Source organism: Candidatus Paceibacterota bacterium (assembly GCA_035530615.1).
Classification (GTDB): Bacteria; Actinomycetota; Actinomycetes; order Nanopelagicales; family Nanopelagicaceae; genus QYPT01.
Genome location: DATKUL010000002.1, coordinates 461,372 through 576,714, shown reverse-complemented (window position 1 = coordinate 576,714; position 115,343 = coordinate 461,372). Strand labels below are relative to the sequence as shown.

The 115,343-nt window shown below is 50.0% G+C and carries 105 protein-coding genes, 3 tRNA genes, 3 rRNA genes, 1 pseudogene and 1 riboswitch (1 of these 113 cut by a window edge); of the genes and pseudogenes, 63 read left to right on the top strand and 49 right to left on the bottom strand.

What is annotated here, in order from left to right:
* Positions 1-461 precede the first annotated feature (461 nt).
* The 4 genes from VMW30_05865 to VMW30_05850 all read left to right on the top strand — a co-directional run bounded on the left by VMW30_05865 (position 462) and on the right by VMW30_05850 (position 6,702).
* Positions 462-1,976: ribosomal RNA gene (locus VMW30_05865) — 16S ribosomal RNA — on the top strand.
* A gap of 316 nt (positions 1,977-2,292) precedes the next feature.
* A 23S ribosomal RNA gene (locus tag VMW30_05860) occupies positions 2,293-5,387 on the top strand.
* A gap of 73 nt (positions 5,388-5,460) precedes the next feature.
* Positions 5,461-5,577 (top strand): 5S ribosomal RNA (gene rrf, locus VMW30_05855).
* Together the 16S, 23S and 5S rRNA genes form the textbook arrangement of a ribosomal RNA operon.
* A 96-nt stretch (positions 5,578-5,673) precedes the next feature.
* Positions 5,674-6,702, top strand: a complete 1,029-nt coding sequence (locus VMW30_05850) for a hypothetical protein (GenBank protein ID HUW87881.1) — start codon at positions 5,674-5,676, stop codon at positions 6,700-6,702.
* Between the two features lie 734 nt (positions 6,703-7,436).
* Here the strand turns inward: VMW30_05850 and VMW30_05845 are convergent.
* Together VMW30_05845 and VMW30_05840 are read right to left on the bottom strand one after the other, a co-directional pair.
* A complete protein-coding gene (locus tag VMW30_05845) occupies positions 7,437-9,449 on the bottom strand; it encodes a hypothetical protein (protein HUW87880.1) in 2,013 nt (670 codons plus the stop codon).
* Positions 9,450-10,138: 689 nt separating this feature from the next.
* On the bottom strand, positions 10,139-10,741 hold the full coding sequence (locus VMW30_05840; GenBank protein ID HUW87879.1) for a hypothetical protein: 603 nt from the start codon (positions 10,739-10,741) through the stop codon (positions 10,139-10,141).
* 703 nt (positions 10,742-11,444) lie between these two features.
* On the opposite strand from VMW30_05840, the gene VMW30_05835 reads away from it, so the two are divergent.
* The 3 genes from VMW30_05835 to VMW30_05825 all read left to right on the top strand — a co-directional run bounded on the left by VMW30_05835 (position 11,445) and on the right by VMW30_05825 (position 14,652).
* Complete coding sequence (locus VMW30_05835) at positions 11,445-12,719, top strand: hypothetical protein (GenBank protein HUW87878.1); 1,275 nt, start codon at positions 11,445-11,447, stop codon at positions 12,717-12,719.
* 92 nt (positions 12,720-12,811) lie between these two features.
* Positions 12,812-13,558: a hypothetical protein gene (locus VMW30_05830; protein HUW87877.1), complete on the top strand. Its 747-nt coding sequence runs from the start codon at positions 12,812-12,814 to the stop codon at positions 13,556-13,558.
* A gap of 320 nt (positions 13,559-13,878) precedes the next feature.
* Positions 13,879-14,652 carry a DUF5677 domain-containing protein gene (locus VMW30_05825; GenBank protein HUW87876.1) on the top strand — a complete coding sequence of 258 codons (774 nt, stop codon included), beginning with the start codon at positions 13,879-13,881 and terminating at the stop codon, positions 14,650-14,652.
* Positions 14,653-14,685: 33 nt separating this feature from the next.
* Here the strand turns inward: VMW30_05825 and VMW30_05820 are convergent, their stop codons facing one another.
* The 4 genes from VMW30_05820 to VMW30_05805 form a co-directional block, all read right to left on the bottom strand.
* A complete protein-coding gene (locus tag VMW30_05820; GenBank protein ID HUW87875.1) occupies positions 14,686-14,835 on the bottom strand; it encodes a hypothetical protein in 150 nt (49 codons plus the stop codon).
* Between the two features lie 33 nt (positions 14,836-14,868).
* Positions 14,869-16,263 carry a HEPN domain-containing protein gene (locus VMW30_05815; protein HUW87874.1) on the bottom strand — a complete coding sequence of 465 codons (1,395 nt, stop codon included), beginning with the start codon at positions 16,261-16,263 and terminating at the stop codon, positions 14,869-14,871.
* 211 nt (positions 16,264-16,474) lie between these two features.
* Positions 16,475-17,038, bottom strand: a complete 564-nt coding sequence (locus VMW30_05810; protein HUW87873.1) for a hypothetical protein — start codon at positions 17,036-17,038, stop codon at positions 16,475-16,477.
* Positions 17,004-18,263, bottom strand: coding sequence for an SEC-C metal-binding domain-containing protein (locus tag VMW30_05805; protein ID HUW87872.1), 1,260 nt, complete (start codon positions 18,261-18,263; stop codon positions 17,004-17,006). Before VMW30_05805 ends, VMW30_05810 begins: the two co-directional genes overlap by 35 nt.
* Before the next feature lie 614 nt (positions 18,264-18,877).
* Between VMW30_05805 and VMW30_05800 the strand changes: the two genes are divergently transcribed.
* The 15 genes and pseudogenes from VMW30_05800 (at position 18,878) to VMW30_05730 (ending at position 38,739) form a co-directional block, all read left to right on the top strand.
* Entirely contained in the window at positions 18,878-19,831 is a 954-nt protein-coding gene (locus VMW30_05800; protein ID HUW87871.1) for a hypothetical protein, read from the top strand.
* A gap of 114 nt (positions 19,832-19,945) precedes the next feature.
* Positions 19,946-20,782 (top strand): hypothetical protein, encoded by an 837-nt coding sequence (locus VMW30_05795; GenBank protein HUW87870.1) that lies wholly within the window; start codon positions 19,946-19,948, stop codon positions 20,780-20,782.
* A 423-nt stretch (positions 20,783-21,205) separates the two neighbouring features.
* Positions 21,206-24,763, top strand: a complete 3,558-nt coding sequence (locus tag VMW30_05790) for a helicase-related protein (GenBank protein ID HUW87869.1) — start codon at positions 21,206-21,208, stop codon at positions 24,761-24,763.
* A 77-nt stretch (positions 24,764-24,840) separates the two neighbouring features.
* The gene (locus VMW30_05785; GenBank protein HUW87868.1) at positions 24,841-27,525 is read left to right on the top strand and encodes a DUF1156 domain-containing protein; all 2,685 of its coding nucleotides are present in this window, start codon (positions 24,841-24,843) and stop codon (positions 27,523-27,525) included.
* On the top strand, positions 27,525-30,854 hold the full coding sequence (locus VMW30_05780; protein HUW87867.1) for a Swt1 family HEPN domain-containing protein: 3,330 nt from the start codon (positions 27,525-27,527) through the stop codon (positions 30,852-30,854). Before VMW30_05785 ends, VMW30_05780 begins: the two co-directional genes overlap by 1 nt.
* Before the next feature lie 9 nt (positions 30,855-30,863).
* Positions 30,864-31,106, top strand: a complete 243-nt coding sequence (locus tag VMW30_05775) for a hypothetical protein (GenBank protein HUW87866.1) — start codon at positions 30,864-30,866, stop codon at positions 31,104-31,106.
* A gap of 421 nt (positions 31,107-31,527) precedes the next feature.
* Positions 31,528-31,638 (top strand): annotated as a pseudogene (locus tag VMW30_05770) (Replicase polyprotein 1ab).
* 252 nt (positions 31,639-31,890) lie between these two features.
* Positions 31,891-32,853, top strand: a complete 963-nt coding sequence (locus VMW30_05765; protein ID HUW87865.1) for an ABC-three component system protein — start codon at positions 31,891-31,893, stop codon at positions 32,851-32,853.
* 3 nt (positions 32,854-32,856) lie between these two features.
* Positions 32,857-33,084 (top strand): ABC-three component system middle component 6, encoded by a 228-nt coding sequence (locus tag VMW30_05760; GenBank protein HUW87864.1) that lies wholly within the window; start codon positions 32,857-32,859, stop codon positions 33,082-33,084.
* Positions 33,085-33,220: 136 nt separating this feature from the next.
* Positions 33,221-34,795 carry a DUF2326 domain-containing protein gene (locus tag VMW30_05755; GenBank protein HUW87863.1) on the top strand — a complete coding sequence of 525 codons (1,575 nt, stop codon included), beginning with the start codon at positions 33,221-33,223 and terminating at the stop codon, positions 34,793-34,795.
* A 163-nt stretch (positions 34,796-34,958) separates the two neighbouring features.
* The gene (locus VMW30_05750) at positions 34,959-36,029 is read left to right on the top strand and encodes an endonuclease NucS domain-containing protein (GenBank protein HUW87862.1); all 1,071 of its coding nucleotides are present in this window, start codon (positions 34,959-34,961) and stop codon (positions 36,027-36,029) included.
* Between the two features lie 304 nt (positions 36,030-36,333).
* The gene (locus tag VMW30_05745; GenBank protein HUW87861.1) at positions 36,334-36,471 is read left to right on the top strand and encodes a YgjP-like metallopeptidase domain-containing protein; all 138 of its coding nucleotides are present in this window, start codon (positions 36,334-36,336) and stop codon (positions 36,469-36,471) included.
* 100 nt (positions 36,472-36,571) lie between these two features.
* The gene (locus tag VMW30_05740) at positions 36,572-37,084 is read left to right on the top strand and encodes a hypothetical protein (protein HUW87860.1); all 513 of its coding nucleotides are present in this window, start codon (positions 36,572-36,574) and stop codon (positions 37,082-37,084) included.
* Positions 37,081-38,433, top strand: a complete 1,353-nt coding sequence (locus VMW30_05735; GenBank protein ID HUW87859.1) for a nucleotidyltransferase — start codon at positions 37,081-37,083, stop codon at positions 38,431-38,433. Before VMW30_05740 ends, VMW30_05735 begins: the two co-directional genes overlap by 4 nt.
* A 57-nt stretch (positions 38,434-38,490) precedes the next feature.
* Positions 38,491-38,739 carry a hypothetical protein gene (locus VMW30_05730; protein HUW87858.1) on the top strand — a complete coding sequence of 83 codons (249 nt, stop codon included), beginning with the start codon at positions 38,491-38,493 and terminating at the stop codon, positions 38,737-38,739.
* A gap of 122 nt (positions 38,740-38,861) precedes the next feature.
* Here VMW30_05730 and VMW30_05725 read toward each other — a convergent pair whose 3' ends face one another.
* Positions 38,862-39,359 (bottom strand): helix-turn-helix transcriptional regulator, encoded by a 498-nt coding sequence (locus VMW30_05725; GenBank protein HUW87857.1) that lies wholly within the window; start codon positions 39,357-39,359, stop codon positions 38,862-38,864.
* Between the two features lie 766 nt (positions 39,360-40,125).
* A complete protein-coding gene (locus VMW30_05720; GenBank protein ID HUW87856.1) occupies positions 40,126-40,308 on the bottom strand; it encodes a hypothetical protein in 183 nt (60 codons plus the stop codon).
* Between the two features lie 150 nt (positions 40,309-40,458).
* On the opposite strand from VMW30_05720, the gene VMW30_05715 reads away from it, so the two are divergent.
* Both VMW30_05715 and VMW30_05710 read left to right on the top strand, forming a co-directional pair.
* Positions 40,459-42,102 carry an NERD domain-containing protein/DEAD/DEAH box helicase gene (locus VMW30_05715; GenBank protein HUW87855.1) on the top strand — a complete coding sequence of 548 codons (1,644 nt, stop codon included), beginning with the start codon at positions 40,459-40,461 and terminating at the stop codon, positions 42,100-42,102.
* Positions 42,103-42,519: 417 nt separating this feature from the next.
* Positions 42,520-42,592 (top strand) — tRNA-Val (locus VMW30_05710).
* A 525-nt stretch (positions 42,593-43,117) separates the two neighbouring features.
* Here the strand turns inward: VMW30_05710 and VMW30_05705 are convergent.
* Positions 43,118-43,336, bottom strand: a complete 219-nt coding sequence (locus tag VMW30_05705) for a hypothetical protein (GenBank protein HUW87854.1) — start codon at positions 43,334-43,336, stop codon at positions 43,118-43,120.
* Positions 43,333-43,569 (bottom strand): hypothetical protein, encoded by a 237-nt coding sequence (locus tag VMW30_05700; protein HUW87853.1) that lies wholly within the window; start codon positions 43,567-43,569, stop codon positions 43,333-43,335. The genes VMW30_05705 and VMW30_05700 overlap by 4 nt, the downstream gene beginning before the upstream one ends.
* A 144-nt stretch (positions 43,570-43,713) precedes the next feature.
* On the opposite strand from VMW30_05700, the gene VMW30_05695 reads away from it, so the two are divergent.
* From VMW30_05695 to VMW30_05680, 4 genes are all read left to right on the top strand, one after another.
* The gene (locus VMW30_05695; GenBank protein HUW87852.1) at positions 43,714-46,227 is read left to right on the top strand and encodes an FAD-dependent oxidoreductase; all 2,514 of its coding nucleotides are present in this window, start codon (positions 43,714-43,716) and stop codon (positions 46,225-46,227) included.
* A gap of 92 nt (positions 46,228-46,319) precedes the next feature.
* The gene (gene mutM, locus VMW30_05690; GenBank protein ID HUW87851.1) at positions 46,320-47,159 is read left to right on the top strand and encodes a bifunctional DNA-formamidopyrimidine glycosylase/DNA-(apurinic or apyrimidinic site) lyase; all 840 of its coding nucleotides are present in this window, start codon (positions 46,320-46,322) and stop codon (positions 47,157-47,159) included.
* A gap of 110 nt (positions 47,160-47,269) precedes the next feature.
* On the top strand, positions 47,270-47,560 hold the full coding sequence (locus VMW30_05685; GenBank protein HUW87850.1) for a nucleotidyltransferase domain-containing protein: 291 nt from the start codon (positions 47,270-47,272) through the stop codon (positions 47,558-47,560).
* Positions 47,557-47,877, top strand: coding sequence for a HepT-like ribonuclease domain-containing protein (locus VMW30_05680; GenBank protein ID HUW87849.1), 321 nt, complete (start codon positions 47,557-47,559; stop codon positions 47,875-47,877). The genes VMW30_05685 and VMW30_05680 overlap by 4 nt, the downstream gene beginning before the upstream one ends.
* Before the next feature lie 640 nt (positions 47,878-48,517).
* Here VMW30_05680 and VMW30_05675 read toward each other — a convergent pair.
* Positions 48,518-49,537, bottom strand: coding sequence for a hypothetical protein (locus VMW30_05675; protein ID HUW87848.1), 1,020 nt, complete (start codon positions 49,535-49,537; stop codon positions 48,518-48,520).
* A gap of 326 nt (positions 49,538-49,863) precedes the next feature.
* Here VMW30_05675 and VMW30_05670 point away from each other — a divergent pair, with 326 nt between their 5' ends.
* From VMW30_05670 to VMW30_05630, 9 genes are all read left to right on the top strand, one after another.
* The gene (locus VMW30_05670; protein HUW87847.1) at positions 49,864-50,196 is read left to right on the top strand and encodes a single-stranded DNA-binding protein; all 333 of its coding nucleotides are present in this window, start codon (positions 49,864-49,866) and stop codon (positions 50,194-50,196) included.
* Between the two features lie 31 nt (positions 50,197-50,227).
* Entirely contained in the window at positions 50,228-50,590 is a 363-nt protein-coding gene (locus VMW30_05665) for a hypothetical protein (GenBank protein HUW87846.1), read from the top strand.
* Entirely contained in the window at positions 50,587-50,739 is a 153-nt protein-coding gene (locus VMW30_05660) for a hypothetical protein (protein HUW87845.1), read from the top strand. The genes VMW30_05665 and VMW30_05660 overlap by 4 nt, the downstream gene beginning before the upstream one ends.
* An 8-nt stretch (positions 50,740-50,747) precedes the next feature.
* Positions 50,748-51,536 (top strand): TlyA family RNA methyltransferase, encoded by a 789-nt coding sequence (locus VMW30_05655; protein ID HUW87844.1) that lies wholly within the window; start codon positions 50,748-50,750, stop codon positions 51,534-51,536.
* Complete coding sequence (locus tag VMW30_05650) at positions 51,533-52,393, top strand: NAD kinase (GenBank protein HUW87843.1); 861 nt, start codon at positions 51,533-51,535, stop codon at positions 52,391-52,393. Before VMW30_05655 ends, VMW30_05650 begins: the two co-directional genes overlap by 4 nt.
* Positions 52,386-54,107, top strand: a complete 1,722-nt coding sequence (gene recN, locus VMW30_05645) for a DNA repair protein RecN (GenBank protein ID HUW87842.1) — start codon at positions 52,386-52,388, stop codon at positions 54,105-54,107. Before VMW30_05650 ends, recN begins: the two co-directional genes overlap by 8 nt.
* Positions 54,108-54,166: 59 nt before the next feature.
* Entirely contained in the window at positions 54,167-55,816 is a 1,650-nt protein-coding gene (locus VMW30_05640) for a CTP synthase (protein ID HUW87841.1), read from the top strand.
* 65 nt (positions 55,817-55,881) lie between these two features.
* Positions 55,882-56,985 (top strand): alanine dehydrogenase, encoded by a 1,104-nt coding sequence (gene ald / locus VMW30_05635; GenBank protein ID HUW87840.1) that lies wholly within the window; start codon positions 55,882-55,884, stop codon positions 56,983-56,985.
* 18 nt (positions 56,986-57,003) lie between these two features.
* Positions 57,004-57,921 (top strand): site-specific tyrosine recombinase XerD, encoded by a 918-nt coding sequence (locus tag VMW30_05630; protein ID HUW87839.1) that lies wholly within the window; start codon positions 57,004-57,006, stop codon positions 57,919-57,921.
* 2 nt (positions 57,922-57,923) lie between these two features.
* On the opposite strand, the gene VMW30_05625 is transcribed toward VMW30_05630, so the two are convergent.
* The gene (locus VMW30_05625; protein ID HUW87838.1) at positions 57,924-58,346 is read right to left on the bottom strand and encodes a hypothetical protein; all 423 of its coding nucleotides are present in this window, start codon (positions 58,344-58,346) and stop codon (positions 57,924-57,926) included.
* A complete protein-coding gene (locus tag VMW30_05620; GenBank protein ID HUW87837.1) occupies positions 58,343-59,227 on the bottom strand; it encodes an AAA family ATPase in 885 nt (294 codons plus the stop codon). The genes VMW30_05625 and VMW30_05620 overlap by 4 nt, the downstream gene beginning before the upstream one ends.
* A 99-nt stretch (positions 59,228-59,326) precedes the next feature.
* On the opposite strand from VMW30_05620, the gene VMW30_05615 reads away from it, so the two are divergent.
* The 16 genes from VMW30_05615 to VMW30_05540 all read left to right on the top strand — a co-directional run bounded on the left by VMW30_05615 (position 59,327) and on the right by VMW30_05540 (position 72,852).
* Positions 59,327-60,190, top strand: coding sequence for a segregation/condensation protein A (locus tag VMW30_05615; protein ID HUW87836.1), 864 nt, complete (start codon positions 59,327-59,329; stop codon positions 60,188-60,190).
* Positions 60,183-60,734: an SMC-Scp complex subunit ScpB gene (scpB, locus tag VMW30_05610; GenBank protein HUW87835.1), complete on the top strand. Its 552-nt coding sequence runs from the start codon at positions 60,183-60,185 to the stop codon at positions 60,732-60,734. Before VMW30_05615 ends, scpB begins: the two co-directional genes overlap by 8 nt.
* A gap of 88 nt (positions 60,735-60,822) precedes the next feature.
* Positions 60,823-61,536, top strand: a complete 714-nt coding sequence (locus VMW30_05605; GenBank protein ID HUW87834.1) for a pseudouridine synthase — start codon at positions 60,823-60,825, stop codon at positions 61,534-61,536.
* Positions 61,537-61,820: 284 nt separating this feature from the next.
* On the top strand, positions 61,821-62,183 hold the full coding sequence (gene aroH, locus VMW30_05600; protein HUW87833.1) for a chorismate mutase: 363 nt from the start codon (positions 61,821-61,823) through the stop codon (positions 62,181-62,183).
* Positions 62,180-63,256: a prephenate dehydrogenase gene (locus VMW30_05595; protein HUW87832.1), complete on the top strand. Its 1,077-nt coding sequence runs from the start codon at positions 62,180-62,182 to the stop codon at positions 63,254-63,256. The genes aroH and VMW30_05595 overlap by 4 nt, the downstream gene beginning before the upstream one ends.
* Positions 63,257-63,285: 29 nt before the next feature.
* Complete coding sequence (gene der, locus VMW30_05590) at positions 63,286-65,256, top strand: ribosome biogenesis GTPase Der (GenBank protein HUW87831.1); 1,971 nt, start codon at positions 63,286-63,288, stop codon at positions 65,254-65,256.
* A 24-nt stretch (positions 65,257-65,280) separates the two neighbouring features.
* A tRNA-Pro gene (locus VMW30_05585) sits at positions 65,281-65,354 on the top strand.
* 1 nt (position 65,355) lies between these two features.
* Entirely contained in the window at positions 65,356-65,913 is a 558-nt protein-coding gene (locus VMW30_05580; GenBank protein HUW87830.1) for a CDP-alcohol phosphatidyltransferase family protein, read from the top strand.
* Positions 65,914-65,949: 36 nt separating this feature from the next.
* Positions 65,950-66,330, top strand: coding sequence for a glycine cleavage system protein GcvH (gene gcvH / locus VMW30_05575; protein ID HUW87829.1), 381 nt, complete (start codon positions 65,950-65,952; stop codon positions 66,328-66,330).
* A gap of 67 nt (positions 66,331-66,397) precedes the next feature.
* The gene (locus VMW30_05570; GenBank protein HUW87828.1) at positions 66,398-66,841 is read left to right on the top strand and encodes an FHA domain-containing protein; all 444 of its coding nucleotides are present in this window, start codon (positions 66,398-66,400) and stop codon (positions 66,839-66,841) included.
* Positions 66,838-67,551: a MerR family transcriptional regulator gene (locus VMW30_05565; GenBank protein ID HUW87827.1), complete on the top strand. Its 714-nt coding sequence runs from the start codon at positions 66,838-66,840 to the stop codon at positions 67,549-67,551. Before VMW30_05570 ends, VMW30_05565 begins: the two co-directional genes overlap by 4 nt.
* A gap of 4 nt (positions 67,552-67,555) precedes the next feature.
* Positions 67,556-68,044, top strand: coding sequence for a bifunctional nuclease family protein (locus tag VMW30_05560; GenBank protein ID HUW87826.1), 489 nt, complete (start codon positions 67,556-67,558; stop codon positions 68,042-68,044).
* A 3-nt stretch (positions 68,045-68,047) separates the two neighbouring features.
* Positions 68,048-68,440, top strand: a complete 393-nt coding sequence (locus VMW30_05555) for a hypothetical protein (GenBank protein HUW87825.1) — start codon at positions 68,048-68,050, stop codon at positions 68,438-68,440.
* 128 nt (positions 68,441-68,568) lie between these two features.
* Entirely contained in the window at positions 68,569-69,057 is a 489-nt protein-coding gene (locus VMW30_05550) for a MerR family transcriptional regulator (protein ID HUW87824.1), read from the top strand.
* 80 nt (positions 69,058-69,137) lie between these two features.
* Positions 69,138-72,002, top strand: coding sequence for an aminomethyl-transferring glycine dehydrogenase (gene gcvP / locus VMW30_05545; GenBank protein HUW87823.1), 2,865 nt, complete (start codon positions 69,138-69,140; stop codon positions 72,000-72,002).
* A gap of 10 nt (positions 72,003-72,012) precedes the next feature.
* Positions 72,013-72,852 (top strand): NAD(P)-dependent oxidoreductase, encoded by an 840-nt coding sequence (locus VMW30_05540; GenBank protein HUW87822.1) that lies wholly within the window; start codon positions 72,013-72,015, stop codon positions 72,850-72,852.
* Positions 72,853-72,891: 39 nt separating this feature from the next.
* Here the strand turns inward: VMW30_05540 and VMW30_05535 are convergent, their stop codons facing one another.
* From VMW30_05535 to VMW30_05490, 10 genes are all read right to left on the bottom strand, one after another.
* Entirely contained in the window at positions 72,892-73,626 is a 735-nt protein-coding gene (locus VMW30_05535; GenBank protein ID HUW87821.1) for a polyprenol monophosphomannose synthase, read from the bottom strand.
* The gene (lnt, locus tag VMW30_05530; GenBank protein HUW87820.1) at positions 73,623-75,053 is read right to left on the bottom strand and encodes an apolipoprotein N-acyltransferase; all 1,431 of its coding nucleotides are present in this window, start codon (positions 75,051-75,053) and stop codon (positions 73,623-73,625) included. Before lnt ends, VMW30_05535 begins: the two co-directional genes overlap by 4 nt.
* Entirely contained in the window at positions 75,047-75,952 is a 906-nt protein-coding gene (locus tag VMW30_05525) for a 5'-3' exonuclease (protein ID HUW87819.1), read from the bottom strand. The genes lnt and VMW30_05525 overlap by 7 nt, the downstream gene beginning before the upstream one ends.
* Positions 75,949-78,339, bottom strand: a complete 2,391-nt coding sequence (locus VMW30_05520; GenBank protein ID HUW87818.1) for a DEAD/DEAH box helicase — start codon at positions 78,337-78,339, stop codon at positions 75,949-75,951. Before VMW30_05520 ends, VMW30_05525 begins: the two co-directional genes overlap by 4 nt.
* Positions 78,336-79,205, bottom strand: a complete 870-nt coding sequence (locus tag VMW30_05515; protein HUW87817.1) for a YegS/Rv2252/BmrU family lipid kinase — start codon at positions 79,203-79,205, stop codon at positions 78,336-78,338. The genes VMW30_05520 and VMW30_05515 overlap by 4 nt, the downstream gene beginning before the upstream one ends.
* On the bottom strand, positions 79,205-79,990 hold the full coding sequence (tatC, locus tag VMW30_05510) for a twin-arginine translocase subunit TatC (protein ID HUW87816.1): 786 nt from the start codon (positions 79,988-79,990) through the stop codon (positions 79,205-79,207). Before tatC ends, VMW30_05515 begins: the two co-directional genes overlap by 1 nt.
* A gap of 2 nt (positions 79,991-79,992) precedes the next feature.
* Positions 79,993-80,178: a Sec-independent protein translocase subunit TatA gene (tatA, locus tag VMW30_05505; protein ID HUW87815.1), complete on the bottom strand. Its 186-nt coding sequence runs from the start codon at positions 80,176-80,178 to the stop codon at positions 79,993-79,995.
* Between the two features lie 71 nt (positions 80,179-80,249).
* The gene (locus VMW30_05500) at positions 80,250-81,218 is read right to left on the bottom strand and encodes a WYL domain-containing protein (GenBank protein ID HUW87814.1); all 969 of its coding nucleotides are present in this window, start codon (positions 81,216-81,218) and stop codon (positions 80,250-80,252) included.
* Positions 81,211-82,161: a WYL domain-containing protein gene (locus tag VMW30_05495; protein HUW87813.1), complete on the bottom strand. Its 951-nt coding sequence runs from the start codon at positions 82,159-82,161 to the stop codon at positions 81,211-81,213. The genes VMW30_05500 and VMW30_05495 overlap by 8 nt, the downstream gene beginning before the upstream one ends.
* Complete coding sequence (locus VMW30_05490; GenBank protein HUW87812.1) at positions 82,142-82,996, bottom strand: tRNA (adenine-N1)-methyltransferase; 855 nt, start codon at positions 82,994-82,996, stop codon at positions 82,142-82,144. Before VMW30_05490 ends, VMW30_05495 begins: the two co-directional genes overlap by 20 nt.
* Before the next feature lie 51 nt (positions 82,997-83,047).
* Here VMW30_05490 and VMW30_05485 point away from each other — a divergent pair, with 51 nt between their 5' ends.
* Complete coding sequence (locus VMW30_05485; GenBank protein ID HUW87811.1) at positions 83,048-83,818, top strand: PD-(D/E)XK nuclease family protein; 771 nt, start codon at positions 83,048-83,050, stop codon at positions 83,816-83,818.
* Here the strand turns inward: VMW30_05485 and VMW30_05480 are convergent.
* Complete coding sequence (locus VMW30_05480; GenBank protein ID HUW87810.1) at positions 83,793-84,476, bottom strand: HAD family phosphatase; 684 nt, start codon at positions 84,474-84,476, stop codon at positions 83,793-83,795. The genes VMW30_05485 and VMW30_05480 overlap by 26 nt on opposite strands.
* Before the next feature lie 33 nt (positions 84,477-84,509).
* Positions 84,510-88,001, bottom strand: coding sequence for a methionine synthase (gene metH / locus VMW30_05475; GenBank protein HUW87809.1), 3,492 nt, complete (start codon positions 87,999-88,001; stop codon positions 84,510-84,512).
* A 28-nt stretch (positions 88,002-88,029) separates the two neighbouring features.
* Between metH and VMW30_05470 the strand changes: the two genes are divergently transcribed.
* Positions 88,030-88,872, top strand: a complete 843-nt coding sequence (locus tag VMW30_05470; protein ID HUW87808.1) for a PAC2 family protein — start codon at positions 88,030-88,032, stop codon at positions 88,870-88,872.
* On the opposite strand, the gene mshC is transcribed toward VMW30_05470, so the two are convergent.
* From mshC to VMW30_05450, 4 genes are read right to left on the bottom strand one after another with little or no spacing between them, the layout of a single operon-like run.
* Positions 88,873-90,114, bottom strand: a complete 1,242-nt coding sequence (gene mshC, locus VMW30_05465) for a cysteine--1-D-myo-inosityl 2-amino-2-deoxy-alpha-D-glucopyranoside ligase (GenBank protein ID HUW87807.1) — start codon at positions 90,112-90,114, stop codon at positions 88,873-88,875. It lies immediately after the preceding gene.
* A 19-nt stretch (positions 90,115-90,133) separates the two neighbouring features.
* The gene (locus VMW30_05460) at positions 90,134-90,862 is read right to left on the bottom strand and encodes an SCO1664 family protein (GenBank protein HUW87806.1); all 729 of its coding nucleotides are present in this window, start codon (positions 90,860-90,862) and stop codon (positions 90,134-90,136) included.
* Positions 90,846-91,394, bottom strand: coding sequence for a DUF3090 family protein (locus tag VMW30_05455; GenBank protein HUW87805.1), 549 nt, complete (start codon positions 91,392-91,394; stop codon positions 90,846-90,848). The genes VMW30_05460 and VMW30_05455 overlap by 17 nt, the downstream gene beginning before the upstream one ends.
* Positions 91,395-92,099, bottom strand: a complete 705-nt coding sequence (locus tag VMW30_05450; protein ID HUW87804.1) for an MSMEG_4193 family putative phosphomutase — start codon at positions 92,097-92,099, stop codon at positions 91,395-91,397.
* Positions 92,100-92,181: 82 nt separating this feature from the next.
* Here VMW30_05450 and VMW30_05445 point away from each other — a divergent pair, with 82 nt between their 5' ends.
* The gene (locus VMW30_05445) at positions 92,182-93,129 is read left to right on the top strand and encodes an aldo/keto reductase (GenBank protein ID HUW87803.1); all 948 of its coding nucleotides are present in this window, start codon (positions 92,182-92,184) and stop codon (positions 93,127-93,129) included.
* Here VMW30_05445 and VMW30_05440 read toward each other — a convergent pair.
* Positions 93,126-94,463: a M20/M25/M40 family metallo-hydrolase gene (locus VMW30_05440; GenBank protein HUW87802.1), complete on the bottom strand. Its 1,338-nt coding sequence runs from the start codon at positions 94,461-94,463 to the stop codon at positions 93,126-93,128. The two genes, VMW30_05445 and VMW30_05440, sit on opposite strands and share 4 nt — an antisense overlap.
* 72 nt (positions 94,464-94,535) lie before the next feature.
* Here VMW30_05440 and VMW30_05435 point away from each other — a divergent pair.
* A tRNA-Leu gene (locus tag VMW30_05435) sits at positions 94,536-94,619 on the top strand.
* A gap of 69 nt (positions 94,620-94,688) precedes the next feature.
* Here the strand turns inward: VMW30_05435 and VMW30_05430 are convergent.
* From VMW30_05430 to VMW30_05410, 5 genes are all read right to left on the bottom strand, one after another.
* Positions 94,689-95,810 carry a WG repeat-containing protein gene (locus tag VMW30_05430; GenBank protein ID HUW87801.1) on the bottom strand — a complete coding sequence of 374 codons (1,122 nt, stop codon included), beginning with the start codon at positions 95,808-95,810 and terminating at the stop codon, positions 94,689-94,691.
* A gap of 298 nt (positions 95,811-96,108) precedes the next feature.
* Positions 96,109-96,456 carry a molybdopterin cofactor-binding domain-containing protein gene (locus VMW30_05425; GenBank protein HUW87800.1) on the bottom strand — a complete coding sequence of 116 codons (348 nt, stop codon included), beginning with the start codon at positions 96,454-96,456 and terminating at the stop codon, positions 96,109-96,111.
* Positions 96,457-97,536: a molybdopterin cofactor-binding domain-containing protein gene (locus tag VMW30_05420; protein ID HUW87799.1), complete on the bottom strand. Its 1,080-nt coding sequence runs from the start codon at positions 97,534-97,536 to the stop codon at positions 96,457-96,459.
* Positions 97,537-97,538: 2 nt separating this feature from the next.
* Positions 97,539-97,925 (bottom strand): 2Fe-2S iron-sulfur cluster-binding protein, encoded by a 387-nt coding sequence (locus VMW30_05415; protein ID HUW87798.1) that lies wholly within the window; start codon positions 97,923-97,925, stop codon positions 97,539-97,541.
* Between the two features lie 100 nt (positions 97,926-98,025).
* Positions 98,026-98,853: a hypothetical protein gene (locus VMW30_05410; protein ID HUW87797.1), complete on the bottom strand. Its 828-nt coding sequence runs from the start codon at positions 98,851-98,853 to the stop codon at positions 98,026-98,028.
* Between the two features lie 167 nt (positions 98,854-99,020).
* On the opposite strand from VMW30_05410, the gene VMW30_05405 reads away from it, so the two are divergent.
* From VMW30_05405 to VMW30_05395, 3 genes are read left to right on the top strand one after another with little or no spacing between them, the layout of a single operon-like run.
* Positions 99,021-99,554 carry an adenine phosphoribosyltransferase gene (locus VMW30_05405; GenBank protein HUW87796.1) on the top strand — a complete coding sequence of 178 codons (534 nt, stop codon included), beginning with the start codon at positions 99,021-99,023 and terminating at the stop codon, positions 99,552-99,554.
* A 42-nt stretch (positions 99,555-99,596) separates the two neighbouring features.
* A complete protein-coding gene (locus VMW30_05400; protein ID HUW87795.1) occupies positions 99,597-100,241 on the top strand; it encodes a thymidine kinase in 645 nt (214 codons plus the stop codon).
* Between the two features lie 30 nt (positions 100,242-100,271).
* Positions 100,272-101,312, top strand: coding sequence for an NAD(P)-dependent alcohol dehydrogenase (locus VMW30_05395; protein ID HUW87794.1), 1,041 nt, complete (start codon positions 100,272-100,274; stop codon positions 101,310-101,312).
* Between the two features lie 24 nt (positions 101,313-101,336).
* Here the strand turns inward: VMW30_05395 and VMW30_05390 are convergent, their stop codons facing one another.
* The gene (locus tag VMW30_05390) at positions 101,337-102,074 is read right to left on the bottom strand and encodes a DUF554 family protein (protein HUW87793.1); all 738 of its coding nucleotides are present in this window, start codon (positions 102,072-102,074) and stop codon (positions 101,337-101,339) included.
* A gap of 82 nt (positions 102,075-102,156) precedes the next feature.
* Here VMW30_05390 and VMW30_05385 point away from each other — a divergent pair, with 82 nt between their 5' ends.
* On the top strand, positions 102,157-102,867 hold the full coding sequence (locus VMW30_05385) for a hypothetical protein (protein ID HUW87792.1): 711 nt from the start codon (positions 102,157-102,159) through the stop codon (positions 102,865-102,867).
* Positions 102,868-102,962: 95 nt separating this feature from the next.
* Positions 102,963-104,396: an NCS2 family permease gene (locus VMW30_05380; GenBank protein ID HUW87791.1), complete on the top strand. Its 1,434-nt coding sequence runs from the start codon at positions 102,963-102,965 to the stop codon at positions 104,394-104,396.
* Positions 104,397-104,409: 13 nt separating this feature from the next.
* On the opposite strand, the gene VMW30_05375 is transcribed toward VMW30_05380, so the two are convergent.
* Together VMW30_05375 and VMW30_05370 are read right to left on the bottom strand one after the other, a co-directional pair.
* Positions 104,410-105,048, bottom strand: a complete 639-nt coding sequence (locus VMW30_05375; protein HUW87790.1) for a uracil-DNA glycosylase — start codon at positions 105,046-105,048, stop codon at positions 104,410-104,412.
* A 17-nt stretch (positions 105,049-105,065) separates the two neighbouring features.
* Positions 105,066-105,854: an ABC transporter ATP-binding protein gene (locus VMW30_05370; protein ID HUW87789.1), complete on the bottom strand. Its 789-nt coding sequence runs from the start codon at positions 105,852-105,854 to the stop codon at positions 105,066-105,068.
* A gap of 74 nt (positions 105,855-105,928) precedes the next feature.
* Here VMW30_05370 and serB point away from each other — a divergent pair, with 74 nt between their 5' ends.
* Positions 105,929-107,134, top strand: coding sequence for a phosphoserine phosphatase SerB (gene serB, locus VMW30_05365; GenBank protein HUW87788.1), 1,206 nt, complete (start codon positions 105,929-105,931; stop codon positions 107,132-107,134).
* Here the strand turns inward: serB and hisG are convergent.
* The 11 genes from hisG to VMW30_05310 all read right to left on the bottom strand — a co-directional run.
* Positions 107,116-107,961, bottom strand: a complete 846-nt coding sequence (hisG, locus tag VMW30_05360) for an ATP phosphoribosyltransferase (protein HUW87787.1) — start codon at positions 107,959-107,961, stop codon at positions 107,116-107,118. The two genes, serB and hisG, sit on opposite strands and share 19 nt — an antisense overlap.
* 8 nt (positions 107,962-107,969) lie before the next feature.
* On the bottom strand, positions 107,970-108,233 hold the full coding sequence (locus VMW30_05355; GenBank protein HUW87786.1) for a phosphoribosyl-ATP diphosphatase: 264 nt from the start codon (positions 108,231-108,233) through the stop codon (positions 107,970-107,972).
* A gap of 9 nt (positions 108,234-108,242) precedes the next feature.
* Positions 108,243-108,719, bottom strand: a complete 477-nt coding sequence (gene ribH / locus VMW30_05350; GenBank protein ID HUW87785.1) for a 6,7-dimethyl-8-ribityllumazine synthase — start codon at positions 108,717-108,719, stop codon at positions 108,243-108,245.
* Complete coding sequence (gene ribA, locus VMW30_05345; GenBank protein HUW87784.1) at positions 108,716-109,951, bottom strand: GTP cyclohydrolase II; 1,236 nt, start codon at positions 109,949-109,951, stop codon at positions 108,716-108,718. Before ribA ends, ribH begins: the two co-directional genes overlap by 4 nt.
* Positions 109,948-110,550: a riboflavin synthase gene (locus tag VMW30_05340; GenBank protein HUW87783.1), complete on the bottom strand. Its 603-nt coding sequence runs from the start codon at positions 110,548-110,550 to the stop codon at positions 109,948-109,950. Before VMW30_05340 ends, ribA begins: the two co-directional genes overlap by 4 nt.
* Positions 110,550-111,569 (bottom strand): bifunctional diaminohydroxyphosphoribosylaminopyrimidine deaminase/5-amino-6-(5-phosphoribosylamino)uracil reductase RibD, encoded by a 1,020-nt coding sequence (ribD, locus tag VMW30_05335; GenBank protein HUW87782.1) that lies wholly within the window; start codon positions 111,567-111,569, stop codon positions 110,550-110,552. Before ribD ends, VMW30_05340 begins: the two co-directional genes overlap by 1 nt.
* A 63-nt stretch (positions 111,570-111,632) precedes the next feature.
* A riboswitch (FMN riboswitch) is annotated at positions 111,633-111,761 on the bottom strand.
* Positions 111,762-111,765: 4 nt separating this feature from the next.
* The gene (rpe, locus tag VMW30_05330) at positions 111,766-112,431 is read right to left on the bottom strand and encodes a ribulose-phosphate 3-epimerase (protein HUW87781.1); all 666 of its coding nucleotides are present in this window, start codon (positions 112,429-112,431) and stop codon (positions 111,766-111,768) included.
* 54 nt (positions 112,432-112,485) lie between these two features.
* The gene (locus VMW30_05325; GenBank protein HUW87780.1) at positions 112,486-113,868 is read right to left on the bottom strand and encodes a transcription antitermination factor NusB; all 1,383 of its coding nucleotides are present in this window, start codon (positions 113,866-113,868) and stop codon (positions 112,486-112,488) included.
* Entirely contained in the window at positions 113,831-114,745 is a 915-nt protein-coding gene (fmt, locus tag VMW30_05320) for a methionyl-tRNA formyltransferase (protein ID HUW87779.1), read from the bottom strand. The genes VMW30_05325 and fmt overlap by 38 nt, the downstream gene beginning before the upstream one ends.
* Positions 114,745-115,305: a peptide deformylase gene (def, locus tag VMW30_05315; protein ID HUW87778.1), complete on the bottom strand. Its 561-nt coding sequence runs from the start codon at positions 115,303-115,305 to the stop codon at positions 114,745-114,747. Before def ends, fmt begins: the two co-directional genes overlap by 1 nt.
* A 9-nt stretch (positions 115,306-115,314) precedes the next feature.
* Positions 115,315-115,343 carry the final stretch of a hypothetical protein gene (locus VMW30_05310; GenBank protein ID HUW87777.1) on the bottom strand. 1,900 nt of this gene lie beyond the right edge of the window, so the window shows 29 of its 1,929 coding nt (coding positions 1,901-1,929); the start codon falls outside the window, past its right edge — the gene reads right to left on this strand; the stop codon is at positions 115,315-115,317.

Sequence of the window (115,343 nt, the reverse complement as noted above, 5' to 3'; positions counted from 1 at the left end):
GGGAGCCCACTCTCGGTTCGATCTCGATTTGACCCTAGGCGGGACGCCACATATAGTTACGCTCCTTGCAGTGCACCGGACGATTTAAGGCCGGACAGCAAGAACTTCCTTCAAATTCGAAGTTAGTGGTTTGCGTGCGGTTTGACTGCACAAGCGCCGCTGGACTAGATTTGTGGGTCTGCCCTGAAAATGAAGAGAGATCTTCGGAAGCAGTGCGCATCCGTACCTTGAGAACTCAACAGCGTGCCATAAGTCAATGCCAATGTGGCTCCTCTTGCCATGTCTGAAAACTTTCGGGTTTTGAGCGTGACGGAGTGAGACCACGAAGTAATACCTCAATGAGGTATGGCACTAGCTTTCCAGCTTTGCTGGAGAGCAAAAAGCTATACCCGTTGATTTCCTTTGGTAAAGACAAAAAAATAACGTCAGTTATTAATAGTCTGTACGCCAGATAAAAACTTTCTATGGAGAGTTTGATCCTGGCTCAGGACGAACGCTGGCGGCGTGCTTAACACATGCAAGTCGAGCGATGAGATCCCTTCGGGGATGGATTAGCGGCGAACGGGTGAGGAACACGTGAGGAATCTACCTTCTACTCTGGGATAACTCCGGGAAACCGGGGCTAATACCGGATATGAAACTTGGTGGCATCACCGAGTTTGGAAAGTTTTTCGGTAGAAGATGACCTCGCGGCCTATCAGCTTGTTGGTGAGGTAATGGCTCACCAAGGCGACGACGGGTAGCCGGCCTGAGAGGGCGACCGGCCACACTGGGACTGAGACACGGCCCAGACTCCTACGGGAGGCAGCAGTGGGGAATATTGGGCAATGGAGGAAACTCTGACCCAGCGACGCCGCGTGCGGGATGAAGGCCTTCGGGTTGTAAACCGCTTTCAGCAGGGAAGAAGCGAAAGTGACGGTACCTGCAGAAGAAGCACCGGCTAACTATGTGCCAGCAGCCGCGGTAATACATAGGGTGCAAGCGTTGTCCGGAATTATTGGGCGTAAAGAGCTCGTAGGTGGTTCGTAACGTCGGGTGTGAAAATCTGGGGCTCAACCCCAGACCTGCATTCGATACGGGCGAACTAGAGTGTGGTAGGGGAGACTGGAATTCCTGGTGTAGCGGTGGAATGCGCAGATATCAGGAGGAACACCAATGGCGAAGGCAGGTCTCTGGGCCATTACTGACACTGAGGAGCGAAAGCGTGGGGAGCGAACAGGATTAGATACCCTGGTAGTCCACGCCGTAAACGGTGGGCACTAGTTGTGGGAACCTTCCACGGTTTCTGCGACGCAGCTAACGCATTAAGTGCCCCGCCTGGGGAGTACGATCGCAAGATTAAAACTCAAAGGAATTGACGGGGCCCCGCACAAGCAGCGGAGCATGCGGCTTAATTCGACGCAACGCGAAGAACCTTACCAAGGCTTGACATATACCGGAATATGGCAGAAATGTCATAGCTGTAAAAGGTCGGTATACAGGTGGTGCATGGTTGTCGTCAGCTCGTGTCGTGAGATGTTGGGTTAAGTCCCGCAACGAGCGCAACCCTCGTTCTGTGTTGCCAGCATTTAGTTGGGGACTCACAGGAGACTGCCGGGGTCAACTCGGAGGAAGGTGGGGATGACGTCAAATCATCATGCCCCTTATGTCTTGGGCTGCACGCATGCTACAATGGCCGGTACAAAGGGCTGCGATACCGCAAGGTGGAGCGAATCCCAAAAAGCCGGTCTCAGTTCGGATTGGGGTCTGCAACTCGACCCCATGAAGTCGGAGTTGCTAGTAATCGCAGATCAGCAACGCTGCGGTGAATACGTTCCCGGGGCTTGTACACACCGCCCGTCACGTCACGAAAGTCGGTAACACCCGAAGTCAGTGGCCCAACCGCAAGGAGGGAGCTGCCGAAGGTGGGATCGGTGATTGGGACGAAGTCGTAACAAGGTAGCCGTACCGGAAGGTGCGGCTGGATCACCTCCTTTCTAAGGAGTTCCTTAGATGTAAGCGCCTTTCGAGGTTGCTTACGTGGAGCATTGACTTAGGTTTATTGAATTTTAGAATCCCTAGTACAACCGAAAACCTGCAGCGCTTGCGCCGTAGGTTATTAAGAGTGGAACCGGCTCTTCTCTATGAAAACTAACTAGGCACGTTGTTGGGTCCTGAGGGGACGGCTAGCGCCGCACCTTCTGGACTTAGTAAGCAGGTCAAACCAGATCCTTTTTAAGGGTAAAGGTGGCCAAGGCATACTGAGTACCGCCCGTAGCTTGAGAACTACACAGTGGACGCGAGCATCTTTGTGGTCAAATTATTAAGTGCACATGGCGGATGCCTTGGCACCAGAAGCCGATGAAGGACGTAGGAGGCTGCGATAAGCCTCGGGGAGCTGTCAACCGAGCTGTGATCCGAGGATTTCCGAATGGGGAAACCCAGCCAGAGTAATGTCTGGTTATTCCCGCCTGAACACATAGGGCGGGTAAAGGGAACGTGGGGAAGTGAAACATCTCAGTACCCACAGGAGGAGAAAACAACCGTGATTCCGTTAGTAGTGGCGAGCGAAAGCGGAAGAGGCTAAACCAATACTGTGTCAAGCCGGCAGGCGTTGCAGTATCGGGGTCGTGGGACCAGTTGGAATGGACTGCCGTTCGTTCAATGAGTCAAAAATTAATTGCGTAGATGAAGGACGTGGGAAAGTCCGGCATAGAGGGTGAGACCCCCGTAATCGAAACGCAGCTAACTCATTACTGGTATCCCAAGTAATACCGAACTCGAGGAATTCGGTATGAATCTGGCGGGACCACCCGCTAAGCCTAAATACTCTCTGGTGACCGATAGCGGACTAGTACCGTGAGGGAAAGGTGAAAAGAACCCCGAAAGGGGAGTGAAATAGATTCTGAAACCGTGTGCATACAAGCCGTAGGAGCGACGTAAGTTGTGACTGCGTGCCTTTTGAAGAATGAGTCTACGAGTTAGTGTTATGTGGCAAGGTTAACCCGTCGAGGGGAAGCCGTAGCGAAAGCGAGTCTGAATAGGGCGAATGAGTCGCATGATCTAGACCCGAAGCGAGGTGATCTACGCATGGCCAGGTTGAAGCGCGGGTAAGACCGCGTGGAGGACCGAACCCACTAATGTTGAAAAATTAGGGGATGAGCTGTGTGTAGGGGTGAAAGACCAATCAAACTTCGTGATAGCTGGTTCTCCCCGAAATGCATTTAGGTGCAGCGTTGCGTGTTTCTTGCCGGAGGTAGAGCTACTGGATGGTCGAGGGGGCCTACAAGCTTACCAACATCAGCCAAACTCCGAATGCCGGTAAGTGAGAGCGCAGCAGTGAGACGGCGGGGGATAAGCTTCGTCGTCGAGAGGGAAACAACCCAGAATAGCAACTAAGGTCCCAAAGCGCGTGCTAAGTGGAAAAGGATGTGAAGTCGCATAGACAACCAGGAGGTTGGCTTAGAAGCAGCCACCCTTAAAAGAGTGCGTAATAGCTCACTGGTCAAGTGATTTCGCGCCGACAATGTAACGGGGCTCAAGCACGCCACCGACGTTCTATCATTCACACACTATCCCGGCCGTAAGGTCCAGGAGTGTGGATGGGTAGGGGAGCGTCGTGTGACTGGTGAAGCGGCGGAGGAATCCAGCCGTGGAAGTCACACGAGTGAGAATGTAGACATGAGTAGCGAGAGTTGGGTGAGAAACCCAACCGCCGAAAGACCAAGGGTTCCTGGGCCAGGCTAATCCGCCCAGGGTAAGTCGGGACCTAAGGCGAGGCCGTCAGGCGTAGTCGATGGACAACCGGTTGATATTCCGGTACCCGCTTTAAATCGCCCATAACGAATCCACTAAAGCTTTTGCGCCTGAAGTGAGCTCGGCTTTTGTCGAGTGAATGGAGCGCGCGGAGTGGTGTGGTAGTAGTTAAGCAATGGTGTGACACAGGAAGGCAGTCCAACCCGGGCGATGGTTGTCCCGGGGTAAGGTCGTAGGGAGAGACGTAGGCAAATCCGCGTCTCACATATCCTGAGAGCTGATGCCGAGCCGTATGGCGAAGTGGATGATCCTATGCTGTCGAGAAAAGCATCTAGCGAGATTTATAGCGGCCCGTACCCGAAACCGACACAGGTGGTCAGGTAGAGAATACTAAGGAGATCGAGATAATCGTGGTTAAGGAACTCGGCAAAATGCCCCCGTAACTTCGGGAGAAGGGGGGCCCTTTGACGTGTAGGAATTTACTTCCGAAGCGTTAGAAGGCCGCAGAGACCAGGCTCAAGCGACTGTTTACCAAAAACACAGGTCCGTGCGAAGTTGCAAAACGATGTATACGGACTGACGCCTGCCCGGTGCTGGAAGGTTAAGGGGACTGGTTAGCCGCAAGGCGAAGCTGAGAACTTAAGCCCCAGTAAACGGCGGTGGTAACTATAACCATCCTAAGGTAGCGAAATTCCTTGTCGGGTAAGTTCCGACCTGCACGAATGGCGTAACGACTTGAGCGCTGTCTCATCCGTGAACTCGGCGAAATTGCATTACGAGTAAAGATGCTCGTTACGCGCAGAAAGACGGAAAGACCCCGGGACCTTTACTATATCTTGATATTGGTGTTCGGAACGGTTTGTGTAGCATAGGTGGGAGACTGTGAAGCGGGCACGCCAGTGTTTGTGGAGTCAACGTTGAAATACCACTCTGATCGTTTTGAACTTCTAACCTCGGTCCGTAATCCGGATCAGGGACAGTGTCTGGTGGGTAGTTTGACTGGGGCGGTCGCCTCCTAAAAAGTAACGGAGGCGCTCAAAGGTTCCCTCAGCCTGGTTGGTAATCAGGTGTCGAGTGTAAGTGCACAAGGGAGCTTAACTGTGAGACAGACATGTCGAGCAGGTGCGAAAGCAGGAACTAGTGATCCGGCGGTGGCTTGTGGAAGCGCCGTCGCTCAACGGATAAAAGGTACCCCGGGGATAACAGGCTGATCTTGCCCAAGAGTCCATATCGACGGCAAGGTTTGGCACCTCGATGTCGGCTCGTCTCATCCTGGGGCTGGAGTAGGTCCCAAGGGTTGGGCTGTTCGCCCATTAAAGAGGCACGCGAGCTGGGTTCAGAACGTCGTGAGACAGTTCGGTCCCTATCTTCTGTGCGCGCAGGAAACTTGAGAAGGGCTGTCCCTAGTACGAGAGGACCGGGACGGACGAACCTCTGGTGTGTCGGTTGTTATGCCAATAGCACCGCCGATTAGCTACGTTCGGAAGGGATAACCGCTGAAAGCATCTAAGCGGGAAGCTCGCTTCAAGATTAGGTTTCCCACCGGTTTACCGGGTAAGGCCCCCAGCTAGACGACTGGGTTGATAGGCGGGAAGTGGAAGAGTCGCAAGACTTGGAGCTGACCCGTACTAATAGGCCGAGGATTTAACTACAAAGCTGCTACGCGTCCACTGTGTGGTTCTCGAGATACGGTCGAGAACCAAATGATTGATATCTCAATAGAGTTTCGGCGACCATAGCGTGAGGGAAACACCCGGCTCCATTCCGAACCCGGAAGTTAAGCCTCACAGCGTCGATGGTACTGCACGGGTGACCTTGTGGGAGAGTAGAACGTTGCCGAACATCCTTTAAGAGAAGGGGCACTTTTAACTAAGTGCCCCTTCTCTATTTTCTATCTATAGTTGAAATTAGGATCTTCACTCGGAATGGAGCAAGGACATGGATTCACGACGCCCGCCATGTAAGGGTTCACGTCCTTCATCTGGCCGTCCTTCATCTGGCCGTCCGTCATCACGTTCAACATCGGGTACTTCTTCAAGTGGAAGGCCATCATCCGGCCGTCCTTCAAGCAGTAGACCGTCTTCCAGCAGCACTACATCGCGTCCACAAAGTAGTTCATCAGATCGTCCACGTTCGGACCGACCAACTTCAGATCGTCCACGTTCGGATAGCCCAAGAGGTGGAAGACCGGATCGCGCCGGTGCAAGACGTCCAGGTATTTCCAAGACTGCCGGAGACCGAAACAGTCGTGCCGTCTCCCCGCGAACTCCGATGGGGCGTTCCAGTGACCCGACGCGTTTTCGTCCACGAATTGTTGAACCTCTTATTCCCGATGAAGTTACGGGCGAAGAGTTAGAGAAGTCTGCACGGGCAGAATTGCTTTCCCTTTCTGCGGATAATGCAAAAGTCGTTGCACGGCATTTAGTTTGTGTCGGAATATTTATTGATTCAGATCCAGAGCGCGCTTACCTGCATGGAATGGCTGCTGCACATCATGCAGGTCGTCTTGCAGTTGCTCGTGAGTCAGCAGGATACGCCGCCTATCGTGCGGGCAAATATGAAATAGCCCTTCGTGAACTAAGAGCGGCTCATAGGATTTCCGGAGATGTTTCCACGTGGCCCGTGATGGCTGATTGCGAGAGAGGGTTAGGTCGCCCGCAGAAGGCGCTCGACATGGCTGGCTCTCCTGAAGTAACTAAACTGGAGAAGGCAGAAGAGATTGAGATGCGAATTGTCGCCTCCGGGGCCCGACGCGATATGGGTCAGTTGGATGCTGCCGTCATCACTTTAACTTGCAAAGAGTTGAAAACTGAAGGTGCTGAATGGTCAGTCCGATTGCGTTATGCATATGCAGATGCGCTTGATGCCGCTGGACGAAAGTCTGAGGCTAAGGAATGGTTTGGAAAGTGTGCGCAGTTGGATCGTGATGGCTCGACAGATGCGTTGGAGCGTTCACAAACCTCGTAACGCTATTCTCTTCTTCCCCGACATTGATCGACCGTAGTGAAAATGAACTACCCACTAACTTCGATATCAATAGAGATTCGGCGTTCCAAGTTTTTGAACAAATGTAGGCCAGTCCCGGATTGAAACGCCTGCCAGATGACTAAGAGTCACCTGGCAGGGACGCACATATTCAGTTTTTCTAATATAACGAAATATTTGAGCGGGTCAAAGGGCTGTAAGACTCTTCAAAATATCCTAGGTTGCTCACCTGTTTACCACACGTTAAAACGTTAAGTCAGACTTTGAAGTCACTAATAAATCTTCTTCGGGAGGTAAAAGGAGTGTAGATATCAGGATTTGGGAGTCCCCAGAATTCATTGCTGAGCATGCGTTGCTCCAAGTTTTGTCCGTTCTAAAGGAGGGCAGGATCCGGCTTATAGGGCGGCTTTTCTCTCATTTCGGGGTGCGGAGGTAAAAACTCCGCACGCTTTCCCGATTTATGTGCAACAAATTCTGACAGCACTTATCGCAAATAAAGGATTTTTCACGGGCAAGAAAGTCGGGCAGTCGGGCAAGAAAGTCGGGCAAGGGTACGTAGGTTTAGTGGCAATCTAAATAGTCTGTGGCGCTCGGAATCTACGGCATGGCCTTTAATGCCAAAGCCTCGGGCGTAGGGAAGAGTGGGAACGGATGTGCCGCCGCCTGTCGCCTAAGAACATGCGCTCGTAAATTGGAATATTTCCCACCTTTTTGCTCTAGTTACAACTGACTTTGTTAGCAAGTGCAACTGAATTTACCGCAGAGGAAATTTTTTGCTTGATATTTGGAGGATAGACAATCCACATGTTGTTACATACAAGCGCATTTCTGTTACCCATTTGCTGCATGACCTGTAGAGAACGGGGATCATCCCCTTGCAGACCACCTGCGCTTGGATAAATCATGATAAAGAGGTTTGAAGCATCGGTAGTAAAATACCCTTCTGCGAGATGGACGCCGTTCCACCAAAGAGGTATCGCAACGCCATATTCAAATTTAACCCCAAGAGACAACTCAAGAGCGGAAATTGTGTTGGCTACGGTAAAGAGCCCAGTTTTTGCTTTTGGTTGCGCATCCGCCCAACTAAAGATTTTACTGGTTCCGGAAAATCCCTTCAGTGATGCTCTAACCTGGAGGGCACGTCCATTCCCTTTGAGAGTAACTTTCTTACTCTGACCAAGATTAAGTTGCACCTGTTGGTCCAATTTCCACGAACCCGTTTCTCCAGGTCTCCTTTGTATTAAGACAGTTATCTTCTGGGACGAATGAACCTGGGATTTTGGAGAAACTGTACATACGAAGGTGCTTGTTATGTAAGTCGGGCAACTAAGCGTCACACTTACATCGCCATTAGATAAGGGCATGATAAACGATGGATTCTTCCAAGATGCCCCTGAATCACTGGGACTGACGCGAACATTAAGAGATTGAATTTTCGTGCTGACGGCTACTGAAAAACTGTAATTTCCATTGGGAACGACACTTACAGAAATTAGCGTTTTCCGTATTCCAGAACTATTGGACACCACTTGAAGCGGAATTGTCGCTGGCATATCAAAGCCTGTCTTCGGGACAACACTGGGCTTCGCGATACACTTTGCCATTCCACTGGACTGCTGACAACTAATGCTCCAAACCACTCCAACAGTCTCTAACAAAGAATAAGCGTGAGATGGAGCAGTTGTCGTAACGTCTACATTTTGGCCCACAATTCTAGCTGAGAAAGTTATCGGCTTTGTCCCCGGACCGATGGCGACTTGTGTATCAGCGCCAATAAGACCATCGACAGTTCCAGATTTGGTGATTGCACCATCCACAGATTCACTCCATGTCATTTTAACATTTTGACCTTGCTGAACCTTCGTTCCAGTAGGGTCCATGCTGTCTGGGGAAAGGTGACAAAAAGTTTCTTTTTCTTTGTATACATCTTCACATGACGCAGAAACCGTTTGTGTAGGTGGCGGAAAATCAATAGTAACTGGGACAGTCTTGTAAAAATTGAGACATTCCATTATCCAAGTGCTACAACTCCACAGATGCAACTTTAATGCAAAGCCTTGGTTCAAGTAATCGAGATATTTGACTTGAAATTTCACCGTCTGTCCATCATTAGCGTAACCCCCATCTTTTAATGGTTCGCCTTTCCAATTGACGGGGGTAACGTCTGTCACTCCAGAACCGATGAAGCCGATAGTTGTTTGCAAGTCTTTGCCCACACTGGGATTTAGAATCGTGGATTTAGCCCCTGAAATTGAATCAAGCCAGTAATGAGGAGGTATATTGCTCCCCACATGAATGTTGCCACTCACATCGTAAGTGTGTGAACCAATGGCTGCTTGGATATGTATCGCATAATCACCTGACAGCGTTGGCGGAATGAAAGTGATGGTCGCGCTTCGCCCAAGAGAAGTGATTTGGAAGTAACCATCCGTGTACGTGCTTTCGCCACTGCTCGAGAACGAAGTCGCCCAACCATTGACTGTCTCCATAGTCGCGGATGCAGACCATGTGATGACATCGTTGGAGCCAAGGGTGACGGAACTCGGCAATGAAACCGAAATATCTATTCTGTCACTTGTTGCAGGCACGGAAAGCGGGAAGGGGGTTTGAATTTGAAGAATGCCATTGACCCCAAGGCTTCCCGCAGCTGAAGCCAATGTAGTGGGTATGCTCAGAAGGAGAGTTAACAAGACCGTGACGAGTTTCCGATAGCTCATGATGGTAATCATGCGACTCATTTGATGGAATAGCAATCATTGGAAGGTTAAGAACCCTTATTTCGGCCAAAACTCGCGCAAACATAATGGATGCACGAAGCCGCCGTTGCTAGTAGTACGTACCACCCGGTGTCCGTTGCTCTCGACGTCGCGGCATTCACCGACCATTACTCAAACTAACTTATGAAATGAGTGAGTTAATGGCTCGAAAAGTGGTTACACCTAGCAACTGAAACAAGGCTTTGTTCTTTCATGCGAAAGAACCAAAGCAAGGGAAGTTCCAAAGATAGGAGCTTTACCTAGTTCCTTGTAGGAGGCTCACCCCATTCTGATTTGCACCAATCCAAGGTGCCGGGCCCCCATGTGATCATTCTCGGATCCACTCCAAAATCCCGTGCCATGTCGTCAGCGTGATCCCACGATTTAAGTTCCTTAACACTGTCATTCAACGCGGTTGGTCCACTTACCATAGCCAACGGTCTTAAGCGCCCTTGAAGGTCCTGCATGCTTATTCCCATTTCATTCATATTAGGAACTTAGAATTTAGGAGCCGATTCGTCAATAGACCATTGAAGCGCTTAGGAGCTTCTAACGGCTTGCAGAACAGCCGAGCGCTCACACCCACCTATAGATCACGGCGTGGAAAGGATTACACCAACGATTGGTGGGGTTCCCGAGTTATGTTGCTATTTCAAGTAAAGTCAGTGCTGAGACAACCGTGTGCCGAGCCACGTTAACGCTGCACCTAGCGCGGTAAAGAAAATGCCTAAAATAATGCGATCTTTGTTGCGTCGAAAAAAACCAATTCTGATCTCGCGATTAAATAGGTTGGCAGAAGATTTACGACTCAATCTATCCACTCCGATAGTTGACCCGGCAAAACCGACCGCGATAAATGCAAGCATGCCTGGAGTCACGAATGCATTATCGACGTTACCTAGAATGAGTATTCCATTGATAATGACTCCAAGCAGGAGTATGACCGCCCAACCCCTGGTTGAACCAAAGAACCTCGCAAAAGGCGCCGCCTTGCATTCCTTCAGAATTGAATCTATTTTGTCAACGGCACCGCGGACACGTAGATCATTGATGTCCCCCGCGTACAACTTGGACAACGATCCCCGCTCTATTGAAATGGACAATGTAGGCTCGACACACGTAATACTCAATTTCCGAGGTGACATTTCTTGGGGGTCGGCGTCTTTTAACTCTTGGAGCGTTTTGGCCGTCCACGTTTCAGTTTCCACAAGAATCTCAGAATCACTACTTTTTAGTTGCTGCATCACTTGCTCGATCAGAATCAATTCCTTCAGAAAGATGCGTACAAGGGGATAAGATCTGAACTCAGTTACACTCTTTCGCGTCACCATAAACCGAGATTCTAACGGCCAAGGGGTGTTCAAGTTCGGATCCTCATTGATTTATTGAAAATTTCTGATAATTCGCCATTCCGGCTAAGAGGACATTAACGACTTGTAGGACAGACGGTTGCCCATACCTCCTTTAGGGAGGTCTTTCTTAAGGGTTGCATTAACGATTGGTGGGGTTGCTGGATCTTGTGCGCCCGAAGGGATTCGAACCCCGAATCTTCTGATCCGTAGAAAGTGCTTCACGCACACATTTACGCTGAAACACTATCGCTTGTGCTCATTTCGTCAAGTTTCGAGTTATGCAGAGCTTCGTCTAATTTCGTCCAAATTCTTATAGCAATCGGAATGGAAACGGACAAATATTCCAGGGTTGCTAATTTACGGGGCGAGTTGCCGTACAACTTAACTAATACTGTTTCCTAGCCATCCCTGGATGGAGTCCTAGTTTTCTTTACCCCCTGAATATGACCTGGTAGGGAAGATGTAGTCTCAACTCGCCACTGTTCCTGCGTCTTATACGTATCGTCGGCATGCGTTTGACCTCAGGCTCTTGAATCGCAGGACTCAATATGAACATCGTGTTTACGCAAATTTATCCATTATAGAAAAGACGCGGGAAAAGGGCTACTTTGTGGATATGAAGCGGATTCTACTCAGCCTTGTAAGTGTCGCAGGAATAATTATTCTATCAGTGTCGCCGGCGAATTCGGCAGTCAAGTCAGGCGCAGTTTGCAAAAAACTTGGTCAAACATCAATTGTTTCCGGAAAGAAATACACCTGCATTAAGTCAGGTATTACGTCGATTTGGAATAAGGGGGTGGCAGTAAAACCTGCCTCCAAAATAACCCCGGTCCCTACGCCAACGCAAACAACTGCACCAAAAATAGTAAATGAGTTAGCTGGAATGGCTTGGGTTAAAAAGCGGAACGGGGTAATGAATCTTAGTTTGGTAATGCAAAGTTTGAAATCCGATTATGCCTTCATAGTCGACGGATTGGACTATCAAACGGCTTATCCTGGCAATTTTCAACCCTTGGATATTTGGCAAGATAAAATTATTTCCTGCATTTCCTCCTGCAATAATTCCTTCTTTGTCAGTGGGCTAAAAGACAAAAATATATCAAGTGTCTCATTAGACAAAATAAAGCATCCGGATATTTTCTCGTACTCTTGGTTTACGGGCGCGAACTTTGGGAGAGATCCAAAATATGTTTATGCGCTGACCAAGTTTCAACCGATTGATGGTGTGAGATCAGTTGTCTACCGAGTCGACACCTCCTCAGGAGAGTTGACTCCTATTTTTTCTACATATTGTTACTCGTCTACCGATAGGAGTTGTGCTTATGGGTATTCCATTTCAGGGCTGAGGGCGGACCATCACTCTAATAAACTGTATCTGAGTTTAGAGCTCCTGTGGGAGGGTGCGACTGCACAGACCACAACACCACGCTCTTTCATTTTGTCTCTCAATCAAGATGCCCCAACTATAACAATTAAGAAAGCTTTGGATATGAAGACGAGATCAAGTTCAATGTTTGATTATGCAGAGAACTCGGGAATTAATTGGCTATTCAGTGAGCCCGATGGAATGAAATCTTTGAGTCAGATGCAGACTTCATCAGATGGAAATACTCTTTATTTTGTCAAATCAAAAGGGGAAGTACAGCTTGCGCTGAACGAACTCTGCAAGATTAACTTGGTTAATACATTAATTAGATGTGTGAATATCGCGCCGTTTAAGTACGTTTCTGAATTAACCTCCTTGGGAAATGACTCGGTAATGTTTTCCACCTTAAATTTTAATACTGATGAATTTGGTGCGGAGATTTATAGTTTCGAGAAGGACGCGGATGTCCCAGTTACGAATTTTACGAAAGATATATGGCTAGAGAATTTTGCAGTTTTGGGTTGATTCCGTCGAAAATGGAATTCGAACCGTCAAGTTTGGAGTGCGAAGGGTGACATGCATCGCCTTTTCAACCAAAAGTGAATAACTAGTCGACCATGAAAACCGAATCTGAGAGATGGTTTGCAGGCTCTCTTTCCTCTCACGGCTATACCTACGAATTCGAACCAGATCTTGGGGGAGTAAAGAGGCCAGACTTCGCCATCTTTAGAGACGCGATTCGAGCTATATGCGAAGTAAAGGAATTCGAAGCACAAGGAATCGAAGCTTTGATGATGGCTAACCCAGGAACTCTGATTACCCGTTCCGTTGGAGAGCTAGTCGCTCCCGTTCGGAATCAAATATCTGCCGCGGCTAAGCAACTCAAACCGTTTAGAGATCCCAGTACCCCACTTATTGTCGTGCTTGCGAATCCGCTAAATGCTGGCGTAAATCTAGGGGATACATTCGTCATCTCTGCTATGTACGGCGATATTTCCACACTATTCACTCCTGGGCCAGGCACGGGATTCTCAGCTCAGAACCAGGTGGGTCGGAATGGGAAACTAACTACTGATCACCAATATGTCAGCGCTGTTGTGGTTGTTACTAAACATGAAAAGAATCGAGAATACCTTGATGGCTTTATCAAAGAACTTTTTTCGAAGGAACAGGTTGATATAGAAATGGTGAAGGAATTGGTTGAGGCAGAGGAGGGAAAACTTGGTATTGAAGAAATTTCCTACCGTTGCGCAGTTTTTGAAACCGTGAGTTCGGAATGCGCGCCTCTCCCTGAAACATTTTTTGATGGGCCTCATGACGTCCGATGGCAATATTTTGAAGGGAAGATAACTCGGGTTAAGTGAGGCATTCGGGTCATAATCTCTGCAAGTCGTTCAAGAAAGGGAAACAGTTGCTCTTAAGGGCGCACTGAAGATGGTCCCTTATCGTTGCCCATGAGAACACGGCAACTTTATTCAGCTCAAAGCGATATCAAACGGCGTTAAAGGAAAGAAAGCGATCAGAAGGATTGAGAAATCCGATTTGAGAAGTTGTTAGGCGTAAATCGAGGCGTTCGGATGGGATGAAAGAGGCACGGGGAGTCTTGATCGAACCCTTGAGCCTTAGATTCTCGACCTTTCTACCTCGGAGCCTTCGTGTCAGCGCAATGCTCTAACTTGAAGGTATGAATGAAGCAAGTTTGGATAGCCATCAAATTCCAAGTCTCGAAAAATCCCTTGGGGGCATGAGAGAACTCATGGATATTTGGCAAAATGGGGATGATCTAATTCAGGTACCGGAGGTCGACGAAAGTTTCGACACGGGCCTGTGCGTTCGAACAATAGCGGAACACGCAATTTCGCTCACGGAATCAGTGATTTTGCTGGCAGAGCATGGAATGTACCTTCAATCCATCCCTCTCATCCGATTGACACTTGAGTGCGGAATCACGGCGGCGTGGGTGTCTGTTACACCTAATGCAGTAAAAGCAATGAATTATGGGTATGCCGTGCAAGAGCAGAAACTCTTGAGGCACATGCTAGACATAAATGTCCCCGTGTCTGAGGAAAGGCGCGCTCAAGTGAATGCAGCAGTTGAAAAACTCGCTGAATTTGATGCTCCAGCTTCGCACTCTCATCTAGAACGCTCTAAGAGATTTGCCGGGGGAGAATCACTCTATCTGCCGTACCGCAAGTTATCCAAGGTTTCTCATGCAGGACAGAGCATTTTGCACCAATACTTGCACGTGAAGCATGAGTTTGCAGATCCTGAAAAAGGATACGCAATTGAATTGTCGCCACGATACGAATGGGTTGAACAAGCATTCGGTAGTCAGGTCGTGTCCTTAATCCTTACGCTGACGGCTTGGGATCAGATGACGACTGATAGGCCCTGGAGTTCGCGAATCCAAAACCTTGCCGATCGTTTTCATGTCATTCGAACAATTAGAGGAATATGAACAACTGCGGAGTGCGCCCGAAGGGACTTGGCCTCAAGCGGTCATTGCATCAATGAAAAGTGAGACTGCTAGCAGAGAAATCGGCTCGGGAATGAGCGTATTTGTCGAAATTGGAATCTCGCTCAATACCGACGCAGGGGAATAGATGACAGTCCAATTATCAAAGAGTCGGCTAGTTTTCACAGTAAATGAGTAGTGTCTAAGTCAATCATTCCTTTAGGGCCAAGTCTTTTGAATCTTCGAATCAATTAACCTTCCGAATCTGGATCTTTGAAGATTTCTTTGGATTTCGGCTTTACTTAATGACAGCTTAGCCATTACCTCACATATAAATATCGCGGTCAAGAACTGTTCAGCCCAGTACAAGTCCTCACCTTCAAAAACCTTGCGCTTAATAGAATGATGGGTAAATCTATTCCTTGTCGCTAGGCAAAGCACTACAAAATCCTTTTTCGCCGTCAAGAAAGTCCGTATATCTATTTCGGTGTTATTAATGAGCACAACCAATCTTTCTCGCAAAGAAGGTCCATTAAACTGATTTAGTTTATCTTCGATCAATTTAAGTTCATGAGGGGGTAAGACAGTTTTCATGGATCTTAGAATTCGCCGAATTACGGAATAATCAGAAGATTTCATGCCCTTATTATGATTCGTATGCCAGCTCTCCAAGCTACGAATTATGCGTAGAAACATCTCTTCGGCGTACATACCCTCATTGAATAGAGTTGCAAAGTAGTCCATGAAAGCGTATTTCGAGCCCGAATATAGTGAAAACCAATCATTGATGAAATTCTCGAATCTAGTCTCAACTTCACTCAATTGAATCATATGCTCATGCGGTGATAGTGGGACATTGCGCTGATTGGATGGACGGCTGCGCATCTCAAACACTTCAATAGGGGTGATCGCATTCAACTCATGGTCTTCAAATGTAACCGTGAGACGAGATACGCTGTCAGGGCTACCCATACAAAACGTAATCAAATAAATCAGTGGAGTTATTAGTTCGTCATGAATCCAGTAGAGACTTTCGTTTACTTGGGTGACTCTCATTAGGGGCGTGACATCTGCCGAAACTTCCAATAACCCAACGTTGTACGACCTTCTCCACTGAAAAGTCAGATTTCGTCCATTGACCAAGTTCGCGGCTAAGCTGGAGGGCGTTTCGATTGAGGTTCGAAGTTTTGTTCGCGTTCTCGAAGTAATCAGTGGTCTGGGTCGATACACCCATCCTTGAAAAAGTTGGGTTTCGATTTCACAACTGCTAAAGACAGTCAGGGATGCGTTCGGTAGGTGCGCGCCACGAAATATCGTCGTACACATCCAAGTTTCTTCACTTGATGGACTGGGGAATACTTCGAGCTCCTGAGTTCTAAACCCATGATCAAGCGTATAAAGTTTGCCCTTTATCTCGCCAAAAATTATTGAATCGAATTCCGTCCCAGCGATTGGCTCCAAGCTTCCTAAAATTTCAAGAACTCCACCCGCAGTAGGCGTGTAAGTCAAAATGCCGGTCACCGTCTTGCCCGGGGATGTTGGGAGCCACCACTTTCCTTGTCCCCCGATCTCATTTGGCGTGATTTTCGAAGCTTTAAGGTTTACGTTGGACATGAATACATCATGGCAGGGCAGCCAGAGTAATCAAATCGTTTCAAGCATTTTCCTTCATAACCCGAGATGCATTGAACCTTACTCATGTAGCTCGGACTGTGCACTTCAGGCAATCTTTTGCACTCCTGGTCCAATTCAGACCTAAGGAGCATTCGCCGGATGAAGGCCGATTTGCCTAACAGTGGCCCTTGGCGTTGACTCATTGAAAGCTCTATGGCTCACAGCGCCGATGGAGCAATTGCCCCATCGGCAGACACACCGCGAGGCGGGCCTTCCAATTCGGTTTCTTGCGTTCATTCGAGTACGGCAACATTGTAAATACTCTATCGGCTGCGGCATAGAAACTGAGTACGTAGATGAAGGGCAACAGGGCGAGTGGCAACCAAATCGACATCGCAAGCGTCATCCCTGTCGTTTTAAGATCCATGTCTTGCCAATGCGCGGCGAGGTTGACTGTAGTGAACATCAACAAGCTCAATCCGATGACGACCAGAACACCATCCATGAACCGCCCGACGACAAGCGACTTGCCACCTTGATGCTTGGCCACGAGCGACATCAGGGCAACCAATGTGCCAACTATCTGAACCACAAGTTCGCCCACTACATTTAGTGAGGCAAGGTTGATGTAAAACGCGATGATTGCTGATGTGCCACATCGAGCCGAAACAAGGACTGCGCCTCTTCTAGGAAGGAGCTTGTTCCGCTTAGGTTTCGCTGAGCAGACCCTGGTCGATAGGTTAAGCCCTATCGCAGTACTTGAACTTGAGTCCACTTCCGCACGGACATCTCGCATTGCGTTCAGCTTTGATGAGGTTCACCTCGCGAGTTTTCAGGTTGAACATTCCATGGTGATGTCTAATTGACCGCATCAGTTCTGCAGGAGCGTCGCGAGGAGGTTCCATATAGATGTACCGATAGTCGATATAGCCATCTCCCACTATGTGGCCGACGGCAAGAAGAGATGTGATAGCGACTCCTTGCATAGAAATTTCCTTAGCTCGAACACATGCGATAGAGGCAAGCTTGGCATCGAAGTGTTCAATATCTACGAACGAATTAGCCGGTGAACAACCGAAGATAAACAGACGCTCACTGTTGAACATCAATGCGCCGGAAGCCCACACTCCGTCAACTATTTCGGAACGCTTTTTTAGAATCCACCGACCAGCTTCAGCTTGCATGCTAGGGGGTACGCCATCGAGAAATTCCAGAATCCGCCGCGCATCCCCAATCGGTACGTGAGGTAGCTCCTCTGGGTTTTCTGGCCAGATCCTTTCAAGGAGTTCTCGATAGAGCTGTGCTCCAGTCGGGTCGTTCAGAGAATCCGCAGTCAGCCAGGGACGACTCGATTTCCCGCCTGTGGAGGAGAAAACTGCGTCTGCTTGGACCATTTGACGAAATCGCTCGTCTTCATGGCCTAGTGGCGGGCAGACTCTTGGACCGGCTTCGAGAGAGCGCTCTACGTAGATCAATAGTCCCGTTACTGATCGGATGGCACGATTCAGCATTAACCAATCGTCAGGCGTAATCCAAAACGCATCGGTTCTCGTGGGTTGAGTTCCGTCCACATTTGGATGATCCACCACGATGATGGTTGGCCAGCCTGAGACATCCATGTCCAACGAAAGGGCAGCCTCTCCCCGAACCTTTAGAGCCCAGTTTTCTGTGCGAACAGGGTACGCAGTGAGTATCTCTCCGGACTTTTGCTTTTCGCCAATCTGTCGTCGAGTTCCTTGTCCCTGTCGGTACGCTCGTTCGCCGTGCTTAGCCAACCATGCCTCGCCAGTTTCGGAGCGTGAATTTGGTTCACGGGTCTTTACCTGAATGATTGCCCCGCGTCCATTAGAGATAAGCAGGGCGTCGCCGACCTCTCGACTGCCGCCAGCCCCCTTGGAAAGTATTGGAACGGTGTAGACGAAGTCGGCAACGCCCAGACGAGCCGCAATTTTGCGCACTTCGTCTTCCATGGCATCTCCATAGCTCATCTCATCAGTCATTGAATCAGAGTCTCCTAATTGGAACAGTTATGCGACGATAAATGTGTTTGAGGTATTGAGTTACACATGGATCGATGCTAACTAAAGGGTGTGACCATGAGAAGGGTCTTTGGTTACGGCCCTTCGAGAAGAGCCGATTTGTACCAGCCCTCGCCGACGACCACCAGGTGATCGACCATGACGAGCCCGTGGTGTCAGCATGCTCCAGCGATTGAATGGAAGGAGCTTTGCCGGCTTATAGGGCGACTCTTCTGTTTTACAACTCTCTGGTGCGCTCTTGCACGCCTATTCCAGTAAGTTTCTTTGCTTGAGAAGTGTGCAAGACCTAATGCAAAATTACGATTTTATATGGGCAAATTTTGGGCAAGATGGGCAAAATCGTGGACAGGCTTGTCGTGCGCTAATGGGATGAAATTGGGCGCCGGGAGTCCACGAAGAAGTTCACCAGATCCCCTAGGTTGATAGATTTTTCGAAATTCCTGCCATTGGTGATCGTTTCTCAAATCCGGATCGAAACGATCCATTGTCGAGATTCTTTCCGTTACTTCGATTTAATCTGACAAAACGCCGTTCGCATGATGACTCCTTCGAGTCCCCGTGCCAGGCTTGGCAACGTGTTTCCTGCCATCGCGATAAAGGTCCTGATCGCGTCTCCGTCAGACGTCGAGAGGGAGTGCGAAGCAATTGAAGCCACAATTCATCGTTGGAACTCTCTTCATGCGGAACGGCAAGGAATAGTCTTACTTCCAATCCGGTGGACGACTCACTCTCGCCCAGAGATGGGTGCGCCCCCTCAAACAATTCTCAACTCTCAAATTGTTGATCCGTCCGACGTTCTTATTGCATGTTTCGGCCACAGAATGGGGACGCCAACCGCCTCCTCAGATTCAGGCACCAGCGAAGAGATTGAAAGATTCATTGCGACGGGCCGACCTGCGATTGTCTATTTCTCCGAGTCACAAGTGAATATCGCGGATATAGATACAGAACAACTTCAAAGGCGCAATGAATTGCGAGCGCGAATGCAAGTCGAAGGCTTCCTCGGATCCTATTCAGATATCGATGATCTACGTAGACATGTGGAAGCCGATTTAGTTCGATTAGTTCAAGGACTGGAGATCGAGAATGCGGTAGTCGCAGAACCGCAAACCGCAAGCAGCCAAGAGATGCAAGAAACTATTTTTTTTGCGCTTGAGCCGCTTCGTATTCAGTTATTGCGCGATAGTGTGATGTGGAAATCTCAGTGGGAAACGAGAGGGGATCCCTTCAATGGAGATGCAGCAAAAGATCTCGCACAGGGTATCTATCAGTACCTAGCAAGACTGAATGGCGATGTGGCTGTGGTTCTCAACAATCCGACTTCTGCACTCGGTCGAGATATTCGGGCCCTGATGGAAATGGCTCAGCAAATTGCCAATATACAGTTTTACTGGGATGGCGGTAGAAGTCGTGATGGGCTTGTCACGCAGATGAATTCGCTTATGGAGAATGTCGAGCACCTTGTCGGCACGAACTGGCAGGATTACGTCGTCACTTCCACGTCCATCGAAGAAGACGATTTGCATTAACCCTCTACAGGCTTCCGTCTGCGCCCGGAGGGATGAAACTGGGCACTGGGAATACGTCTTCAACCTGGAACAATTCAAGCCCTAGTTAGTGCAACCGCTTCTATCATTAGATTCATGGCACTAGAAGCTCGATTCCTGAACGCGTATTTGGCGACCTTGGAAGAAATGGCGCAGGGTCAGTACTTCACGCAGGTTGCCCCTGAACTCTGTCCCGATGGCCATCCATTCTATTGGGATCCCCAAGGGATGAATCAGGCTCTTACGGCCCGAACTGGATTGACTGGATGGCCATTGGACTTAAAGTTGGAATATACAGAGGCCGATTTGACCGACTACATCGAAGGAATTTATCTAATAGTTTCAAGGCCCATTAAATCTTGGAGTCACCCATTTTGCGGCGAAAGCCATCCGACTGAATTCGATGTCACTGCTGGCCGTTACGATTACACAGTCGCGGTCAACATTTTGTTTAGAAAAATGGCACCGGGGTACTCAATGGAGTACGGCAGAGTTCGCGTATTGGGTAGTTCGATTTTGGATGCCCGACTTATTGAAGATCTTAAATTCGGGGGAGATGAACACCTAAAGAAACTCATAACCATGGCGATTCTTGACTACCGGTCTACCAGAATTGACGATAAGTGGAAGGGTGTTCGAAGCCTGGCGGATGCTTATGAGCGAATTAAATCCGACCAAGGCCAGAGCAATAAGAAGCAAGCTATTTCTGATTTATTAGATTTGATGGAAGGAGAATTTGATCTTTCTGAACCATTGAATGCGATTCTGGGAATAGCAACAGCTATTTCGAATACATCCACAATTCGACATCATGAAGTCGGGAAAACGGAAATAACCGACGACAGGGACTTGCTTGACTTTCTGTTCCATATGTACTTCAACATCATCAAGTTTGCTCTTCAAAGAAGGAACCATGAGCGAGAAGTCAGATAATAAACATCGAAAATGACATGCAGAGTACGTCCAACTTCCATCTTTATAACTAATTTGGATCCTGTCCGGTCAACTTTGTGCAGGCTAAATGTTCATTCGTCAAAAGAGCCTCTAGTACCTCACAAGGCATATCCCATTTCAGGAGGAGTGACTCTATTCAAGATGCCTTCTACACTCGTAATAGTGGAAAATCCGGTTTTACATCCCTCTGGCTAAGTAAAAGTTAAGAAGAACGAGATCTAATGAGGGCCCAAGCAAGAACGATCAATGCCGAGTCAGATGGCAAGCGAGGTAGTCGGTCCTTCTCTAAGATATCTTTGCTTCTAGACCCGAGCGGTCACTTTTTCTCAAACGTTTCCCAATGTCGGTGACTCCAGGTAGTTTTAGCACAAGTACTGGAGGACTATCGGGGGTGGGGAAGAAGTGGCTGATCAGACCCCAGTTGGGGATACCTCAACTATCCGCCTTGAGGACCTCGTTCCTGGGATTGAGGTTAGCGGCCTCGTCGGTGCAACACCCGTCTCGGTTGTTCAGGTGGAATGGCATGGAGTTAATTTCATAACCCTTACCTACAAGGATGACCACGGTGATACCGGGCAAATCGTGGTGGGAAGAGATAAAGAGGGATCTCTAAGGGTCGCTTCCACGGGAAATGGACCAGCGTTTGACGGCGATCCAGAATCTTGGCGTATCGGGGCAGAAGCTTTGCGTATTCACTACGCCGCTCTCTTTGACCCAATGCTTGCAATTACAACTTCAGATCTTGACGCCCTTCCTCACCAGATAACGGCCGTCTATGGAGAACTCCTAGCAAGGACCCCTTTGCGCTTCTTGCTTGCCGATGATCCCGGCGCTGGAAAGACAATTATGGCTGGCCTTTACATCAAAGAACTCATTCTTCGAGGCGACCTAGCTCGTTGCATGGTCGTCTCACCGGGAGGGTTAGCAGAACAATGGCAGGATGAACTTTTCGAAAAATTCGGCCTAAAGTTTGAAATCCTCACGCGCTCGATGATCGATTCAGATATTCATGGAGATGTCTTTACCGACCATCCTCTCATGATTGCTCGTATGGACATGCTCTCCCGCGATGAAGTACTTCAAGCACGCTTAGAGCGAAGTGATTGGGACCTAATTGTTGTTGATGAAGCACACCGCATGTCCGCTCATTACTTTGGACAAGAGTTAAAAACAACCAAGCGTTATCAACTTGGCCTCATGCTTGGCAAAATATGTCGTCACTTATTACTGATGACCGCAACACCGCATGCCGGAAACCAAGAAAATTTCCAACTTTTCCTCGCACTTCTGGATGGTGACCGCTTCGAGGGTAAATACCGAGATGGTGTTCACAGCATTGAGATTGACGACTTGATGCGTCGCATGGTCAAAGAAGAGCTTCTCACAATGGAAGGAACACCTCTTTTCCCTGAACGCCGGGCATACACGGTGCCTTACGCACTCTCGGACCAAGAACAAGCGCTTTATGAAGCGGTATCTGAGTATGTGCGAGATGAAATGAATCGTGCAGACAGACTCAAGGCCGCAGGGGACGGCAGGCGTGGAAATACTGTTGGCTTCGCTCTGACTGTTCTCCAAAGGCGCTTAGCGTCAAGTCCTGAGGCAATTTGGAAAAGCTTGCAAAGGCGTCGGGATCGTTTAGAAGCTCGACGCATTGAAATGACCCAAATTGCGAATGCATCCGTGCGAGACTCCTCACTTGAGAAGCATCTGCGAGCGCTTTTAGATCGCGATATTTCAGACGATGATTTAGAGGATATTGATGATATTCCAGAATCCGAGATTGAAGATATAGAAGAGAATGTTGTCGACGCAGCTACGGCTGCTCAAACTGTGGCTGAACTTGAGACTGAAATCAAGCTTCTTGAAAACCTGGCTGAACTTGCTCGACGTGTGCGCTTTTCGGGAACTGATAAAAAGTGGACAGAACTTCGGACCATTCTGAGCGATAACTCCTTAACCAAGGATGAGAGCGGCAACTTAAGAAAGATCATCATCTTTACTGAGCACAAAGACACCATGGTTTACTTAATAGAACAAATAAGGACGCTAATTGGCCGTGATGAAGCGGTTGTCGCAATTCATGGTGGAGTTGGCCGCGAAGATCGTAGAAAAGTTCAGAATCTCTTTACTCAAGATAAAGACGTACGTGTATTGGTTGCGACAGATGCAGCGGGTGAAGGCCTCAACCTTCAGCGTGCTCATTTGATGGTGAATTATGACCTTCCTTGGAACCCAAACCGAATTGAGCAAAGATTTGGCCGTATTCACCGTATTGGTCAAAAGGAAGTTTGCCATCTGTGGAATCTCGTCGCTGCGAACACTCGGGAGGGCGAAGTGTTCCAGCGTCTACTACAAAAAATAGAAGAACAGCGGATTGCTTATAAAGGTAAGGTTTTTGATGTTTTAGGTGAGGCTTTTGCAGAAGAGCCACTTCGTAAACTTCTTATAGAGGCAATCAGATATGGGGACAAACCTTCGACTAGAGAACGCCTCAATGAAGTAATTGACTCCAGAGTCGGTGAGGGCCTCGATGTCCTAATTGCCGAACGGGCATTACACACAAAGATTCTGGCTCTTAGCGATATTGATGAGATCAAGCGTCGCATTGAAGATTTACAGGCACGGCGACTCCAGCCCCACTACATTCAATCCTTCTTCTTGAGTGCGTTTAGCAGATTAGGTGGTCGCGCTGCAGCTCGCGAAGCAGGTAAATGGGAAATAACCCATGTTCCAAGTGCTGTCCGAGATAGAGACAGACAAATAGGAACTGGCGCTCCGGTTCTGAGTAAGTACGAACGTATAACTTTTGAGAGAAAGCTCGTAAACGTCACTGGTAATGCTAAGGCAGACCTAGTTGCGCCAGGACACCCACTTTTGGATGCGGTTGTTGATCTATCGATTGAACAAAATTCATCAACTCTTAAACACGGCGCAGTATTGATTGATGCTGAAGATCAAGGTGAAACTCCAAGACTTCTTGTCGCAATGACACAGAGCATTAGTGATGGAAATACACCGCCAAGAACTATCTCTAAGAGATTTGATTTCGTAGAACTAACGTCTGCGGGGGAAGTATTTGGAGTGGGTCAAGCCCCATATCTTGATTATTCACCAGCCTCGGAAGATGTCTATAAGAAGGCCCGCTCTTCACAAGTTACGTCATGGGATTTAAAGAATATGGAAACGTTGGCCGTGAATTGGGCCATTGAAAATTCTCTACTGGAACATCAAAAAGAAATTACCGCACAGGTAATTCCAGCCACACAAAGGTCTAGAGAACAAGTTCGCAAGCGTTTAATTAGTGAAATTAACTATTGGGATACGCGCCACGCTGAATTAATTGATCAAGAAGCTGCTGGTAAAGCGCTAAAAATTAAGCCAGAAACCGCTCAACGTCGCGCACGCGATCTAGAGAGACGCCTAGAAATTCGCCTAGCTGAACTGGATTCTGATTCAAAGATTGTTACTCATCCACCTGCGCTTGTTGGAATCGCGATGGTACTTCCGCAAGGATTTGTCGATCGACTTAATGGTGAAAGAACTGGCCCCGTATCTAGCTATGCCAAAGAAACAGCAGAAGTGGATCGTCGTGCGGTCGCAGCTGCCATGGCAGCAGAACGTTCAATTGGAAGAACTCCAGAAGAAATGCCACACAATAATCCCGGCTTTGATATTAGATCCGTGGCACCCGATGGCACAGTAATAAAGATTGAAGTAAAGGGGAGAATTGAAGGTGCTAGCGATTTTCAAGTCACTCGTCGTGAAGTATTAACGGCAAAGAATCTTGAAGACAATTATCGGCTAGCTATGGTCCGAGTCAGCCAAAAAGGGCCAGCTTTTGATGAAATTAGATATCTAGAACGACCTTTTGATTTAGTGGGTACGGAAGAGTTTAGCGTTACACGCTTTGTTATAGATTGGAACCCTAAGTGGAAGATTGGCGGCGTACCTAGGTGAGTGAATACAGAAAAAAACTTATTGAAGTTGCGCTTCCATTGGAAGCGATCAACCGCGAATCGGCCAGAGAGAAATGAATTCGTCATGGGCATCCATCAACTCTTCATATGTGGTGGGCAAGGCGTCCTCTAGCCGCCTGTCGAGCTGTGCTTTTTGCACAATTAGTAGATGATCCTTCATCAAATCCCGACAAATTTCCTACGGAATTAAGTCAAAGTCTAGAAAGAAATCGCCTATTTGAATTGATAAATAGATCAGTCGTTTGGGAAGACTGCGATGATGTGAGCTTATTGAATGAAATGAGAGAAGCAATTGAAGATTCTGTGGGCACACTGGAGGACATTAATTTCTTAGATCCTTTTGCTGGCGGAGGCTCTATTCCGCTAGAAGCTCAGAGGTTGGGGCTAAATTCCACTGGTTCTGACCTAAATCCGATTCCCGTCATGATTAACAGATGTCTCCTTGACCTACCGAATCGATTTCATGGAAGCCCACCAGTTCATCCAGAAGCTTCTGCAATTGAATCTTCAAGTTGGCCACGTGCGACAGGTCTAGCCGAAGACATAAAACGCTACGCAAAAGATATTTGGCAATCCAGTCTAGAAGAATTGCGAAAATATTATCCTGAGGTTGGTGAAAAGAATGACGGAACCAATCCAGTCGTGGCATGGTTATGGGCTAGAACCGTAATTTGTCCAAATCCCTCATGCGGAATTTCTGCTCCGTTGATTAGAAATTTTTGGTTGAGTCAAAAACCACAGAGACGATCTTGGTTAGAACCTGTAATCAAAGATAATAGTATTGAATTCCAGGTAACAACAGGTGCAGCCGGTCCACAGGAAAAACCTACAGTAAGTAGAACTGGTGGACGCTGTATCAAATGTGGCACTGCAATCCCACTAACACATATAAGGGAAGCTGGCGTTAAAGGAAAACTGGGGATTACACCAATGGCGCTTGTTGTTGAAGGTGAAAGACAGCGTGTGTACAAATCTAGTTTTGAAGTTTTGGTGCCCGAGAAAATTACTATCCCGGAAGATTTTCTTGACACACCAATACCTAAAGACGCTTTGGGTTTTCGAGTATTTGCCTACGGCCTAACTAAGCACGCTGATTTGTTTACACCAAGGCAAACAATGACACTTTTAACATATTCTAAGAATGTTGTTGCTTCAAAGAAAGCAATAAATAAAGACGCTATCAAAATGGGTTTAAATAAGACGCGTGCTGAAGAGTATGCCGACATCGTAATTACTTATCTTTCGCTTGCTGTTAGCCGCACCGCAGGTTCACTCAGTAATTTGAACACTTGGAACCCAGCGCCAAGCATGGAAACAGTCAATAATGTTTTCAAAATGCAAAGCCTGAGTATGGTCTGGGACTTTGCGGAATCGAATCCTTTCCGCGATGGTCCGGCAAGCTTAAGTTCAAGTTCCGAGTGGGTAGCTCGTGTTGTGGAACGTTTACCAGCCATGCACGGACATGCAGAGCAAGCTGATGCTTCATCTCGTAACTATCAAAATTATGTTGTATCAACAGATCCGCCGTATTACGACAATGTGGGTTACGCTGATTTGTCAGATTTTTTTTATATCTGGCTAAGAAAAAGTTTGCCGACAAATCTATGGCCCGAATTTAATACTGTTTTGACTCCTAAAAGTGAAGAACTAATAGCAGACCCTGCAAGACATGCAAACGCGGATGCTGCTAACTCATTCTTCGAAGAAGGATTTAAATCGGTTTTTCAAAGTATGCACGGCCAAGTTCGCAAGGATATTCCGATAACGGTGTTCTATGCTTTTAAGCAACAACAAACAGACAGTATCGGCACCGCTTCGACTGGCTGGGAAGCATTGCTAGAAGGTATGATAAAGAGCGGTTGGCAAATTACAGCCACGTGGCCAGTCCGCACAGAAAGGACCGGCCGACCTAGAGACAATGACTCAAATGCCCTTGCTTCATCAATCGTCCTTGCTTGCCGAGTAAGGTCTACAGCTGCTTCTTCGATAATGCGTCGAGCTTTTGTAAATGAGTTAAAGGAAAGATTGCCCATAGCCCTCAAAAATTTACAAGATTCGAATGTAGCACCGGTTGATTTGGCGCAAGCAGCAATTGGTCCTGGCATGGCAATATTTTCCAAGTATTCGAAAATAATTGAGGCAGATGGTGCCGACATGTCCGTCCGTGTTGCACTGGCAATTATTAACCAAGTTTTGGCTGAGGTACTCAGCGATCAGGAGGGTGATTTTGACTCAGAAACCCGTTTTTGCATCAAGTGGTTTGAACAATTTGGTTGGAATGAATCCGCGTCTAGCGTTGCAATTGATTTATCGCGCGCAATAAATACTTCGATTACCACTCTAGAACGAGGGGGAATCTTTAGGGCAGCAGCAGGAAAAGCACGACTATTACGTCCCGAAGAAATGTCAAAGAAATGGAATCCTGACATCGATAAATCTATATCCATTTGGGAAGTTGCCGTCCGTATAGCTTATGCACTGCAGTCCGAGGGAGCAGATAAAGCGGCCGAATTGAGCAGGGATTCAAATTCACGAGTGGACATGGAGTCCGTAAAGGAATTGACTTATCTAATCTTTAGCATTTCTGAGAAGAAGGGATGGGTTGATACTGCAATGCTGTTCAATTCTCTCGGCTCTTCATGGTCGGATCTTTCAACCAGCATTTTGAAAACACCGAAGGTTACTTCGCAGCAGAATACTTTTGATTTTAGTACAAACTCAGATAATGAATGGGATAGCTAATGGCAATAAGTAATCGTGATCGTGTAAGTAGAGGCTTCGATGTACTTTCCGCTGGGCTTGTAGACTTTGTAGATCGACAAATGACATCAGCCTCAGAAGGCGTTGGAATTGATTGGATTGAAGTGATTGAGAAGCGTGACGAAACGAAAAATGGCGTTAAGAAGATTTACGAGAAGGAAGATCCTGCAGTACAGTTAAAAGTAATCACGGAAGAATGGCGTGTGTTTGGCAAGGTCTTGAGCCGTGCTCAACAATCTTTAGCTTCAGAGCTACGCGAAGTCAGAAATAGCTGGGCACATAGTAAAAAATTTGATAATGATGACACTTATCGAATTCTCGACACAATGGAAAGATTGTTAACCGCAGCAGGTGCCCCCACGGAAGCGGAGACAATTAGGCAGATGCGCCAGGATCATCAACGGTTAGTATTTGAATCAGAGACCAAGAAGGCAATTTTGAATCCTGGTAACGGAATAAGCGTTGCAGGCACTGGGCTGAAATCATGGCGTGAAGTACTTCGCCCACATGAGGATGTAGCAACCGGAAACTATTCCGCGAGCGAGTTTGCTGCTGACCTATACATGGTTTCACAGAATGAGGGATCAAGTGAATATGTAGAGCCGATTGAATTCTTCAGGCGCACCTATCTAACCGAAGGACTAAGAGAACTCTTAGATAGAGGCATCCGGCGGATATCTGGTGATGAAAATGCATCGCCAATTATTAACCTTCAGACTAACTTCGGTGGTGGTAAGACCCACTCAATGCTTGCGTTATGGCATTTATTCGGAGGGGCACCAACTTCGTCGCTGACTCAAGAGGTGCAAGATGTTGTTGCAAATCGTCCACTACCAAAGAAAGTCAACCGTGTAGCGTTAGTTGGAATTCATTTGTCTCCTGGAGCACCATTAGTTAAGCCTGATGGAATAAAGGTAAACACAATTTGGGGAGAGCTTGCCTGGCAGTTAGGTGGCAAAAAAGCGTTTGATTTTGTCGCAGAAGCTGATTCAAGTCGCACAAATCCCGGCGAAGGGTTGAGAAAGTTAATTACCGCCTATTCACCATGCTTGATTCTGATTGATGAGTGGGTTGCTTATGCTCGTCAGCTTTGGGAGCGTGAAGATCTTCCTGGAGGAACGTTCGATACTCAATTTACATTTGCACAATCCTTAACAGAGGTGGTTAAGACGGTTCCTGGTGCAATGCTTGTCATTTCTATTCCAGCGTCCCATGATCCGGATAAAGATGGTCAGTCGGGTGGTAGTGCGCTGGAAGTTGGCGGCCCAAATGGTCAAGAAGCTCTACAGAGATTGCAGAATGTAGTTCGTCGAGTTGCAGATCAATGGAGACCCGCGAGCGCTCAAGAGTCATTTGAAATTGTAAGGAGACGACTGTTTGTTGAACCAGATGCTGCTGCTTTGTCAGACATTTCTGCTGTGGCGCGTCAATTCGTGAACTTTTACTCGCAACACGTAGGTGAATTCCCAAGAGAATGTTCGGACATTTCGTACGAGGCAAGAATCCGTGCGGCCTATCCAATCCATCCAGAGTTATTTGATCGCCTCTACGAAGATTGGTCAACCTTAGATCGCTTCCAACGAACCCGAGGAGTTTTGCAACTCATGAGTGCAGTTGTTCATACTCTATGGGAGTTGCAGGATGCCGGCCCACTCATAATGCCAGGATCATTGCCCCTTGATGATCCAAATGTTTTAACTCAAATCAGTCAGTATTTGCCAGACTCTTGGAAGCCCATCATTGATGCTGATATAGATGGTCCGAGATCGACTCCTGCGCAAATCGATTCAGAGAGACCGTTATTTGGACAGCGTGCGATAACTCGCAGATTAGCTCGTACGATTTTTGTTGGTGCCGCGCCGACTCTTAAAAGCAGCCATGTAGGGGCTGAGAAACCACGTATCTGGTTGGGTGTTGCGATTCCTGGTGACACTATTGGGAATTTTGGGTCTGCGCTGGATCTACTTTCCCAGCGAGCAACCTACCTCTATGCGGATGGGCATCGATATTGGTTTGACACACAGGCGTCAGTGACTAGAACGGCAGCCGACTATGCAGACCGTCTTCGCGACAAGCCTGAAGAGGTCTGGCTGGAAATTGTTTCTAGATTGCGAACAAATGAAAATCGCAATCGTGGTGCTTTCTCAGGAGTACATATTGCACCTGATACTTCGGCAGACATCCCAGATGAGGACTCGGCGCGTCTGGTCATTCTCCATCCTTCACATTCTCACTCAAAGAATGCCCAGGATTCGCTAGCAATGAAGTTTGCACAAGAATCGTTGGAGAAGCGCGGCTCTGCGCAGAGGATTAACAAGAATATGATGGTATACCTGGCACCTGATACAAAGCGACTTGAAGAATTGATGGAAGCTGTGAGAGATCTGCTGGCTTGGCAAAATATTGCAAGCAGAATTGAGGAAATGAACCTTTCTCCGCAACAGGCAAAGCAAGCCACAACCCGTCGAGACCAAGCCCATGAAGGGGTTACTTCTCGAATCGCGCAAACGTATATCTGGGCGATTGTGCCGGAGCAACCAGATCCAAGTAGGCCAATTGAATGGACGGTAGAAAAGGCAGAAGGTCAAGAAACCTCTTTAGCGGCGCGCACTTCTGAAAAGTTGGTTCGAGCCGGCTTATTTACTGATATCGCGTCCCCTCGAATGATTCGCATGGACCTAGATTCCAAACTGAGCAAGGCATGGGAATCTGGTCATTTGAATGTTGGTCAATTGTGGGCTTTCTACTGTTCATATCCTTATTTAACGAGAATGAAGAATCGCAAAGTGTTAGCTGATGCAATTTCTGAAGTTCTCACCATGATTATGTTTGATGACGAGGGGTTCGCGCTGGCAGAGGGATTTGAAAGTGCAACAGGGAATTATTTGGGACTAACCCGGCCAGGGGCCAATGTATTTTTTGGCGCTATTACCGATGCGACATTGATTGTTAAACCAGAGATAGCCCGAAATCAGGTAACGGTAAAGCCAGACGTTCAAACGTCAGAAACTCCAGAAGTTGTTGGCAAGCCACCAGTTGTCACAGGTGGAGCACCAACGCCGGTTTCACCAAAGTTGAGTACTAGATTCTTTGGCGTTTATAAAGTTGATCCGGAGCGTTACAGTCGAGACTTGAATAGATTAAGTCAAGAAATTTTGCAACACATTAGTTCTATTGATGGGATCAGTCTTGAGATCACAATTGAGATTCACGCGGAAGTTTCCGAAGGTTTCCCTGCAGATAAAATTCGTGTGATTCTGGAGAATGCTCGTTCGCTGAAGTTCAATCAGTCGTCATTCGAAAACGAATAGGAGCAAGTTATGTCAGAGAGCAACCTGGAAGTCACTGCGGCTTCCGTATTTATCGAAATCCCTCTTTTGCTGAGCAGTGAAAGTGGAAGACCGAAACATATTGATCCGAATGAGCAAGGCGCTTGGTTAGCTATGCACCTTTGGAACTGTATAAAAGATGAGGAATTTGAAGGAGCTGCTTTAACAGAATTGCGGTTCTGGGGAACATCAATCCCCGGAGATGGTCAGCCGGTTAAAGTCTTTAAGCGGTAATATCATTCAAGGCTTGACGCCAGATCCTTCGGAGCCAGCCAGCATTTCCAGAATTGGAATTTGTTATCATTTCCTGAATTAGATCGGCTCTATGCCTCGTAGTTGACGGGCGGAATGATGCACGTTGGTTTTTGCCGTGAACTCGACAGAGGAATCGCCCAAAAGTCAACGAATGACTTCAATGTCAGTTCCTAGATCATAAAGAATGGTTGCAGATGTATGTCTCGCGTCATGACGTCCTGCCCTACGTTTTCCGGACACGGTGGCGTGCCCTACGTTTTCCGAACTTCGTTTACTGAACTTTAGGCAGTTTGTTTGCTTTCGGTATGAAGTCTTTCATTTTCAATCGGAGTGAGGTACCCCAACTTGGAATGGCATCGTTGTCGATTGTGGATCAGCACCAAGTACTGGAACATTTCATTATGCATTCGCTGACGCACTAGATGTTGCAGGTCGGCGCGAGGAGGTTCGTGAATGGTTTAGCAAGGGCAGGGCACTCGACGTTGACGTGACAACTGATGCGGAAGAGCGCGCTTAAGTTTCCTAAAGTTCTTCCTTCTATTCAAGTCTTGGCGCCCAGTTTAAGACTGGCAACATTCCAATCCGATGGATATTTCCCTCACAAATCCCCATGGACGCCATTTCATGTCGCTTCATTCCGCCAGTGCCGGAATGCCCACGCTTCCCTTCGGAGTCAGCGAAAAAGCCAAGAGCTCAAAGGGGAATCGGCAAGCTCTGAACTTCAAAATGGCCGTCAGGGCGGGAGACGATGTTATCCTCTCGGATGATGGCCATTAATAGAGTAGCTCCATTCATACACATTACAGAGCGCCTCAGTACGCTGGTTGTTGCCGTAAAAGCCAGCGGCAAATTGAATGTACTAACCCTAAATAACAGTTGCGAAGTCTTCTACTTACATTTCCTCAACATGTTATTCGGCTGGAATTTGGAAGATGCGAATCTTAAGAGCCAAAATATCTCAGGCTTTGACCTTGTCTCAAAGCCTCCCACAAAGATACTCGTTCAAGTCTCCGCAACTGCAACCAAGGATAAGGTGGAATCCGCCCTCTCCAAACAGTCAATTAAAGCTAGAGCCGACCATGCTTTTAAGTTCGTAGCACTTGTCGATGATGCTTCATGGTTGCGTGGGAAAGAATATAAAAACCCGCACAACATTCAATTCGACCCCAAAGTCGATATTTATGATCTCGCAGCTCTACTCCGCGAAATTCGACCACTAAGCATAGATAGACTTGTCCAAATTGAGGAATTAATTCAAAAAGAATTGGGTCACTCAGTCAAAATTAAAGACCTCGACTCAAATCTCACTCATGTAGTGAATATTCTTGCCGAATCTTCCCACGAGGAAATCAACGCGCCACTCACCGTTGATCCCTTTAAAATTGAGAAAAAGATCAACGAAAACAAACTCGTGACTTCCCAGTATGCAATAGAGGATTATAAGATTCACGGCAGTCGACTGGATAGAATCTATTCCGAGTTTGACAAGATGGCAGTGAATAAGAGTAATTCCATCATCGCATCCGTTAGATCTGAATACGCGAGAAACAGCGTAACTCATCAAGGGGACGAGCTCTTTGAGTTGATAATTGAAAACATTAAGCTCATAGTCCGACACAGCCCCAATTTCAAGGAAATTTCTCTGGAAGAACTTCATCAATGTGTCAGTATTGTGATTGTGGACGCTTTCATTAGATGCAAGATCTTTAAGCCACCGGTGAAATAACACATGTTGCTTCCAGATAACCTTCGACCCGAGAATTCGATTTATTACATTGGTTCACTTGTCCTTGAGGAAATGTATCGCTTACCCAGCCAGAATATTTCCGACCTCTACATTGAAATGAGGACGTCGCAAGGACTGACTTTTCCAGCCTTCGTGCTGGCACTCGATTGGCTCTTTCTTTTGGATGTAGTGAAAATGGAGATTGACGGGAGAATATCAATTGTTTCTTAAGTCACTCACTATCTCGAGTAGGACCGAGATCATTCGTCACATACAGTTCTCTAAAGGCCTAAATTTGATCGTCGATGAAACTCCTGGGTATGACGATGACGACAAGACAACCGGTAACAATGTTGGGAAGACAACCGTGTTGGCGCTCATTGATTTCTGCCTCGGTGGGTCTGCAAAAAGTATTTATGCAGACCCAGAAAACCCTAAAGAAGTTTATGAATTGGTAAAGGAATTCCTTGTCAATAATGAAGTCCTCATCACTCTAATCCTTAAGGAAGACCTGGACGTAACTGATTCTCCTGAGGTATCTGTCGAGAAGAATTTCCTAACCTACAAAAAGAAGATACAGAAAGTTAATCAAGAGCCGCTGACAGATGATGAACTAGAACTGCGTTTAATGGAACTGTTGATTCCCGAACACACATCAGAGAAACCGACCTTCAGACAGATCATTTCCCACAGCATTCGATATAAGGACGAAAGCGTAAATCGCACCCTTAGAACTTTGGATAAATTTGCCAAAGACACGGAGTATGAAACATTACATCTATTTCTTTTTAACTGTAACTTCAATGACGGAAAGTCTCGGCAGAGCATTTTGGAACGAATAAAGGTTGAGAGGACTTTCGAAACTCGCCTAGGACAACGACAGAATAAGACCGACTTTCAAATGCATTTGGCGATCTTAGAATCACGAATTGAGGAACTTCAGAAAGCTAAGTCTCTTCTTAACGTAAACGTGAACTTTGAAGCAGATCTTGCTCACCTGAATCAGGTTCGGCATACGATAAGTCGAACGAGTGCCAATATTTCAACGTTATCAATTAGAAGACAATTGCTAGAAGAGGCACGAGATGAGGTGAGTTCTGGGAAATTTCTTGGAAGTCTCGATCATCTATCCAACCTTTATCGGCAAGCCACGAAGCAAGTTAGCGGTATCCAAAAATCTTTTGATGATCTCGTGACGTTTCACAATTCGATGATTGATGAAAAGGTCGCGTTTTTAACCAAAGATCTACCAGAATTGGATGAAGAACTTCGCTCATTGAGTCTTGAACTGAGTCGTCTCCTAGCCAGTGAATCTGAACTTGTTGGACTAATCGCCAAGTCCGACTCGTTTTCCGAACTTGAATCTTTGATTGGCGCACTCAACAGCGCCTATACCAAGAAAGGCGAATACGAAGTCTTGATCAAGCAACTGGATGACGTCGAAAGAAACCTGAAGGAATATGAAGAACAACTTTCCCAAATTGATGATTTACTTTTCTCGGATGAGGCTAAAAAGACGATCAGCCTGCAACTGATGAAGTTTAATGAATACTTTTCTTCGGTTTCAAGGGAGCTTTACGATGAGGATTATGGCGTCACATATAAGGTTGAGATAAACAAGAAGACCGGCCATAAAGTCTACAAGTTTAGTGCGTTAAACCGAAACATGAGTTCTGGAAAGAAGCAAGGAGAGATTTCCTGTTTTGACCTTGCTTATATTCTTTTCGCGAGGGGTGAAGAAATTTCGTGTCTTGACTTTTTATTGAACGATAAAAAGGAATTAATGGATGATCATCAACTAGTCAAGATCGCAGATTTTGCAATTAAAAATGACATTCAATTTGTAGCCTCAATTCTGAAAGATAAGTTGCCCCCAGAATTGAATAATGAAGAATACATTGCAGTAAAACTGTCTCAGACCGACAAACTTTTCCGAATTTGATCCGGTAACTCAAATGATTGTCTTCGCCCATTCCATGAGCTGATCCAGAGCCAACTCCAGAAGCCTTACGTTTTCCGGTTTTATAAGAAGCGCACCCATGAAATGATGTCCTTCCGATTGTCGATAACCCAGCGTAGTATTCTCTTTAATCGAAGGGATTTGAGTGCCAATTCAACACGCTATTTGGAAAGTCGGAAAAAGGCCAATTGCCCTGACTCAGAGTTCGCTGGAGGATGAAAAGATTCTGGAAGACATGATTGAAGCGGACCCGTCGATTTTGGCTGAGGAATGGCTAATTATTGGGCGTCAGGTTCGTACAGCCCAAGGTGGCGTAATTGACCTTCTAGCAATTGCACCTGATGGGTCGTTAGTAATCATTGAATTGAAGCGCAACAGAACACCTAGAGATGTTGTGGCGCAAGCCATCGATTATGCATCTTGGGTGCAAACTTTAGAAGCAGATGAGATTTCTAGAATATTTTCGACCTATAAAAAAGGGGAGAACCTTGCGGACGCGTTCAAAGATAGATTTCGCTCTGTTTTACTCGAAGAGAATTTGAATCAAAGCCATCAAATTGTTGTAATTGCAGCAGAGCTCGATTCAAGCACTGAGCGGATCATCAGTTACTTGAGTGAACGAAATCTTGCGATAAATGCCCTTTTCTTTGAAGTATTCAGCAGCGAAAATGATCAATTTTTGATAAGGCGCTGGTTTGTTGATCCTGCTATCACTCAGATAAATACCTCTGGTGCCGACAACGATAAAGAACCGTGGAATGGTGAGTTTTATGTCTCTTGGGGCGAAGGCGAAACCCGCTCCTGGGAAGACGCACGAAAATATGGTTTTATCTGCGCGGGAGGTGGCGCTTGGTATAGCAGGACTCTAAATATGCTGTCACCTGGTGACCGAATATGGGTTCGTATACCTAAATTGGGCTATGTTGGAGTCGGAATAGTTGCGGCAAAGGCACAATCCACTTCTGATTTCAATCTTGTAGTGTCTGACAAATCGTTCAACGTGCTCGATGTTGTTAAGGGCGCAAACTACAGCAAGGATATGAGTGAAGAGAACCAGGAGTTCTTTGTAAAAGTCGACTGGATCAAGACTGTCGATATTAAGGATGCCTATGACGAACTGGGATTTTTTGGTAATCAAAATTCTGTTTGTAGGCCAACTACATCGCGATGGCGGTCAACTGTTGCTAAATTAAAGATCCATTTTAGTATTTCTTAATGTCTAAGTTACAAATCTCTTATCTGTCCAACCTTCTTCGGACAGTTGGGCGTGCCAGACGTATTCCGGGCTTGGTTTACTGAACTCGGGTCTTTTTCTGGAAGGCTGTGCAAATGCCAAAGTCCAATGGCTTTGTAAGAGGCATATTAATCATTGGTTGATTTTCACCGGATATAAGGAGTTGCATAAAAAATTCCCGGCAAACACTAGAACCCCGAGATGTTCTCTCGAGGCTTTAGGTAGTAACTCTTTGGATAGAACTTATGCAATGGTAACGACACCGAGCGAAGGGTAACACCGGGCGATTTCTTGGCCTATAAATCCCCTCGTTCATGACCTACGGCATTGGTTTGAACCCAATCACCGGGAGCGCTTCATTCAACTGCTGGATGCACATTTACCTGACTGGCGAAACCGGAAGCGTGGAAAGGTCGGTAAATAACGAAAAAGTCCGAATGAGTGACGTGATGGTAGATGCACGTGAGTGTCAGTGGTTACCTATAACCTCTTGGGTAACCTAAGTGAGAACTGGGAGGGTTCGAGTGGACGCAACGGAGACTTCGATGTGGGCGGCCGGGATTGCCGCCACAACCACTATCGCTGCAGTGCTGATCGGTGCATTCACTACCCAAATGGGTGGGTCGCAGAATCGTCGACGCAGCACCTACGGCGACGCTCTACGAACTGTCGTTGCCTGGACGGAGATGCCTCATCGATTGCGACGACGCGGTGTTGATCATGGCGTGGAACTAACTGATCGATTCCACACGCTTCAGGAAGATTTGGCTTACCACCAGGGACGAATTGGAAGTGAGTCTAAGTTAGTCGAACGGAGTTTTACCCGCTTGATTGCTGCCGCCAAGGAAGCAACAAGGGGACCGATTGATCGGGCTTGGGCGGATCCATTGGTCGACTCATTGGTGCCGGAGTTAATGGATCAGGTGAACATCGCTGAAGACATTGAGTTGTTTCTGCGTGATGTGCGTGCGCACTTGTCACCATGGCCCTGGCGAAAGATCGGACTAGCGCATCGCAATCGGAAGAATCGCTCATGACGGTTGATTTGTCCGAACATTTCCAGCAATACATTGGCCAGGTATCGCTCCCAGCGTTAGCAATTGATCGCATAGAAAGAGCATCTTCTACGCTGATGGAGTTCCTCGTGAAAGAGTTCAGCATTGGTAATGCGGATGTGTTTCTCCAAGGCTCGTATCCCAACGGAACCGCCATTCGTCCACTCGATGGTGGTGAGTATGACGTCGACCTCGTGTTCGCTATGTCCGACGTTGAGGAATCTTCCGATGCTGCTTTGGATCGCCTAGAGGCGAGTTTCAAAGCTGACGGTCGTTACGCCGCACGGGTCGTGTCCAAGAAACCCTGTGTCAGGCTGGAGTACGCCGAAGACGAAGTCGGGAAGTTTCATGTAGATGTTGTGCCGCTGAGGCGCGCCGTATCTGGAGCGTCACCGCTTGAAGCGCCTCGCAGGGGAGAGGGCTGGCATTCCACGGCCCCGGCCGAATACACGGAGTGGTGCACTGCTCAGGGAATCCACTTCGAGCGGACGGTCAAGGCACTCAAACGATGGCGAGACGACCAACAGTCAGTTCACCACTCGATCAAGTCAATAGTTCTTCAAGTGCTCGCGTCTCAATACATGACAACTCACACTGATGATGCGGCGCGGCTACACGGAACGTTCGCAGCAATGCATGACGCTCTAGCGTCGCTTAGTTCTGCGCCCGTTATTCCCAATCCGGTGCTTCCTAGCGAAAATCTGGCTGCTCGATGGAGCAACGCGAGTTTCCGAGATTTCGTTGCAGAACTAGCTGAGGGCCGCGATGTGTCTGAGCGTGCCATCGCAACGGCGGATCCGGTCGAAGCGGCAGATTGCTGGCGAGAGATTCTGGGCGAGGACTTTCCAACCGTCCCCACTGAGGCGCTGGGAATTCGAGTGTCGGATGATAGCCATGCTCATACATACACGACGCGGGGGTGGACAGAGAATCTGGACGAGCGTTATGGCGTGCATCTCGTTGCTTCAACTGCACGGGGCAAACGCAGCCCGCACTTCAGTAAGTATGAAAACAACGGCGGCACACTTTTCCACGGTCGGAAGATCAAGTTTGAGGCGCTGACTCGTGGTCCGGATGACGTAGAAGTATGGTGGCAAGTAGCCAATACTGGACGACATGCCCGCGAACGGAACGGACTTCGAGGAGCTTTCTTCAAGGCTAAGAAACTCAACGGCCGCGACTCGGCGAATCCGCGTGAGAATTGGGAGGACACCAATTACACGGGCGCTCACTGGATCCGCGCCGTCCTCGTGAAAGCAAACCGAGTCGTAGCCGCCAGCGACAAGTTTGTGGTGAATATCTACAACAATACGCACCGGTTCGGGCTCTAGTTTTGGCGACAATAGCGATGTCACCCTGTGGCGCTTTCTCGGATTGGTAACAGTACTATGCCGTGGTTTGCAGAACTTCTCTCCAGGGTCATCGGAGCTCCGATTCGACACAAAGTTTTGAGTGGCCTTGTGAGTGCAATCATCATTATTACGGGCTTGTTCAGCCCAGCAACTGTTGCGAAGGCGATCACGCTCAAGGCGGATCGTGTGGCTGACAAGATTTATCGGATTACGGCACAGCCCTTAGTGGACGAAATCAGGAAGCTGGGTCAGGGTATTCAGTCACATCAGCAAGTGAAGGAGTGACCTGACACCAATGAAGCGCAATAACCACACTGTTCCCAAGTTCTACCTCATCGTTTCCCAGATACCTGCTGTAAAAATTCGAATAATAGGGACTAATCCATTTTATGGAAAAGTTGCAATGTCTAGGCACCAACGAGTGTAGGTCTGCGCCTTGCTTTAGGACGAACCTCTACGAGTTCAATTCGCACAGTTGCACCGAGTGCACTTAATAGTCGAAACAAAGTTGCCGTACTGATGGATAAAGAACCAGTTTCGATTTTACTGATTTCAGACTGATTAATCCCGGTCATTTCTGACAACTGCTTCTGTGTCATCTTGTGGGCATGGCGTGCATTAATCAAGGACAAACCAAGTGCGTATGAATTTGAAAATGCCTCAAGTGCCGCCTTGCCCTCAGGTGAGAGGCGAGAGCGCATCTGCTCCGAATAATCCTTATATGACTTTGCCATGATGACTCCCTCCTGGATAAAAGATAAGTGCTTGAACCCATGCTTTCCCGAATTAAAGAATTTCACAGTCGATAAGAAAACTATCGTCGTGCCCAATGACTGGCAGGTCGATGCCAAGTTACTGCAAGGGATGGCGAAGATGAGAGCCTGCGGATAACTGCTGGTGTTCATTGAATTAACATCTAATTGAAAGTGGCTCCGTATAACGCCTACGGAGCCACCTCGCCCAGGGCCACCAAGGCCAAGCGATCTAATTAGTAGGGTTAACCACGTCCATCGCTTTACCATTTCCCTATCTCCGAGAGAGTTTTCTCTCGACGTAAGAGCATTACCTCGAAATTAGGGCACATTTATTAAATCAGAAATACTCGTCACTCGGAGTAGTTTCGCAACACCTTACTTATTCACAGGCATTGACACATTTAAATATCCCAGCAACACACTCAAATACATTTCACACGCCTGAATTCTTTATCTCATAGTTCGTTTATGGGAAATGCGAAAGGGCCGTCGGATAATTACCGACGGACCCGATCAGACAGCAACCTGATTTCGCATAAGGCAGTTGGGTCGGGTTTAACAACCCGGCTCAACTTCACTAATTAAAGCAGAAACTCTCGTTACACGGAGTAGTTTCATCCCCTCGCTGCCAAAATAGATCACGAGGAAATTGAAGTGGCCCCACGTAATTAGATTACGCAGAGCCACCGAGGTGGTGCCCTCGACAGGATTTGAACCTGCAACCTCTTCCTTCGGCAAAGTAGCGCCCTATCCCTTCGCCCCTGCTATGGTTAAGCAACTTCGGCAAAGGAGCGTGTCGTTTAACTATTGAACTACAAAGGTAAACTCCGTAGAAAAATCTGCGGGGTTTACTTTTTTCAGTTTACAAATGAAAAAGACTCTGCCGACAAATCGAAGTCTTTTCACATGCCCGGTCCTACGGCGTTAAACGCCAAGACCTCTTGATCGAAAGCTGCGCCAGGCTCCTGTAGTACAGATCGCCCACACCAAGAAGAATCTCTACTCCACCCGATGCCAGAACAACCAAATCGGCTTGTGTTTGTAAGAACGTTGGCGGATGTGGATAAAGATGGATGAGCAGCTCTGCCTCTGGGGCCACGGTGTGCGAAGAGCGAGGCGGTTGGCAGAGAGTCAGCCGGAGGGCTTATGACTCACTTCTTGAGCAATAGAAAAGATATCAGGCATTACTGGCATTGCGCGGAAATTCTGCTTCCTTGCCTGAATGGTGGGCGCCATAGAGACTGAACCCATGACTAGGCGCTCCTTTCCCACTGACCCAATCTTCGCTGACCCTTCAGAGCGGTTGGTATGGAATGAATTGCGGCAACGATTGCCAGATGAAGCCGCAGTAATCTGCAATCTCAAGTTGCTTGACCACAGCCACGAATATGAGATGGATTTCATTATCTTGTGGCCTGAAGTTGGCGTCGCCATCCTTGAAGTTAAAGGTGGCAAGGTCCAACCCAATGAGGATTCCACTTTCAAGCAGAGCGATTCCAGAGGCTCGCGCAATATAGATCCCATTGCGCAAGTCATGAGCAATCTTCATGGGCTCGTGCGCTATCTAGAGACTAAGTCCAGTCTTCAACACTTTTCCCCGCGACCTATGTTGGTTTTCCCTTACTCAACTATTGACCGTGAATATAACCGACCCGACATTCCTAGATTCATTGTGACGGATGAAATTGACTTGATTCATATAGCTGATCGAATCAAGTCTGATTTGCAATCGCATAACTATCGACCCACCGCGCAAGACGTCGACATTATGATTCAGCATCTTGGCAGAGCGATCCACTCACAAAAATCGATAATTGAACTGGGGCTAGAGCGGGAGGAAGCGGTACTGCATTTAACGGAATCGCAGTTCTCTATTCTCGACATGTGCCGGACCACGCCTAAGTTTGCGATTCTTGGAGCCGCGGGTTGCGGGAAAACCTACATTGCCATAGAGCAAGCACGGCGTTGTGCGGCAGCGGGGGATCGCGTTCTCTTCCTCTGTTATAACCGGGGTCTTTCGGACTACATCAACAATCAATTCAAGTCGGTGCCGGAAAACGAGCGTCCGACCATAGTGTCAACCCTTCACTCGCTCGCGTACAAATTGAATTTACGATTGGAGACACGGGAGGTTGATGAATTTTGGGATAGCGAAGTACCGCTGCTACTCATCGAGCATTTTGGGGTAGTGCCAGTGGAGGAGAAATTCGACACGGTAATTATTGATGAGGCACAAGATTTTCACCCGAAGTGGTGGGATCTTGTTCTAGCAGTTCTTAAGAACCCTTCGTATGGACACATTTACGCCTTTGGAGATACCCGCCAGGGGATATTCCGACAAGCAACTGATATCCCGCTTGTGGCATGTTCCCTTCGTTTAGATACAAACCTGCGCAACTCACTACCGATTGCACAGTTGGCCTCCCTCTGCCTCGAAGAGCCACTTCATTTGGCAGGGTTAGACGGAGTTCCAGTTCGTTACGTCGAATCTATGAATGAGAACGCCATTGAGATAGCCGATGATGTTGTAAACCAATTGCTGAATGATGGATGGGCTCCGGGGGATATCTGTGTTTTGACTACGGGCTCGCGACATCCCATTCAACGCGAAAAAGTCGAGGCTAATCGTCACACCTACTGGGACGAATTCTTTGAGGGCGATGCAGTGTTTTACGGTCATGTGCTTGGTTTCAAGGGGCTTGAACGTCGTGTCATTGTCTTAGCAATCAACGGCTGGAAGGTCGAGGATCAGAAAAAGGAGATGCTCTACACTGCCATTACTCGTGCCCGTGATCTGCTGATTATCTGTGCCGACAAGGAGACTCTTAAACACGGCGGCGGCAAAGAGTTTGTGAAGAAATTGACCAATCACGCGGAGAAATCTTTAATCTGAACTTGGGCTTTTTCGGAAGGATATGCAAATACCAAAACCCCGAGATGTTCTCTCGAGGTTTTAGTGATGTAACTCTTTGGATAGAACTTGTGCAGGGTAACGACACCGAACGAAGGGTAACACTGGACGACTTCTTGTTTCAAGTTGTCTATTGAGGAATAAGGATCTATTCAACGCTTCTACTAACTTATAAAACAATGAACTCCGGGAAATTAATCACGGAGTTCATTGTTTAGCTCAAGTGATAGACACTTGCACATCCTTAACGAAGGTGGGGAAAGAGTAACATCGTTTTTGCGATTAGAACGAGAACTGATGATAATGCTTTGCGTTCTCATTATTTGGTTACTGAAAGTAATCCACAGGTAACGGCAATTGTAATTTCTGGTTCTTCATATCTGCCTATTTTTCACGGGTGCCTCTGTAGCTCAATGGATAGAGCACATCTATAACGAAGGTGTCGTTGCGGGTTCGAGTCCCGCCAGGGGCACGACTCGCGATGAGGTCTCACCTGAAAACGAGTGAGACCTCATCTTTAACGCCCGTCGAATACTTCGCATGGTTAGGTCGAATGTCGCGGGTGCGGATATGGGAGGTCGCGACTGCGAAGGTCCTCCTCTGTATCACTCCAACAAATACTAAAACCCCGAGAAGTTCTCTCGAGGTTTTAGTGATGTAACTCTTGGGATATATCTTCTGGCGACTCTCACTCAGCTCTGTAATCGTAGCATTGGTTGATTCACTTCTATCTTCATGTGCAAAACATTTCCAGTTACTTTGTGTTACAAATTGTCGAAAAGTTTTTCACAACAGATCTAACGCCAACCAATATGGCTTTATCGCAGAGGTAACTTTCGCGGGTGCCTCTGTAGCTCAATGGATAGAGCGCGGCTCTCACTCAGCCCGAGGTTACAGGTTCGAGTCCCGCCAGAGTCACAGTGGCAACACCTCAAGGGGAAGGGCTCCACTCACAAAATGGGCGGAGTCCTTCTCGAGGGAACATCACTCCTATTTGTTAGGCCATTTCAGATTCGAGAAGTGGCACGATAGAAAAATTGAATGCGATCTCTGATGGTTCAATGTTCTGCTCTTCAAGTGAAAAGATTATGGCTTCAGCAGCGCGCTTGCGAAGGTCTTCCTCAGTATCACTCCAACAAATTAGGTTGACCGCATCGCAATCTTGCACAAACCAACAACCATTGTCATTGGCAATTTCAACTCTTACGGTAATCATTTGAGTAACTCCAATGCTTCTTCAACCGATAATCCAACTTTACGCACTAAATACTCTTTTACAACTCTTGCGGTGACTTCTTTTCCTTCGTGTGGCCAGTATGTTAACTGAGGGTGATTATCTGAGACGAGAACCTTATGTGATCCGTTGACTCTGAGTAACCGATAATTCAACGGTTCATTCATCAGTATCCGCAGAAGTCGCCCGGCTTTCATGCTTGGAAATTGAGACACCCGCGCAGTTTGCCCAGCTCTCAACGATCAGATTGAAGGCAAGAGACTCTCTGTTGGTAAAACTACGAAGTGGATGCGTAGATCGTGGAGTTGGCTGCGAGAGCCTTTCATCATCGCGTCTGGATGGCATGGTAGTTTTTTGCTATGTCCACTGATTCCAGTACAAATAATCCGTCGTTCGCTAAAGACTCTTCGAGCAGTAAACAACTCAGCGATCTTCCAACGCGTGCTCAGTACATCGTTGTTGGGGGAGGTGTCATTGGAACTTCCATCGCCTACCACCTGGCGAAGATGGGCGCGACTGATGTCATTTTGCTGGAACGCAAGCAACTGACATCCGGGACTACATGGCACGCCGCCGGCGAAATCGTGTCGGGTGGAATTGGCGAGACTTTGATCGAGATGGTTCGGCATACCGTCGATCTTTATGGCCGACTTGAGGCGGAAACTGGATTGTCCACCGGGTTCAAGAAGTGCGGCTATTTGCAGATAGCCACCACAAAGCGACGCGACGAGGCCTATCGACGCGAGATGTCATTTCAAAATGCATACGGTTTTGAGAAGCATCTTTTATCGCCGCAGGAAATCGCTGACCTTGTTCCGATGTTGAACACCGACGATATCCGCTCTGGCTTCTTTACTCCGGATCAAGGTCGGGCCAATCCGGTCGATGTCACGATGTCGTTGGCTAAGGGTGCTCGCATGAATGGTGCGCGAATATTCGAAGATACAGAGGTCACTGGATTCAAGATCACCGATGGCACTGTTACTGGTGTGCAAACCTCGCGCGGTGACGTCGAGTGCGAAAAAGTCGTGATCGCGGCGGGACTGTGGGGACGAGAGGTGGCAGCGAAAGCCGGCGTCACGGTGCCGTTGCAAGCTGCAGAGCACTATTACCTTCTGACCGAACCTATCGAGGGCATCACCTCCGACCTTCCCGTCATTGAAGACCCCGAAAGTTACAGTTACTACCGCGAGGAGGGAAATGGGCTACTCGTTGGACTCTTCGAACCGGTGGGTGCGCCGTGGTCACTGGACGGCACTCCCAAGGGCTCGGCATTCACCGTTCTCCCACCAAACTGGGATCGGATGACACCATTTCTTGAAGTTGCAATGCGTCGTGTCCCGGCACTGGAGAACGTGGGGATTCGGTCATTGTTCTGCGGGCCGGAAAGTTTCACTGACGATCTCTATCCCATGCTTGGCGAAGCACCGGAGGTACGGAATTTCTTCCTAGCCTGTGGACTGAATTCATTGGGCATTCTTTTGGGTGGTGGAGTGGGCCAAGTTATGGCGCAGTTACTGGTGGATGGTCAAGCACCGATTGATCTGACGAAAGTTTCTGTTGACCGTACGCACGAGTTCCAGGCCACAAGACAATTTCGTGCCGAACGGACGGTCGAGCGACTTGGCTTCGTACATAACGACGGAGCTTGGCCAAACTCACAAATGCGCGCCGCCCGCAACATTAGACAAAGTCCTTTTCATACCCAGCACGTGATTGATGGCGCACATTTCACGGCATCGGCAGGCTGGGAGAGTCCGCAGTTCTTTTCAGGTACAGGAGAAGTGCCGGAGATTGAGTGGGGATTCGATCGTGGTGTTGCCTTCGAACGTATCGGGATCGAGCACTTGAACTGCCGCGCGAATGTCGGCGCAATTGATCTGACGTCCATGTCCAATTTCCTAGTGCAAGGTCCGCACGCGCAGACCGTTCTCAATCGAGTGTGCGCCAATGACGTCGCAGTTCCGGTCGGTCGCATCGTCTACACCCAGTGGCTTAACGAGTTCGCCGGAATCATCGCTGATGTAACAGTGACGCGTCTGGCTGAGGATGAGTTTCTTGTTATTAGTGGTGAAAACATCCACCGTCGGATACCGGCGTGGATCAAACGTCACACGCGCAGCGATGAGTTCGTCGTTGTGACCGATGTGTCTAGCGGTACAGCAATGCTCTCGGTGCAGGGTCCGCGATCACGCGAACTTCTTGCGCGTCTGAGTCCGAATGACTGGTCGAACGAAGCATTTCCTTTCTTGACGGCTCAGAAAATTGAACTGGGATATACGCCGCTATGGGCGCTGCGCGTGACATACGTAGGAGAGTTGGGGTGGGATCTGATCATTCCTACCGAGTTTGGCGCAAAACTATACGAACAGATTCGCGAGGCTGGGTTGGATTTGGGCTTCATGCCCACCGGGCTCGGCGCACTTACCAGCATGCGTGTGGAGAAGGCTTATCGCGATATGGGCCACGACATCGACACCGATGACACTCCGCTGGAAGCAGGGTTGGGATTTGCGGTGGCATGGGAGAAGCCGGGAGGTTTCGTCGGCAAGGAGGTGTTGAGCAAGCAACGCGACTCTGGAGCATTGCAACGTCGGATGATCACTCTGCTGCTGGATGATCCGGCCTACGATCTGATTGAGGATGAGCCGGTTTTCTGGGATGGCATCTGCGTCGGCTACATCCGAGCCGGTGCCTATGGTTACACCCTGGGCGCCGCCACTGGTCTGGCCATGATCGAGCGGCCGGGCGGTTTCAGCCAATCCGATCTCGATGCCGGCACCTTCGCTGTCGAAATCGCTGGAAAACGAGTTGGTGCGAAGGTTTCACTGCGTCCCTTCTTCGACCCTGGTCGCACCCGACCAACCGCCTAAGAATTAAGGCCCATCTTCCTAATCCCATTTCACTCACAATCAATTGATGGTGTTTTCAGATTCACGAATTGGCACGACAGTAGAGTGGTTCTGTGCCTGAATTGCCAGAGGTTGAAACTGTCCGACGGGGACTTGCACACTTGGTTCGCGGGTACCGTATCAATGAGGTTCAAGAACTTCACCCAAGGGTGCGCAAGGCTTCCTCTCTTTCGCCAATCTCGGCAGTTGCAGGCGCGCGAATTACTGGGGTGAATCGGCGCGGTAAATTTCTCTGGTTTGAACTGGATCGACCAGAAGTGTTGGTCGCCCATCTTGGAATGAGCGGCCAATTTCTCATTCAGCAAAGGGATCGACCAATGGCAAGGCACGTTCGAGCGCTATTCAAGATCTCGAAAGGCTTACAGAGACAGCAACTGGTTTTTAATGATCAGCGAACTTTCGGCTGGCTCTCGGTCGAAGAGCTCGCGGATGGAGTCCCGACATCTGCGACCCACATTGCCAGAGATCCCTTCGACCCCGGATTCGACAAGTCCATGGTGGTAAGAAATTATGCAAAGCGAAATGTAAAAATTAAGACCGCTCTCCTGAGTCAAGAGATCATGAGCGGGGTGGGCAATATCTACGCCGATGAGGCGCTCTGGCGCGCCAAGGTTCATCCCCAAGCGCGCACCAGTGAGATGTCATTAAAGAAAATCGCCTTAGTGATAGATAGCGCAATCGAAGTGATGGAGGAAGCGATTTTGCAGGGCGGCACATCCTTTGATGATCTCTACATCAACGTCAATGGCGAGAGTGGCTACTTTGAGCAATCCCTGGCCGCTTACGGGCAGACGGATAGGCCGTGTGTTCGGTGCGGTACTCCGATCAAGCGGATTATTGTGGGTCAGCGCTCATCACATTTTTGCCCGCATTGTCAGCGCCAGCGGCGCTAGCGGAAATACTATTACCCCGAGATGCTCTCTCGAAGTGGCCTTAGAAGCCAATTCCTGAAAGATTTCGAGAATTTTTCTCCTCGATTTATTAATACCTGTATCCTTAATTCATGAGTGGACGCCTAGATTTTTTGCGCGCTAACAGCGATGCTATTAAAGTTATTGCGGCTCGCCACAAAGCTTTAAAAATCTCGGTTTTTGGTTCTGTTGCACGCCGCGAAGATGGCCCAGAAAGTGATATTGATTTTCTGGTTACGTTTACTCCAGATGCATCATTGACAGATTTAGCAGGGTTACATGATTCGCTAGAAGAATTCTTAAATGCGCCCGTTGATGTCATTTCCAGCGGTGGCCTTAAACCGAGAGATAGCCATATTCGGGAAGAAGCCTTAGCTCTGTGACTCGCTCTGATGATCAGCGCTTAGAGGATCTCCTAGAAACCGCCGCCAAACTCAAAACGTTGGTTGCGAAAGGCAAAGAGAATTTCCTAAATGATTTCGAATGCCAGTGGGCGATCGAGAGGGCGTTACACAATATCGGTGAATATTGCACTCATTTATCGGCGGAATATAAGGCCCAATACCCAGACGTTAAATGGAAAGAAATTGTTGGGATGCGCACCCAACTCGCCCATGCTTACCACCAGATCGATGCGCAAATCGTTTGGAATGCTGCTTCGGTGAGCGTTCCTGCACTGGTTAAAAGCCTTTTGAGCTAGCAATAGATAGCGCAATCGAGGTGTTGGGCCGGCGTCCTTCGCTCTTTTTCCCGTGTTGTGAAGATACTCAAGGAAAATGTCGAACATTCATCAAGGCTAGGAGCATCACCTTGATCTGCCCAATGTTCTGCTCACTCTGAGTAATCGGCAGTTCAATGGCTCATTCATTAATATGTGTTGCATCGACATAGATATCCTGTACAGTTCTTGTTGTAGTCCCCGGTCGCATTAGTGCGACGAAGGGTTCGCGAAGCCGTCTCGAGTTCATCTCGCGGCGGCTTCAACTTTTATGGCGAGGATAGTAGCCAATTCGTCTGAGCCATCTGATGGCCTTCTCTCTGTCAGTTACGAGAAGGCCGCGAGATATTAAAATTTCTATCTGCTGTTCAGGTGTGAGGAACGGTTTGTCATATTTTTGCTTCAAGATAAAACTCTGAAAGGAAAGATGACCCGCCCATACGCTATAACGCGCAGAGGGGCGAGCCGTAGTAAAAGAGAGTCTAGGGGATAGCGAGGACTTTTAGCAGTAACTTTCATTCGAATCCTGTCAGCAGCACGCCCGGTACAGCCTTAAGGGGAAGGACTCCACTCAGCAATTGTGTGAAGAACTTCCCCTTGCAACCTTGTTTTTGGAAACTCGCTAACTCTGACGACGCTTCAGAACTGTCAGCGCGCCGAGACCTGCGACCAACCCGCCGGCAATCATCAGAATCCAAATGAGCGTTGCCAATCCGACGGGCTTGAGCGTGTTGTAGTTAGCCAGGTTCTCGTCGAAGACCTTCACGAGTCCGTTGAAACGCTCCATCGACGCAGGCATCGCTTGAAGGGCTTGGGCGGTTGCCGGGAAGTTGGTGCCGAGGAAAGTCTGCAACTGTTCCGGCGTCATCTTGAGTTGCGTGGCCAGGGCAGGGAGCATCGCGGTCTGCATCTCATTGCCCATGGCCCCGACCGTCGCGAGTGCCCCAGTTGCGTTAGTTACCAGCTCTTGAGTGTAGACAGGCTTGAGGTTTGCGTTCAGCTGGTCAGCATCGGCCGCTTTTGCTGGCAGCGACAAGGCGACCGGCATAAGCAAGAGCAGAAGCCCCACCACGATCGTTGATGCTCCACCGGCTTTCGGTGAGCGCAGGATCAGCAGTCCGAGAAGGAAAACTAGAAAACCCGCACCAAACATCGCCCAGGGGACGGTCGTGGCCGGCAGGCTTTTGGTGGGAATAGCGTCGGCCGATGCGAAGAGCGGACGTTGCTGATCCAAGGTGTCAATCAAGCCGTTGAAAGTCGGAACCACACTGGGCAGGGCACTCATGCCCGCTGCCACGGCCGAAAAATTCTCGGAAACGAACTCATTGAACTGCGTCGGTGTCATCTGCAATTGCTGGCTCAGAGCAGGGGCGAGTTTGTCGGTGAACTCGCTCTGCACTGCTGACAGGCCGGAGATGTCGGCACGCGCGGTGTCGATCGAGCTCTGGGTCAACGTTGGGCGAAAGTCGACGATCAAGCTCTCGAATGCCGGTCCGACTGCGAATAGATTGTTCATGAGAGTGACCGTGATTAAACCGGCGCCCATCAGCATTACCAATAGCGCAATTGTTTTACTCAAAGGGCCAGACCTGGATAGAGGAATGGCCGATGATGTTCTTGATTTGGAGGTTGTGCTCGTCATACCTGGTTCTCATCTCGCTCGTAGATCATGAATGGTGCTACACCGGTTCATGTCCAGGGCGGTGGATTATTAGATGGACCGCAAGCATGGGACTTATGCTCCGATGAATCTAAACCTACAACTGTGTCGCGGGAGAGAGTAGAAGGGGTTATTGTCAGTTTGATCACGTGCGATGATTTACCTAAGTGAGCGGACTCACATTGTTATCGCAAGTAATTAACACCGCTCATCCTCTCCACAGTTTTCCCGGCTAACCAATTGAATGTCTGTACTCTCCTAAAACCTATCTCCATGTCGAATGCGTGGAAATTGGGAAAGAGGAGAGTATGGCGAAGAAACTAGAAATTGAAGAAGTCGAAGATCATTCATTCAATAATGTTCTGTTGCGGGGAAGAGTCTCGGGGGAGCCGTCCGAACGCGAACTTCCCAGTGGTGATCACGTCGTCGAATTTCGGATCGTTGTAAGACGCGACACGAGAGAGGGTGTAGATACCTTAGATGTAGCGGCCTGGAGTGCTAAAACTCGTCGAAAGAGCCTGACCCTCAAAACTGACGAATGGGTTGAGATATCGGGTTCGGTTAGGCGCCGATTCTGGAAGGCTCCAACCGGCCTTGCCAGTCGATGGCAGATTGAGGCAAGCGAGATCTCTAGAATTTAGGTACGGTAATGCTCTAAGTATGGGAGGCAATGTGTCAAAAGATGTATTTAGCACGCTCCGGGTCTATCTATCCAAGATTACCGAGGGGGAGCACACTCCCGCAGAGGTCGTTGCTTCCATGAATGCTTGGCTGCGTGAAAGTGGCGAAGCCATAAAACTCAAAGTCGAAGAAGAGGTCGAGCAAGCGGTTGCGAAGATGGGTTTTGTGAAGCAGGAGGAGTTCGACAAACTCAAGAAGGATCTGGATGCTCTGCGCGCTTCGCTTGTTACCTCAAAGAGTTCTGCCCCCAAGAAGGCGGCTGTGAAAAAGAGCGCGGTGAAGAAAGTGGTCAAGAAGTCTGCTCCCCGCAAGGCAACCTCTGCCAAGAAGAGTGCGGCAGGAAGCAAGAAATGAGCGACGGCACGAATACTCCGAATCTCTTGGACGAGATCAAGGTCGAATTAGAACAAATCGATTCCTTGCCCACATCTGAGCATGCCCAGAGACTTGAGGGAGTGCATCGAAAATTGGAGTCAGCTCTTTCCACAATTGAAGGTTTGTAAAAAACGAGATGAAAACCCGTCTCGACGCGGAATTGGTTAGGCGCGGGCTGGCACGTTCGCGGGAACAAGCAGCAGATCTCATAGAGTCGCGATCCGTTCTGGTTCGGGGTATTCCTGCCACAAAGCCAGCTACTCAGGTCGATGCCGAGACGTCGATCGTCCTCCAAGGAAAGCGGGATGACTTCGTCTCTCGCGGGGGCCATAAATTGGCGGGAGCACTCGATGTTTTCACTGAGATTGTTGTAGCGGGCCGTCGTTGCCTAGATGCCGGGGCGTCAACCGGTGGTTTTACTGATGTCCTGCTCCGGCGCGGTGCAGCAGAAGTAGTTGCAGTTGATGTCGGATATGGTCAGTTGGCGTGGGAGTTGCGGCAAGATCCACGAGTAACTGTTCTGGACCGGACAAATATTCGACACCTCACGGGTGAGATGGTCGGAGATCCGATTGATCTGGTCGTTGCAGATCTTTCCTTTATTTCATTGACACTTGTTCTTCCGGCCCTTGCAGCAGTCTCGAAACCTGAAGCTGACTATGTCGTCATGGTGAAGCCGCAATTTGAAGTCGGACGGGAGAAGTTGGGGGCCGGAGGGGTTGTCCGCGACCCTGCGCTCCGACGAGCGGCAGTATTGGATGTCGCGCAGTCGGCATATGACGTTGGACTTGGGACACTCGGGATCGCCGCAAGCCCGCTTCCAGGCCCTGCCGGCAATGTTGAATATTTCCTCTGGTTGCGTCGAGGTGCGGGCGAAATAGATGAATCGGCCCTTGATAAGGCGATCGCAGAGGGGCCGCAGTGACTCCAAAACGTTCGATACTTTTCATCGTCAACCAAAATCGTGAAGATGCCCGCCAAGCTGCGGAGGAACTTGGAGCGATTTTTAGGCAGGCCGGTTTTCGGTTGTACTCCAACAACGAAACTGAAATTGAATCGATGGCTCCCCTTAGTGCTGAAGTACTTTCTGATATCGAGATTGCGATCGTCCTTGGCGGTGACGGGACGATGCTCCGCGGAGCTGAAGCGGTCCGCGGTACTGAAATTCCATTGCTCGGCGTGAATTTGGGCCGGGTTGGCTTCCTCGCAGAAGTTGAGAAGCCGAAGATGTCCGAGATTGCCGATGCCGTTATTTCTCAGAGTTACATCACAGATCAGCGCCTAGTTCTAGCTTATTCAGTGGAGAGGTACGGCAAGGTCGTAGACCAAGGGTGGGCACTAAATGAAGTGACTATCGAACGGAGCGAGACCACGATGGTCGAGCTCTTTGTCCAGATCGATCAGCGCCCGCTATCTCGATGGAGTTGTGATGGCTTGATCTGTTCGACCCCCACAGGTTCGACCGCTTATGCATTCTCCGCCGGTGGACCTATAGTTTGGCCGGAAGTGCAAGCGCTGGTCGTCTTGCCAATTTCGGCTCACGCTCTTTTTTCTAAACCGCTTGTGGTTTCGCCAGAATCAAAAATTGTCATTGATGTTGAGTCAAGTACGGCGCTACTTTCATCTGACTCCCGTCGAAAATTCTTTCTTAAGCGGGGGGATAGGGTCACTATGACAAAAGATTCTGACACTGTCCGTCTTGCGCACGTGAAAGAAATTATTTTCACTGACAGATTGGTGGCTAAATTCAAACTCCCCATCGAAGGCTGGCGTGGTGAGTGATCGCACCATGCTGGAAGAAATTTCTATTCGTGGCTTAGGGGTTATTGAAGAGGCAAAACTAGAACTCGGTCCGGGATTCACGGTTCTTACCGGTGAGACTGGTGCGGGTAAGACGATGGTGCTCACTGCGCTCTCGCTCGTTCTTGGAGGCAAAGCAGACGCGTCCCTTGTTAGGAGGGGCAGAGAGCGGCTGAGCGTTAGCGCAACTTTCCAGATCTCAACCGACGTGGAAGAGTTTGCATCTGAAGTTGGAGCTGCCGTGGAGGATGGATCCTTGATCCTTACCCGGACACTGAGTGCCGATGGGAAGAGCAAGGCAATAGCCGGAGGAGTCTCCGTTCCGGCTGGCACGCTCAATGAATTGGGCGAACGGTTGATCGAAGTCCATGGTCAGTCAGCAAGCATGAGCATTACTAAAGTCGCCAAGCAGCGAGAGATCCTTGATCGTTTTGCTGGATCATCCCTTGCCGACGCCTTGGCTAAGTACCAGGAGTCATTTGAAGCGTACAACCAATTGAAAGGCAAGATTGCCGCGCTGCGAACAAATGCTGCTGGACGCGAGAAGGAGATTAATGCGCTTCGAGAATTTGCCGAAGCGTTCTCAAAGGTGAAGCCTCTGGCGGGAGAGATGGCAGATCTAATTCAGGAAATATCTCGACTTTCCTCCGTCGAATCGCTTCGAACAGGTGTGGAGGACTCTGCGCGATTGCTTTTTGATGATGAGTCGAATGTGATTGATTCTCTTGCGCAAGCAAAGCGGAACCTGGAATCTGTCGCCGAGAAAGATCCAAAAATCGCGGAGATCTTGAACGCGGTTTCGGAGAGTTATTTCCTGCTTTCCGATGCGGCACAAATTACTCACACGTATCTGCAGGACTTGGAGGCCGATCCGATCCGATTGGAGGCCGCGCAAGCTCGACGCGCCGAGATTAACGCTCTCGTGAAAAGGTACGCGACGGGTGGCGAACCTGATGATCAAATCCGTGAATTGATTACTCGCAACGAAGAAGTGGCAGAGGCGATTGGGGACTTGTCGGGAGGCGAAGAGAGAATTTCATCGATGGAAGCAGAACTGCGCGAGCTTTTCACCATCCTTGTTAAGAACGCAGGGCGACTTTCCAGAATCAGATCGAGCAGTGCCGAAGAGATGTCATCTGCTGTCACCAAGGAGATACATCTACTCTCCATGCCGCACACACAATTCTTCTGCACCGTCGTTTCGCCCGAGTACCAGAAATTATCCACGCCGGACGGGTTTACGATGACAGGGGCGGACGAGGTCGCCATGACAATTCAGGGACACTTAGACGGCCTGAAAGTGCAAGTTGCCAAAGGGGCAAGTGGTGGCGAACTTTCGCGAATCATGTTGGCCCTGGAAGTGGTGCTAGCCGGGTCGCAACCAGTTGGAACCTACGTCTTTGATGAAGTCGATGCGGGTGTTGGAGGCAAAGCGGCCATCGAAGTTGGCAGGCGCCTTTTCGAACTTTCCCGCCAGGCGCAGGTAATAGTTGTCACACACCTGCCGCAGGTCGCCGCATGGGCAGACTCACATTTCGTTGTACAAAAAAATAGCGACGGCGTTGTGAGCCAGAGCGATGTCATCCTGGTAAGCGGGGAATCTCGCATTGAAGAGATCGCACGGATGCTCGCCGGCCACGAAGACTCCAAGAGTGCACGTCAACATGCCGCGGAACTTCTTGCAATGCGCCATTAACGCGCGTGTCTTTTCGGGGATAAGGGGTTTGTACTGGGATGGTGATAGGTTGGTCTTCCATGGGCCAACCTCATGTGACTAAGCATTTATTCGTAACCGGGGGCGTGGCTTCCAGCCTCGGGAAAGGCCTCACCGCATCCAGTTTGGGGCGACTACTCCGTTCGCGTGGCGTCCGAGTGACGATGCAGAAACTTGATCCGTACCTCAATGTGGATCCCGGAACCATGAATCCCTTTCAGCATGGCGAAGTTTTTGTGACCGATGATGGCGCAGAGACGGATCTGGATGTCGGACATTACGAGCGGTTCCTTGATACCAATCTCCATGGCTCTGCAAATGTCACGACAGGGCAAGTTTATTCGCGTGTGATCGCTCGCGAACGAAGAGGGGAGTACCTTGGCGAAACCGTCCAGGTCATTCCGCACATCACCAACGAAATCAAAGAGCGAATCCGGGCGATGGCCGCACCCGACATCGATCTGGTAATTACTGAAATTGGCGGCACCGTTGGCGATATCGAGTCTCAGCCTTTTCTTGAAGCAGCCCGCCAGATTCGTCAAGAAGTTGGCCGCGAGAATGTTTTCTATTTGCATGTGTCACTTGTGCCCTACATCGGCCCATCAGGAGAATTGAAGACTAAACCGACCCAACATAGCGTGGCGGCGCTGCGAAGTATCGGCATTACACCCGATGCAATTGTTATCCGATCAGACCGCGAGATCCCAATTACGGTCAAGAAAAAAATCTCCTTAATGTGCGACGTAGACCTTGAAGCAGTTGTGGCCGCGGTTGACGCACCCTCCATTTATGACATTCCAAAAGTCCTCCACTCTGAAGGACTGGATGCATATGTTGTACGAAGAATGGGGTTTCCCTTTAAGGATGTCGACTGGCGCGAGTGGGATGCATTGCTGGCGAAGGTTCATCACCCGGCTCACCACGTGCGGGTTGCACTAGTTGGAAAGTACATCGATCTACCAGATGCTTATCTCTCCGTGACTGAAGCATTGCGCGCCGGCGGATTTGCTAACAACGCCAAAGTTGATATCAAATGGGTCGCCAGTGATGAGTGCGAGACTTGGGAAGGCGCGACAGCACACCTCTCTGACGTGGATGCAATCTGCGTACCTGGGGGATTTGGTGTGCGCGGAATTGAGGGCAAAGTTGGCGCCTTGCATTTTGCACGAGAGAAAAAAATTCCAACGTTGGGCCTCTGTCTTGGACTGCAATGCATGGTGATTGAAGCCGCCAGAAATCTGGCGGGCATTGCGGATGCAAATTCGGCCGAGTTCGCTCCCGACACAGATTCTCCAGTGATCTCAACCATGGCAGACCAGCACGCCGCCGTGTCGGGCGAAGGGGATATGGGAGGCACGATGCGCCTTGGTCTATACCGTTCGATCCTGCAACCTGGTTCAGTGGTCGCGCAGACGTATGGAGCCACGGAGATTTCGGAGCGACATCGCCATCGCTATGAAGTGAACAATGCCTACCGGGATCAATTGGTAGCTTCCGGACTCGTGTTCTCCGGAATGTACCCGGAACGTGACTTGGTCGAATTTGTTGAATTGCCCAAGGAGGTTCACCCGTACTACATAGGGACCCAAGCGCATCCGGAATTCAAATCGCGTCCGACTCGTCCGCACCCCCTCTTTTCGGGCCTGATTTCCGCCGCAATCGAAGTAAAAAACGTCATAGTTGCGGAGTAGTCGGGTGCATCGATAAGCCAGGGTAGGCTGGTGAGATAGAGAAATTTCACCTATAGGAGTCGAAGATGATTGTTGGAGTTCCAAAAGAGATCAAGAGCCAAGAGTCCCGAGTAGCTATCACCCCGGAAGGTGTCAGCGAATTTGTACGCGCTGGACACACGGTGATCGTGGAGAGTGGGGCTGGACTTGGGTCAGCCATTACAGACGAGGATTTCATTTCAACCGGCGCGAACATTCGCCATAGTGCGCAGGAGATTTGGGCGCAGGCCGATCTCATCTTGAAAGTGAAGGAACCTATCGCCGCTGAGTACCCGCTTATGCGCAAGGGCCAAACTCTCTTTACCTACCTCCATCTGGCTGCATCGAAATCGTGTACTGATGCTCTTATCGCTAGCGGTACGACGGCTATCGCCTATGAGACCGTAGAAGTAAATGGCCAATTGCCACTCCTTGCCCCAATGAGTGAGGTAGCTGGACGAATGGCAACCCAGGTAGGTGCCTTTGCTCTGCAAAAACCAAATGGTGGCAGAGGTGTATTGCTCGGCGGGGTTCCCGGAGTTGCGCCAGGCAAAGTTGTTGTCATCGGCGGAGGTGTGGCTGGCTTGAATGCAGCGGTTATGGCTATGGGAATGGGCGCTGACGTGACGGTGATTGATAGAAGTATTTCTCGGTTGCAGTACATCGACAGCGTCTACCTTGGCCGTATCAAGACTTTAGCGGCCTCGCATCACGCAATTGACCGAGAAATTTCTCAAGCGGACCTTGTCGTTGGCGCTGTACTCGTTCATGGAGCTAGAGCTCCGAAACTCGTGAGCAATGCACAGGTAAAGAAGATGAAGGCAGGTTCCGTCCTGGTGGACATCGCCATCGACCAGGGTGGATGCTTCGAAGACTCGCACGCAACAACTCACGTAGATCCTACGTTCCTCGTGCACGGAAGCATTTTTTACTGTGTCGCAAATATGCCGGGTGCAGTTCCTGTTGCTTCGACCTATGCACTTACCAATGCAACACTTCCTTTCGCACTTGCGATCGCCAACAAAGGTTGGATGGATGCAGTCAATAGTGATCGAAATCTGGCACTTGGGTTAAATGTCCATGAGGGAAAGGTTTATTACGAAGCCGTCGCAACCGCGCATGGCTACGAATTTGTGCAGCTAGCCTCCTAAGCGAGTGGATGAGAGATTATGGATTTCGAAAAGGAATCGCGTAATTTCTTAGATCATATTCGCGTCGAGCGCGGGTTGGCTGAAAATTCGATTGCTGCATACAAGCGAGATTTGCATCGGCTTGCAATTTTTTTGCAAGCCGACGGACTCGATTTGGATGAAGTTGATGCGAAGACTCTTCAATCTTTCCAAACTTGGTTAAAGACTGAAAAATTGAGTCAGTCCAGTATTAGTCGAATCCTTTCTACTATGCGGACTTTCTTTCGCTACTTGTCGCGAGAGAAGGGCACAATCGATCCGACAACCGAGCTTGAAAAATCAAAGCAAGTGCGCAGGCTGCCCAAGGCGCTCACAGTGGCGGAGATCGTCTCGATGATCGAGGCGGCATACCATGAGGGTAATCCGATTAGCATTCGTGATCGGGCTCTTCTCGAACTTCTCTACGGCAGCGGCGCGCGCATCAGTGAAATTGTGAATCTCGATTTAACTGATGTGCACCAATTCACAAATGATGGCGTTCAGATTGAAACCCTCAAATTACTTGGAAAGGGCGGAAAAGAGCGGATTGTTCCGTTGGGAAGTTTTGCCAGCGCGGCCCTGCAGGAATATCTCACTCGCACGCGCCCAATGTTGGTTGTGAATTCCGCGAAGCGGACCAACGCTCTCTTCCTCAATCAGAGCGGTACTCGATTAAGCAGGCAATCCGCATGGCAATTTGTGCTCAATGCAGCAAAAGCGGCGGGTGTCGCGGGGAAAGTATCTCCGCATGTCTTTCGCCACTCTTATGCGACCCATCTTCTAGATGGGGGCGCAGACATACGCGTTGTGCAAGAACTTCTAGGACATGCCTCCGTCACGACAACCCAGATTTACACCTTGATCACAATCGATAAAGTTCGTGAAACTTATAGTTTGGCACACCCCAGAGCGAGGTAGTTTTATAAGCCTCGAAGCCGTCTGGCCAAGATACTTTGTTCACCTTTTGCCTCAAGGTCGGCGATGATGACGGCGATCGACTCGCGAACAATCCGACCACGGTCGGCGGCTAATCCCAGATCGCCACGAAGTAGAAGTCGGGCTTGGTCCAAGTCGAAGAGTTCCTCGGGGGAGAGGTAGACAGTAATTTTCTCCGCATGCGATTCGCGACCACTAGGTGAGTGATCTACGGCAGATACACGACGACGCGGGGTGGTGCGCACGCCCTTTGTGGTCGGACGCACGACAGGCGCAGTTGCATTCTGAACTGGAGCTACCGGTGAGGCAATACTCGAGTCGGATGAAGTATTACGTACGGCCGTTAGTGCGGGAGTGGTAGAACGGAACAACTCATCAGCACCAGGCAAGCTAGCTCTACGACTCATTTGACTCCTCCGATTGCGATCAATTCGCGTGCCAGTCTTCTATACGACGCAGCGCCACCCGAACTATTGGCGTAGGTGGTGATTGGTTCGCCAGCAACTGTCGTTTCAGGAAAGCGTACAGTCTGTGCAATAACTGTCTCAAAAACACTCTCTGGAAAAGCCTCAAGAATTCGTGCTAGGACTTCACGACTGTGTAGCGTTTTCTTATCGTACATCGTTGCGAGAATGCCAATTAATTTGAGCGAGGGGTTGAGATTGATCCGCACTTTTTCGAGGTTCTCTTGAAGTTGAGCGAAGCCACGCAATGCAAAGAACTCGCACTGCAAAGGCACAATCACACCATCGGCCGCGGTTAGCGCGTTGAGGGTGAGAAGCCCGAGGGTCGGTTGGCAATCAATGAGAATAACGTCGTAGTACTCGCGGACGGTGGACAGGGTCTTTTTGAGGAAATTCTCGCGGCCCATCTCGTTGACGAGGGTGACCTCTGCAGTTGCGAGTTCCTTATTGGCAGGCAGCAGATCCATCCCGGGAATCGAAGTCTTTAAAATGATCTTCTCGATATCTGAACGGGGATCCATCAGCACCTGGTAGACCGTCTCCTGCAATTTGAGCTCGTGTGCGTTGACTCCCAACCCCACAGAGAGAGCTCCTTGCGGATCGAAGTCGACCAGAAGTACCCGCCGACCCAATTCAGCCAAACTCGCCCCTAGGTTGATGGTGGTGGTCGTCTTTCCGACGCCACCTTTCTGGTTGACGATGGGAATGATTTTGGCAGGTCCATGTTTGGCCAACGGTTTGGGAACCGGCCAATTTTTGGGTTTCTTCTGGAGCAGGGTAGATGTGGTGGCCACATCATCATCAAATGTCGATTTAACGCTCAATCGAGAAACCTCTCTGCCGTCTTTAGGGGCGACTCTACGCATACGCTCAATCCAGGGCAAGTGCGCCTATGCGAGCCAAATGTGAAGTAACGTTCGCAGGTGGAAACTGTCGCGCCGGATGTAAATAGCGAAGTCATTGCCGGTTTTGCTGTCCATCTGGAGAATTTTGAAGGCCCCTTTGATCTTCTGCTTCAGCTCATTTCGCGGCATCGGATGGATATTACCGAAATCGCACTTGGGGCAGTGACCGACGAATTCATATCTTTTATCCGCGCCTTGGAGGAATCCGGTGAGGGATGGCAACTGGATCAGGCCACCGAGTTTCTTGTGGTCGCAGCAACCCTGCTCGATCTTAAAGCTGCTCGACTATTACCCAGCGGGGAAGTCGAGGATGAAACCGACCTTGCTCTCCTAGAAGCGCGCGACCTTCTCTTTGCACGACTTCTTCAATACCGCGCCTTCAAAGAGATTGCTTCCACCTTTCATGAGCGGATTCTCCTGCAAGACAAGGCTTTCGCGCGGGTGGTTGCCCTCGACTCTTCGCTTTCAGCGCTCCTGCCAGAGGTCCTCATTGGGGTGGGTCCAGCACGATTTGCCGCCATTGCAGAGCGTGTCTTAGCCCCTAAAGTCACTCCCAGCGTTGCCCTTGAGCATCTGCACCTGCCGCTGGTCAGCGTGGCAGAGGAGTCCCTGTGGGTTGTTGAGATGCTGCGACGCTCCCGTTCCATGAGTTTTCGCCACCTTGTAGCCGAGGCAGAGAGCACCCTGGTGGTGGTCGCCCGTTTTCTAGCTCTTTTGGATCTATATCGGCAAGGCGCACTCCGATTCGATCAGGTCGTTTCACTCGGAGAGTTGCAGATTAGTTGGATTGGTCCGGATACGGGGGCAATTGAAGCCGGGGAAGAGTTTGATGTGCCGGTAATTTCAGAGGAAAATGAAGCAGAGGAGGGGTCAAGTGTCTGATCTTGAACTTGAACGTTCGATTGAAGCGATCTTGATGGTGGTCGATGAACCAGTCACCGAACTGACGTTGGCGCAGGTCCTGGATACTCCGGTTGACGCGATCGCTCCAGTTCTTGCCCGCCTCCAGGAAGAGTACGAGAACCATGGTTTCGAACTTCGCGCTATCAATGGCGGGTGGCGCTTTTACAGCCGACCTGAATACTCCGCAGCGGTGGAGAAGTTCGTCCTGGATGGACAGCAATCCAGGCTTACCCAGGCTGCATTGGAAACTCTGGCAGTCGTCGCCTACCGCCAGCCCGTTTCACGGGCGCGAGTCTCGGCCATCAGAGGGGTGAATGTCGAGGCGGTCATGAAAACCCTCATCACTAGAGGACTCGTTGAGGAGTCGGGCCTTGAGCATGAGACTGGCGCCATTCTTTACCGGACGACTTCATATTTCTTGGAGAGGTTGGGTCTTAATGCGCTGACAGACCTCCCAGCCCTGGCTCCATACCTTCCAGATTTGGATCGCTTGGACGAAGTTTTAGGCGCCCTCACCGACTGATTTATTGGTTTTTCTCCTCTGACCCGGCGGAATATGTCAGGGTTGTAGGGCGGTAGACTGGCTTCCTTGCTTTTTTAGATTGGATCCCATGTCACTAACTCGCCTCAATAAAGTGATCGCCGACGCCGGCATCACTAGTCGTCGTGGTGCCGACGAACTCATTCATGATGGTCGGGTAAGCGTGGATGGAGAAATTGTTCGCGAACTCGGAGTGAAAGTTGACCCTGATAACTCTGTAGTAATGGTTGATGGTGAGACAATTACACAAAGTTTGACTAAGACTTACCTTGCACTGCATAAGCCAAGGGGAGTTGTGTCTACCATGTACGACCCCGAGGGACGCCCATCACTTTCAGATTTTATTTCTCTGCGCACTGAGCGTCTCTTTCACGTAGGTCGTCTGGATAAGGAGAGCGAAGGACTCATTCTTTTGACCAATGACGGAGAAATGACCTTTCGCGCGACCCACCCTTCCTACGGATTAGAGAAGACGTATTTGATCGAATATGCCGGCAGATTGCCCAAAGATGCGCAAGCTTCCTTACTTAAAGGAATTGAACTCGAGGACGGACTGGGACGAGTTCTGGAGTTCAAAACACTTTCCCCTACCTGGATCGAGGTCACCATCCATGAGGGGCGCTATCACATCATTCGTCGTTTGATGGAAGCTGTGGGGGTGGACGTGCTGCGGCTGATCCGCACCCGTTTCGGCCCCATTCTCCTGGGGGATGTGCTGGAAGGACGATGGCGGGATCTCAATAAGGCTGAGTTGGTAAATCTACGTAAGGCTTTAGATCTTTAACAATTTGTCGTCTTTTTCTTAGCACCTTAATAGTTATTAATCGATAAATTGATATTACTCTTCCTTTCCAAAATCAATTTATCGATATTTGAATAGGGCAATTACGCTCAGAGTTTGGGATGAATAACTATTTATCGACTATTCATACCAACCATGGATTTCTGGCAGGTAGTAGGTTAAACGGTTAATATTTAAATCGACAAAGTATTAAGCAAATATGAATGTTTAAAGAGAAACGCCTAATTGAAACGCGCTTCGCACCACGGAGGAGGTACCCTGTGCGCATGAGCGTGCGAGCCATCCGAGGTGCTATTCAGGTCGATTCAAATACTACGAGCGCAATTCATGGTGGAGTTAAAGAACTTCTGGAAGCGGTGATGGTGGCCAATGGCCTCACGCCGAACGAAGTCATTTCAGTCATATTGACTTCGACTCCGGATCTGACCGCGGACTTTCCAGCCGCCGCAGCTCGTGAAGTTGGGTTCGGTGCCGTTCCACTTCTCTGTGCTTCGGAAATCGCTGTTCCGGGGGCGCTTTCCAGGGTTATTCGAGTGATGCTTCACTGCGAAACTGAGCGTACAAGGGAGCAAGTAGTCCATATTTACCTCAAAGGGGCAGTGGCTTTACGTCGAGATTTGGCGCAATGAGCAAGGTTGTTTCTCATCAGAAGGTTCGAATCCTGGGCTCTGGTCTGATCGGAACCTCGATCGCGTTGGCTCTTTCAGCGGCTGGGGTTCGAGTGAAGATGATTGATTCCGACCAGCGCAGAGCTTCTCTGGCGCAAGATTTAGTCGGGGTCACCAACGGAGATATTGGAAATGATGCAGAACTGGTTATCTTCGCTCTGCCAACCTCTCGCCTCGCAGGGGTCATATCTGATGAATTTAAATTGAACCCCAGGGCAACGTTTATAGATATTGGCAGTACAAAGGCTAAACCTCTGGCTGAAATTGAGAAAATATCTGGGATGTCAGAGCGATTCTGTGGCACCCACCCCATGGCGGGACGGGAAATCGGAGGACCTGAGGCTGCGCGGGCAGATCTCTTCGCTGGGCGCCCCTGGATTTACACACCGACGGAAGCGACGAAACCGGATGTCATCGAAACGGTTCTGGCGCTTATCGATCTCTTGGGGGCAAGTGCAATCAAGATGTCGGCGCAAGAACATGACAGCGCCGTGGCTCTGGTATCTCACCTTCCTCAAATATCGGCATCCCTTCTGGCAAAGCAGTTGAAGGATGCACCGGAGAATTGGCTCGCCCTGGCCGGACAGGGGCTGCGGGATTCGACTCGGATAGCCGCCTCTGACCCCCACTTGTGGAGAGAGATCATCGGCATTAATCGGACCCAGATCCGGCCGTTGCTCATGCGATTGAAAATGGATTTGGGGACGCTCATTAACCAGATTGGCGATGATGAAGCGGTCGCAGCCTTTATCTCGGCGGGACAAGCTGGGCGAGCCCGGATTCCAGGTAAACATGGCGGCACTGCCCGCGCTTACTCGTACCTTCCGATTGTGATTGAGGATAAACCCGGTCAATTAAGTCGGCTCTTTCACGAGTGCGAAGACGCCAACGTCAACATTGAAGACCTATCGATTGAACATTCACCTGGTCAGTTCACAGGTTTGATTACATTGGCCCTGTCGAAAGACGATGCCGAACGGTTAGCTGCGCACTTAGAGCTGCGCGGATGGAATGTGCATCTTGCGCGAAATTGAACTAAGCGGGGGACGACTAGACTCGCCCCATGGGCATTGTTCTGGCTATAGATGGCCCAAGCGGGGCGGGCAAATCGAGTACTGCGCGCGCGATTGCTCGGCGTGCCAGGTGGGAATATCTGGATACTGGCGCCCTCTACCGCGGAGCAACCTGGCTCGCCCTGGAAGGAAAGCTGACAGAACCCTCGCAGATCGTAGGCGCCCTCAAGCGTTCACCATTGAAATTTCGCACCGACCCCTCTGATCCTAAGTTGCTAGCCGGCGATGTCGACATCACCTCTCAGATTCGTTCCCAAGCGGTAACCGATCATGTGAGCCAAGTAAGTGCCTATCCAGAAGTGCGGGCATTCCTACTAGATCTGCAACATAAACTCATCGCCCATGCAAACCGGGGAATAGTTGTAGAGGGTCGCGATATCGGAACGATTGTGGCTCCAGATGCTGCCCTAAAGATCTATCTGACTGCCGATCTAACTGCCAGGGCGCAACGCCGGGACCTTGAAATGGATCAGAGTTCACAAGGTGCGCAAGTGGGCGATGTCAGCGACTCCCTCGCGCAGCGGGATCATTTAGACTCAACTCGCAAAGCTTCGCCGTTGAGCAAAGCTGCCGATGCGATGGAGATTGACTCAACCGAGCTTTCGTTGGAGGAGACTGCCCAGCGCATTTGGGAATTATTGAAAGAGCGTCGTCTGCTTGGCCTTCCCATTGTCGCTCTGCTTGGGCGTCCCAATGTTGGCAAATCCACCCTTATTAATAGGTTTATCGGTCGTCGTGAAGCGATTGTCGAAGATACGCCCGGCGTCACACGTGATCGAGTGACGTATGAGTGCGAGTGGAACGGCCGTGAATTCATGGTGATGGACACCGGGGGTTGGGAAGCAAAACCTGACGGCATCTCCGTTGGTGTGAGCGCGATCGCAGAATTGGCAATGGAAGAGGCCGATGTGCTGGTACTTGTCATTGACGCACAAGTTGGTGCACTCGATGAAGATGACATCCTTGTCCGAGAATTGCGGAAAATGAAAAAGCCAATCATTCTCGTCGCCAACAAAGTAGACGGACCGCGTGAAGAGACATTGGCTCACTCCCTCTGGAATTTAGGATTGGGCGAACCGCAATTCGTCTCAGCGCTGCATGGGCGAAACAGCGGAGATCTCCTTGATCGGCTAGTTTCCGTGATGCCCGAAGTTGGGGGAGCGCAGAGCCAGGATGGCTATCGCCGTGTGGCACTCATCGGACGACCTAACGTTGGAAAATCAAGTTTGCTCAACATTCTGGCGGGAAATACCCGTGCGCTGGTAGATGACGTGGCAGGCACAACACGAGATCCCGTTGATGAATTAATTGAGTTAGGTGGATCGATTTGGCGTTTTATCGACACCGCAGGTATCCGCAAACGTGCCAATCAGCAAAGTGGTACTGACTACTACGCGACACTGCGTACGCAAATTGCACTTGAACGAGCTGAAGTTGCGGTCGTCGTTCTGGATGGGTCTGTTCCAATTTCTGAACAGGATTTGCGAATCATCACAATGGTCGAGGAAGCGGGCAAAGCACTCGTCATTGTGATGAACAAGTGGGACCTCGTCGATGAAGATCGGCAAATAACCTTGGATCGCGAAATTGACCGACACCTGGATCAAGTTGAGTGGGCACAGCGTGTGAATCTTGCTGCCAAGACTGGCTGGCATCGTGACCGCCTGGCTCCTGCGCTTCGCACAGCCCTGAGCAGTTGGGAGAAACGCATTCCAACCAGCAGGCTCAATTCCTTCCTAGGAACCCTGGTTGCGGCAACCCCCCCACCGGTGCGCGGAGGAAAGCAACCGAAGATTCTGTACGCCACTCAAGCGGGCATCGCTCCACCGCGGTTTGTCATCTTTACCACCGGCTTTCTAGAGAGCTCTTACCGCCGGTTTATCGAACGTAGACTTCGCGAAGAGTTCGGCTTCCCGGGCACCCCACTTCAGGTATCTGTACGAGTGCGCGAACGCGACTAATATTCCACTGGCGAGAAATCGCACCGGGGCGTAGCGCAGCTTGGTAGCGCACCAGGCTGGGGGTCTGGTTGTCGCAGGTTCAAATCCTGTCGCCCCGACGTGTCCACACTGTTGACGGTTCCTAACGCCCTGACGCTTCTACGTGGACTAGGTATTCCACTCTTTATCTACCTGGCCTTGTCCCTGCACGCCGATGGCGCCGCCATTATCGTCCTGATCATCGGTGGGGCCACTGATTATTTTGACGGGAAGTTGGCACGCGCTTGGAATCAGGAGTCGCGCTTCGGCGAGCTCATGGACCCGGCTATCGATCGACTCTATATCGGTGCAACTTTGATAGTCCTCTTTATACGAGATGCCATTCCGCTCTGGATAATTGGACTTCTTGTCGGTCGAGATCTTATTTTGGCAATCATGTCTTTGATGATGAACCGTCTTAATATCCCACCTTTCAAAGTCACCTTTCTGGGAAAGGCTGCTACCTTCAATTTGATGTACTCCTTCCCACTCTTACTGCTCGCCAAGTCATCCACTGACTGGGGAGATGTGGCCTTTGTCGCAGGGTGGAGTTTTGCGGTGTGGGGCATCGGCTTGTACCTGGTGACAGGTTTAGATTATTTTCGGACGGGATGGCGCTGCATCGCTCATGCAAAGTAAGGTATCCACATAAAACAACCGTGATAGGAGATGAACGTGTCTGAAGCACCACTAGCGTTGCGTTACACCAAAGAGCATGAATGGGTGGGAAAGACTGACAATCCATCACTCGTGCGAGTTGGAATCACTGATTTTGCGCAGAGTGCCCTTGGAGACATTGTTTATGTCCAGTTGCCTGCCGTAGGTGACGAAGTGAGCGCAGGAAAAGTCTTTGGGGAAGTTGAATCCACCAAGAGCGTTTCCGAATTGTATGCCCCGCTCACAGGCAAAGTGACGAGCATTAATGCCGCACTCTCAGCAAATCCTGAAATTCTCAACACCGATCCATACGGTCAAGGCTGGATCATCGAGGTGGAAGTAACTGGCGGAGAAGAAGATCTTCTTTCAGCACAGGAGTACGTGCAACTTACGGCTTGACCTTGAGACCTTGCATCTCTAATGTCATCCTCAAGTTGATGGTGAGTTAGAAAGGGGTGCCACGGGTATGGAGAAGGTTCCCGAGCACGAACTCACAACAACTATTCATCTCGGCTCGCGCGAAGCGATCGGGAAGAGTCCAGTCGATCGACTCCAAGAAAATCTTACGCAACTCAATGATGAGGAGCGCGAGATTGTTGCAAAGCTCTCAGCACATGATGGAATGCTCATTGTCCATCGTGGTCCAATCAAAGGAGCACGTTTCTTGCTCACAGATATTGCAACGATTGGCCGATCTCCAGAGAGCGAAGTCTTTCTCGACGATGTGACCGTCTCGCGTAAACACGCCATCGTTTCGCGCATGCAAGACAAGGCTTTCCATCTCAAGGACCTCGGAAGTCTCAATGGCACATATGTAAATGGACACTCGACTATCGAAGTTCGACTTTCACCCGGCGATGAAATACAGATTGGTAAATTTCACATGCTCTTCTTTGGAGGAAACAAATGAGCGTACCGGCTCGGGCGTATTTGAGTATTGGCGAAGTTCTGGGAAAGCTCCGCGGGGATTTTCCTGACATCACGATTTCTAAGATTCGCTTTCTCGAGTCCGAAGGGTTGATCGAGCCTCAACGAACCCCATCTGGTTATCGCAAGTTTACAAATTCCGATTTGGAGCGATTGCGTTATGTCCTTCTCGCCCAGAGAGATCAATACTTGCCTCTGCGCGTGATCAAGGAGAATCTGGACGCGCTTGATCGTGGATTGCAACCTGCGCAAATATCCGGGGGCTCGCCAGTTCCTCACCTTGCCACGATTGATGGAGAACTTGCACCAGCGAGTTTTGCGGAGAGTAGTGATCTGCGTCTTTCGCGCGAAGAACTTCTTAAAGCAAGTGGAGTAGTGGAAGAGCAACTTGTCGAACTCGAGTCATACGGACTGATTTCGGCTCGCGGTCGCCACTATGACGGGGACGCACTTGCTATTGCCCGAGCCGTAACTGAACTGGCCGGTTTTGGAATTGAGCCGCGCCATCTGCGCTCCTTTAAGTCCGCCGCAGACCGCGAGATCGGATTGATCGAACAAGTCATCACTCCATTGACTCGACAGAAAAGCGCCGAAGCGAAAGCTCGCGCCGAGGAAGTTCAGCGGGAAATCGCCGCACTTTCCGTCCGACTTCATGCCGCGTTGGTGCGCGGTGGACTGCATCGCCTCCGGTAGCGACATGATTCTGGTAGAAGTCGTTGGTGTGCGAGTCGAGATGCCATCCAACCAACCCATCATCTTGCTCAAAGAGATGGAAGGAACGCGATTTCTACCGATCTGGGTGGGGGCGGTCGAGGCAACTGCAATTGCTTTCGCCCAACAAGGAGTCATACCTCCGCGACCGCTGACGCACGATCTTATGAAAGAACTTCTCGAAACCTTGCATGGAACACTTACCGCGGTTCATCTGACAGAACTTCGAGACGGCGTTTTCTACGCCAACCTCCTGCTGCGAAATGCCGCCAACCAAGAACTCGTTCTATCTGCGCGCCCCTCAGATGCAATTGCTTTAGCGCTGCGGACGGCGAGCAGTATCTGGGCCAGTGAGGAGTTGTTGGCCGACGCCGGAATTGAGATGCCGGTCGAAGATGTCTCCCAAGCCAACGAAGAGGTCGAGCGCTTTCGGGAGTTTTTGGACCAGATTAACCCAGAAGATTTCGCAGGCTAGTCCGTGTTAGTCCGCCGAGCCGCCCTCACTTTGCGCCTCGCCGCGACCTTTTTCTTCTTTGCAGCCACTGCCCTCATCATCCGTCCCGCCGCAGTGGCCGAGCTTTTCGGATACGCGCCGGCTGTCCTGACAAACGAATTCACCTGGACGCTCCGGCTGATGGGTGCGACCTTTCTTATCCCGGCACTTTTGGCTCCCCTCGTAGCCGCATTTGCGGGAGAAAGGGGACTGCGGCAGGCCGCGGCGGGAATGGCCTTTATTTCGATCGGGTTGGGTTCACTCATCCTCTTTACCCCTGGTCGTTGGTCGTGGGGAAGACTCACCTGCATCGCTCTGAGTTATCTTTTTGCGCTGTTTTACTTTTATGCTCTCCGGGGACGCGGGAGAAACCGTTAACCTCTACTTGAGGTTTTGATCGTGTCGATCATTGCTTCTACTTCTGCGCACTCATAGGCTTGTGAGCAGTCAAGAAAGTTCCCTTTCTAGCAGTATGAGAATCGAGTATGACCGTGACGGAGCAAGAAATGCCTGATATCGGATATCGCGGGGCCACTGCCTGCGCTGCCGCGGGAATTTCATATCGGCAGTTGGATTACTGGGCGCGGACTGGTTTGGTCACACCTAGTGTGCGCATGGCAAGTGGATCAGGAACCCAGAGACTCTACGGATTTCGAGACATCCTCGTTCTTAAGATCGTCAAGCGGTTATTAGACGCCGGAGTTTCACTTCAGAACATCCGCACTGCGGTGGAGTACCTCCGCAATCGTGGCGTCACCGAACTGGAGCGGATTACATTGATGAGTGACGGGGCATCGATCTATGAATGCTCAAGTCCCGACGAAATTATCGACCTCCTGCAAGGTGGCCAAGGAGTCTTCGGGATTGCTGTCGGAAAAGTATGGAGTGAAGTTGAAGGATCCTTGGCAACCCTGCAGGGTGAAATTGATGGCCATGTGATTAGTGGCGTAAGTAACGACGAATTGTCGCAACGTCGCAAACTCAAGGGTGCGTAAATCGGCTTATCCTGCTCATCTAGAATCACACTCATATGGAGTCAACTAGGGGCGTAAGGGGATAAGAAGAGATGAAAGATATGACTGTGTCATATGAAGCATTTGAAAGAAGACATATAGGCCCATCTTCGGAGCAAGAGAAGTTAATGCTCGCCGAACTCGGATTCGCGACGATGGAGAAGTTCATCGCCCAGGTCTTGCCTTCGAGTATTGCGATGGGTCAGAGGCTAGAAGAGATCCTCCCGCCACCAGCAACGGAAACTGAAGTGATTGAAGAGCTGCGCTCTCTGGCAGCCGAGAACAAAGTTTTTACGTCTTTGATCGGCACGGGATATTACGGAACCATCATGCCCGCCGTAATTCTTAGAAATGTTCTCGAGAATCCGGCGTGGTACACCGCATACACGCCATATCAGCCAGAAATTTCGCAAGGACGTCTGGAAGCGCTCTTCGCGTTCCAAACTATGATCTGCGACCTGACTGCTCTCCAAGTTGCCAACGCATCCATGTTGGATGAAGCAACTGCCGCAGCGGAGGCAATGACTCTCGCCCATCGCGCCTTCAAGGGCAACGATGACGCCGTTTTCCTAGTAGATAAGAATGCCCACCCCCAAACTCTTGCCGTCATCCACACGCGTGCCAAACCATTGGGTATCAAAGTGGAATTGATTGATCCGCTTGCCCCTTTGACGAAAGGTGATTTCTTTGGGTTACTCGTTCAATATCCAAATACTTTTGGTGTCATTCACGACTTCGCGACATTAGCCACGCAAGTTCATGAACGTGGCGCGCTCCTCATTGCCGCAGCTGATCCGCTTGCGCTGACTTTGCTTACCCCTCCGGGGGAGTGGGGCGCTGATGTTTGTGTTGGTTCGGCGCAACGCTTCGGAGTACCCATGGGATTTGGCGGGCCACATGCAGGCTTCATGTCGGTACGCACCGGACTCGAACGAACCATGCCAGGACGACTTGTCGGACAGAGCATAGATACTGACGGTAATCCTGCTTTCAGACTCGCGTTGCAAACCCGCGAACAACACATCCGTCGTGACAAGGCAACCAGCAATATTTGCACCGCACAAGTTCTGCTCGCAGTAATGAGCGCCTTCTACTCCATGTGGCACGGCCCAGATGGGTTGAAGATGATTGCATCCAAGATAAACAGCCAGACCCGACGTCTAGCAAAAGGAATTGCGGATGGTGGGTTCAAAGTTGCCGAAGGTAGTTACTTCGACACCCTCACCATTACGGTTCCAGATGCGCAAGTCATTCATAATCGGGCGCGAGATTTTTCGATCAACCTGCGTGAAATAGACGAAGAAACCATCGGAATTTCACTCGATGAGGCAACGTCAGAGAATACTCTGCGGGATCTCGCGGAAGTTTTTGGGGTGACTATCCCGGCAGGGCAGAGCGCTTCCCAAGGCTCAATTCCTGCGAACTTGATCCGCACCTCTGCATTTTTGACCCATCCAATCTTTCACGCCAATCATTCTGAGACTGCGATGATGCGATATCTGCGGACGCTGGCGGACCGTGACCTGGCACTTGATCGAACAATGATTCCACTTGGGTCTTGCACAATGAAACTCAACGCGGTCACAGAGATGGAATCAATCACCTGGCCGGAGTTTTCCTCCTTGCACCCTTTCGCCCCGGCGAATCAGAGTGTTGGTTCGCGAAAGCTCATTGACCAACTTTCCCAGTGGTTGATTTCGATCACGGGTTATGATGCTGTCTCACTCCAGCCAAACGCTGGCAGCCAAGGCGAATTCTCCGGTTTGTTGGCAATTCGTAATTACCACGATTCAAAGAACGAGAATCATCGTCGCATCTGCCTTATTCCTTCGAGCGCACACGGCACCAATGCGGCCAGCGCCGTCATGGCTGGAATGAAAGTAGTTGTAGTCGCGTGTGACGAACACGGCAATGTGAGCCTTGATGATTTGCGTGCAAAGATCAAAGAGCACTCCTCAGTTCTGGCTGCATTGATGATTACCTATCCTTCAACGCATGGTGTTTTCGAAACTGCAATTGGCGAAATATGTTCGCTCGTGCACGATGCGGGGGGACAGGTCTACGTCGATGGTGCAAACCTCAACGCACTTGTCGGTCTTGCCCAACCAGGAAAATTCGGGGCCGATGTCTCACACCTCAATCTCCATAAGACTTTCTGTATTCCCCACGGTGGCGGGGGACCTGGTGTAGGCCCAGTTATCTGCCGCGCGCACTTGGCACCTTTTTTGCCCAACCACCCGTTGGATCCACAAGCCGGCCCCGCAACGGGTCCGGGTCCGGTCAGTGCGGCGCCATTTGGCTCGGCCAGCATTCTTCCTATCTCGTGGGCATACATCCGCTTGATGGGTGGATCAGGTCTTACGCATGCCACTCAAGTTGCGATTCTCTCTGCCAATTACATTGCCCGCAAACTAGGGGAGTACTACCCCGTTCTGTACAGTGGGGAGGCGGGATTGGTCGCCCATGAATGCATCCTAGATCTGCGCGAAATCACCAAAGAAACCGGCGTGAGCGTCGATGATGTGGCCAAGCGACTTATGGATTACGGTTTTCATGCGCCCACCATGAGCTTCCCGGTTTCGGGAACATTGATGGTCGAGCCGACCGAGAGTGAAGATATTGTCGAATTGGACCGCTTTATCGAAGCGATGATCTCGATTTACAGAGAGATCCAAGCCGTCGGTGATGGCACCTACACCAGTGAGAATTCACCTCTTCGAAGTGCTCCACACACGGCCGAGAAGATGACTTCCACGGACTGGAACCACCCGTATACGCGTGAATTGGCGGCATTCCCGCAAGGGTTGGCCCTCGGTGAGATCATCGGCCGGCGAGGCAAATACTGGCCAACAGTCGGGCGTATTGATGGAGCCTATGGAGATCGCAATCTCATCTGCGCCTGCCCACCGATCTCTGATTTCGCATGAGAAGTTCCCTATGAAAATTGCGGTCACGGGTGGAAACGGAAAACTCGGTAGAAGTGTGGTGCGACGCCTCAAAGCTGAAAGTCATGAGGTAATTATTCTCGACCGAGAGGGGGAGAGGAGCGAAGATCTAGTTGTAGTGGATCTGCGGGATTACGGCGCGGTTATTGACGCAATCCTCGGTGTGGATGACCGACATGCTGGCTTTGACGCCATCGTTCATCTCGGAGCAATTCCAGCCCCCGGGTTATTTTCGGATGTCGCAACATTCCATAACAACCTGCTCTCCACCTACAACGTATTCCAGGCCGCCAGACGTGCCGGTATCAAGAACGTGGTCTATGCCTCCAGTGAAACCGTTTTAGGCCTGCCTTTTGATATCGACCCTCCCTATATTCCGGTGGATGAGGAGTACCCTGCCCGGCCAGAGAGCACCTACTCGTTGGTCAAACATCTGGAAGAGCAAATGTCCATCCAATTAACCCGCTGGGATAGCCAGTTAAGCATTACTGCTCTGCGTTTTTCCAATGTGATGGATCCGGAAGATTATGCTGCCTTTACCCAATTTCAATCCGATGCCAGATTACGTAAATGGAATCTCTGGGGTTACATTGATGGTCGCGATGGAGCCCAGGCTGTGTCGCGGGCGTTGGAAAATGCCAAGCCGGGTTTTGAGAGTTTTATCATTGCGGCATCTGACACGGTGATGAGTAGACCTAGTGCTGAACTAGTCGCCGAAGTTTTTCCAGGCGTTGCATTGACCAGGGAGATCAGTGGGAGGGAGACCTTGCTCTCTATCGATAAAGCCAGGGGAATGCTCGGTTACGCACCAGAGCATAGTTGGCGCGATTAAGGCATAGGCAGGGGATCTAAGTAAGCGTCGACCGATGATCTACTTAACATAATGTAACTTATCGGCGTTATTTCGTACCCGGGATTCGAACGCCCAACCGGTTACTTTGGTTAGCGCTTCTATCACTATACGTCTGCTCATCTTGGATTTTCCAAGCTCTCTTTCCACAAAGGTGATTGGTTCTTGGGCGAAAGTTCCGTCGCCAGCGTGAGCCGCTCGCACCATTTCTATTTGAAAACAGTAACCATCTGAGGTAATAGTCTCTATCTTGATTCGTCTCAGTAGGTGTACGGCATAAACCCTAAAGCCACCGGTGAGGTCATCCAACGGCATTCTTAGCGCCCACCGAGCGTATGAGGTGCCAACTCGGGAGATAAATTGTCGATATTTGGGCCAGTTCTCGATGGCGCCACCTGGCATCCACCGTGTTCCCATCACAACATCGGCGTTTTTGGCGCGTTCGATGAGCCGACGCAGGTCCTGCCAGCGGTGAGAACCATCGCCATCCATGGTCACGAAGTGAGTGAAGGTGGAGTCATTCAGACCCCACTGGAAGCCGGTTCGGTAAGCAGCGCCAAGTCCAGATTTCTGGGTTCGATCCAGGACATGGACCCGATCGGAGTTCAACTCCTTGACGACCTTGGAGGTCCCATCTGGAGAGTTATCGTCAACGACCAAAATGTGCAGATCAAAGGGCAGCGAAAGTACCCCATTAATGACAGAACTGATGCTCTGGACTTCGTTATAGGTCGGAATTATGACAAGGATCTTCATCTCACCCTCCGACGTGAAAATGCGAATACAAATACTCCAGGTATGAAGATTAAGACAAGTTCGACTTGCTGACCATATTTGTCCGATGGCGTAATCGTACTTATGAGTGCAATGGAAGAGTCGATAATTGCAGATTGATCAATTCCACTACGTTGAGACACCCTCCCAAGTGGATCGATGAGGGCACTCACGCCGGATGTGGAAATACTTACTGCGTACCTTTGATGTTCAATCGCACGTATTCGCGAAATCTGAAGTTGCTGCTCACTTTCAGGAGATCTCCCAAAAGTTGCACTATTTGTCTGAATTACTAAAGCATTTGAACGTTTGCCCATTTCGCGCCCGACTTGATCGTCGAGAAGTTCGAAACAAATTATTGGTGCAAAGAGAGCCCTTCCTACGTGATGTAAAACGATTTCATTTCCCGGCAGAAATCCCGCGACACTTTTTGCATAAGGGGAAATGAATTCTGCAATGGTGCGCAGGGGAATATATTCCCCAAAGGGCGTCAAATGCGCTTTGATATATATCGAACTAGGACCTGTTCTGGGTAGCCAGAGCATGGAAGCGTTGTGGAATTTTTCTCCAGCTTCCAAGACAGCCCCAAGGACCAATGGAGTTGAATACTCGTCGACTAAAGTTTGAATTTTCTCCCTTACGAAAGAGGTTTGAAAAGGGTCCACATCCACCGAATTTTCCGGCCACAAAACCACATCCGGAGTGCCATTTCGTTGGGTCAAATATGCGCGGGTCACCCTTAGATGATTTTCAAAGACAGCTGTGGCGCGCGCGTTGAACTCAAGTCCAAGCTGAGGCACTCCCCCTTGAACTGCAACAAAGTTGAAATCGCGTCTTTCATCGCCTTTAGCAGATCCTAAGAGGAAGGTCGGAAGCGCGATGAGAATTACCAACCAGAGCGCCTTCAGTTTTCGATCAACCACCAACAGATAAAGTGCGACGCCAATGAGGGCGACGACAAAGCTCAGTAGTGGGACACCCCCCAATTGTGCGATAAGCGCGTAAGGGGCATCTGGTTGGCTAAATGCCGCCCTCCCCCACCCAAATCCACCGAATGGAAATCGGGTTCGAACAAGTTCAATGAGAATCCAGAAGGATGGAAAGAGAAGAAGTAGCCACGGTTTCGACTTTTGAAGAGGGAGAAAACCAAGCGGTGTCAGCAACGCGATTTGGAGAAGCGTGAGAATAATCCAAGGAACATTTCCGACATATGTATTCGTCCACGATAGAAGAGGGGCAAAGAATGCAGTTGCAAAGGACGCAACGGCAATGAGGCGACGCTTCAATGCTGGTTGGTACAGAAGATGAATGAGCAGTGCTAAAGCAATCGGAGCGCACCACCAGAGAGCAATGGGTGCGAAGGCGGCGTACATGAGTAAGCCCGCGATCAGCGCTTGGAGAATCACCACTGCAAAGCCGAGATCATTCTCTCAATGCTGGTGCTAAGTCCGTACTGTTCTTGCAGTTTCTTGAGCGCCTTCAAGTCCTTGGGTCGCTTGGGAAGTTCGAGCGGGACCTGTGGAAGCGAAATATCCGTGGCGCATTGGACCAAGGTTGGCGCGATCGCCAAGTAGTCGCGTCCGGCAAGAATTTTCTTGACCAGCGCCGGTGACAGCGCCGGATGCTCTTCCTCGGCTCCCGCAATTACCTCGTGTACATCTGCAAAGTGATTTGCAATAAGCGCCGCGCCCTTTTGTCCGATTCCTTTTACTCCAGGCAATCCGTCGGAAGGATCTCCACGAAACATCGCAAAAAGTCCATATCGATCTCCGGGGATTTCATACTTCTCTTGCACCCATTTGTGATTTACAAATTCATGGGCTGAAAGTCCTTTAGCAAGATATACAACGGCGACGTCGCGCGCATCATCCACCATTTGGAAAAGATCTCGATCCCCCGTAACAATCCTCGTTGGACCTGCATGCTGCACGGCGAAAGATGCCATGACATCGTCGGCTTCGAAATCATCGATACCGATGACGGGAAATCCTATGGCGTCCAGAATATCGAGCAGGATGGGAATTTGCGGCGTGAGCGTCTCTGGCTCCTCTTCTTCGGCCCCACTAGTCGCATCGACTCGATTGGCTTTGTAATCAGGAAAGAGCGAAACGCGCCAGCTTGGACGCCAATCTCCTTCGATGCACGCTACAAGTCGTTCGGGTCTGTACATACCAATCAAGCGTGCAGTCATATCCAAATATCCGCGAATCGCATTAACTGGAGTTCCATCAGGTGCGACCAAGGTATCTGGCATTCCGTAGTAGGCGCGGTACCAGAGTGAGGCGCTATCTATAAGCATCAAGGTCATGATTCATTCACCATATACGCCACTACCCCTCGATCCAACTTCTTCATGGCTTCCAAGCATTTCGGACGTAATTTCTCACTCGCTACCGATACTTGTTGGAGCAGATCAATGAGTTGTTTGGCAGATCTGACAAAGTCACCAACTGAAAGATCTGAATCTTTAAGGACACTTTGCAGAGAATGTCCGTTAGCCCATCGAAAAGAAATCCAACAGAAGCCAAAGTCAGGTTCGCGCTGCGTCCTGACTTGATGTGCATTTTCAATTACTTCTAGTTTCGCCCACAAACGAGTGACTTCTGCCAAGGCGGTTTGGACGCTTCCGGTAGGAATTCGAGGTGCTTGTGCCTGTGATGTCCTACCTTGGAAAATCATGCTGGAAAGAACGCTGAGCAATTCCGGCGCCGAAAGATGATCGAAAAGATCTTCACGAATTGCCTCCGATAAGAGAAGATCGGATTCCGTGTATATCTTGGCGAGAATTTGACCCTGCGGAAGGGTCTTCTCTGCCTGGATATATCCCAGTTCGGTCAACACGTCACAAACATGGTCGAATGTACGTGCGATAACGTGGGTTCGATTCTCGACACGTGAGAGAAGTCCAATATTCTCCTTGCGAAGGCGGGATGCGCGTTCGGCAATCCGGGCGTGCGCCTCACGATCGTTGCATGAATGAGAAGGGTGATTGCGCATCGCCTTCTTCAAATCCACAAGTTCGGATTCCAGATGCGCTCTCTGACGTGGATCAAAGCCGCGCTTTGCTTGCCTATGAGAAAGTAACGTCTCTGTTTCCTTAATCTCCCGCCGAAGTTCTGCATACCTTCTAAAGTCGCCCAGGTGACACCCGGAAACTTCATCAAACTCGGCAATGGCTACTTCATTCTTATGCACTTGGCGGGTGAGTCCTACTACTGCACGATCGGCTTGAAATTGGGCAAAGGATGACTCCAGCGAACCTCGTGCTCGTTCACGCCCGAATCGAGAGATGAGATTTATCGCCATGTTGTACGTAGGGGTAAAAGAGGAACGTAACGGGTAAGTACGAGTCGATGCCAAACTAGCCGCCATTGCGGAGTCGACGGTAGGCGACCACTGAACAACTGCGTTACCTTCAATATCAATTCCGCGTCGCCCGGCGCGTCCGGTCAATTGGGTGTACTCCCCTGGCGTCACGGGCACATGAGCCTCGCCGTTCCACTTCACCAATTTCTCCAGCACCACGGTGCGAGCCGGCATATTGATGCCCAGAGCTAAGGTCTCAGTGGCAAAGACCGCTTTGATCAGACCGCGTTGGAAAAGATCTTCGACCGCACTCTTAAAGCTGGGAAGCAAACCAGCATGATGAGCCGCGATTCCCCTCTCCAGGGCCGTTATCCATTCTGGGAATCCGAGAGTTTCTAGATCCTCCGCCGCAATATTCTGCGTATATCGCGTGGCGGTCTCACGAATCTCTTTTCTCTCATCCGATGTTGTAAGTCTCACGCCCGATGTCAGACATTGGTGCACCGCGGAATCGCAGCCCAACCTGGAAAAAATGAAAGTGATCGCCGGCAACATCCTTTCGCGATCGAGTTTTTCAATGATTTCTGCTCGTGAAAGCCTGTGACCACCATCGGCGAAATCCTTGCCTCTACTCCCCCTTCCTGCACTTCTTGGCGTCCGGACTCGGCGCATGGCTTCGCGTTCGCGCCTGAGAATCTCGGGATTTACATGACCATTCTCAACAAAGAGATCCACCAAACTATTGTCGATAAGTACATGTTGATACAACGGAACCGGTCGGATCTCGCTCACGATTACTTCGGTGTCACCGCGGATAACTTGCAACCATTCGCCAAACTCTTCCGCATTTGAGACCGTTGCCGAAAGTGATATCACTTGAACGCTCTCCATCAAGTGGATGAGGACTTCCTCCCACACGGCGCCACGGAACTTATCGGCGAGATAATGAACTTCGTCCATCACGACAAAACCCAACGAAGAGAGTGTGCTGGAGCCCGCGTACAACATATTGCGCAGTACTTCGGTCGTCATGACCAAGATATCTGCCTCACCGTTAATGCTGGTATCTCCGGTCAGCAACCCCACTCTTTCCGTGCCGAAACGGGCCACAAATTCTTGATACTTCTGATTAGAGAGCGCTTTGATTGGAGTCGTGTAGAAGCACTTCTTCCCGTGCTGAATCGCGAGAAATGCAGCAAATTCTCCGACCACTGTTTTGCCCGCCCCAGTCGGAGCGGCAACTAGAACTCCCTTCCCTGACTCAACGGCCCGGCAGGCTTTTGATTGGAAGTCGTCGAAAGGAAAAGAGAAAGTGTTGGCAAACTCTTGCGTCAGAACCGATGTATTTAGCTTTCTCGATTCCGCATAACGTGCGGCTGGAGTTGTCATTGCAACCAGGTAAGGAGTGCCGAGGGGACTGATTCCGCGTGAACTGGCAACGGTCCGACTCTCTCCCCGTCGGCATAAGCAACCGCATTGGACAAAATCGCTACCTTTTTGCTCCGGAAAAATTTGACGGCTGGATGAGAGACGTGCGCTCCTGAATAAACTTTCGGGAAGACTCGTAGAAATTCGAATTTAGAGATTGGATGAAGAATCATGACATCGAAGAGGCCATCATGAAGCAGCGCATTCGGACAGACTTTCATCCCTCCCCCGTATGAGATTCCATTTCCAATGGCGATGAGCATCGCTTTGGTTGAGTACGTACGCCCATCGAGTTCAATCTCGTACTCTCGCGGTCTAAAACCTGGCAATTCGCGGGCGATGGCAGCATTGTATTTCGTCGGCCCTTTTGGCCACTTGAAAGTATTGGCCCGCTCATTCACTACTGAATCGAAGCCGGTGGAAAGAATGGCCGAAAACCACTCGCCATCAACTATTCCAAGGTCAATGTATTCAGGTTCCTGAGTCAAGACACTCTCGAGTATCAATTCCAAGTTGTCGAGTGGCCATCCCAGGCTCCGACATGTGTCATTGCCCGTGCCAGCTGGAATAACCGCAAGCGGGATATTGGTCTGCGCTATTTGTTGGATAACTAAGTGAACAAGGCCGTCTCCGCCAACCGCAACCACTCCATCACAATTTTGTTCGCGTGAGAGGAAAGTTGCGAGATTCTTACTGGTGAGGTTCGCAGTAGCGCCGGTAATTATTCGATAGTCGATTCCTCTCAAATTGAAGAATGTTATTACCCGAGTACCGAAGACGGCACCTTTCCCCTGCCCAGAAATTGGGTTGATGACGACTGCCCACATCAGGCGGCACCGTCTTCAGTGAGCATTCGTTTCCCGCGCCGTCGATCAACCAGAAGCGCGATACCGCCGGCCATAAAGTAAAAAATGCAGAGAGGCACAGCGAGCAGGGCCATCGTCATTGGGTCACCCGTTGGAGTGAAGGCGGCAGTGAAAAGGGTGATTCCGAAAAGCCAGATCCTCCAGGGGCGAAGAATCGCCTTGCCGGAAATAAAGCCAATGAGATTGAGCGCAACGAGAAAGATCGGGAGTTCGAAGGCTAGCCCGAACAAGAGGATTATTCTTAGAACAAAATCCAAATAATCGTCGAACTTGACCAAGTTGGCTAGTGACTGCGGCGTGAAGCCAAAAAGCACGCGGATCGCTACTGGAAGAATCAGGTAGCCGAGTGTCGCTCCCGCTGCAAAGAAAGGCGTGGCGCTGAGTATGAAGAGGATCGAATTTCGCTTCTCTTTCCGATGGAGCCCAGGTGCGACAAAGGCCCATACTTGATAAAGCCAGAGAGGTGCAGAAAGGATCACTCCTGTGAGGAGGGCTACTTTGATCTGAAGATTAAGCGGACCCAGGACACCGTTGATGTAGAGGGACCCGCAATGAGTCGCATTGACCGCTTGGGCTTTTGCCAAATCACAGACTGGCCGAGCCAAACGAGTGATAATCGGGTTATAGAAATACCAACCTGCAATCGAAGCCAAGACAATAATGATGGAAGAGCGGACTGCACGACGTCGGAACTCTCGCAAGTGCTCGAGTAGCGGCATTCGACCGCCGGTGGTGGCCGCCTCCAAGATTACTTCTCCGTTTGGCCTTCGCCATCTTTCTTCTTCTCATCCTCGTTGATTTCCTTTATTTCACTCTTAAAGATTCGCAAAGAGCGAGCGAGCGAGCGAGCAGAATCTGGCAGACGTTTGGCTCCAAAGAGGAGAACAAGAACAAGCAAAAGAATGAGTATGTGACTAGGTTCTCTCAGGAACATCGCAATAATCTCCTACTTCATGGGCTGGCACATAAATACGGGGTAATACGGGCTAACGCTACCTCAGAACTTTAAATATATCCGCCCAGCGCCCGCAGAGAGCGTTCGCGGAGCGATTCCCGCAGATACTGAGGAGATTTAAGGGTAACTTCTCCCCCGAAGCTCATGATCTCCCGGATAGCCCAGTCCGGCGTAAAGGTCTCCACTGTGACTTCCTTCCGTGAGTCTTCCCTGAGATTTTGAAGGGAAAGATTAAATCGCTCGGCAACGTCGCGTTCACGTGAGGCAATGGCAACGACCATTCTTTGAACTTCCGGTTCGGAGGTGTCCATCTCACGACTTGGATTCATCTCAACGCTGTTGGCCTTATGGGTTTTTAGGATTCGATCAACTCGGAATGTGCGATAACCCTTGGAGAGTTCGCAGAATGCATATAGGTACTCGTGAGGGTTCGAGGCCGTAAGCGAAGTGAATTCCAAAGGGTGTATAACTCGAGTGTTCACTTCGTCACGCGTAAGAGAGTGATACTCAATTTGAATTGGGACGCGAGAGTTGATGGAAGCATCTATTTCACCGCGAATGACAGAAGATGACGCAGTGCCTGCCTGAATCAGGTGAGAAATATCCAGAAATTGCGACAACTTGTCAATCAACGAACTTATCTGTTCGGAAAGCGAATTCTTCTGTGATGACTCGCTTTCTAGCATCGTCTCTAGCCCCAGCATGAGGGTGAGGACTTCGTTTCGATCGAGGGTTCGCGGACGAGCCAACGTTTCGGCGTTGGAAATTGTCACGAAACCTGATTCGAAGGAAAGATCCATTAACTCGAGTGCCGTATAGCCGGGAAGGCCGCACATCCACAGAGTTGTCAGGTCATCAATCACCTCAGCAGTGGTGATTGAGAACTCCTTGGCCAAGTCCTCGATCGAAATTCCTTGATGGGTCGCCAGGTAAGGAACTAGATCGAGTAGGCGGGCCGTCCGATCCAAAGCTGGGTTCGCATCCTTCCTAGTCGACCTCTTTGCCTTCTTTTCAGCCATGCGTTTCCACCAGACTTCGTAGTCTAGAAATTACCTTTTCGCGAAGGGTTAGTGGATTAAGAACTATGACGTCATCGCCATGCCAGAGAATTGAATCAACGAATCTCTCATCATCTGAATAGGGCAATTCGCATAGGTCGAACTGTTCATCCGATGAGAGGGTGATCGCCTCTGCGCGCAGGGCATGTCCACGCCCCCTGCGAATGCGAAGTTGAGCGATGTCGCGAGGTTCGAAAAGATGAGAATCAAGAAATGAGAGAACGTGGAAGTCGGGATCCGTTTCGAAGGCACCTGGTTTCGAAAGTGTTTCTACATCTCCAACAATACGATCTAGGCGGAAAGTGCGCAGGGCTTTTCGATCATGATCCTGACCTACGAGATACCAGTTGCCCTTTCGACTCCCCAATCCGTAAGGGTTTAACACACGTGTTTCATCATTAAGTTGGGCCGATCGGTATTTGAAAGTTACTGTGGTGCGATCACCAATTGCCTGAGTAAGTGGCACGAAAGCTCTCGAACTTATTTTGATCTTGGGTGAGAGATTTGGAAGTGCATCAAAATCGGATGCGATCCCGAGCGAACGTAACTTGATAAGGGCAGAATGTGCGGATTCACCAAGTGCTGCACCGCGCCACGCTTCGGCAGCCAAGGAGAGAAGGGCGACCTCGGTCCCGGTTAACTCTCCTAAATTGAGAGAATAACTCTCTGGATGAATTCGATATCCAGGTTCATCTTCAAATCCAGGATCGACGCCTCGAACATCTATAACGATGCCAAGGTTGCGTAGGTCGTCCTTATCGCGTTCGAACATCCGCTCCTTTGCAGATGGGTCGCCTTCGTAACCCTCTATGCTGCGGAAGATTTCAGATTTCGTCAGATAACGACGAGTGGCTAGGAGCGCGATGGTGAGATTGATCAGTCTCTCACTCTTGCGCGATGCCATCGTAACTTCCCTTGGATGGACGTCGCCGCCTGGCTAGGACCTGAACCCCGGGTGCCATTCGTCGTGATTGGATCAAGAAGCCGGTGTGACCAATCATGCGATGTTGCGGACGCACTGCCAATCCTTCGTGATGCCATCCTCGGATCAAGGACTCTGAACTTTCGGGTTCAGTAAAAGAGCCGTCATTTTTGAGTGCCTCTGCGGTTTCGGAGAGTTGAGTTGTGGTCGCGACGTAGGCAAGAAAAACGCCACCTGGTCGAAGCACTTGAGATGCAAGAGCGATGCACTCCCAGGGTGCCAGCATGTCCAGAATAACTCGATCGAAACTCTCATTGAATTCTTGGTCCTGGAGCGAGCCTATCGACAAAGACCAATTGTTTGGACGTTGCCCAAAATAATTAGTGACATTGGAAGTTGCATTTGCTGCAAATTCATCTCTTCGCTCCACGGAATGTACGTGACCTTCGATTCCAACAGCGCGTAGGAGTGAGATGGTGAGTGCGCCACTTCCGACCCCCGCTTCCAGGACGCGGGCACCAGGGTAAATATCTGCAAATCCCAGGATGAGCGCAGCGTCCTTGGGATAGACGATTGTTGCTCCACGCGGCATAGAGAGTACGTAATCAGCCAGAAGTGGCTTGAAAGCAGTGAACTTAAGGCCGGCGCTAGTCTCGACGACAGAGCCTTCGGGAACGCCAATCAATTCATCGTGGACAATCCAACCTTTGTGCGTGTGCCACTCTTTCCCAGGGGTAATGGTAAAGCTATAGAGCTTGCCTTTGGCGTCAGTTAATTGGACGCGATCGCCAGCGCCGAAAATTCCAGGAATAGACACGGGAGCATCCTATGGGCGAACGAGCTGCCTTTGGAGTGTATCTTCGCCTGCATGAGCAAAATCCGCCTCTCGCCCAGTCGAGTGAGCGATTTTTCCAACTGCCCGCAGTTGTACAAATTTCGGGCAATTGATCAATTGCCAGAGCCAATCAGTCTGGATGCCGAACGTGGCACGCTGGTGCACACCGTCTTGGAAAAGTTGTTTGATTCTCCCGCGCTCATGCGGACCCTCGAAACCGCACTCGAGATACTCCCGGGGAGTTGGCTAGAGCAAGTTGCGGCAAAACCAGCACTCCAAGAGAGCGTTGTCGACTTAAAGGAGTGGTTCGATCGCGCTTCCTCGCTCCTCACGACCTATTTCACGTTGGAATCCCCCGCTGCTTTTGAACCCACCTCTCGTGAGTTGCATCTGGAAATGGATCTTTCTGAGGAAATTTATCTGCATGGTTATATCGACCGATTAGATATCGCTGTCACCGGTGAAGTGCGGATAGTCGATTACAAAACTGGAAAGGCACCAAAGCCCGGCTGGGAAGAGAAAGTTCTATTTCAACTCCGAATTTACGCTTTGATCTACTGGCGAAATCATGGCGTACTCCCCCGACTCCTCCAGTTGATCTATCTAGGGGACGGTCAATTGATTCGAAGCACCCCCACTCTGTCACAACTTGAAAATACAGAGAAGAAACTCTTTGCAATTGCGGGTGAAATTATTGCGGCGATCCAATCAGAAGTCTGGCGACCCAAGCCATCTCGACTATGTGATTGGTGTTCTTTTAAGAGTATCTGCCCAGCTTTTACTGGTGACCGTTCAGTTCTTTGAACAAGGAGATCAATCTTTCTCGATCTAATTCCCGTACCGTGCTCACCACTCTGACACGGGCACTTTCGTCTATCGGAACGAGATGTGGAATAGCAACCACGAAACCACCGCTTGCCCGAGCGGCTTCGACCCCAGTAAGTGAATCTTCCAGAATGAGACATGTGGCGATATCCACGCCTAGCATGTCTACTGATTTCAGATACCCCTCGGGATCTGGCTTTGTATTTACTACGTCATCACTGGAAACCGATACTTGAAATCGGTGAGAAGGTAAGTTCTCCAAAACCGCATCCACCAGGATTCTTGGACTTGCCGACACCAGCGCCACCGGAATTTCAAATTCTGCACATACTTGGAGTAATTCAGCAGCACCATCCATCAATACGGCGCCCCTATGCAACTTCTCGGCCATACGGGCAATGAGAGAATCTCGGAAAAACTCGGGACTCTCGACTTTGCCTGCTAAGTCATGCATATATTCACCAACGCGATCCAATGGGCCACCTAAACAGTTCGCCTGATCTTGGGATGTCCATGCATAGTCATATTCATCCATAAGCTCAGTTTCGCTCACGAGCCAGAGTGGCTCGGTGTCGACGAGGGTTCCATCCATGTCGAAGAGGATTGCACTAAAAAATGTTCCGTCGTGTGGATTCATACTCGCTCTCTTGCAAGCCCATTAATTGGCCCATTAATTTGCATTGAAGTACTTCGCTTCCGGATGATGAACGATGATTGCTGAAGTCGATTGTTCCGGGTGTAACTGGAACCCTTCGGAAAGTTCCACTCCGATTCGCTCAGGTTCGAGAAGAGCACATAACTGAACTTGTTGCTCTAGGTCGGGGCACGCTGGATAGCCGAAGGAATATCTCGAACCTCGATAACCTTGATCTAGAATTCCTTGGAGTTCAGAGGAATCCTGGTCCTTTACGTGCATCTCTTCTCGTACACGTGCATGCCAATGTTCGGCTAGTGCTTCGGTGAGTTGCACTGAAAGTCCGTGCAGTTCAAGATAATCGCGATAGGCATTAGCAGCGAAAAGTTTGCCAGTTGCCTCGCTGACGGCGCTTCCCATCGTGACAATCTGGAATGCAACGACGTCCGTTTTTCCAGAATCTTTTGCAGCGAAGAAATCGGCCAGACAGAGACGTCGATCCCTGCGCTGTCGTGGGAAGGTGAACCTCACTCGCTCTTGCCCTTTGAGAGCCCCTTCGTGGTGCAAAATGATGAGATCATTTCCTTCGCTAACACACGGAAAATATCCATAGACGACCGCGGCATTGAGCCAACCTTGCGACAATGCGTCATTAAGAAGTTTGCGAAGTTGTGGACGCCCCTCGGTCTCCGCCATCATTTCGTATTCTCCGCGGGCGCCTTTAAGCCCCCACTGCCCAACAAAAAGCGCGCGCTCATCCAGCATGCCCGAATATTCAGCTAACGGCACTCCTTTAATGATTCGACTCCCCCAAAAAGGAGGGTTTGGAATATCGACGTCTGTGGCAACGTCGCTCCGGCTTGTGTCAACAACCTGATCTTCTTCCACGGGTGAACTTGCGCGGACACGACGTTCACGCAATGGCGGCAATACGGCACCGGGCTCGCCACGTTTGATTGCCATGATGGTGTCCATAAGACGCAGACCTTCGAAAGCATCTCGTGCATATCGAACTTCCCCCGGGAATCTTCCGGCCAGATCTTGCTCAACATATGCTCGCGTGAGTGCCGCTCCCCCAAGAACGATGGGCCATTTCTGGTCCAAACCTCGGGATGTGATCTCTTCAAGATTTTCTTTCATGATCACTGTCGATTTAACTAAAAGACCGCTCATCCCGATGGCATCCGCATTTGATTCCGTCGCGGCGTCAATTATCTGGTTGATCGTCTGCTTAATACCGATGTTGACAGTGCGGTATCCATTATTGGAAAGAATGATGTCAACCAAATTCTTCCCAATATCGTGAACATCACCTCGTACCGTGGCAAGGACAATGACACCCCTGCCGTCCTCTCCGGTTTTCTCCATAAACGGTTCGAGGTAAGCCACCGCGGTCTTCATTACTTCGGCACTTTGCAGCACAAACGGAAGTTGCATCTCACCTCGTCCAAAGAGCTCGCCGACCTCCTTCATGCCTTCCAGGAGAAATGTATTAATGATTTCTAGCGGCACGATTCCTTGATCTAGGGCTTCTTGGAGGTCAGCTTCAAGACCGACTTTCTCTCCGTCGATGATTCGCCTGGTAAGACGCTCAGTGAGCGGTAGGGCAGCCAATTCCGCCGCCCTGGTGAGTTTCGAGGAAGCAACTTCAACGCCTTCGAAAAGATTGAGAAATTCAGTCAGCGGGTCATAGACGCATTGACTGTCTTCGTACCGTCGACGGTCGTAGATGAGATCAAGGGCGACCGCTTTCGCTCGCTCATCTATACGAGCCATTGGGGTGATTTTTGAAGGGTGGACAATCGCCGAGTCCAAACCTGCAAGCGCCGCCTCATGAAGAAATACGGAGTTAAGAACAATGCGTGCAGCCGGATTAAGTCCGAACGAAACGTTGCTAACACCCAACGTAGTTTGCACTTGCGGAAAATCAATCTTGATCTGTCGAATGGCGTTGATGGTCTCAATTCCGTCGCGGCGGGTTTCTTCCTGACCTGTGGCAATTGGAAAGGTGAGGCAGTCGATCAAAATATCGCCAGTGGCTAGACCCCATTTTCCAGTTAATTCCTCGATTAGTCTTTTCGCCACCCGCACTTTCCATTCGGCATCTCGTGCTTGTCCGGTTTCATCAATGGTGAGGGCAACTACGGCCGCTCCGTGCTCCTTAACCAGAGGCATAACCCGGGCGAAGCGGGAACTTGGGCCATCTCCGTCTTCAAAATTCACCGAGTTGATTACGCAACGTCCACCGAGTTGTTCTAGCCCAGCCTTAATCACAGGTGGCTCAGTGGAGTCGAGCATGATAGGAAGAGTCGATGATGTTGCAAATCGACTAGAGATTTCTTGCATGTCTTTTACTCCGTCGCGACCAACATAATCGACAGAAAGATCCAGCATGTGCGCGCCGTCGCGAATCTGATCACGTGCGATCTCGACGCAGGACTGCCAGTCCTCCGCCAGAAGAGCATCTCTAAATGCACGCGAACCATTCGAATTTGTTCGCTCTCCGATTGCCATGTAAGCGAGATCTTGCCTAAACGGTACGTACTGATAAAGCGAGGAAGCCCCCGGTTCAACGTGCGGCTCTCTTTTCGCCGGGATGCTCCCCTTGAGCGCGCTAACAACTTCCACTAAATGCGCCGGAGTTGTGCCGCAACATCCACCCACTAATGAAACGCCATACTCCTTTACGAAGACGCTAAGAGCCGCGGCCAATTCCTTGGGTGTCAGTGGATACGTTGCGCCATCTGGACCGAGAATGGGAAGCCCGGCATTTGGCATGACAGAAATTCCGACGTGCGCAGACTTGCTCAGATACCTCAAATGCTCGGACATTTCAGCGGGTCCAGTAGCGCAGTTAAGTCCAATGAGATCAATACCCAGGGGTTCGAGCGCATTCAACGCCGCTCCGATTTCGGAACCTAACAGCATTGTGCCAGTGGTCTCAACGGTTACTTGGGTAATTAAGATGACGTCGCGGCCACTTTCTTCCATCGCCACGCGCGCACCATTTATCGCTGCTTTGGCCTGTAACAAATCTTGGGCAGTTTCAATGAGAAGGCCATCTACACCTGCATCGACCAGCCCTTTAGACGCGAGGTAGTAGGCATCTTTTAATTTTTGATAGGTCGTATGTCCCAAGCTTGGCAATTTGGTTCCTGGACCGAGTGAGCCCAAGACATACCTCGGTTGGTCGGGTGTACTAAATTTATCTGCACTTTGTCGTGCTAGCACTCCCCCTGTAAATGCGAGTTCGTAGATACGATCCTCGATTCCATACTCGGCTAAATTCGCCCAGTTGGCACCGAAAGTGTTTGTCTCAATGGCATCCACACCAACGGATAAATACTCCTCATGAACGCTACGCACGATATCTGGCCGGCTAACGTTGAGGATCTCGTTGCAGCCCTCATGACCTTGGAAATCTTCCATAGTGGGGTTTGCGGCCTGGAGCATCGTTCCCATTGCGCCGTCAACAATAACCGTTCGCTCTGCGAGAGCTTGGCGCAAGGTCTGGATTGAGGTCGTCACTTGTCAAAGGTTACCGTAAGGTGGAGTTATGGAAATTCTCCACATCCCTGCGCTGAGATCGCCTGTCATGATCCTTGCATTTGGTGGTTGGAACGATGCTGGCGAGGCCGCAACCGGAGCAGCATCTCACTTATTGAACACGTGGACGGCATCCCTCATCGCACAGGTCGATCCGGAAGATTTCTACGATTTTCAAGTGAATCGTCCGATGGTTTCGGTGGACGATTCAAAATTTAGGACATTGACGTGGCCCACGACTGAAGTTTTTGGAATTGCAACACCTCAATACGACTTTGATCTTGTAGTAGTTAAGGGCATTGAGCCATCGATGAAATGGAAGACGTTCGCAGCGAATATCCTCGATTTGGCGGACGACTTGGATGTAACCATGATCCTGACTCTTGGCTCTTTGCTCGCAGATACACCTCACTCTCGACCTATATCAGTAAGCGGAAGCGGCACCCACCCTGACATTGCTGAGAGATTGGGTGTCGAAGTAAGTAGATACGAGGGCCCAACGGGCATTCTCGGCGTGATTCAAGAAGCTGCCCAGAGACGAGGGATAGATGCGGTTTCACTTTGGGCGGCTATACCCCATTACGCCGCGGCTCCCCCATCACCTAAAGCAACACTTGCATTAATAAATGCACTCGAGGATTTTCTCAACATATCCTTACCCCCTGGTGATCTTCCAGAGCAATCTCAAGCATGGGAGAAGAGCGTCGATGAGATGGCCGCAGAAGACAGCGAAATCTCTGAATATGTTCGTCAGTTGGAAACCGCGCGAGATGAATCAGAACTACCGGAAGCAACTGGAGATTCTATTGCTCGCGAATTCGAGCGATATTTAAGGCGTCGAAACAACGAATAGTTAGATCGCAATTCCAAGCAGTAAGTCGATAGCGCGTGACAACTCGCCAGCAGATCCACCTACGGCCCCTGATTCGGTCTCATCGCACCATTTTTCAATCGCATTGAGGGCAGCCTGCGTATCGAGATTGTTGGATAAGGCTGCAATGATCGATTCAATTGTGGGATCTGTTGGAGCGACTTCAGGTCGCGATAAGAGCAAACGTAATCGAGTCAAAAAGGCGGTCGCTGATATCAATTTTTCGTCACTCCACATTCGATCCGCAGCGTAGGGCGCCCTGATGAGAGCCAGTCGAATTGCCATGGGATCTTCACCGGCATTCACCAGTTCGGAGAGGAAGACAAGATTGCCAAGGCTCTTGCTCATTTTCTCTCCATCAAGGCCGATCATCCCGGTGTGAACATAAAACCGGGCAAATTCCCTGCCTTGAACGACTGCCGCCTGAGATGCTCCCATTTCGTGATGAGGGAAGAGAAGGTCCGAACCGCCTCCTTGAATATCGATAAGAAATTTATCGTCCGAATTAATTGGCAAGTAGTTCAGAGCAATGGCGCAACATTCAACGTGCCATCCAGGTCGGCCCTTTCCGAAGGAAGAAGCCCAACCAGGTTCGTTCGGTCGCTGACGCATCCATAAAAGCGCATCGAGTTTGTCATGTTTGCCGACGCGGTCTGGGTCTCCCCCGCGCTGACCAAAAAGCTCCAACATACTTTCTTGTGACAAATTCGAGCGAGTGCCAAAATCTTTATCCATGTGGACTGAGAAGTAGAGATCGTCATCCACCAAGTACACGGCACCCTTGGATTTCAGCGCCTCAATCATTTTTACGATCAGTGGAATAGCTTCAACTGCACCGATGTAATGCTCTGGCGGAAGAATATGGAGATCGCTCATGTCTCCACGGAAGAGTTCAATCTGAGAGTGTGCCAGCACCGACCAATCAACGTTGTCGCGAGTCGCTCTTTCTAGCAACGGATCATCGACATCGGTGATGTTTTCTACGAAGTGGACGTTCTTGCCCATTGCTCTGAGGTAGCGGTTAATCAGATCAAAAGTGATGTAGGTGGCTGCATGTCCTAGGTGGGTGGCGTCGTATGGGGTGATGCCGCAGACGTACATGCTGTACTCAGATTTAACGGGCAAACTTTCTAACGTTCCCGTAACTGAATTGTGAAGCCGCAATGGAGGGAAATTGAACCTTTTGGCTATCGGAGGTAGATAGAGACTTGCCCAAGATTTCACGGACTCATCCTAAGGGAGTTTAGAACGGAGGCCATGGCACCGCCGGCCATTCATCAGAGGGGACTGGAAATGTCTGTGACGACAGGAGTCTCCCTAGTCTCGCGTCCAAGGCGGCCAATTCTGCCGTTGATAAGAGCGGAAGGAGCAATTCCCCCAACGAAAGCGTAAGCGAGTTCCGCAACTCTTGGATTTGCAAGAGTTCGGACTCTGAGAGCGGGTGACCCGCCCACTGCCAGAGGACAGTTCGAAGTTTGTTCTGCGTATGGAAAGTTACCCCGTGGTCGCATCCATAGACTTTGCCATGTAGATCAGGAAGAAGATGTCCGATCTTCCTATCAGTATTGTTGATGACTGCGTCGAAAAGAGCGATATTACGTAAAGCCGGGTCATCCTTTCGAAAGAATTCCCACATATCCAAGTTTTTATCAATGTTGATCCATTGTTGGACCATTCCTTCTCCATACGGACCGTCCCGCAGTATTGTCAACGGAACCACATCAAAGTTGCCTAGAGAACTTACGAGATAGGCAGCATATTCCCGGTGAGCCAAGGTGCCCGTTGCAAAATCCCAAAGCGGCCTTTCTCCGGAAATAGGTTTGTAAATACATACGATTTCATTCTCATCTGCATAAACGCTCGCTTGCAAAGTTGCATTAGTAGCATCGACCAATCGCCCCGTGATCCTCATCTCGCCCCGGGAGAGGGCGATCTCAGTTGGAGTGAGTTCGGGTTTAGCGACGATAGCCATTTGCCCTGGGGCATACATGACCGCGCAGGTCTAGCGGCAATCCACAGAACGGACAAGGCGGTCGTCCCGCGTTGACCACACTCGTGGCTCGTTTTATAAATGCCTCTGTTTGAGCCGACGTGAGAATTACCTGCAACACGTCAGGTGCATCCACGGGACTTTCGATAAAGAGATCTTCTTCGTTTGCGTCTTGATCAGAAGTTGCCTGTAATTCGATGGAGACTAGTTCGCGATCACTTAGCCAAGATAGAGAAATTAGACCCACCCGAAACTCTTCAATTATCGGTTGTTCAAGGGGTTCATCGTCACGTGGAAGCGAGGTGATAGTGAATTTGGGATCAAGGCGTCTTAGTTCGCGTAGTAGAAGATCTAAACGCTCCACGATCGCAGCCACTTGTGCCTTCTCGAGCAGTACGGAGGTGAGGCGACTCCCATGTCGCGCTTGCAAAAAGAAGGTCCTCTCCCCTGGTTCTCCAACAGTCCCCACTACGAATCTTTCGACGGGGTCGTAGGTGATTACTAACCCTGCCATTTAGGAGACCCCTCTCTTCCGCGCTACCCCAGGACCTCCGCCGAGAAGAGTCTTCTTCCCTCGTTGCGCGAAAATATCTGAATCAAGTTTAGATCGTGAATCATTGAGCAAGAGGACTCTGGGTTTGCTTCCCGAATAATCCAGGATTGAAACTGACGCCGGGTCAATAACGATGCGCTGAAACTCATCCAGGTGCATCCCCAATGCAGAAGCAATGATTGATTTCACTATATCTCCGTGGGAGATAAGCAGAACATGACCCTTGCCGCGCTGGGATAGTCCTGCAATGACCGACCTCATTGCACGTCTTTGCATGCCTAGCAAACTCTCGCCTTGCGGGAAGATGACTTTGGAAGGACGCTCTTGCACGGTTTTCCAGAGCGGATCACGCGAAAGTGTTCGAAGCTTCCTGCCGCTCCATGATCCGTAATCGACTTCTGCTAAATCGTGATCAATCGTGAGTTCTGGCATCAAAGGAGAATCTGACAACTCACGCCGGTTCAACCATGGACCAATCGTCTCGGCGCACCGCTCTAGTGGGCTCGAGCGGAGGGATTTTAAAGGTATCTCTCCCAGTCGGGATGAAAGTTTCCGCGCTTGCACTTTGCCAAGGGGTGAAAGGTGGACGCCTTCGATTCTACCCGCCAATATTCCAGAGCCATTGGCAGTGGAGTGAGCATGGCGAACAAGTATGACAAGTGTCATGTCTCCCCCTTTGCTGCAAAATTTCTAAACTCAGCACTAGGTTATCGGGGATTTCCGCTCTTCGCCTTGCTAGGGTCGCGTCATGGAAATGCGCAGAGCGGGAAGGAGTGGATTGCTTCTTTCTCGTCTGGGTCTGGGCACGATGACTTGGGGCCGGGATACCGACGAGCACGAAGCCGCCGACCAATGCCGCGCTTATCTTGATGCGGGTGGTAATTTTCTTGATACCGCGGCGCTATATGGGGATGGCGATAGCGAAAGACTTATCGGCGGCTTCATCGGAACACTTTTTAAGCGAGATGAAGTCCATATTGGAACGAAGGCAGGAATTTCCTTTGAATCTGGAGAAAGAGTCGTTAACGCCTCACGGCACTCACTCATTGCAGAGTTAGATCGTTCTCTCAGCCGTCTCAATACGGATTTTGTAGATCTTTGGCAGGTACATGTATGGGATCCGATGACCCCGCTAGAAGACACGCTCTCCGCATTGGACTACGCATACTCCAGTGGACGTGCGCGTTATGTTGGTCTTTCGAATTACTCTGGATGGCAAAGTGCGCGCGCTATTTCTCTTCAAGAAGCTTCTCCGACGAAGGCACCTATTGCATCTCTTCAGAACGAATACTCCTTGCTCAACCGGGGAATTGAAAAGGAAGTCCTCCCCTGCGCACTCGATCTGGATGTCGGTATTTTGGCGTGGTCTCCCCTGGGTCGAGGAGTATTGACGGGAAAATACCGATTAGGCACCCCAAGTGACTCACGTGGGGCTAGTCCACATTTCGCGGGTTTTGTGGAGCCATATCTTGACGAGCGAGGAATTCGAATTGTCGAAGCAGTGAATGTCGCCGCTGACGGTTTAGGTTACTCACCTTTGGAAGTGGCACTTGCATGGGTGCGAGATCGTCCGGGTGTGACCAGCGCAATTGTTGGCGCCCGTACTGGCGCGCAACTGCGCGGAATCCTTACTTCAGAAGAAATTTTCCTACCGCATATAGTTCGAAGCGCGTTAGATGACGCTTCGGACGTTTAACAGTTTTCCAGGAAGTTCTCCAAGACTCTTACCCCAAAGATAATTCCATCGAGCGGAACTCGCTCATCCACTCCATGGAAGAGCGACATAAAGTCGAGATCGGCTGGAAGTTTCAATGGAGAAAATCCGTAACCAATAATTCCAATCTCTGAGAGTGCTTTATTGTCGGTTCCTCCGCTCATCGTGTACGGAACTGGGATGCCAGCAGGATCTTGCGACAGAATTGCATTTCGCATTGCCTCCACGAGGTCGCCTTCAAAATCTACTTCTAGAGCGATGTCACGAGTGATCGTCTCGACTTTGATATCAGGTCCGACAAGTTCTCTAATGGTGGCTTTCAACTCTTCTTCGTAGCCAGGAAGGAAGCGCCCGTCTATAACGGCCGAAGCACTCTGTGGGATGACATTTGCTTTGTATCCCGCATCAAGCATCGTCGGGTTCGCGGTATTTTGAAGTGTTGCTCCAATCATTCGAGCAGTTGACCCAAGTTCTTTGAGAAGTGGGCGAAGATCTGTCTCGTCGTAAGGCTGGTTTGTAGCCTTTGCCAATTGCGCAAAGAAGACCTTCACCGTCTTGGTATATCGCTGTGGCCAGGCGTGATTGCCAATCTTCTCGACGGCTTGCGCAAGAATGGTGATTGCATTCTCGTCATTCATCATTGAACCGTGTCCCGCACGACCTTCGGCAGTGACCTTCATCCAGTAAATTCCCTTTTGTGCCGCCTCAACCAGGTAGAGCCTCTTCCCATCTCCGACAGTGACGGAGAAACCACCTACCTCTGAAATCGCCTCGCTGTACCCCTTAAAGAGTTCAGGATGTTCTTTTACCATCCATCGCGAACCGTAAATGCTTCCCGCCTCTTCATCTGCAAAGAAGACAAGAAGAATATTTCTCGGGGGCTTAAATCCAGAACGTGCCCACTTGCGAACAATCGCCAGCATCATCGCATCCATATTTTTCATATCCAGAGCGCCACGACCCCAGATCATTCCGTCCCGAATTTCTCCGGCGAACGGATCGACGGACCAATCCTCTGCATTGGCGGGAACAACATCCAGGTGTCCATGTACAACTAAACCCGGACGATGTGTATTCACGCCAGGAATGGTTGCAACCACATTGCAACGCCCCGGTGCGGATTCGTAAACCTTGGACTGGATTCCTACTTCAAGTAATTTAGCGACAACGTAATCAGCCATCGCTCTCTCGTCACCTTTCCCGTCGCCGTAATTGACGCTAGGAATTCGGATCATTTCTTGGCATAAAGTGATTGCATCCTCTTCCAGCTCTGAACTCTGGGAATTCGATGAATCTTGGCTACTCTGAGATGTCATGGCGCCATTCTCCCCTAAACCCGGGGTTATTTTGTGTCCTGTCGCCCACATTGATATCGTTGCGTCTCACTCGTCCGGGTGGCGGAATTGGCAGACGCGCTAGCTTGAGGTGCTAGTGCCCGAAAGGGCTTCGGGGTTCAACTCCCCGTTCGGACACTCATACGTGGGCAGATACCCACGAGTCGCGGAGAACCAAACGTCGTACAAAATATGGCAAGTTAGAGACTAGGAGATGTAGCCCCACTTCTTCCCGATTTGTACTGCGGCCAACCCATTGACGAAATTACGCGCGTTATCGAATCGAGGGGTGATGACGTACTTCCCAGTCTTATCGATGTAGCCGACTTTTTTCCCGATTTGTACTGTGGCCAACCCATTGACGAAATCACCCACTCCGTCGAATTGAGGACTGATGACGTACTTCCCAGTCTTATCGATGTAGCCGTATTTATTTTCAACTCCTACAACGGCCAACCCATTGACGAAATTAACCGCTACGTCGAATTGAGGACTGATGACGTACTTCCCAGTCTTATCGATATAGCCCCACTTCTTCCCGATTTGTACTGCGGCTAACCCATCGACGAAACCGCGGGCGTAATCGAATTGAAGTGGGACAACATCCTTCCCGGTCTTGTCGATGTAGCCGTATCTATTTCCAACTCCTACAACGGCCATTCCATTCTGGAAATCGTAGGCGTCATCGAATAGTGCGGTACTGACGTACTTCCCAGTCTTATCGATATAGCCCCACTTCTTCCCGATTTGTACGAGAGCCAACCCATCGACGAAACCGGATGTTAAGTCAAACTGAGGCTTGATCACAAACATTCCGGTCTTGTCGATGTAGCCCCACTCCTCCCCAATTCGTACCGGTGCCAACCCATCGACGAAACCGTAGGCGGCATCGAATTGAAGTGGGATAACATCCTTCCCTGTCTTGTCGATGTAGCCGTATTTATTTCCAACTCCTACAACGGCCAACCCATTGACGAAATCGAAGGCGACATCGAATTGAGGCGTGATGACGATCTTCCCGGTTTTATCGATATAGCTCCAGCCGTTCTTTGTTCCACTATGTACGAGAGCGAGCCCATCGACGAAACTGGAGACGACATCGAATTGAGGGGTGATGGCGAACTTCCCGGTCTTATCGATGTAGCCATACTTTTTTCCGATTTGTGCCGCGGCCAACCCATCGACGAAGTCGTTCGCTTGGTCAAATTGAGGGGTGATGGCGAACTTTCCAGTGGGATGAAAAGGTTTCTGACTTGTTGAGAGAGACGAACCACACGAAGTAATTACAACTGCAATAAGCGGAAAAAACAGAAGAGACCTGTATCGCATTCGCATTTGCCAACCTTACTGATCGATGTGCATTTCTCGGACGATGTGGTCTGAAAACTTATGTCCTGCCAACATGGAAAATCGCGACTGCCTCGAACTAAAGCGAGCTATATGGGATCGGTTCGTCCGAAGGACGGCGCGGATCATGTCCGGCAGGGACATCGAGCGGCCTTGCCAAGCGACCAACGGGCGGTAGAGTCGAGTTTATGGAAGCCCACGACATAAGCGGGTATCTACCCACGGATGGGTGTGCGACTCCCCGTTCGGACACGACTGGGTAGTTGGTCCGTCACGCTCTCTACGATTTCATACTGGCAATGATGTTCTCCGGTGTGAGAGGCATATTGCGAACTCGTACACCAATGGCACTTGCCAGTGCGTTGGCAATGGCAGCACCTGTGGGCCCAATTGATGCTTCACCTGCGCCAAGACTGGGCAGAGTTGGTCGAGAAATGATCTCGGTTTGGATTAACGGCACATCCGAAAATTTCAGAATTGAGTAGTCCTCCCAATTATTGGAAATCACTCTCCCTTTGGAAATACGTACCTGTTCTTTCGTTGTCCAACTCGTGGATTGGAGCGCTCCGCCTTCAATTTGATTAATTACGCCGTCAGGGTTAATCACCAGACCAACATCAACTGCAATTCAAAGATTCGTCACCTTCACATGAGTCTCGGCTTCTACTTGAGCAACCACCGCGCACCACGCTCCCTTGTTCTTGTAGCGTGCAAAACCAATCCCCTTCCCACACCCATCAGGAAGTTCTTGGCCCCATCCAGAGATCTCGGCAACTTTGGTGATGACATCTCGACCTCGCGGGTCTGACAAGTGACGCCACCTCATTGCTGGCCCAAAAGGCGCCCAACTTAATTCATCTTCACGAGACCATGAGAGCAAGATGGGTTTACCTGAAACATGTCTTGCTACCAGTGCTGCATCGAAAGCGACATCGTCTGCTCCGTTGTGTCCATAACACCCAGCACCTTCCATATGTGTAACGGTGATGTGATCGATATCGAGGCCAAAAGCCCGTGCTATATCAGCGCGAAGTGGATAAACACCTTGGGTTTGTGACCAGACGTGAAGGAAGTCATCAACCCATTGAGCAACTGCAGTTACTGTTCCAATAGACCCATGAGACAAGTACGGCCTGGAGTATGAAGCCTTAGAAGAAAGATCGCCAGGACCAACCACCCCGCGCTCGTGCACAACTTGAGAGTCTGCAGGTGGGCGCAAGACCCTGGCAAATAACAGGTTTTCAAATCGCAGATCGTGGATATAGGACGGTTTACCCTGCACCTTGCTATCTAAATCAATGCGTTGGGTGCTGCGTCCAACTAAGGAATATTCTTCCGGTCTCTTCACGATTACATTGACATCAATAGGAATATCCCATCCCAATGTTGCGGCGATAACCCAGTAACTTTCTGAACCAGCGCGTACGCGAGCAATCGCACTTGCTAATCGAAGCGCGGATCCAGAATCTTGAACCGACAGACTCCCCGCGGTGAAACCCTCATTGGGACTTAGGGCTGTTGAAGCGGCTACAGGATAACATTTTTCAAGAGGGACATTAAGCTCTTCGGCAACAATTTGTAGCAGCGCCGTCAGAATGCCTTGGCCGAATTCTACTTTCCCCGTCTTAATTGCAACGTATCCGTCGCGCGTGAAATCTAACCAGTCAGAAACTTTGGGTGAGTTGGTAAGGGAAGCAGGTGTTGGCATAACTACGATCCTGCTTGCAGGACAGCATCAATAATTCGATTATGGGCACCACATCGACACAGGTGTCCATCCAGGTTTTCAGAGACTGAGTCCCGAGTCAATTCAACTCCTGAATCGATCAACGCGCTGGCGCGCATCATTATTCCGGATAAGCAAAAACCGCATTGACCCGCTTGGGCAGAGGAAATACCAGCTTTTACCCTAGTTAGCGTTGGGTTCACTTCATTTTCAATTGTTTGAATTAACTTGGCACCCACTGACCATATTGGTGTATCGCATGAATGCACGGGCGTTCCATTAATCAGTACAGTGCAAGCGCCACATAATCCGCTGCCACAGCCAAACCGTGTTCCAGTTAGTTGCAGGTGATTGCGTAGGACCCATAACAGCGGACCGTCCTCTGAGTATTATCGAAATTGGTGACAAACCTTAAAAGGAGAACCTCGGGCCCACGTGGGCCCGAGGTTCTCCTTTTAAATATTTACGGAATTAGTCCTTATTTGATTTGTTTGATTTTTCTGACTTATTTGATTTTTCTGACTTATTTGATTTGTGTGACTTTTCTGATTTAGCTGGTTTTACAGGCTTGGCTGGACGATCAGATTTGTACATGTCTTGGTGACCATCTAGCTTCATTCGCATGGTAGGTCTAATCGGCCTATCACCCACTGCATCTAGGGCAGCTTTACGGACAGCAACCGCTGTGACTTTAGCAGTTTGAAGTGCCGTGGTAGCGGCAAGTTTCTGCTCGGCAGTTGTTGCAACTGCAATCGCAGTTGCGAAGGTTGCGTTAGCAGTGTGAATTGCATTCTCAAAAGCTACCTGAATCGCCTTACGCAAGTCTTCACGCATGGCCGAAGTTGTCTTGTAACTTTGAAAAGCAGTTTCATACGCCAGTTTGTAATTTTGCGCTGCAGTCATATAGATGCTCAGTTGAGCCTTAAAGGTAACTGTGGCAACGTTATAGGCAGCGTTGGCCGTGTTGTAGGCAGCCAATAAAATTGCGTACTCTGCAGGAGTGGTAGCTGGCGAATGCGCGCTGACAACTGCCTGATAAGTCTGACGAGCGTTGTCATAGGCATTTTTGTAGGCCACTTGAGCACTCTGAAATGCAATTACCTGAGTTCTAAAAGTGACCGTGGCAGTATCATAAGCAACTAGTGCCGTTTTATAGGCGACTAGCTGAGCACTGTATGTGGCTGAGGTGACCACAGTTACAGAAGTAGGTGTTGGGTCAGTCGCGAATGCTGCGCTCGTGGACCCCAGGATCAGGCCAGCACTTAACAGTGTGGCTGTAATGAGCTTCTTCGTTGTCATTTCAATCTCCTTGCATATGCAAAGCCGATTTGCTCTACATTGCAAGACTGGACGGTCTCTCTGTGGAATCTCTGCGTAAATCGACCCGAAATCATGCGGATATGGGAGATTTATGCTCCTCGTTGCGTCTTTCCAGTATTTCTGCGCTAATTCTCTATAATGAAAAAGTGAAAGGGTCCTTGGAAGAAGCGCGTTCCCTCATTCGTGAAATTCCCGACTTTCCACTCCCCGGAATTCTCTTTCAAGATCTCACTCCCCTTTTGGGGCATGGCCCCTCCTTCCACGCGATAGTTTCGGAATTTGCTCCGCTGGCAAGTCAGTCAGATGCGATTGCGGGTCTGGAGGCTCGGGGTTTCATTTTTGCAGGTGCACTGGCTCATTCGCTCGCTCTTGGTTTTATCCCAATTCGAAAGAAAGGGAAATTGCCATCCCTTACGCATGAGGAGAGTTACGGACTTGAGTATGGCAACGCCATTGTGGAAATTCACCAAGATGCGATAGCGCCTGGGACGAAAGTTTTGATCATCGACGACGTTCTAGCCACGGGCGGTACAGTTCTCGCGGGAATTCGGCTGGTGGAAAGGGTGGGCGGAATTGTGACCGGCGTTGGCACGGTATTGGAGATTGATTCACTTGGCGGACGCGCCCGAATCCACGAAATCTATCCAACCATTCCAGTCCATTCAATTTTTTCCATTTAATGCGAAAAGCGTGTCGCTCGACTCTGTGGCAGGATGGTCAATGTGGCTGAGTTGATTTACTACTGCGGAACGATGGACAGCGGTAAGTCGACCCTGGCGCTCCAAACTGCGCACAATCATCAAAGCCGTGGTCGCACTGGTGTGATCTTCACAAGTAAAGATCGTGCAGGAGCGGGATTGATTTCTTCAAGGCTCGGACTTCAACGCCAAGCAATTGAGGTAGATCCAGAGATTGATTTGCATAGATTTGTAGTCGAACAACTTTCCATGGGCGTTCGGATTGATTTCGTCATCTGCGATGAAGCTCAGTTTTACCAACGTGAGCAAATTGAACAATTAGCCAAGATAGTTGATGGCCTCGGGATCGACGTCTACGCCTTTGGGATCCTGACGGATTTCCGCACCTCACTTTTCCCCGGTTCTGCCAGACTGGTTGAATTGGCTGATCGGGTCAACACCCTGCAAGTCGAAGCACTCTGTTGGTGTGGCGCGCGGGCAACTCACAATGCCCGCACCCAAGGCGGTGTCATGATCACAGAAGGCGAGCAGGTTGTCATCGGTGATGTAAACCCAGGCGAAGAAGTAAGTTATGAAGTCCTCTGCAGGCGACATCACATGCGCCAAGTCACCGCCCGTGCCTCTGGGGCGGGTCACACATCAACCGAGACACTCCCCTTCAAAATTTGATCTACCAATTCCATCCAAAGAGAGGCAATAATGAAATCACGTGGCATGGCGGCTCTGAATAGCAAGACCCCACTGGCACCATTTATTTTTGAAAGACGCGCTTTGCGCGCCAATGATGTGGCTTTTGACATTTCTTTTGCCGGCATCTGCCATTCTGATATCCACCAAGCGAGGGAAGAGTGGGGTCCATCTCTCTACCCAATGGTTCCGGGCCATGAAATCGTAGGAATCGTTCGGGAAGTTGGATCTAGTGTTTCAAAATTCACGATTGGGCAGAGAATTGGCGTAGGAGTTTTTGTGGATTCCTGTCGTACTTGTAATAACTGCCTTCGTGGTCTCGAGCAATATTGCGAGAATGATATGACGGCCACTTACAATTCGTACGAGCGCGATGGTGTCACTTTAACCATGGGGGGGTACTCGAATAACTTTGTGGTCGATGCCGACTACGCGGTGCATGTCCCCGAGAATCTAGATCTAGCGGGAGTTGCCCCTTTGCTCTGTGCCGGAATTACCCTCTACTCTCCCCTCAAGCATTGGGGCGCTCAAGCCGGCACGCGAGTGGGTGTGATTGGCTTGGGCGGTCTTGGACATATGGGCCTCAAACTCGCCAAAGCTTTAGGTGCCCATGTTACGGTTTTTTCACACTCGCCAGGTAAAGAGGATGATGCTTTAGGTATGGGGGCAGATCGCTTTGTCCTCACCAAAGATATATCAAATCTCAAACAGTATTCGAAGCAGTTTGACCTCATTCTCAATACCGTCTCGGCGGAATTGGATATCAATGCCTATCTCAATTTACTTACTGTCGATGGCACACTGGTTGCGATCGGACTGCCTGGGAAACCGTATTCGGTTCATGCCGGCGTTTTGATAGGAGCTAGGCGCTCTTTGGGTGGTTCTCAAATCGGTGGCATTGCGGAGACTCAAGAAATGCTTAATTTCTGTGGAGAGCACAACATCGTCAGTGATGTCGAAGTCATTGCGGCTGACTACGTAAACACTGCTTACGAGCGAACTATTGCCAGCGATGTTAAATACAGATTCGTCATTGACGCGAAAACCTTTTAATTTCCTTGGGGCAGGGAAACCACTCTAGGAGATCAGCAGATGTAGAGCGCCGGCCATCAACGGTGCGATGGCGAGAGCGGGCAAAAGATTTCCCACTGCTACGTCCCTGATTTTGAGCAATTTCAGTCCGATAGAGAGAAGCAAGACTCCACCGACTGCCGTCATTGCATCTACCTGATAACCGGAAAGCACGCTACCGAGTACAACTCCGACGACGGTCCACACCCCTTGATAGATACCTACCGGTATGGCCGAGAAAGCGACTCCCCACCCCAAGGTTGCGGCGAAAGCCATAGCGGCAAAAAAATCGAGAGAACTCTTTAACATAAGTTGATCGATGCCGGTCGACATGCCATCACTGACACTTCCCAGGATCGACAAAGGTCCAATAACAAAGAGCAGAGAGGCCGAAACAAAGCCTTCCACAAAAGTGCTCTCGCCCTTTCCACTGAACCTTCTTCTTAGTTTCTCTCCCAGACCATCCAACCTATCTTCCAATCGCCACCATGATCCTAAGAGCCCACCCAGAAGAAGTGATCCAAGAATTGTTAATAGAGTCCAGCCAGTTGGGACTGAGGATATAAAACGATGGGACCACAGATTTACGAGAGCGCTGGCGGCCGCAAGAAGGACCGTAAGTCCAAGCACATCGGTAATGAGTGTTCGTGTTCTCTCCGGGATCTTTGAGCCAAAGAGGACTCCCAAAGACGCGCCAATAATGATGGCAGCGACATTTATTACGGTACCTACGCCCGGAAACATCTATATTCGATCCATGGTGGTGAGAATGCTATCTGAGGCAATCGAGTCTCATGAACAGAAGTGGATGGGATAGCCTGCGCGCATGTCTTATGAGGGTGGATCTTCAGAGTCGAGGAATTTCAGGCAACGAATTGTCGAATGGTTTCGTCCGCACCGCACCATTCCGATTACCCCATGGAGAGCCAAAACTCGTTGGACTCTCTCCCCCGCGAGTTTGACGACACTCCTATCTGCCCTTTTTCTTTTCGGAATAGGCGAGTCGCTGCTTGTGCAGTCCAACTTGGGAAACTCTCCTTGGGTAGTCCTCTCGCAAGGTGTTTCCAATCGAACTGGAATTAATCTTGGTTGGGCTACCTTCGGAATTAGCTGCATCGTCCTTCTTCTCTGGATCCCGCTAAATGAAAAACTCGGAATCGGCACCTTGCTCAATATCATCGTCATTGCCTGGGCACTCCAAGTTGGAGTCGACATCATCCCGGCGCAACACGAGTTTGCTTCTGGTCTGATTTTTTCAATCCTGGGGATACTCCTGGTGGGAATTGCCTCGGCCTTCTATATCTCCTGCGGGTTGGGACCCGGTCCGCGAGATGGCTGGATGACCGGAATTCATCATAAGACCGGAATTCGCGTGGGTCGGGTGCGACTCGGAATTGAGTCTGTCGTACTGTTGAGTGGCTACCTGTTGGGTGGACGGGTTGGCATAGGAACCGCCCTTTTCGCTTTTTTCATCGGCCAATCAATCGCCATCTCCTTCGGTATTTTGGCGCGTGTTACTCACCGAAAACAACCGTGAGGTACTAGCGTTCGTTTATCTTCCTTCGGCTTGTGGGTCGTGAAACCACACGGGGTCGCAAACACCCCCGATACCAAAACAGTAAGGAGTGGGTCGTGCTTGATAGTTACTTCAAAATATCCCAACGTGGCTCGACGCTAGGTCGCGAAGTTCGTGGCGGCATCGTCACATTCTTCACAATGGCCTATATAGTCGCGCTCAATCCACTGATCATTGGTCTTACCAAAGATGGTGATGGAAAATATCTCGGCGGCGGTGATGCACCAAACTTGGCGTTAATTGCGGCGGCAACTGCGTTAGTTGCAGGGATTCTCACAATATTGATGGGTGTGGTAGCCAATTTTCCACTTGCACTAGCAACCGGTCTGGGTCTTAACACCTTCGTTGCCGTAGGCATTGCGTCGAAGATGACCTGGGCCGATGCGATGGGTCTAGTTGTCCTGGAAGGCCTTATTATCACTGCCCTGGTTCTTACTGGCTTCCGTACAGCGGTTTTCCATGCGGTTCCTACTCAACTTAAGATCGCGATCTCAGTGGGTATTGGCCTCTTTATCGCTCTGATCGGTCTAGTAGATGCGGGATTCGTGCGTCGCACAAGCAGCGGACCGGTTCCAGTGATTTTAGGTGATAACGGAACTCTGGTTGGCTGGCCCGTTCTTATCTTCGTTTTCGGTCTTTTTCTGATGATCGCGTTGATGGTTAAAAAAATCAAGGGCGCGCTCCTCATTGGAATCGGTCTTGCCACGGTTGCCGCCATTCTGGTTGAGTCCGCATTTAAAATCGGGCCATCATTCATCTCGCCCACCGAAATCAATCCAAAGGGCTGGGGACTCAATGTTCCTGCAATCCCCTCCAAGATTGTAGATACACCTGATTTCGGGCTTCTCGGTCACTTCAGTCTCTTTGGTTCATTCGGCCGCATCACGGCCATCTCGGCCATCTTGCTGGTGTTCACGCTTCTTTTGGCTGATTTTTTTGACACCATGGGCACCATGACCGCGATTGGACACGAAGCAGGGCTGGTGGATCGCGATGGAACGGTTGTAAATGCCAACCGTATTCTCGTAGTTGACTCCATAGCCGCAGCCGCTGGTGGCGCTGCCGGAATTTCTTCCAATACTTCCTACATCGAATCCGCAGCAGGGGTGGGCGAAGGAGCGCGTACTGGCCTGGCTTCAGTTGTTACTGGTATCTGCTTTCTACTCACAACGTTCCTTGCACCGCTGGTTGCGGTAATTCCTTACGAAGCCGCGACGCCAGCGTTAGTGATTGTTGGGTTCCTGATGATGACGCAGATCAAGCACGTTGACTGGGAAGATCTTGGCATCGCGATCCCTGCATTCCTTACGATCATCTTGATGCCCTTTACCTACAGCATCACGGTAGGTATCGGAGCTGGTTTCGTATCTCACGTCGCCATCCGGTTAATCCAAGGACGCAGAAAAGAACTACACCCACTGCTATTGGTGGTTTCGGCTCTCTTCATCGTCTACTTCTTAACTTCACCAATTAACACTTGGATTGGCTAGGCTAGATAAGAACCTAAGTTAAAGACCAATCAATTACTTGCTGGGACTGCTCGGCAAGTAATTGATTGGTCTTACTAAAAGGTTTCGAACCAAAAAATCCACGGCTTGCAGATAACGGGCTCGGGTGCACGGATTGAATTGAAAGTCGAGGCGAAAAATAGCCTTGCAGTTGCTTCGCATAATTACCCCAAAAAATGGCAACTACCTTGCGTTCTCCAAGCACTCGAGCAATTTCATTGGTCACACGCTCCCACCCTAGATTTGCGTGACCTGCACTCCTACCCTGTGGGGCGGTGAGAATTCGATTCAGTAGAAGTACGCCCCGCGAACTCCACGCTGAGAGATCTCCGCTTGGTGGAATCTCTACACCGACATCTTCGTGCAATTCTCGGAAGATATTGGCAAGGGTCCTTGGAATAGGGCTGATGGATCCAGGAACTGAAAATGCCAATCCCATTGCATGCTCGCGATTTGGATAAGGATCCTGCCCAAATATCACGACGCGAGTTTGGTGCAGTGGATTTCGAAGTGCTCGAAAGACATTCTCGGGCGCCGGGTTGAAGGAAGTCCCTCTTAGCGAGTTCTCAATCTCTTCAATCTTCGGTACGACATCCTTGATGACCATGCGCCAATCAGGATGGATATCCTGCATGAACTCACTCGAGAAAGTCATTGTGCCTTAGCGAAAAATCGTGCTCCTTCTCTCTGTACCTGGATTGGAAGTCCAAAAACAGCGGAAACATGTTGCGATGTGATGACTTGGTCGATCGGCCCTGAGACAGCAATCGCGCCATCTTTTAGGAGCAACGCATGTGTGGTGCCAACTGGAATTTCTTCGATGTGGTGGGTAACTAGAATTGTTACCGGAGCGTGCGGGTCGCTGGAGAATTTAGCAAATCGCTGGAGAAGATCCTCGCGTCCTCCCAGATCCAGACCAGCCGCAGGTTCGTCAAGGAGGAGGATTTCGGGATTCGCCATCAATGCACGGCAAATTTGCACCCTTTTCCGCTCCCCCTCACTCAATGTCCCAAAAGGTCGGTCGCCCAATTCGCGCACGCCAAATGTGGTGAGGAGTGCGATTGCCCTGGATTCATCCCAAAGGTCGTATCGCTCATTCCATCGACCGATGATCGCGTAGGCGGCAGTGAGAACCACATCTCTTACCAATTCATCGCCTGGAATATTTTCCGCCAACAATGAACTGCAAAAACCAAGGCGCGGCCGGAGTTCAAAAACATCCACTTTGCCCAGAAGCTCTCCGAGGATTTCTACGGTTCCGAAAGTTGGGAAACTCATAGCTGACAAGAGTTTGAGAAGGGTCGACTTGCCAGCGCCGTTGGGTCCAAGAATTACCCAATGCTCCCCTTCGGTGACGGAGAAATTAACGGGGCCGAGGATGACACGCTCGCCGCGGCGGACGCTGACATCGGAAAGTGAGAGGACAGTTCGTTGACTCATATAGAGAGAAAGATAGTGGCAATGGACCTACATTCTCGCCACGCCCCCTCCCTAAATCACGGTAACCTCGCCCTATGCAGGAAACCCAACCTTTCACTGGATTGATCCTTCTCTCGGGCATCGACGCTCCGGGGATTACCGAGGCCCTCTTCTCAGCCCTGGCACCCTTTTCGATCTCCATCCTAGATATCGAACAGATGGTCATCCGCGACCGGCTCATATTGACAGTGCTAATCGGTCTTGACTCAGCCCATGCTCCAGCCGTTGAGGCGGATTTAGCCGCCTGTAGTGCGGATTTGAGCGTCGATATCGCCGTTTCCTTCTCCCACCTGGCCTCCGATTCAATTGGCGTCAAAACTGGGCTGCTGCATGTGACTCTTTTGGGCCAACCTCTTCGCCCCTCGGCCATCGCGGCAATTGCGAGGGAATTGGCCAACCATCAAACTAACATTGAGCGCATCCATCGGACTGCTTCCTACCCAATCACAGCCTTTGAATTTGTCGTGTCAGGCGCATCTCGACAGGAACTCCGTGCCGCTCTGGCTGGAGTTTCACGTGAACATGGAGTCGATATTGCCGTGCAGCAGGGCGGTCTTATGCGCTGGGCAAAGCGACTCGTCCTGATAGATGTGGATTCCACCCTGATTGGCCAGGAAGTCATTGAATTACTCGGCGCAAAGGCTGGGGTCGAGGAGGCCGTTAAGAAGATCACGGATTCGGCTATGCGGGGCGAGATTGATTTTGAACAGTCTTTGCAGGCACGGGTCAGTCTCCTGGAGGGCTTACCTGCTTCTGTGATCGCAGAGGTACGCGGCGAAATTACCCTCACCCCCGGAGCTCGGACTCTGATCCGCACACTTCAACGACTAGGTCATACGGTGGCCGTTGTCTCCGGAGGGTTCATTGAGGTCATCGAACCCCTTCTTAAAGATCTTGGCATTGAGCTATACCGCGCCAATAGCCTGCAGGTAATCGGCGGCAGGTTGACCGGAAGAACCCAAGGACCTGTGATTGATCGGGCTGCCAAGGCTTTGGCATTGCGTGAATTTGCCGAACTCTCTGGGGTCGGACTAGATCAGACAATTGCGATCGGCGATGGTGCCAACGACCTCGACATGATTGCCGCGGCTGGGCTTGGCATTGCTTTTAATGCGAAACCGGCCGTTCGTGCAGCGGCTGATAGCTCGCTGACCCAGCCCTACTTGGACAGCGTCCTATACCTCATGGGAATTGCCCGCGAGGATGTCGAAGCAGCCGATGATCAGAGTCGACAGGCGTGAATGTCTGTCACAAGAATTCCGCGCGCGCCTAAGGCCCAAAGGGCGTCCATCACATGATTGGTTTCTTTACGAAGGACCATTGCACGTACGGCAACCCAATCCCCCTTTTGGAGCGGTGAAATTGTTGGCGACTCTAACCCGGGTGTGATTGCGCAGGCTTGTTGAACCAGGGTAAGTGGCACGTCGTAATCAAGCAGGACGTAACGTCGCGCAATAATGACGCCTTGTAGACGACGGATAAGAATTTCCAATTCAGGGCGAATTTCTGATCCGGTCCGTTGGATGAGCACCGCTTCACTCTTCAAAATCGGATCACCGAAAATTTTCAAACCCGCTTGACGAAGCGTGTTGCCAGTACTGACAACATCGGCAATTACGTCGGCAACCCCAAGGCGGACGCTACTTTCAACAGCACCATCGAGTCTGACGACAGTGGCGGAGATTTTCGCTTTCGAAAGATAGTCTGAAACAAGTCCCGGATACGCAGTGGCTACCCGCTTTCCCTCGACATCCTGCAAAGTCCAATTGTGTTCGATACTCGCCGCAAAACGGAAAGTCGATGTACCAAAGTCCAATTCCAAAACTTCTTGGGCAGGAGCTGCAGAGTCAATTAGAAGATCTCTTCCAGTGATACCCGCTTCAAGTTCGCCAGAGCCTACATAAACTGCAATATCTCTTGGCCGTAGGTAATAGAACTCAACGCCGTTATCGGGGTCCGAGAGAACCAGATCGCGCATGTCAGTGCGTTGGCGGTAACCTGCTTCGCGCAGCACTTCAGATGCTGACTCGGAGAGGGAACCTTTATTAGGGACAGCGATTCTTAGCACGAGACTCCTTAAAGATATCGGTAAACATCAGCGAGGGAGATTCCTCGCGCCAACATCAAAGTTTGCAGGTGGTATAGCAGTTGGCTAATTTCCTCCGCTAATTTTTCGTCACTTTCATACTCGGCTGCGAGCCAGACCTCTCCGGCCTCTTCTAGAACTTTCTTGCCGATGAAATGCACGCCCGCATCGAGGGCTTGCACCGTGCCTGAATCAGCAGGGCGCTCAAGCGCTTTTTGCTGGAGTTCAGTCCACAAACTTTCGAATGACTTCATTGCAGAACTTTACTGTACAAGCGAACGTTGCAGATGGAGCATTTGCAGAGCGGCAGTAGCGGCCTCAAAGCCTTTATCTTCGCCACTTCCAGGTAATCCTGCGCGAGCCACCGCCTGATCTAAGGTGTCGCACATGAGTACGCCAAATCCGATTGCCTTTCTGGATTCTAGAGTGAGATTCATGATGCCGAGTGTTACGCCCTCGCATACAAAATCAAAATGGGGGGTTTCACCTCTAAGCACCAACCCCAAGACAATCGCCGCGTCATAACCACTATCGAGAATCATGGCCGCAGCGAGTGGGAGTTCGAAGGATCCTGGAACCCAATCGACTCTCAAATCACCTACCTCCCCTTCCACACAGGCTCGTTGCGCGCCTGAAACAAGTGCTTGGCATATTTCCATGTGCCACTGCGAACTGACGATTGCAACCCTCGCCCCGGGAACTTTAGGTATCGAAATTGCAGGTGCGCCTTCACCACTCATCTAATTGATTCCTTTCCGAAGAGGTCGAGATCACTGGGGATTAGGTGACCCATTCTGTCCCTTTTGCTAGCCAAATAACGAGCGTTCGATTCATTTTGTCCGACCACAAGTGGAACAATTTCGACATCTATCCCGGCGCCTTTTAGGGCCGCCACCTTCTCCGGATTATTGGTCAACAAGCGAATCTTTCGCACCTGCAATAACTCAAGTAGTTCAATGGCATCGTGCCACTTTCGTTCGTCTATTTCATGGCCCAGCGCTAGATTCGCGTCGACAGTATCTAGCCCATTGTCTTGGAGAGCATAGGCACGAACCTTTTCAATCAACCCAATTCCGCGACCCTCATGTCCCCGCAAATAGATCAAAACTCCCCTTCCCTCATCTTCAATGAGAGATAGCGAACTCTGCAATTGCGGACCACACTCGCATCGAGTAGAACCCAGCACCTCGCCAGTGAAGCACTCAGAATGTATTCTCACTAAGGGTCCATCCGAATCATCATTGAAGTCGGCGGAGCCGAGAGTAAGTACCACGTTTTCGTCGCCTTCTGCTCCCTTTACAACCATTATTTTCCAATTAGCGCCCGGTCGGGGTAGCAACGACTGGGCGGCAATATCTGCATGAGTAGTAACAATGGGGTTTGAAGCATTCAACTCCGCTAGTTCTGCGATAGAAATTGTAGGGATACTCCATTGTTGAGCAAACTCTCGCAATTGAATTCCACGCATCATCGATCCGTCATCATTGACCAGTTCTGATAAAACAGCCGTCCGTGGCAGGCCCGTTAATTGGCACAGAGCAACGCCAGCTTCGGTATGCCCCCTTCGACCCGCTAGTCCATCAGGATGAGCAATCAGTGGAAAAATATGTCCGGGACGGACGAAATCAGATGCCACGGAAGACGCATCTGCCAATGCGCGAGCCGTATTTGCGCGCTCTTGGGCCGAAATTCCGGTGGTTATTCCCTCTTTTACGTCTACGGTAATTGTAAAGGCAGTTCCTTTACTATCTTCATTGCGCGAGACCATAGGAGGAAGCGCTAGCGCCCTCGCTCGTTCAGAGTCCATGGCGACACACACGACTCCAGAGGTATGCCTAACCATAAAGGCCATCTTCGCGGTATCCATGAAACTGGCTGGGCCAATTAAGTCTCCTTCGTTCTCCCGATCGAAATCATCCGTAACGATAATAAGGGAGCCATTTCTAAATGCGCTCAATGCGTCCTGGATCATAAACTTCCCCCCGTGTTCAGCAATCTTTCAACATATTTAGCCAGAACATCCACTTCAATGTTGACACGATCTCCTACTTTTAGGAGTCCAAGAATTGTCTTGGACAGGGTCTCAGGTATCAACCAGATTTCGATTTGGGAGGCAACGTCATCAATATTGCCAACCGTGAGTGATACACCATCAATGGCAATAGAGCCCTGGGCAACAACGTATTTCATTAGGTTCTTTGGGATCGAAACCAGAAGCCGTTCCCATCGTTCACCGGGCTCGCGTGCTATTACTCGACCGACCCCGTCAACATGACCTTGAACCAGGTGGCCACCAAGACGCTCGATCGGCAATACTGCTAATTCCAAATTGATTTTACTTCCCGGACGAAGTTCGCTCAAACTCGAAAGTCGCAAGGTTTGAATCATGACATCCACTTTTACTGCATCTTCATTCTCTGTGGCAGTCAAACAAACACCATTTACACTAATTGAATCACCTAACTTGATTTGGCTAGCCAATCGCCCGGCGTCAAAAAAGACCTCAATCGAACTTTCGTGTTCAATCAATTTCTCGACTGTTCCCATTTCTTGAATCAGACCAGTAAACATCAGGAGTTCACCTCTGCTTCCTCTCTAACTTTCGGCCGGAGTACCGTCAGTGCATCAGGTCCGCTTCTCTCGACCTTCATAATGTTGAAATCAAAGCGTTGCGAAAGAGTCGTAACATTAAGGTCGCCGATCGTCTTCATACCTGCTCCCAATATGGTTGGAGCTTGATACCAGTGGATTTCGTCAACGAGATTCTCTTTCAATAGAGACGTCCCTAACTCCGCTCCCGATTCGATAAGAACTTGATTCACTTCAAGATCCACCAAGGCAGCGATTACTACATTCAAGTCTCTTGTTTTAAGAAAAATCGATCGCGCTTGTGCGTCCTTAAGATTGGAATCATCAGGAATTGATCGAGTACCAACAACCATTCGAATTGGACGGCGCTCGTCGCCTCGGGGGATTAACGAAGGATTGTCGGCTAACGCGGTGCCTGTGCCTATGAGTATCACGTCGGACTCTGCCCGCAATACTTGTACAGACGCTCTGGATTCCTTTGAGGTAATCCACTTTGACGTGCCATCCAACGCCGCCGAATAACCGTCCAGAGTGCTGGCTATCTTCCAAATGAGGAGTGGTCTGCCAGTTTCAATCTTGTGTAGCCATGATCGATTCGACTCTCTCGCTTCGCCTTCCATTAGAGACGACGTGACTTCGATTCCAGCCTCCCGCAAATTCATTGCACCACCTTGGGCAATGGGATTTGGATCCTGCAGCGCAAAAACCAGGCGGGAAATCCCGGAATCTATCAACGCCTGGGTACATGGTGGAGTTCTGCCGAAATGATTACACGGCTCTAAGGTCACATACATTGTGGCGCCTTTTGGATCGTTATGTCGCGTAGAACAATCCATCAAGGCGCGTACTTCTGCATGTTCTTCACCTGCATGAAAACCTTCACCGATGACTTGACCCAACGAGGAGACAAGGACTGCCCCGACAATGGGATTAGGGAAAGTTTTTCCAAGACCCAAACGGGAAAGGTTGATGGCGCGAGTCATGTGAAGTTGATCGTCCATGTCTTCCCCTTAAAATTACCGGGGGCAAAAAGCACATAGACCTAACGCAACCGCGCTAGTTCGATACGCATCCCTTTATCCAGACTCTAACTGTCGGTCTTGGAATTTCGCCAAGTCAACCGACCACTGGATGTGGTCGGGTCGCGGACTTTCACCGCCGGTTCGGATTTACACCGACCCCCGGAACAACGTGGCTCTATTCTGGCACAGACTGCGCCAATGCGCGCAATTTGGTGATCATCTGCGCTGGATCTGGGGCTTTGAAGACCGCGCTGCCTGCTACAAACGTATCTGCTCCAGCTGCGGTGGCTATTTCAATTGTCTCTTCTGAGATCCCACCATCGACTTGAAGCCAGATCGGACGAGTACCGATCATTTTTTTGGCCCTTTGAATCTTCGGCACCATATCGTGCATAAAACTCTGGCCACCAAAACCAGGCTCGACCGTCATGATCAAATACATATCGACAAGGTCTGAAAATTCCGCATAGTCAGTGATTTCAGTACCAGGCTTTACGGCAAGTCCGGCACGAGCGCCTTCGCGTCGAATTGCCTTGAGTGCTCCGGCGATGTCTTCAGTCGCTTCAACGTGCAAAGTGACGCTCATGCAACCCACCTCCGCATATTGCGGTGCAATTCGATCTGCATCTAGGACCATCAAGTGTGCATCGACTGGAAGGATGCTCTCGCGAATAATCTTTGAGGCAGATTCAAAGTCGAAAGTGAAGTTGGGGACGAAGAGGTTGTCCATCACATCCAAATGCAGAAGATCTGATACTTCAGCAATACGGCCAATCTCAGCTGACAGATCGTCAAAATTTGCATTGAGGATACTTGGGGTAATTCTAATCTCTCGCGACATTCTCGAATCGTACCTGAGCCTAAGAGATTCTCTCAAAAAGCGTGATGAACACCGCTATGAGATTCGCTCGAATAGCGTCAAGAACATGGCATCAGTGCCGTGACGATGGGTCCACAACTGCATAGAACCATTGACTACCGCATTCTCTAGATTCATCGGCAGATAGGGTTCGATTGATATTTGTCGGATGTCAGAGCGACGTTTCAATGCACTAGATATCTGAACTTTAGTTTCGGCTAAGTGGGGCGAACACGTTGCGTATCCGATGATTCCCCCTACTTCTGCCACATCAATTGCACTATCGAGAAGTTCTCTCTGCAATTGGGAGAGCCCGGCAAGATCAGATGGTTTTCTTCGCCAGCGGATTTCCGGGCGACGACGTAACGCTCCAATTCCAGTACACGGCACATCAGCCAGTACTGCGCCGAATCTGCGTCCATGTTCTGATATTTCACGCCCATCCCCTACCCAAACTTCTCCCCCCGCAATGACTTGCTGGACGAGGTTTGCACGCGCAGGGGAAATTTCATTTGCAACGAATTGCTTACCTAGAGCTTGCGCCAGACTGGAAACTAGTGCGGCTTTCCCGCCAGGACCTGCGCACAAATCCAGCCAATCGTCCTTCTCTTTGGCGGCGTCTGCAAAAACTGATCCAACAAGTTGGGAACCTTCATCCTGTATCCCCGCTCGGCGCGCTCGGATCAGATCAATCTCCCCTGGGATTGAAACAGAGGTTGCGCCGTACGGAGAATATTTCGTTGGCTCACCACCAAGGGCCAGAAGATCAGCTTGGGTAGAACGCCCTGGCCATGAAACCAGGGTCGGGGATGCGGGCACATTGTTAGCTGATAACGCCGCGATGACCTCCTCTTCTTCACGAAGGAGATCAAAATACGCGGAGACAATCCATTCGGGGTGAGAGTACTTGATCGACAACCTTTCATTGCGATCTTCTACCGAGGAGATGGAAGCAAACCATTCGTCCAGGGTCCATTTACTGACTCGGCGCAAGAGGGCGTTGACATAAGTTGCGCGCGACTCCCCCAAAACCTTGCGAGCAAGTTCTACCGTGGCGGAAACAGCGGCGTGTGCAGGAACTCTCATCTCCATTAGTTGGTGTACGCCCAAACGAGAAATATCAACAATTCCTGGGTCTACTGCATCCCACGCTCGATCACTCACTTGAGAAAGCATCCAGTCATGTCGACCTTGCATACGAAGGGTTCCGTAGACCAGCTCCGTCACAAAAGCCCTATCTCGCAGTTCTAGTGCGCTCTCACTGAGCGCTTTCGGAAGAAGTAAATTCGCATAAGCATCACTTCGATTCACCAGCTCTAGAACCTCAAAGGCCAGGACTCTTGCGGCATCTGGGCGAGGTTTACGGAATTTGTTGGGCGTATTAGACAAAAGATTCACCGACAAGTGCACGCGCGCCATTAATCCAACTCTTTGCTGACATGACAGTTTTGCCGGCAGGCGTCATTTCCTCAATGACTAGGGCGCTTGCCTCACCGCAACCCACCACCACATTTCCATCATGCAGAGTTACTTCTCCGCCTTTCAACGAGTGCTCCATTGAATATGGGCGTGCGCGGGTGATGCGCATAGGCGTATCTCTCCAGGTGGTCCATGCTCCCGGCTCTGGCGTGAAAGCGCGTACCTGGCGATTCAACTTCACCGCGTTCTGGCTCCACTTGATCCGGGCCTCCTCTTTCGTGATCTTGGGCGCATAACTCACCCCGCTATCCGCTTGCTTGACTGGGAGAGCTCCGGCCTCGATTAAATCAATAGTTTTCGCGACAAGTTCCGAGCCGATGGTTGCCATTCGTTGAAGGCACTGCCCCGAATTCTCATATGGATCATTGGGAATCGAACATTGTACATAAATGGGACCAGTATCCATACCGGCATCAAGTGCAAAGACGGTTAAGCCCAACTCGTCATCTCCATTGAGTATTGCCCGCTGTACTGGGGCTGCACCTCGCCAGCGAGGTAAGAGAGAAAAGTGAAGATTAATAAAACCATGTCGGGGTACTTTCAAAATTCTCTCTGGCAAAATCACGCCGTACCCGATGGCGACGACGAGGTCCACATTGGCTAGTGGTTCTACTAGTTCGTCTGACGTCTCCGCCTTGACGGTCAGGACATGGTGGGCTGCGGCCCACGATGCCACTTGCGAAGGCCTTAAGTTTCGTCCGCGACCGGCCGGCCGATCAGGTTGGGTGATTACCAGACGTAGATCATGCTTGGACCCATGCAGCCAATCCAAAGTCGGAATTGCCACGTATGGAGTCGCCGCAACAGCAATGCGCACTAAAGACCTTTGCCGTAGGTGTAATGTGGCGAAACTTTAACCTGGGGATTCGCTCCAGTTTCTTGCGACAACCCAAACCATTCGGACTCGCGAATCTCTTTCATTGCGTTTTTCCGATCCTCTTTAGAAAGGCGATCAATAAAGAGAACCCCGTCAAGGTGATCCGTCTCATGTTGGAGTGCGCGCGCAAGTAATTCACTTCCCTCAACCGAAATTGGTTCGCCGTACATATTCCATCCCTTAGCGACAACTCGGAATGCACGCGGGGTGTTGTATCGGAGTTCTGGAAAAGAAAGGCAACCCTCTTCCCCCTCTTGCAGGTCTTCGCTTAAATCCAAAGTCGGGTTAATGAGATGACCGAGGGCTTCATCAATGTCCCAGACGAAGACCCGTAGCGGCACTCCAATTTGCGGAGCGGCTAATCCAGCGCCCGGAGCATCCATCATTGTGTCGGTGAGGTCCGCGACAAGTACCCGCAACTCTTTGTCGAAATCAACCACTGGTGCCGACGGAGTTACCAGAACCGGATCGCCAAATAAGCGGATGGGTTGGATGGACATAGTGGGAGTCTAATGGGTCAAAGAATATGGATCGACTC

What these genes read in the sequence shown, in the direction of transcription:
- VMW30_05850 (HUW87881.1), top strand. Translation starts at nt 5,674, where the DNA reads ATGGATTCACGACGCCCGCCATGTAAGGGTTCACGTCCTTCATCTGGC.
- VMW30_05845 (HUW87880.1), bottom strand. Translation starts at nt 9,449, where the DNA reads ATGATTACCATCATGAGCTATCGGAAACTCGTCACGGTCTTGTTAACT.
- VMW30_05835 (HUW87878.1), top strand. Translation starts at nt 11,445, where the DNA reads ATGAAGCGGATTCTACTCAGCCTTGTAAGTGTCGCAGGAATAATTATT.
- VMW30_05830 (HUW87877.1), top strand. Translation starts at nt 12,812, where the DNA reads ATGAAAACCGAATCTGAGAGATGGTTTGCAGGCTCTCTTTCCTCTCAC.
- VMW30_05825 (HUW87876.1), top strand. Translation starts at nt 13,879, where the DNA reads ATGAATGAAGCAAGTTTGGATAGCCATCAAATTCCAAGTCTCGAAAAA.
- VMW30_05815 (HUW87874.1), bottom strand. Translation starts at nt 16,263, where the DNA reads ATGTCCAACGTAAACCTTAAAGCTTCGAAAATCACGCCAAATGAGATC.
- VMW30_05805 (HUW87872.1), bottom strand. Translation starts at nt 18,263, where the DNA reads ATGACTGATGAGATGAGCTATGGAGATGCCATGGAAGACGAAGTGCGC.
- VMW30_05795 (HUW87870.1), top strand. Translation starts at nt 19,946, where the DNA reads ATGGCACTAGAAGCTCGATTCCTGAACGCGTATTTGGCGACCTTGGAA.
- VMW30_05780 (HUW87867.1), top strand. Translation starts at nt 27,525, where the DNA reads ATGGCAATAAGTAATCGTGATCGTGTAAGTAGAGGCTTCGATGTACTT.
- VMW30_05775 (HUW87866.1), top strand. Translation starts at nt 30,864, where the DNA reads ATGTCAGAGAGCAACCTGGAAGTCACTGCGGCTTCCGTATTTATCGAA.
- VMW30_05765 (HUW87865.1), top strand. Translation starts at nt 31,891, where the DNA reads ATGATGGCCATTAATAGAGTAGCTCCATTCATACACATTACAGAGCGC.
- VMW30_05760 (HUW87864.1), top strand. Translation starts at nt 32,857, where the DNA reads ATGTTGCTTCCAGATAACCTTCGACCCGAGAATTCGATTTATTACATT.
- VMW30_05735 (HUW87859.1), top strand. Translation starts at nt 37,081, where the DNA reads ATGACGGTTGATTTGTCCGAACATTTCCAGCAATACATTGGCCAGGTA.
- VMW30_05730 (HUW87858.1), top strand. Translation starts at nt 38,491, where the DNA reads ATGCCGTGGTTTGCAGAACTTCTCTCCAGGGTCATCGGAGCTCCGATT.
- VMW30_05725 (HUW87857.1), bottom strand. Translation starts at nt 39,359, where the DNA reads ATGAACACCAGCAGTTATCCGCAGGCTCTCATCTTCGCCATCCCTTGC.
- VMW30_05715 (HUW87855.1), top strand. Translation starts at nt 40,459, where the DNA reads ATGACTAGGCGCTCCTTTCCCACTGACCCAATCTTCGCTGACCCTTCA.
- VMW30_05705 (HUW87854.1), bottom strand. Translation starts at nt 43,336, where the DNA reads ATGATTACCGTAAGAGTTGAAATTGCCAATGACAATGGTTGTTGGTTT.
- VMW30_05695 (HUW87852.1), top strand. Translation starts at nt 43,714, where the DNA reads ATGTCCACTGATTCCAGTACAAATAATCCGTCGTTCGCTAAAGACTCT.
- VMW30_05685 (HUW87850.1), top strand. Translation starts at nt 47,270, where the DNA reads ATGAGTGGACGCCTAGATTTTTTGCGCGCTAACAGCGATGCTATTAAA.
- VMW30_05675 (HUW87848.1), bottom strand. Translation starts at nt 49,537, where the DNA reads ATGACGAGCACAACCTCCAAATCAAGAACATCATCGGCCATTCCTCTA.
- VMW30_05670 (HUW87847.1), top strand. Translation starts at nt 49,864, where the DNA reads ATGGCGAAGAAACTAGAAATTGAAGAAGTCGAAGATCATTCATTCAAT.
- VMW30_05660 (HUW87845.1), top strand. Translation starts at nt 50,587, where the DNA reads ATGAGCGACGGCACGAATACTCCGAATCTCTTGGACGAGATCAAGGTC.
- VMW30_05655 (HUW87844.1), top strand. Translation starts at nt 50,748, where the DNA reads ATGAAAACCCGTCTCGACGCGGAATTGGTTAGGCGCGGGCTGGCACGT.
- VMW30_05640 (HUW87841.1), top strand. Translation starts at nt 54,167, where the DNA reads ATGGGCCAACCTCATGTGACTAAGCATTTATTCGTAACCGGGGGCGTG.
- ald (HUW87840.1), top strand. Translation starts at nt 55,882, where the DNA reads ATGATTGTTGGAGTTCCAAAAGAGATCAAGAGCCAAGAGTCCCGAGTA.
- VMW30_05630 (HUW87839.1), top strand. Translation starts at nt 57,004, where the DNA reads ATGGATTTCGAAAAGGAATCGCGTAATTTCTTAGATCATATTCGCGTC.
- VMW30_05625 (HUW87838.1), bottom strand. Translation starts at nt 58,346, where the DNA reads ATGAGTCGTAGAGCTAGCTTGCCTGGTGCTGATGAGTTGTTCCGTTCT.
- VMW30_05605 (HUW87834.1), top strand. Translation starts at nt 60,823, where the DNA reads ATGTCACTAACTCGCCTCAATAAAGTGATCGCCGACGCCGGCATCACT.
- aroH (HUW87833.1), top strand. Translation starts at nt 61,821, where the DNA reads ATGAGCGTGCGAGCCATCCGAGGTGCTATTCAGGTCGATTCAAATACT.
- VMW30_05595 (HUW87832.1), top strand. Translation starts at nt 62,180, where the DNA reads ATGAGCAAGGTTGTTTCTCATCAGAAGGTTCGAATCCTGGGCTCTGGT.
- der (HUW87831.1), top strand. Translation starts at nt 63,286, where the DNA reads ATGGGCATTGTTCTGGCTATAGATGGCCCAAGCGGGGCGGGCAAATCG.
- VMW30_05570 (HUW87828.1), top strand. Translation starts at nt 66,398, where the DNA reads ATGGAGAAGGTTCCCGAGCACGAACTCACAACAACTATTCATCTCGGC.
- VMW30_05565 (HUW87827.1), top strand. Translation starts at nt 66,838, where the DNA reads ATGAGCGTACCGGCTCGGGCGTATTTGAGTATTGGCGAAGTTCTGGGA.
- VMW30_05560 (HUW87826.1), top strand. Translation starts at nt 67,556, where the DNA reads ATGATTCTGGTAGAAGTCGTTGGTGTGCGAGTCGAGATGCCATCCAAC.
- VMW30_05550 (HUW87824.1), top strand. Translation starts at nt 68,569, where the DNA reads ATGCCTGATATCGGATATCGCGGGGCCACTGCCTGCGCTGCCGCGGGA.
- gcvP (HUW87823.1), top strand. Translation starts at nt 69,138, where the DNA reads ATGACTGTGTCATATGAAGCATTTGAAAGAAGACATATAGGCCCATCT.
- VMW30_05540 (HUW87822.1), top strand. Translation starts at nt 72,013, where the DNA reads ATGAAAATTGCGGTCACGGGTGGAAACGGAAAACTCGGTAGAAGTGTG.
- VMW30_05535 (HUW87821.1), bottom strand. Translation starts at nt 73,626, where the DNA reads ATGAAGATCCTTGTCATAATTCCGACCTATAACGAAGTCCAGAGCATC.
- VMW30_05525 (HUW87819.1), bottom strand. Translation starts at nt 75,952, where the DNA reads ATGACCTTGATGCTTATAGATAGCGCCTCACTCTGGTACCGCGCCTAC.
- VMW30_05520 (HUW87818.1), bottom strand. Translation starts at nt 78,339, where the DNA reads ATGACAACTCCAGCCGCACGTTATGCGGAATCGAGAAAGCTAAATACA.
- VMW30_05515 (HUW87817.1), bottom strand. Translation starts at nt 79,205, where the DNA reads ATGTGGGCAGTCGTCATCAACCCAATTTCTGGGCAGGGGAAAGGTGCC.
- tatA (HUW87815.1), bottom strand. Translation starts at nt 80,178, where the DNA reads ATGTTCCTGAGAGAACCTAGTCACATACTCATTCTTTTGCTTGTTCTT.
- VMW30_05500 (HUW87814.1), bottom strand. Translation starts at nt 81,218, where the DNA reads ATGGCTGAAAAGAAGGCAAAGAGGTCGACTAGGAAGGATGCGAACCCA.
- VMW30_05495 (HUW87813.1), bottom strand. Translation starts at nt 82,161, where the DNA reads ATGGCATCGCGCAAGAGTGAGAGACTGATCAATCTCACCATCGCGCTC.
- VMW30_05485 (HUW87811.1), top strand. Translation starts at nt 83,048, where the DNA reads ATGAGCAAAATCCGCCTCTCGCCCAGTCGAGTGAGCGATTTTTCCAAC.
- VMW30_05480 (HUW87810.1), bottom strand. Translation starts at nt 84,476, where the DNA reads ATGAATCCACACGACGGAACATTTTTTAGTGCAATCCTCTTCGACATG.
- VMW30_05470 (HUW87808.1), top strand. Translation starts at nt 88,030, where the DNA reads ATGGAAATTCTCCACATCCCTGCGCTGAGATCGCCTGTCATGATCCTT.
- VMW30_05460 (HUW87806.1), bottom strand. Translation starts at nt 90,862, where the DNA reads ATGGCTATCGTCGCTAAACCCGAACTCACTCCAACTGAGATCGCCCTC.
- VMW30_05455 (HUW87805.1), bottom strand. Translation starts at nt 91,394, where the DNA reads ATGGCAGGGTTAGTAATCACCTACGACCCCGTCGAAAGATTCGTAGTG.
- VMW30_05450 (HUW87804.1), bottom strand. Translation starts at nt 92,099, where the DNA reads ATGACACTTGTCATACTTGTTCGCCATGCTCACTCCACTGCCAATGGC.
- VMW30_05445 (HUW87803.1), top strand. Translation starts at nt 92,182, where the DNA reads ATGGAAATGCGCAGAGCGGGAAGGAGTGGATTGCTTCTTTCTCGTCTG.
- VMW30_05440 (HUW87802.1), bottom strand. Translation starts at nt 94,463, where the DNA reads ATGACATCTCAGAGTAGCCAAGATTCATCGAATTCCCAGAGTTCAGAG.
- VMW30_05430 (HUW87801.1), bottom strand. Translation starts at nt 95,810, where the DNA reads ATGCGATACAGGTCTCTTCTGTTTTTTCCGCTTATTGCAGTTGTAATT.
- VMW30_05420 (HUW87799.1), bottom strand. Translation starts at nt 97,536, where the DNA reads ATGCCAACACCTGCTTCCCTTACCAACTCACCCAAAGTTTCTGACTGG.
- VMW30_05410 (HUW87797.1), bottom strand. Translation starts at nt 98,853, where the DNA reads ATGACAACGAAGAAGCTCATTACAGCCACACTGTTAAGTGCTGGCCTG.
- VMW30_05395 (HUW87794.1), top strand. Translation starts at nt 100,272, where the DNA reads ATGAAATCACGTGGCATGGCGGCTCTGAATAGCAAGACCCCACTGGCA.
- VMW30_05390 (HUW87793.1), bottom strand. Translation starts at nt 102,074, where the DNA reads ATGTTTCCGGGCGTAGGTACCGTAATAAATGTCGCTGCCATCATTATT.
- VMW30_05385 (HUW87792.1), top strand. Translation starts at nt 102,157, where the DNA reads ATGTCTTATGAGGGTGGATCTTCAGAGTCGAGGAATTTCAGGCAACGA.
- VMW30_05375 (HUW87790.1), bottom strand. Translation starts at nt 105,048, where the DNA reads ATGCAGGATATCCATCCTGATTGGCGCATGGTCATCAAGGATGTCGTA.
- VMW30_05370 (HUW87789.1), bottom strand. Translation starts at nt 105,854, where the DNA reads ATGAGTCAACGAACTGTCCTCTCACTTTCCGATGTCAGCGTCCGCCGC.
- serB (HUW87788.1), top strand. Translation starts at nt 105,929, where the DNA reads ATGCAGGAAACCCAACCTTTCACTGGATTGATCCTTCTCTCGGGCATC.
- VMW30_05355 (HUW87786.1), bottom strand. Translation starts at nt 108,233, where the DNA reads ATGAAGTCATTCGAAAGTTTGTGGACTGAACTCCAGCAAAAAGCGCTT.
- ribH (HUW87785.1), bottom strand. Translation starts at nt 108,719, where the DNA reads ATGAGTGGTGAAGGCGCACCTGCAATTTCGATACCTAAAGTTCCCGGG.
- ribA (HUW87784.1), bottom strand. Translation starts at nt 109,951, where the DNA reads ATGATCCAGGACGCATTGAGCGCATTTAGAAATGGCTCCCTTATTATC.
- VMW30_05340 (HUW87783.1), bottom strand. Translation starts at nt 110,550, where the DNA reads ATGTTTACTGGTCTGATTCAAGAAATGGGAACAGTCGAGAAATTGATT.
- ribD (HUW87782.1), bottom strand. Translation starts at nt 111,569, where the DNA reads ATGGACGATCAACTTCACATGACTCGCGCCATCAACCTTTCCCGTTTG.
- rpe (HUW87781.1), bottom strand. Translation starts at nt 112,431, where the DNA reads ATGTCGCGAGAGATTAGAATTACCCCAAGTATCCTCAATGCAAATTTT.
- VMW30_05325 (HUW87780.1), bottom strand. Translation starts at nt 113,868, where the DNA reads ATGGCGCGCGTGCACTTGTCGGTGAATCTTTTGTCTAATACGCCCAAC.
- def (HUW87778.1), bottom strand. Translation starts at nt 115,305, where the DNA reads ATGTCCATCCAACCCATCCGCTTATTTGGCGATCCGGTTCTGGTAACT.